At 36.4% G+C, this 80,985-nt stretch carries 63 protein-coding genes and 2 pseudogenes (1 of these 65 running past the window's edge); 53 read left to right on the forward strand and 12 right to left on the reverse strand.

Annotated features, from left to right (window positions below; translation table 11 throughout):
• From AC6CHR_RS15990 to AC6CHR_RS16030, 9 genes are all read left to right on the forward strand, one after another.
• Positions 1 to 379, forward strand: the end of a protein-coding gene (locus AC6CHR_RS15990) for a carbohydrate ABC transporter permease (RefSeq protein WP_498249995.1). The gene continues 491 nt to the left of window position 1, outside the view; the window shows 379 of its 870 coding nt (coding positions 492-870); the start codon falls outside the window, past its left edge; its stop codon occupies positions 377 to 379.
• A gap of 67 nt (positions 380 to 446) precedes the next feature.
• On the forward strand, positions 447 to 1,994 hold the full coding sequence (locus AC6CHR_RS15995; RefSeq protein ID WP_498249996.1) for an extracellular solute-binding protein: 1,548 nt from the start codon (positions 447 to 449) through the stop codon (positions 1,992 to 1,994).
• Between the two features lie 111 nt (positions 1,995 to 2,105).
• Complete coding sequence (locus tag AC6CHR_RS16000; protein WP_498249997.1) at positions 2,106 to 3,425, forward strand: Gfo/Idh/MocA family protein; 1,320 nt, start codon at positions 2,106 to 2,108, stop codon at positions 3,423 to 3,425.
• Between the two features lies 1 nt (position 3,426).
• On the forward strand, positions 3,427 to 5,583 hold the full coding sequence (locus AC6CHR_RS16005; RefSeq protein WP_498249998.1) for a glycoside hydrolase family 88/105 protein: 2,157 nt from the start codon (positions 3,427 to 3,429) through the stop codon (positions 5,581 to 5,583).
• A 74-nt stretch (positions 5,584 to 5,657) separates the two neighbouring features.
• The gene (locus AC6CHR_RS16010) at positions 5,658 to 7,931 is read left to right on the forward strand and encodes a helix-turn-helix domain-containing protein (protein ID WP_498249999.1); all 2,274 of its coding nucleotides are present in this window, start codon (positions 5,658 to 5,660) and stop codon (positions 7,929 to 7,931) included.
• Positions 7,932 to 7,987: 56 nt separating this feature from the next.
• Complete coding sequence (locus tag AC6CHR_RS16015) at positions 7,988 to 10,042, forward strand: glycoside hydrolase family 65 (protein WP_498250000.1); 2,055 nt, start codon at positions 7,988 to 7,990, stop codon at positions 10,040 to 10,042.
• A gap of 99 nt (positions 10,043 to 10,141) precedes the next feature.
• A complete protein-coding gene (locus tag AC6CHR_RS16020; RefSeq protein WP_498250001.1) occupies positions 10,142 to 11,284 on the forward strand; it encodes a glycoside hydrolase family 88/105 protein in 1,143 nt (380 codons plus the stop codon).
• 278 nt (positions 11,285 to 11,562) lie between these two features.
• Complete coding sequence (locus AC6CHR_RS16025) at positions 11,563 to 13,953, forward strand: glycosyl hydrolase family 95 catalytic domain-containing protein (RefSeq protein ID WP_498250002.1); 2,391 nt, start codon at positions 11,563 to 11,565, stop codon at positions 13,951 to 13,953.
• A 36-nt stretch (positions 13,954 to 13,989) separates the two neighbouring features.
• On the forward strand, positions 13,990 to 17,262 hold the full coding sequence (locus AC6CHR_RS16030; RefSeq protein WP_498250003.1) for a glycosyl hydrolase: 3,273 nt from the start codon (positions 13,990 to 13,992) through the stop codon (positions 17,260 to 17,262).
• Between the two features lie 151 nt (positions 17,263 to 17,413).
• On the opposite strand, the gene AC6CHR_RS16035 is transcribed toward AC6CHR_RS16030, so the two are convergent.
• Positions 17,414 to 17,857, reverse strand: coding sequence for a hypothetical protein (locus AC6CHR_RS16035; protein ID WP_498250004.1), 444 nt, complete (start codon positions 17,855 to 17,857; stop codon positions 17,414 to 17,416).
• Between the two features lie 471 nt (positions 17,858 to 18,328).
• Between AC6CHR_RS16035 and AC6CHR_RS16040 the strand changes: the two genes are divergently transcribed.
• The 5 genes from AC6CHR_RS16040 (at position 18,329) to AC6CHR_RS16060 (ending at position 24,786) form a co-directional block, all read left to right on the forward strand.
• Entirely contained in the window at positions 18,329 to 19,069 is a 741-nt protein-coding gene (locus AC6CHR_RS16040; RefSeq protein ID WP_498250005.1) for a DUF2161 domain-containing phosphodiesterase, read from the forward strand.
• Between the two features lie 114 nt (positions 19,070 to 19,183).
• Positions 19,184 to 19,759: a TetR/AcrR family transcriptional regulator gene (locus AC6CHR_RS16045; RefSeq protein WP_498250059.1), complete on the forward strand. Its 576-nt coding sequence runs from the start codon at positions 19,184 to 19,186 to the stop codon at positions 19,757 to 19,759.
• Between the two features lie 130 nt (positions 19,760 to 19,889).
• Positions 19,890 to 22,118, forward strand: a complete 2,229-nt coding sequence (locus AC6CHR_RS16050) for a YhgE/Pip family protein (protein ID WP_498250006.1) — start codon at positions 19,890 to 19,892, stop codon at positions 22,116 to 22,118.
• Positions 22,119 to 22,423: 305 nt separating this feature from the next.
• Positions 22,424 to 23,443, forward strand: coding sequence for a LacI family DNA-binding transcriptional regulator (locus AC6CHR_RS16055; protein ID WP_498250007.1), 1,020 nt, complete (start codon positions 22,424 to 22,426; stop codon positions 23,441 to 23,443).
• A 482-nt stretch (positions 23,444 to 23,925) separates the two neighbouring features.
• The gene (locus AC6CHR_RS16060; protein WP_498250008.1) at positions 23,926 to 24,786 is read left to right on the forward strand and encodes a pentapeptide repeat-containing protein; all 861 of its coding nucleotides are present in this window, start codon (positions 23,926 to 23,928) and stop codon (positions 24,784 to 24,786) included.
• A gap of 415 nt (positions 24,787 to 25,201) precedes the next feature.
• On the opposite strand, the gene yhfH is transcribed toward AC6CHR_RS16060, so the two are convergent.
• Positions 25,202 to 25,336, reverse strand: a complete 135-nt coding sequence (gene yhfH / locus AC6CHR_RS16065) for a protein YhfH (RefSeq protein ID WP_498250009.1) — start codon at positions 25,334 to 25,336, stop codon at positions 25,202 to 25,204.
• Positions 25,337 to 25,551: 215 nt separating this feature from the next.
• Between yhfH and AC6CHR_RS16070 the strand changes: the two genes are divergently transcribed.
• Together AC6CHR_RS16070 and lplA are read left to right on the forward strand one after the other, a co-directional pair.
• On the forward strand, positions 25,552 to 26,289 hold the full coding sequence (locus tag AC6CHR_RS16070; RefSeq protein ID WP_498250010.1) for an MBL fold metallo-hydrolase: 738 nt from the start codon (positions 25,552 to 25,554) through the stop codon (positions 26,287 to 26,289).
• Between the two features lie 12 nt (positions 26,290 to 26,301).
• Positions 26,302 to 27,294: a lipoate--protein ligase gene (gene lplA / locus AC6CHR_RS16075; protein WP_498250011.1), complete on the forward strand. Its 993-nt coding sequence runs from the start codon at positions 26,302 to 26,304 to the stop codon at positions 27,292 to 27,294.
• Positions 27,295 to 27,392: 98 nt separating this feature from the next.
• Here the strand turns inward: lplA and AC6CHR_RS16080 are convergent.
• Positions 27,393 to 27,593: pseudogene (locus tag AC6CHR_RS16080) on the reverse strand (IS3-like element ISCb3 family transposase); the annotation flags it as partial.
• Between the two features lie 6 nt (positions 27,594 to 27,599).
• Between AC6CHR_RS16080 and AC6CHR_RS16085 the strand changes: the two are divergent.
• From AC6CHR_RS16085 to AC6CHR_RS16220, 28 genes and pseudogenes are all read left to right on the forward strand, one after another.
• Positions 27,600 to 27,941 (forward strand): annotated as a pseudogene (locus tag AC6CHR_RS16085) (transaldolase family protein); the annotation flags it as partial.
• 448 nt (positions 27,942 to 28,389) lie between these two features.
• On the forward strand, positions 28,390 to 28,779 hold the full coding sequence (locus AC6CHR_RS16090) for a hypothetical protein (protein ID WP_498250012.1): 390 nt from the start codon (positions 28,390 to 28,392) through the stop codon (positions 28,777 to 28,779).
• A 371-nt stretch (positions 28,780 to 29,150) separates the two neighbouring features.
• Complete coding sequence (locus AC6CHR_RS16095) at positions 29,151 to 30,467, forward strand: alpha-L-fucosidase (protein ID WP_498250013.1); 1,317 nt, start codon at positions 29,151 to 29,153, stop codon at positions 30,465 to 30,467.
• Between the two features lie 74 nt (positions 30,468 to 30,541).
• A complete protein-coding gene (locus AC6CHR_RS16100) occupies positions 30,542 to 33,619 on the forward strand; it encodes a beta-galactosidase (RefSeq protein ID WP_498250014.1) in 3,078 nt (1,025 codons plus the stop codon).
• A gap of 246 nt (positions 33,620 to 33,865) precedes the next feature.
• On the forward strand, positions 33,866 to 34,486 hold the full coding sequence (locus AC6CHR_RS16105) for a YesL family protein (RefSeq protein ID WP_498250015.1): 621 nt from the start codon (positions 33,866 to 33,868) through the stop codon (positions 34,484 to 34,486).
• 39 nt (positions 34,487 to 34,525) lie between these two features.
• On the forward strand, positions 34,526 to 36,793 hold the full coding sequence (locus AC6CHR_RS16110) for a helix-turn-helix domain-containing protein (protein WP_498250016.1): 2,268 nt from the start codon (positions 34,526 to 34,528) through the stop codon (positions 36,791 to 36,793).
• Positions 36,794 to 37,224: 431 nt separating this feature from the next.
• On the forward strand, positions 37,225 to 37,512 hold the full coding sequence (locus AC6CHR_RS16115) for a hypothetical protein (RefSeq protein ID WP_498250017.1): 288 nt from the start codon (positions 37,225 to 37,227) through the stop codon (positions 37,510 to 37,512).
• A gap of 826 nt (positions 37,513 to 38,338) precedes the next feature.
• Entirely contained in the window at positions 38,339 to 39,241 is a 903-nt protein-coding gene (locus tag AC6CHR_RS16120; RefSeq protein ID WP_498250060.1) for an ABC transporter permease, read from the forward strand.
• Between the two features lie 15 nt (positions 39,242 to 39,256).
• On the forward strand, positions 39,257 to 40,162 hold the full coding sequence (locus AC6CHR_RS16125) for a carbohydrate ABC transporter permease (protein WP_498250018.1): 906 nt from the start codon (positions 39,257 to 39,259) through the stop codon (positions 40,160 to 40,162).
• Between the two features lie 103 nt (positions 40,163 to 40,265).
• Positions 40,266 to 41,843 carry an extracellular solute-binding protein gene (locus tag AC6CHR_RS16130; RefSeq protein WP_498250019.1) on the forward strand — a complete coding sequence of 526 codons (1,578 nt, stop codon included), beginning with the start codon at positions 40,266 to 40,268 and terminating at the stop codon, positions 41,841 to 41,843.
• Between the two features lie 122 nt (positions 41,844 to 41,965).
• Positions 41,966 to 44,299 carry a glycoside hydrolase family 3 N-terminal domain-containing protein gene (locus AC6CHR_RS16135; protein ID WP_498250020.1) on the forward strand — a complete coding sequence of 778 codons (2,334 nt, stop codon included), beginning with the start codon at positions 41,966 to 41,968 and terminating at the stop codon, positions 44,297 to 44,299.
• 12 nt (positions 44,300 to 44,311) lie between these two features.
• On the forward strand, positions 44,312 to 47,458 hold the full coding sequence (locus tag AC6CHR_RS16140; protein ID WP_498250021.1) for an alpha-mannosidase: 3,147 nt from the start codon (positions 44,312 to 44,314) through the stop codon (positions 47,456 to 47,458).
• A 131-nt stretch (positions 47,459 to 47,589) separates the two neighbouring features.
• A complete protein-coding gene (locus AC6CHR_RS16145) occupies positions 47,590 to 50,352 on the forward strand; it encodes an alpha-mannosidase (protein ID WP_498250022.1) in 2,763 nt (920 codons plus the stop codon).
• A gap of 54 nt (positions 50,353 to 50,406) precedes the next feature.
• Positions 50,407 to 51,708: a glycoside hydrolase family 125 protein gene (locus AC6CHR_RS16150; RefSeq protein ID WP_498250023.1), complete on the forward strand. Its 1,302-nt coding sequence runs from the start codon at positions 50,407 to 50,409 to the stop codon at positions 51,706 to 51,708.
• A 95-nt stretch (positions 51,709 to 51,803) separates the two neighbouring features.
• The gene (locus tag AC6CHR_RS16155) at positions 51,804 to 52,811 is read left to right on the forward strand and encodes an asparaginase (RefSeq protein WP_498250024.1); all 1,008 of its coding nucleotides are present in this window, start codon (positions 51,804 to 51,806) and stop codon (positions 52,809 to 52,811) included.
• 17 nt (positions 52,812 to 52,828) lie between these two features.
• The gene (locus AC6CHR_RS16160; protein WP_498250025.1) at positions 52,829 to 53,866 is read left to right on the forward strand and encodes a family 20 glycosylhydrolase; all 1,038 of its coding nucleotides are present in this window, start codon (positions 52,829 to 52,831) and stop codon (positions 53,864 to 53,866) included.
• Positions 53,867 to 53,898: 32 nt separating this feature from the next.
• On the forward strand, positions 53,899 to 54,771 hold the full coding sequence (locus AC6CHR_RS16165; RefSeq protein WP_498250026.1) for a sugar phosphate isomerase/epimerase family protein: 873 nt from the start codon (positions 53,899 to 53,901) through the stop codon (positions 54,769 to 54,771).
• Between the two features lie 66 nt (positions 54,772 to 54,837).
• Positions 54,838 to 56,214, forward strand: a complete 1,377-nt coding sequence (locus AC6CHR_RS16170; RefSeq protein WP_498250027.1) for an alpha-L-fucosidase — start codon at positions 54,838 to 54,840, stop codon at positions 56,212 to 56,214.
• Positions 56,215 to 56,253: 39 nt separating this feature from the next.
• Positions 56,254 to 56,400, forward strand: a complete 147-nt coding sequence (locus AC6CHR_RS16175) for a hypothetical protein (RefSeq protein WP_498250028.1) — start codon at positions 56,254 to 56,256, stop codon at positions 56,398 to 56,400.
• Complete coding sequence (locus AC6CHR_RS16180) at positions 56,369 to 57,076, forward strand: Gfo/Idh/MocA family protein (RefSeq protein ID WP_498250029.1); 708 nt, start codon at positions 56,369 to 56,371, stop codon at positions 57,074 to 57,076. The genes AC6CHR_RS16175 and AC6CHR_RS16180 overlap by 32 nt, the downstream gene beginning before the upstream one ends.
• Positions 57,039 to 57,314 carry a hypothetical protein gene (locus tag AC6CHR_RS16185; RefSeq protein WP_498250030.1) on the forward strand — a complete coding sequence of 92 codons (276 nt, stop codon included), beginning with the start codon at positions 57,039 to 57,041 and terminating at the stop codon, positions 57,312 to 57,314. Before AC6CHR_RS16180 ends, AC6CHR_RS16185 begins: the two co-directional genes overlap by 38 nt.
• Positions 57,315 to 57,348: 34 nt before the next feature.
• Positions 57,349 to 58,215 carry a sugar phosphate isomerase/epimerase family protein gene (locus AC6CHR_RS16190; protein WP_498250031.1) on the forward strand — a complete coding sequence of 289 codons (867 nt, stop codon included), beginning with the start codon at positions 57,349 to 57,351 and terminating at the stop codon, positions 58,213 to 58,215.
• Between the two features lie 21 nt (positions 58,216 to 58,236).
• Positions 58,237 to 59,301, forward strand: coding sequence for a Gfo/Idh/MocA family protein (locus AC6CHR_RS16195; RefSeq protein WP_498250032.1), 1,065 nt, complete (start codon positions 58,237 to 58,239; stop codon positions 59,299 to 59,301).
• A 383-nt stretch (positions 59,302 to 59,684) separates the two neighbouring features.
• Positions 59,685 to 60,134 (forward strand): redoxin domain-containing protein, encoded by a 450-nt coding sequence (locus tag AC6CHR_RS16200; protein ID WP_498250061.1) that lies wholly within the window; start codon positions 59,685 to 59,687, stop codon positions 60,132 to 60,134.
• An 88-nt stretch (positions 60,135 to 60,222) separates the two neighbouring features.
• Complete coding sequence (locus tag AC6CHR_RS16205; protein ID WP_498250033.1) at positions 60,223 to 61,782, forward strand: fatty acid--CoA ligase family protein; 1,560 nt, start codon at positions 60,223 to 60,225, stop codon at positions 61,780 to 61,782.
• Between the two features lie 201 nt (positions 61,783 to 61,983).
• Complete coding sequence (locus tag AC6CHR_RS16210; RefSeq protein ID WP_498250034.1) at positions 61,984 to 62,994, forward strand: ABC transporter substrate-binding protein; 1,011 nt, start codon at positions 61,984 to 61,986, stop codon at positions 62,992 to 62,994.
• A gap of 12 nt (positions 62,995 to 63,006) precedes the next feature.
• Positions 63,007 to 63,975, forward strand: coding sequence for an ABC transporter permease (locus tag AC6CHR_RS16215; protein WP_498250035.1), 969 nt, complete (start codon positions 63,007 to 63,009; stop codon positions 63,973 to 63,975).
• A 2-nt stretch (positions 63,976 to 63,977) separates the two neighbouring features.
• Positions 63,978 to 64,772 carry an ABC transporter ATP-binding protein gene (locus AC6CHR_RS16220; protein ID WP_498250036.1) on the forward strand — a complete coding sequence of 265 codons (795 nt, stop codon included), beginning with the start codon at positions 63,978 to 63,980 and terminating at the stop codon, positions 64,770 to 64,772.
• A gap of 310 nt (positions 64,773 to 65,082) precedes the next feature.
• Here the strand turns inward: AC6CHR_RS16220 and nagB are convergent, their stop codons facing one another.
• Both nagB and nagA read right to left on the reverse strand, forming a co-directional pair.
• Positions 65,083 to 65,829 carry a glucosamine-6-phosphate deaminase gene (gene nagB, locus AC6CHR_RS16225; RefSeq protein ID WP_498250037.1) on the reverse strand — a complete coding sequence of 249 codons (747 nt, stop codon included), beginning with the start codon at positions 65,827 to 65,829 and terminating at the stop codon, positions 65,083 to 65,085.
• Between the two features lie 53 nt (positions 65,830 to 65,882).
• A complete protein-coding gene (nagA, locus tag AC6CHR_RS16230; RefSeq protein WP_498250038.1) occupies positions 65,883 to 67,079 on the reverse strand; it encodes an N-acetylglucosamine-6-phosphate deacetylase in 1,197 nt (398 codons plus the stop codon).
• A 360-nt stretch (positions 67,080 to 67,439) separates the two neighbouring features.
• Here nagA and nagE point away from each other — a divergent pair, with 360 nt between their 5' ends.
• Positions 67,440 to 68,885, forward strand: a complete 1,446-nt coding sequence (nagE, locus tag AC6CHR_RS16235) for an N-acetylglucosamine-specific PTS transporter subunit IIBC (protein WP_498250039.1) — start codon at positions 67,440 to 67,442, stop codon at positions 68,883 to 68,885.
• A 160-nt stretch (positions 68,886 to 69,045) separates the two neighbouring features.
• On the forward strand, positions 69,046 to 69,771 hold the full coding sequence (locus AC6CHR_RS16240; RefSeq protein WP_498250040.1) for a GntR family transcriptional regulator: 726 nt from the start codon (positions 69,046 to 69,048) through the stop codon (positions 69,769 to 69,771).
• 37 nt (positions 69,772 to 69,808) lie between these two features.
• Here AC6CHR_RS16240 and AC6CHR_RS16245 read toward each other — a convergent pair whose 3' ends face one another.
• Positions 69,809 to 70,549 (reverse strand): SIS domain-containing protein, encoded by a 741-nt coding sequence (locus tag AC6CHR_RS16245; protein WP_498250062.1) that lies wholly within the window; start codon positions 70,547 to 70,549, stop codon positions 69,809 to 69,811.
• Between the two features lie 172 nt (positions 70,550 to 70,721).
• Between AC6CHR_RS16245 and AC6CHR_RS16250 the strand changes: the two genes are divergently transcribed.
• The 4 genes from AC6CHR_RS16250 (at position 70,722) to AC6CHR_RS16265 (ending at position 73,964) form a co-directional block, all read left to right on the forward strand.
• Entirely contained in the window at positions 70,722 to 71,273 is a 552-nt protein-coding gene (locus tag AC6CHR_RS16250) for a helix-turn-helix domain-containing protein (protein ID WP_498250041.1), read from the forward strand.
• 256 nt (positions 71,274 to 71,529) lie between these two features.
• A complete protein-coding gene (locus tag AC6CHR_RS16255) occupies positions 71,530 to 72,255 on the forward strand; it encodes an AzlC family ABC transporter permease (RefSeq protein ID WP_498250042.1) in 726 nt (241 codons plus the stop codon).
• Positions 72,248 to 72,553: an AzlD domain-containing protein gene (locus AC6CHR_RS16260; protein WP_498250043.1), complete on the forward strand. Its 306-nt coding sequence runs from the start codon at positions 72,248 to 72,250 to the stop codon at positions 72,551 to 72,553. Before AC6CHR_RS16255 ends, AC6CHR_RS16260 begins: the two co-directional genes overlap by 8 nt.
• Positions 72,554 to 72,692: 139 nt before the next feature.
• Positions 72,693 to 73,964: a M48 family metallopeptidase gene (locus tag AC6CHR_RS16265; protein WP_498250044.1), complete on the forward strand. Its 1,272-nt coding sequence runs from the start codon at positions 72,693 to 72,695 to the stop codon at positions 73,962 to 73,964.
• Positions 73,965 to 74,037: 73 nt separating this feature from the next.
• Here the strand turns inward: AC6CHR_RS16265 and AC6CHR_RS16270 are convergent, their stop codons facing one another.
• Together AC6CHR_RS16270 and AC6CHR_RS16275 are read right to left on the reverse strand one after the other, a co-directional pair.
• The gene (locus AC6CHR_RS16270; protein ID WP_498250045.1) at positions 74,038 to 74,655 is read right to left on the reverse strand and encodes a general stress protein; all 618 of its coding nucleotides are present in this window, start codon (positions 74,653 to 74,655) and stop codon (positions 74,038 to 74,040) included.
• Between the two features lie 145 nt (positions 74,656 to 74,800).
• Positions 74,801 to 75,037 carry an IDEAL domain-containing protein gene (locus AC6CHR_RS16275; protein WP_498250046.1) on the reverse strand — a complete coding sequence of 79 codons (237 nt, stop codon included), beginning with the start codon at positions 75,035 to 75,037 and terminating at the stop codon, positions 74,801 to 74,803.
• A gap of 357 nt (positions 75,038 to 75,394) precedes the next feature.
• Here AC6CHR_RS16275 and AC6CHR_RS16280 point away from each other — a divergent pair, with 357 nt between their 5' ends.
• Positions 75,395 to 75,964: a competence protein ComK gene (locus AC6CHR_RS16280; RefSeq protein WP_498250047.1), complete on the forward strand. Its 570-nt coding sequence runs from the start codon at positions 75,395 to 75,397 to the stop codon at positions 75,962 to 75,964.
• 625 nt (positions 75,965 to 76,589) lie between these two features.
• Here the strand turns inward: AC6CHR_RS16280 and AC6CHR_RS16285 are convergent.
• The 4 genes from AC6CHR_RS16285 to AC6CHR_RS16300 all read right to left on the reverse strand — a co-directional run bounded on the left by AC6CHR_RS16285 (position 76,590) and on the right by AC6CHR_RS16300 (position 79,569).
• Complete coding sequence (locus tag AC6CHR_RS16285; protein WP_498250048.1) at positions 76,590 to 77,339, reverse strand: amino acid ABC transporter ATP-binding protein; 750 nt, start codon at positions 77,337 to 77,339, stop codon at positions 76,590 to 76,592.
• A 12-nt stretch (positions 77,340 to 77,351) separates the two neighbouring features.
• On the reverse strand, positions 77,352 to 78,035 hold the full coding sequence (locus tag AC6CHR_RS16290) for an amino acid ABC transporter permease (protein ID WP_498250049.1): 684 nt from the start codon (positions 78,033 to 78,035) through the stop codon (positions 77,352 to 77,354).
• 15 nt (positions 78,036 to 78,050) lie between these two features.
• Positions 78,051 to 78,854, reverse strand: a complete 804-nt coding sequence (locus AC6CHR_RS16295; RefSeq protein WP_498250050.1) for an amino acid ABC transporter substrate-binding protein — start codon at positions 78,852 to 78,854, stop codon at positions 78,051 to 78,053.
• Positions 78,855 to 79,209: 355 nt separating this feature from the next.
• Entirely contained in the window at positions 79,210 to 79,569 is a 360-nt protein-coding gene (locus tag AC6CHR_RS16300) for a YhjD family protein (RefSeq protein ID WP_498250051.1), read from the reverse strand.
• Between the two features lie 147 nt (positions 79,570 to 79,716).
• Between AC6CHR_RS16300 and AC6CHR_RS16305 the strand changes: the two genes are divergently transcribed.
• A complete protein-coding gene (locus tag AC6CHR_RS16305) occupies positions 79,717 to 80,340 on the forward strand; it encodes a TVP38/TMEM64 family protein (RefSeq protein ID WP_498250052.1) in 624 nt (207 codons plus the stop codon).
• Positions 80,341 to 80,349: 9 nt separating this feature from the next.
• The gene (gene lepB / locus AC6CHR_RS16310; protein ID WP_498250053.1) at positions 80,350 to 80,856 is read left to right on the forward strand and encodes a signal peptidase I; all 507 of its coding nucleotides are present in this window, start codon (positions 80,350 to 80,352) and stop codon (positions 80,854 to 80,856) included.
• The last annotated feature ends 129 nt before the right edge of the window (positions 80,857 to 80,985 follow it).

Consider the following 80,985-nt stretch of genomic DNA (forward strand, 5'->3'; position numbering starts at 1 on the left):
AAGTGAATTAGATGATGCAGCAAAAATAGACGGATGTAATGATTTTCGTTTATTATTTCAGATCTATATTCCTTTATCGAAGCCTGTACTTGCAACAATTGGCTTGTTTTATGCGGTTGGTTTCTGGAATACGTTTCAAAGTGCAGTACTGTTTTTACGTGACCAAACGTTATGGCCATTACAGATGAGACTTCGTGGATATTTCACATCACCAGAAGCTCTTGCTGAGGTCAATTTAATTACAGGTGACTTTGATTTCAATACAATAACTTTGAAAGCGGCAACAATTATTTTTGCTACGGTACCAATCGTCTTGGTGTATCCATTCTTACAAAAATATTTTGTCAAAGGTGCTGTACTTGGATCAATCAAGGAATAAGTCGATTAAACCGAATATCGGTTTGATAGTATAGATAGTTAGTATGAAAAACAAAGGGGGATTTTGTATGTTTAAGAGTAGCAGAAAGTCATTTTTACTCATGTTTTTTACCTTGATGCTTGTTATTGGTTCTCTAGTTGGTTGTACTAGCAACAAGGAAGTGGATAGTACGTCAGGAGTTTCTGATGACGATTCCTCAGAAGAAGTTAGTAAAGTAAAAGTGTTTAAGAGTCATATGTCAAAAGGGACTCTTCCTGGTCCTGACGACCCGCATGTTCAACAAGTATTGGAGGCTACAGGCGTTCAATATGAATTGATGTCAACACCTGCCGGAGCTGATCCAGCTGAATATTTAAATTTAATGTTTGCGTCTGAAGAATATCCGGACATCTTCCGCCCAATTGGTGGATTTGACCAAACCTTAATAAGTCAAGGTGCAGCACTGCCATTGGATGAGCTACTTCCGAAATATGCACCAAATGTATGGAAAAATATCCCAAAAGAAGCGTGGGATGTCGTACGTTCTGCTACACCTGATGGGAAAATTTATTATGTTCCAAAGGTATACCTAGTTCCAGAACGAGCTGCATTAATTCGCCAAGACTGGGTTGATGCAGTAGGTATGGATATGCCTGAAACAGTTGAGGAATATAAAGAGCTATTAAGAGCATTTCGTGATGATGACCCAAATGGTAATGGAAAACAGGATGAACTTCCTACATCAGGAAGGGAATTTGGTAAATGGATGGATCACTTATTTGCGATCTATGGAGTAGCGATGTGGGAAGGTGTACCTGAATGGGATACTTATGAAGGTGAAATTCAATATGCTGGTGTTTCAAAAAATATGAAAGCAGCTATTTCATTTATCCGTGATTTATATGAAGAAAAACTACTAGACAATGAAACCTTTTTAAATAAAGGTGAGGTTTGGACAGCGAAAATTAATACTAATTTAGTAGGCAGTTGGTATCATTTACCGGCAAATTTACGTGATCGTCACAATGCAATGCTTGAAGGAGCACCAGAAGCAAATGTTGTTGGAATGCCACTTCCAAAAGCAGAAGGATTTGAAGGGTATATCACCCAAAAAAGCATGGGAGAACCTGAATGGATGATTCCTGCTGCATCTGAGAAAAATGCTGCATCAGCTTTAAAACTATTAGACTTCTTCTATGATACGGAAAATAACGATTTTATCAGATATGGGATTGAGGGAGCACAACATAAAGTAGAGAATGGGGAAAAGGTATTAATTCCTCCAACAGATGAAACACCTATCGCATTAGGAATGAAAAATTTATTAACGAAAGAAGATATGGAGAATCGCATTGACGAAACGATGGAAGAATATCAAATCCAAATGGTTAAGGATATATTTGAGGTAAGTACTGCAGATGCTCGAAGAATCGAAGGAGACGGTTTACCATCGACAGTTTATGAAGGATTTCCAGATATTCAATCACACAAGCTATTCCAAGAATATTTAACGAAAATTGTTATTGGTGAATGGCCAATCGATAAGTTCGATGAATTTGTGGATAGATGGTATCAAGCTGGTGGAGATAAAGTTACTGAAAGAGTGAAAGAATGGCATGAAAGAGTAAATAAATAATAGCTAATTAATAAGATTAACAGAAGTTGTTGCTCAAAAATGTAATTTTTTGGGCAACACTCATTTCAATTTTCTATGTGGTACGAGAATCTATTGAAAGGATTGAATCTGATGAAGAAAAGATATGCGATTTGTGGCGTAAGTGGAAGAGCTCTAGGTATGTTTGCTAAGCCGATTACCACTACATTTTCTCAAAGTTGTGAAATAGTTGGGTTATTAGATCGTGATTCTAAACGATTTGATTTATTTGAGACTAGATTCCCAGATCTAACTCCTGTAAAAACGTATGGAGAATCGGAATTCGATCGAATGGTTGATGAAACAAAGCCAGATGTCATAATTGTTGCAGGACGTGATGATAGTCATGCGAAGTATATAATTGCTGCCCTCCGTCGTGATCTTGATGTCATTACAGAAAAGCCAATGGTTACTACAGGTGAGGATTGTAGAAAAGTTTTAGATGCTGAGCAAGCTAGTAAAGGAAAGGTAACGGTTACCTTCAATTACAGGTATGCACCAATTCACACAAAGATTAAAGAACTAATTATGGAAGGAAAGTTAGGAAGAGTTACCTCTATTGATTTGAATTGGTATCTAGATACACATCATGGATCAAGTTATTTCAAAAGGTGGAACAGGTTAAGGGAACTCTCTGGTGGACTATCAATCCATAAGAGTACACACCATTTTGATTTGGTCAATTGGTGGATAGATCAAAGGCCGGTTGAGGTTTTTGCATATGGAGCTCTTAATTACTATGGTCCAGATAGCGAATTGAATCCTAGTAAAGAGGATGGTAGGCATTGCGAAACTTGTATACATACGGAGGACTGTGCCTATTACTCTAGGTGGAACTCTAGGAAAGAAAGGTTTCAAGTTCCAGACGATCACCTTGAATCACTTGTTGAAGAGGGGAAAAAGTACCAATATACAAACTATCGACCTGATCAGTGTATTTTCGACTCAGAAATAAATATCGAGGACACATATTCAGCAACTGTAAAGTACAATCGAGGGGCATTACTTAGCTACTCTGTTAATTTTTCACTACCATATGAGGGCTACCGTCTTGCAATCAATGGGACAAAGGGTAGGTTGGAAACAGTTGAATACCATGCACCAGGTCGAACACCATTTCCTACGCCGAAACAAACAATCGATTATTTTCCACTATTTGGTTCGAAGGAAACCATCCATGTAGTGCATCGCGAAGGAAGTCATGGGGGAGGAGATCCGCTACTTCTAGAGGATCTTTTTATGGGAGAGGATCGTCGGAGACCCTATAAAATATTATCGGGAGCACTTGACGGAGCATATTCTGTGTCGACAGGTGAAGCTGTTTGGAAATCAGTGAAAGAGCACCGTCCAATCACGATCGACGAAGTTCTCATGAAACAGCAGGATTACACTACAAGTGGGGAGATGAATTGAATTGAACCATTTTAATCATTTCTCTCCAGAAGAAAGCATGTCTTTTCAGCATAAAATTGAGGATGTGCTTACTACAATTGCTCAACGCTATATTGGAGCAAATCCTTCCAGGCCACCTAATTATCGGGTAACGAGAAAAAGTGCTATCAAGAAAATTGAGAATCACCGTTATGTTTTTCCTGTTGTGAAGATGTTTCCAGGGATACAAAATGGTCAAAAAATATATGCATGGGCTAAGCTGTGGGTTGTAGAGGATCACTCCTTTCCTTTTCTGCTTACGTGCTTAGGACCTATTCGCTTATATCATAATGGTGTTAAAAGATTTGGGTCAACACGTGATGAGGAATCAACCGGTGTGGATAGTAAACTTTCATTAGATTTAGTCAAAGGCTGGAACCATTTTGTCCTTGAAATTGAAAAAGGAGAGCATGGATGTGGAGCTGTTTTTGGTACAGGAAACCGTAAAAATGTCCCTTATCACTTTTTAGCCCCTTCTATGGAAAGGGAAGGAGAGGAAGGTTGGATTTATACAGAACCGAAGGAGGAATCCCTTGATCAAATTCCTTCTTTGACATGTAGAGAATATGCAACAGGCTGTAACTGGTTTCCAAGAATAACCTCTTTGCCGAAAAATGGTGACCAATTTTCACATTTATATGGGTCGAAAAAAGGATATGTTACTTATGCTTGGACAAAGATAGAAAGTTATAGCCTAGAGTCTCTTGTTCTTAAAGGAACAACAAATGGTCCAATACAACTGCTTCTTAATGGTCAAGATATATATCAGCAAAATAATCTTGGTGAATTAGAGGTCAGTATAAAGGTACCAATTGGATTACATGACTTGGTTGTTATTAGTGAAAGTGGTCTACAGAACTGGGGATTTACTTTAGAACTACTCACACGGAATGCTAGGTTACGAATTCCCCATGATGTAAAAGGGAGTTGGGATACTTGGCTTTATTTAGGACCATTCTTAAAAGATGAAAAGGTAATGATTTCTAACTATCAGTCAATGGACACTGTTGCTACAAACAAAGAAAATCAGTCCTTTTTTTGGTGTACGGATCGAGGAGCGTATGTTAGACCCTTTCTCGAAAATCAGCTATTTGGTAAATGGAATTATCCTTTAGGTGTTACGATGTATGGTTTATTAGAACTAGCAAAAGTGTTGCATAGACCTGATATGTTAGATTACGTACTAGACCATGTTGAATTAGCAACTTCGAGATATGATTACTCAGTATGGGATAAAAAACAATATGGTGCAGCAGGTATTAACAATCAACTTTCTGATATTGATAGCCTTGATGATTGTGGCTCCTTCGCTGCCCTCATGATACTTGCAAATAATAATCGCCCATTAAAAGGAACTAGGGAAACGGCAGATGTAATCGCCAATTATATCATGAATCAGCAAAGTCGCTTAGCGGATGGTGCATTATATCGTGAAATTGGTGTTTCACAAAAAATGAATAATACGATGTGGTGTGATGATATGTACATGAGTGTACCATTTTTTTGCAGATATGCTGAACTAATTGGTGATAGTAGCTATTTGGATGAGGCTGCCAGACAGCTTCTATTATATAAGGGATACCTTTATATGGAAGAAATACAACTTATGTCACATGTCTATCATGTTGAACAGAAGAAACCTACCCAAACAACATGGGGAAGAGGAAATGGTTGGGTATTATTCTCTTTAACTGAGTTATTAAAAGTATTACCTGATGACCACGAGTTATATCCTGATATATTGAAGTTTTATCTTCAACTTGCTGAAGGATGTTTGAAGGTCCAAGGGATTAACGGATTATGGCATCAGGTTTTGATTGATCCAGAGTCTTACGAAGAATCCTCCTGTACATCTATGTTTATGTATGCTTTTGCTAATGGAGTTCGGTGCGGATGGATTGATGACAAAGAACAATATTTACAGGCTGTCATGTTAGGGTGGAAAGGGTTAACCGAGCGAGAAATTGATAAACAAGGCAATATTTATGGAGTATGTAAAGGATCAAGTTATTCGTTTTCAAATTATTATTATAAGCATGAGCTTCCATGGACAATGAATGATACACATGGAATTGGTATTGTTTTATTAGCTGGAATTGAAACAATTAGGATGATTAAAAACCAAGAAAATCAATTTTAAACTCGAATATTGTCGTAACCTCCTCTACGAAAATGAATATGTAGTATAATGCCAAAAAAGGAGGTCGAAAAAGGATGTTCAGATCATTTCAAAAATGGCTAAAATATTCATTGTTCAAAACTGAGACGAGGCTGATTTTATTTTTAACGATGGCCGTTTTTTTTATCATACTCATCGTGAGTATAACATCATATCAAACTTCGAAGTCAGTGTTGCAGGAGGAGTTAAACGAACCACAGCAACAAATGCTACAAGTTAGTATGAACTTTATCGATAATCATATTATTGAAAGCGATAACATTGCAATTAAGGTTGCACTTAACAAACATATTTATAAGTTTTTGAACAGCGACATACAGAATTCATATAACGATATTTCAGAGATTTATCAGCTGTTATCTACTCATATCAATAGTTCATCTCACATCAACAGTATTTATATATATGATATTAAACATGGTAGTTTTGTTTCGATGCCCCAAGGATTTAGTTCACGTAAAACAACGTTTATCGATTCAAATTGGGTAGGTATAGCTGACGAGTTCGGTGATGAAATGATGATTGTAAAAAAAAGAAACGTTCATGATGGAGAAAAACACAATCGTTCTGAAGTGACCTTGTTTAGAAAAATAATGATTCAAGGTGAATTCAAGGGAATAGTTGCTGTAAATCTAGGAAATAACGATTTATTTGAACCATTAACTCCACCAAAAATGTCTAATTTAAGCAGTACTCGGTTTATTATCGATCAAAATAATGAAATTATTTATTCAACTTCTAGCAAAAAAATGGATTCTAAAGCAGTTGTGAATTCAGTATCTGAATTAAATGAGCAACATTTGGGGGATATCACCTATCAAGGTCGACAACTGCTTGTTAGCCAAAACATATCTCCACTGACGGGCTGGAAATATGTTTCTTTAGTACCTCAAGATAGTTTACTAGCAAAATCCAAAAAAGTTGGTCATGTCGTTCTTTCAGTGTCGATTATCGCTTTGTTATTTGGTGGGATTGCCATTTATTATATCAACAACATTGCTTTTAGACCTATACGTCGAATGAAACAGCTATTTAATATTGGTAAACAAGACATGAACCACGATGATTTGCTGCACTTAGAAAATCTTACAGGGGAATTACTTAGTGATCATGCTCACATGATTCGAAAGGTAAGAGCTGAGGCATCAGCCAAGTTTTTTAGCGATATTTATAATGAAAATCTAACAAATACTAGAGAAATTAGTGAAAAATGCAAAGGGTATTTTCAAGAATCAGCAAATAACCCGTTAAAAGTCGCAATCATTTCTATTGATAATTTCTATGAATGGTCATATCGGTATTCAGATTCAGATCATTCTCTCTTAAAATTTGCATTAGCTAATATAATAACAGAAATAGTAGAGCCACATTCACACAGCGAATGTATCGACCTTGGAAAGGATAAGTTTGTGATTGTCCTTCATCCAAGTGAAGATGAAACACTGTTAGATGGAAAAATAAAGAAAGCACTTTCCGATATTCATCGATTACTAAGGTTTAGTATTTCAATCGGAATCAGTAATCAGAAATCTGATTTCGGAAGATTATTGGAGGCGGTTTTTGAAGCAGATACAGCCCTCGGAAACAGGTTATATACTGGATATGGAAGCATATTGAAGTTTGAAGAATTAATGGAACAGGATATCCGGAAAATATCAATAAATGATAATGTTTTAGATCAATTGACTGAAGCAATTGAAACTGGGGATAGGTTACGTTCTAGCAACTTAATTGATCATATTATTGGAGAGATTAAGAGAAGTCATTTGAATCCAGAGAAAGCACTATCAATCCTTAGGAGGATTGGTGAGCGATATCTTCGTTTTGGTCATAATGAGGATAAAGTGAAAAGTAAAGAAAGAAATTTCTTTAATCAACTTCACACTATTCACATCGATGATATTGCGGATTTTCTTAATTACCAGGCAAATGTATTGATTGAGGAATTTCAGTCATCAGTAATATGTAAAGAATCCCTATTAAATGAGAAAATGATCGATTATATGAAGGCACATTTAGATGAGCCAATCGGTATAAAGGAAATTGTCGATGCAATTGGTATTAGTGTAAGCTTGGCAAGTGCAATTTTTAAGAAGGAGAAGAATGAAACGATTTACGGATATTTTACTAATTTGAGAATGAAGCGTGCTGCTGAATTATTGTTGCATACGGATGAAAAAATTTCGGATATTGCTATAAAAGTTGGGTACCAGCATGAAAATAGTTTTATTCGGGCATTTCGAAAATGTAATAATATTACACCCGGTAAATACAGGGAAGTGTTGAAAGCTAGGAAAGAAGTTATGTAATTATCGTAGTTATGAGATTAATAGAATGAGATTTAAAAAAATGGGGTGGAATAATAATGTTAAATAGAAGGAATATTGTAGAACGTCACAATCCAAGTATTAAGAAGGTAGAGTCACTTGCACCATTATCAATTGGTAACAGAGAGTTTGGGTTTAGCTGTGACTTTACAGGATTACAGACCTTTCCAGAAGCATATGAGACCCCACTTGGGACGCAATCAAATTGGGGTTGGCATTATACTGGTGGACCAAATCTTTATTCGGAAAAAGATATTGTGTATCAAGGTTTTGATACACATGGACGACAGGTAAATTACCCGATGAAACCGGAAGGGAAAGAGGTAGCTTATAACTGGTTACGTCAAAATCCTCACAGACTACATTTAGGGAGAATTTCATTTCGGTTTTTAACAGAAAATAATCAGTTCGTGCAATTGGATGAGATTACAGGAATAAATCAAAAACTGGACTTATGGACAGGGATCGTTGAAAGTGAATTTTTTGTAGAAGGAGTTCCAGTTCAGGTCAAGACGGCTTGTCATGCAGATCATGATGTCATTGCTGTACACGTATCTTCCCCATTAATTAAGGAAAAACGTATTCAGGTATTTACTCTTTTTCCAGCGCCTGATGTGACTCATAATAGTTGGTCAAAAGCTACACAGCCTGACTGGGATAATGATGACAGACACCAAACAGAATATCAATCACATACTGACAAATCAGTTTTACTTACACGGAAGATGGATCAGGATCAATACGATGTAAGATGGGATTGGAATAATGGTTTCTTGCAGCAAACGGGAGAACATGAATATACACTAATTGGTGATGGGAGCTCTGAATTTTTAGAATTTGCGGTTTCCTACGCACCGAAAGAACCACCTTCTGTAAAACCAAAAACAGTATTTGATTCTAGTCGTTCCTTCTGGGAAGCATTTTGGCTAAATGGTGGAGCGCTCGATTTTTCTGGTAGTACCAACCCACGTGCGATGGAACTTGAACGAAGGGTAGTTCTCTCACAATATTTATCTACTATTCACAGTGCTGGTTCATTACCTCCACAAGAAACAGGTTTTATGTATAATAGTTGGTTTGGAAAATTCCATTTGGAGATGCACTGGTGGCACGGAGCACATTTTCCTATATGGGGACGAAAGGAATATTTAGAAAATAGTCTTGAATGGTATCAATCAATATTGCCTCTAGCAAGGGAACTTGCTGAATCACAAGGTTATGCTGGGGCTAGATGGCCAAAAATGGTGGGGATAGATGGCAAACAAAGTCCTTCTCCGGTAGCACCAGGTTTGATTTGGCAACAACCACACCCAATGGCATTGGCTGAGATGTGTTATTTAGTTAATCCAACTACAGAGTTTCTTAAGCGTTTTCAATCGATCGTTTTTGAGGCTGCAGACTTCATGGTGTCATACGCACATTGGAATGAGAATAAGGAAGTATATGTTCTTGGACCACCACTAATACCTGCTCAAGAGTGTCACTATATACACGATAGTTTAAATCCACCATATGAGCTTGAATATTGGAAGTATGGTTTGGAAATCGCGATTAATTGGGCTAACCGATTAAATCTACCTGTGAATCCAATGTGGTCACAGGTAGCCAATTCATTAGCAAAGCCACGATATGAAGATGGTGTGTATCTTGCACATGAGAATTGTTTGAATACATTTACAGAGAAAAATCATGATCATCCTTCCATGCTTGGAGCCTTAGGTATTTTACCTGGGACTTTGGTGGATCCAGAAATCATGAGAAATACGTTATATAAAGTAAAAGAAGTATGGAATTGGGAATCTGCATGGGGCTGGGATTTTCCAATGTGTGCAATGACTGCTACTAGGTTGGGAGAAAGAGAGCTAGCTTTAGATTTTTTATTAATGGATGCTACTAAAAATACGTATTTGGCAAACGGTCATAATTATCAACGGCCAGGTTTGACCGCTTACTTACCCGGTAATGGTGGGCTTTTAACCGCGATTGCCATGATGGTTTGTGGATGGAAGGATGGTTCAGATCATCATTGTCCAGGGTTCCCACAAGATGGTAGTTGGTCGGTGAAATGGGAAGGCTTACATGCCTTGTTATAAAGTAGAGCAAGTTCTTTTACACGGTTAGAAGGAAATTTCAGCATGATATTAAGGAAAAAACTAACAATAGATGAAATGATAAAGGAGAATGAATGACTAATGCAACCAAACCAATGGTCGATAAAAATTGCTGAAACAATACTTTCGCAATGCGAAAATGGATATCACCCCAAAATTGCCAATAAGTGGGGGTATGTAGCGGGAATGACATTAAAGGCATTTGATTGGCTTTCAGAATGGAGTGGTAAAGAAGAATATCACTTAATGGTTAAAAGACATATGGATCTATTTATCCAAGAAAATGGAACGGTAAAAAACTATTCAATTGAGGAATACAATTTGGATCATATTAATGAAGGGAAGAACTTATTCTTACTTTGGAATCGTACTGGAGAGGAAAAGTATGAGAAGGCGATTCAGCAGCTAGTATCACAGCTTATAGGACAGCCAAGAACAAGTGAAGGAGGTTTTTGGCATAAAAAAATCTATCCTTTTCAGATGTGGCTTGATGGTGTTTATATGTCATCACCTTTTTTAGCTGAATATGCGAAAACATTTCATGATACTGAAGGATTTGACGAGGTTGCAAGGCAAATCTTGTTGATTGAGGAGAAAACGCGCAACCCAATAACGGGACTACTGCATCATGCGTGGGATGAAAGTAGGGAACAGCGTTGGTGTGACAAAGAAACGGGTCGATCATTTCATATCTGGGGACGTGCAATGGGATGGTATTGCATGGCAATTGTTGATTCCCTTGAACATTTTCCAGTTAATCATCCGAAACGTGGTCAAATTATGGGTGTATTTGAGCGAATGGCCCATGCAATCAAAAATGTTCAAGACCAAGAGAGTGGCCTCTGGTATCAGTTATTGGATCAAAATGGTAGAGAAAACAATTATTTAGAAGCATCTGGTTCCTGTATGCTGACATATGCATTGGCAAAAGGAATCCGTTTAGGTTATTTGTCGGGTATTAATCAGGAAGTAGTTATCCGTTCGTATGAAGGTATCCATAAACATTTTGTCACTGAAGATGAAGATGGTGTTCACCTTCATGGAATATGTAAAGGGGCTGGCCTTGGTGGGGCTAAGTACCGAGATGGTTCTTATGACTATTATATGAGTGAGCAAATCGTTAGTGATGATCTTATGGGAGTAGCACCATTTTTATTAGCGAGTATTGAAATGGAGAAATTAGCTAAAGCTCGAAATGTTGAATTATATGAAAGTAGTAATTGAAAATAAAAGATAAATAGATTGATCGAGAAGAATATCACTTGCACACTGCAAGTGATATTTTGTTAAGGTTCTTTTCTAATAGTTTGTTGCTCTAATAAAAATCGACTTTTGGATTTTTATTGTGTAAATTGAAGCGATCTCCAAAGGGATATCAGAGTCATTTAACGAAAAGAGCACGAAGTTAGGCTGAATTCGTAAAGATTTCCTTATTACGAAAAATAACAATTCTTGCAAAAACAGTCTTTGTTAAAGAGAATCGAACTGGAGGTTTTTAGTGAATGATTGATCAGAAAAATTCTAGAAGTCGGATTTCTTTAAAATATCCTGCAGCATGGTGGAGGAATATGTGGAGAGATGGTTTACCCTCTGGAAACGGCAAAGTAGGTGCTTCTGTTTCAGGTGGTGTGAGTTTGGAAAAGATCTTAATCAACCATGAAGGATTATGGCATAGGGGAAAAAAAGATGTACTTCCAGATGTTGGTTATACGCTAAATGAAACACGTGCTCTAATGAAGAAAGAAAAATACAATGAAGCAAGCTGGCATTTAACAAATACCTTAAAAGAGAACGGATATGATACTCGCTTAGCATCGTTTTTACCTCTTGTTGAATTAACCCTTAGGATGCAGCAGACAGAAGGGTTTAAACACTATCGTAGAGAAGTTGATATGGAAACAGGAGAGGTATCGGTAAGGTGGAATGAAGGAAATGAGTTATTTGAACGAAATTTATTTGTTTCACGAGCGGATGATGTTGTTGTCTATGAAATAAAATCAACAAGTGAATCACTAACCACAGACTTTCAGCTAGGACTACGTAAGACGGATAGTAACAACATGGAGCAGCGGGTAAAAGAATTGGAAAGCACAGTTCAGTTCAAAGTAGAAGATCATTTTATCTTCTTTTCGGCAAAAAATGATGATGACACTGAATATGGGGCAGTATTACGAATAATTCCTACTGGTGGCAAGATGAATATTGACAATAATTGTCTTCGGTGTGAGGATGCTAAACACATACAAACGATTATGAAAGTTTTTATTAAAGGAGACCATTTAATAGAGTGGTCACGTATTCAAGAAGAGCTATTAGAAATTAATGGTGATTACCAAGACTTGCTAAAGGCACATATTCCATTACATACAAAATTATTCAATACAGCCTCCTTACAATTGAGTGATTCTGAAGAAGAACATTCAAATGAAGAACTCTTACTAGATGCTTATGAAGGAGAAGCTTCCATTCAATTAATAGAAAAATTGTGGAAGTATGGAAGATACCTTTTTATCTCTGGTACGAGACCTGAGGGACAACCGTTTGGGATGTATGGTCTTTGGGGCGGAGATTATAATCTGATGTGGTGTCATCGGATGGCAAATGAAAACATTCAAATGATGTATTGGCATGCAACAGTAGGGGGATTATCCGAACTAGTGCCAGCCTTATTTACCTATTATGAGGACATGATGGAAGATTTTCGAGAGAATGCAAAAAAATTATATGGATGTCGTGGTATTTATATACCTGCAGGAACAACTCCTGGTATTGGTGTGCCAAATCAAATCGTCCCTGTCATTATGAATTGGACCGGGGCAGCTGGATGGTTGGCACAGCATTATTATGATTATTATCTATACACTGGGGACAAGAAGATTTTGATAGATAAAGTGCTCCCCTTTATGAAAGAAGTTGTTCTTTTTTATGAGGATTTCCTTGTCCTAGATGAGGCTGGTATTTACCAGTATCTACCCTCAGTCTCACCAGAAAATACTCCAGATAATTTTATGCCAAAGGATGGTAAACAAATTGCACATCCTATGCCAACCACAATCAATGCAACAATGGATTTGGCGATATTGAAAGAAGTGTTACATCATTTAATTGAGGGAGCAAAGGAAACGTCATTTTATTTAGATGAAATTGAAAAGTGGCAGGAAATGCTCACCCGTATACCTCAATATGAAGTTAATCAAGATGGTGCCACTAAGGAATGGTTACACCCTGCATTTGAAGATCGGTACAATCATCGCCATCTATCTCATATCTATCCTGTTTTTCCAGGGAGAGAAATTAACCAAGAAGAAGATCAGGAACTGTTCGACGGATTTAGAGTTGCAGTATCAATGAGAATATTAGGTGCTCAAACCGGTTGGTCGCTGGCACATATGTCGAGTATATGGGCTAGAATGAACGATGGGAACAAAGCTTTGGAATGCTTAGATATCCTCACACGTTCATGTCTCTTAACTAATTTTTTCACTGTTCATAATGATTGGCGAAATATGGGATTAAATATGGAAATTGAGACAGCGCCAGTCCAATTAGATGCGAGTATGGGCGTTATTAATGCAGTACAAGAAATGCTCCTATTTGTTTCTCCTCAAATAATCAAACTATTACCGGCACTTCCTATAAAGTGGAAGAAAGGGAATGTAACGGATTTTCGTTTTATGACTGGAAGGGTTTCCTATTCGTGGAATATAGAAACACAATCATTATGTGGTGAAATCGTTGCTGATAGAGATACCTTCATCACTTTGAAACTTCCTGGGTTTGCAAACTGTTTACTAATAGGTGATGGGATCAGAATAAGCGAATCGTCATTAGGAAAAACGTATTATACGATATCGATGAAAAAGGGAATGACTCTTCATATAAAACCGATGTAGCTAGTAGAATAGATTTATTTTTGAAGGAATGGGAGGATGGCAAAAGTGAAAACGAAGTCTAGTGGTTTAATGTTTGATAAAAAAGATTTTCTAAACCCGGAATCAGCTTATCGAGTACATCCATTTTGGTTTTGGAATGGAGAGATGGAAGAGTTTGAAATTAACAATCAAATTATGGAAATGGCTGATAAAGGTGTTGGAGGATTTTTCATCTGTCCAAGACAAGGTTTAACGATTCCTTATTTATCTGAAGAGTGGTTTCGAAAGGTTAAGTTTGCAGTCGAAACAGCCAAAAAGTTTCAGCTTGATGTGTGGTTATATGATGAATACCCTTATCCAAGTGGGATTGCAGGGGGAGAAGTTACATTAGAGCATCCTGATGCAAAACATTATAAACTCATTCACCGGTCTGAATCGATAGATGGGGGAAAGTCATGCAGTCTCGATTTGCCATGGGGACGAGTCTTATCAGCAAAAGCAGTTTCAATTGATCCATCTACTGGAAGTCGAAGATGGGATCAAGCATTGGATGTAAATGACTATATTGGAAACTATCAAGCTGAACCGGTGTTCCAAAAGACGGGATTAACAGCATATAATCAAAAGCGCTATTTTACTTACTCGACACGAAAAAGATTAAAATGGCAGGCTCCCGAAGGAAAATGGGAGATTCATTGTTTCCTTGAAGAGGAGATAAGTGATTTTAAATATTATGGTACATTTGTAGATCCTTGTCATGAAGAAGCAGTCAAAACTTTTATTGAAGTAACCCATAATCGCTATGCGAAAAAGCTGAGTGAGGAATTTGGCCATACAATAAAAGGGATGTTTTCAGATGAAACAGGACTTTTAGGGAAAATACCTTGGACCACTAAGCTCGTTGATTTTTTCAAAGAAACAAAAGGATATGATATAAAGGATTATTTACATGCATTGATTGATGATCAAGCAAGTGGGACGGCAAAAGTTCGTTATGATTACTTTCAATCAATCCATCTTCTATTAAGAAAAAATTATCATAAACAAATTCATGATTGGTGTGAGGAGAATGGCCTGCAATATGTTGCAGAGGTTCCATCTGTACGTATGACAACACAGCTTTATAGTCATATTCCGGGCGGGGATAGTGCACATGAAAAACTTGGTCGTTCTTTGCAGTGGATTTTAGATAAATATGGAACTAGCTTTCGGGCGAATCCAAAGTTAGTCAGTTCACTTAGCAATCAACTTGGTAGAGAACGTACGTTAATTGAATGTTTTCACAGTATAGGTTGGTCGATGACACTTCAGGATGCGAAATGGATGCTGGACCGGTTAGGAGCGTTTGGCATCAACTTCTTTAATTTTCACGCATTTTTTTACACGTTAGATGGATTAAAAAAACATGATGCACCACCTTCACAATTTCTTCAAAATCCATACTGGAAGCATTTCCGTTTGTTGGGAGATTATGCAGGCAGACTCGCTTATGTTATGAGCTGTGGCATACCAGTGCGTAAAATCGCTGTTCTTGATCCGACGACTACTTTGTGGACTCATATGGGGAACCCATTTCATAGCTTTTCCTATAGTGGAGAGAATAAAGAAGTAAAAGAAAGATTACATGAATTGAAACAGGATTGGTTAACGATTTGTAAGGAATTAACATTGAACCACAAAGATTATGATCATTTGGACCCAGAATTACTTGCTGAAGCAGTAGTTACTAATGGAGAAATCAGGATAGGGAATGCCTGTTATTCAGTTCTTATTCTACCGCCAATATCCAATTTGGAAATAGAAGCATGGAAAAAAATAAACGAATTTCTTGATCAGGGTGGAGTCGTCATCGCAAATGGATTGCTTCCATTTGAAAAAATTAATGAAGAATTCTGCGAGAATGAAATGAAGGAAGTCTTTGGTTTGGAAAAGGATTCAGAGATTCACTATTTTTCGGAAAGCGTACATTCCAATCTAGACGAACAATCGGTAAAAGGGAACAGAAATGCATATTTTTTACCGAAAAAAGATCACTATGAAAAAACGCTTCTTTCTTTATTAGAGAATCATCTCCAAGAAGAAATTCAATTTATTCCAACAGGTAAGAGTAAGAGCTTCCTAGTGGAGAAACGATTACTGCAGGATGATTCGGTTCTTGTATTTATTAGCAACCAGGAAGCGGGAGAACATCATGCAGCGCTTTATTTTAATCAATTAAGCGATGGTAAAAATCATTCTTGTACATTTAGAAGATTAAATTTGGAAACAGGTAGTACTGATTTACTGTGTCATAAACAAGCAGGAGATGGCTGGAAGGTTGATTTGCATTTTGATCCCTATCAATCTCACTTAATTCAAATTACTCCAAATGAAGAAACAATGAATGAAACGGCATGTCCTGATTTAGAGCCCTTCTTATGGGAAGTGGAGGTAAATAAAGCTTGGCATATGAAGCCTCTCCAAGACAATGTGTTGCGTTTGGATACATTTGAGTTAACCATAAATGATCAGCAAGGAACAGGTGGGTCAATGAAGTCCTCTGGATCAATTGTTCAAGTGAAAACATTTATTGATCAGTGTGCAGATCTTTCAGAACAGCAAAAGCTACCGTTAACTTTTGATCAAGTTTTTGGAACACCAATGAAAATGGCCATTGATTATCCGGTAGCGTGTATATTTGAAAGAGCATTTGAAATCGAGGACCTTCCAGGTAGTTGTTCAGTTTTAATGGATAAAGAAGCCATTTCCGGCGAATACCAAATATGGATCAATGATCATGCAGTAACAAATTTTAAGGATCAATTTGTCTATGATCATCGAAATCAAGTTAGTGATATTTTATCTATGCTGCAGAAAGGACAAAATACTCTTCGTATTGACGTAACGGTTCATCATGATTTTGATGGCCTTGTAGATGCTCTCTATTTAATTGGCGATTTTGGCATTAAATTTAATCCTGATGCTCGCCCAATAATTACGATTATAGACAACATGTCACCGATCGACCGTGGACCTTATCCGAGTCTTCCTTTTTATGCAGGAACAATATTATTTAAGCGAACTGAAATTTTAAAGACAGTTCCACAATCAAAACGCTTCATCCTTACATTGGGTGATTTAGATAAGAATGTTCATGATTGCCTGGAGGTAATCGTGAATGGCTACACTCTTGGAGTGCGAGCCTGGACACCATATCAATGGGAAGGACCGACATCGATCCTAAATGAAGGAGAAAATCTAGTTGAAGTGAAAGTAACGAACACTCTGATTGGATTACTAGAGGGGAAGTCATTTGATTATGATACTCATACATTGCAAGAAGTAAGATGAATTCTAAGGAAGCTCAATGGAGAAAGGATGTGAAATCATTGTCATCGTATTTCCATTCTTAAAAGGGGATACGGATGTAATTAAATGATCATTTCACAAAATCCCTTTAAACTGAAAAAGCGTCGGAGAAAATTCCGGCGCTAAAATCTTCTTAAATTTCATATATGCCTTTTGCGGTTGACTTTTCTTTATCTGAGATCATTGGAAATTGATAGACAAATATTCCACTGTCAGATATTTTACGAACTACGACTCCTCGACTTACAAAGGTTTCTAACAGCTTCTCTGCTTCAGATAAATTAAGTGATGTTTCCATGGCTAGTTCACTTGCTGTAACATTTCCCTCATATGCTTTAGCTAATTTAAATAGTTCATTTTCAATCGATTGTTTTTTGTTGTTTTTACTGGCGCGAATGAGTGAATAGATTATACTAATACCAGCGACTAATGGAATAAACCCAACAATAAACCATACCCAAAAATCCTCTGCAAGCGTACTATCTCCTTCAGTGATTCCAATAATAACCCCAGCAGTAATAATGAGTGCAAAACCAATTAGTCCTATGGAGAATATAAACTTTAATGCCTTCCACATAAAAATGTACCTCCTGTCGTATCGGGATGATACGGTCTTTTATACCGATATTATACAGTAAATCTATTCTGAGGAATGGAAAATTTTATTGTGATTGTTAATAGTATTAACAAATTTTTTTATAAATGTTTATTAAATAATTGCTTTTATTCGTATATATTATCTATCGTGTTTGTGACACATCGTTTCTATTTTGTTTTATACTAGAACTTGGAGCAAAGGGATCATCATTTGATTAGGGCTCTTTTCTAAAAGTTTGTTGCTATAGTACGAATAAAAATCGGCTTTCGGATTTTTATGATATAAATTGAAGATATCTCCAGAGGGATATTAGAGTAATTTAGCGAAAAGAGCCCGAAGATATAGTTAAAACGTGTACATTAGTACTTTGTACGGAAAACAACAATCTTTGCGAAAAAAGCCAATAGGTATGAAAAAAAGTCCATGCTTAAGACATAGAGGTAATGATATATGAAGGAAAAGAAAAAAATATTAGAAGTTGATTTATACAAGCCGATTCAAAGACACTTTATAAAGCAGGGTTTCCAAGTAAACGGAGAAGTGAAAGATTGTGATATGACAGCTGTAAAAGACGAACAGTTAGTGATCGTTGAATTAAAGCTATCTCTAACAATTGATTTACTTATTCAAGCAACTAAGCGACAACGTTTAACAGACCTTGTCTACATTGCAATTCCAAAGCCAAAACGTTTACGATCTAAACGGTGGAATGATGTTTGTCATTTGGTCTCTAAGTTAGAATTGGGATTAATTATTGTCTCTTTTTCAGGAAATGGTTCTAAAATTGATTTCGTGACTCATCCAACACCATTTGACCAAAAGAAGAGTTTGCAACAAAATAAGCGAAAAAGAAATGCACTTCTGATTGAAATAGAAGGGAGAAGTGCTGATTATAATATTGGTGGAAGTAATAAGGTCAAAATAATGACGGCATACAAAGAAACCTGTATTCAAATAGCTTACTATCTCGAACAGTGTGGACCTATGTCTCCTAGTTCCCTTGTTAAGATGGGAACGGGAGTTAAAACACTTTCGATTTTAAATAAAAATTATTACGATTGGTATGTTCGCGTTAAAAGAGGGGTTTATGCAATTAGTGATAAAGGAAGGCAGGAGTTAACCAATTATCCCGACCTTTTGGACAATCATCGCAAGGTGCTGCAAGAGAAGTTAAACCAAGAAGATAAATAATGTTAATTTCCAGTTAACCTTCTGTTGTGAAAAAAGTGAAGACGTGATATAGTACTTTTATACAAAATGACTAAATTGTTCATTTGGTCATTTTTAGACGTTGAGGTGAATGCAGTGAGTATAAATCGTAAACAACTAATTCTTGATGCTGCAACAAAATCGTTTACTCAATTTGGATACAAAGCAACAACAATGGATCAAGTTTCACGGCTGGCCAATGTCGGAAAAGGAACTATTTATACTTTTTATAAGAATAAGGAAGAGCTGTTTTCTGAAATCATCGAAGACTTACTTTTAGATATGAAGGATGCTGCAAAGGTTGCCTTTGATTCAGAACATTCATTTTTTGAAAATGTACACCGTGCCATTTATAGTATTTTAGAATTTCGTAAAACACATCAATTAACGATAAAAATTTTCCAAGAAGGCAATGAAATTGGTACACCGACTGTAAAAGAAGGCGTACAAAAGGTCGAAGAAATGGTCTTAACTTATATAAAAGGAAGAATTATTGCTGCAATTGAGGAAAATGAAATCAAACCTTGTGATCCAGAGCTAATGGCGTTTATTATACTGAAGCTTTATGTCTCCCTTATATTTGATTGGGAAAAAGATCACGAGCCACTTGAAAAGGAAGAGATCGCACAGCTATTTGAACAGTATCTTTTAAAGGGATTGTCAATTGGATAATCCTTTCTTTTCTGGTCTATGATGACTAATTGAACAAAATGGTCATTATGAATACTGATTAAAATAGCTCTAAGACATAATAGAATTAAAAAGAATAATTTTTACCAAGTATGACAGGAGGATGAAGGATTTGTCTTTAATAAAACAAGAATGGATGGCACTTCTAAAAAATAAAAAAGTGCTTATCGCTGTAATCGGGGTTCTGTTTGTTCCGTTAATGTATAGTGGTGGATATTTAAGTGCTTTCTGGGATCCGTACGGCAAACTGGATCAGCTGCCTGTTGCTGTAGTGAATAGTGACAAGGGAGCAACATTTGAAGGGAAAAAGCTCGCAGTCGGTGATGAATTAGTTGAAAACTTGAAGGAAAATCCAAGCTTTGATTGGCATTTCGTTGATAAGGATGAGGCAGAGAGCGGACTAGAAAACCAAGATTATTATATGAAAATTGAAATACCCGAAAACTTCTCAAGCAATGCAACAACATTACAAGAAGATCAACCAAAGCACTTAGAACTTTCTTTCAAATCAAATAAAGCTTATAACTTTATTTCAGGGCAAATCGGTGAAAGTGCAGTAGCAAAAATAAAAGAAGAGGTTTCGTCATCGTTAACAAAAACGTATGCAGAAAGTATTTTTGAAAATGTTGAACAAATGGCAGATGGCATTGGAGAAGCTAGTGACGGTGCTAGTGAGATTCATAATGGTGTTGGAGAATTAAAAGAAGGTTCAGGCACGCTTGATGAAAGCCTTCAAGAGTTAGTCACCAAATCAATTACATTTAAAGAGGGCTTACAAGATGCATCATCAGGGTCATCATCTTTAGCTTCAGGTGTAAGCAGTTTAGATGAAGGACTAGTTGCTATGAAACAAGGTCAAGATGAACTTTATAATGGATCTGTTCAAGCAGAATCTGGTACGTCTCAATTGGTAACAGGTTTAAATGATTCATTATCAGGTGTGAGGGAATTACAAAAGTCCCTGCCAACTTTAACAAGTGGAACAGAAGCATTAAAAAATAGTGCTCCATCACTTGTGGAAGGGACTAACAAGGTTGCAAATGGCAGTACATCTGCAAGTGAAGGTGCTGCGAACTTATCACAAAATTTAACACAAGTGACGTCTAAGGTTAATGAGCTGCTTGTAGAATTACAAGGAATGCCACTTCCTGAAGAGAAAAAACAGGAACTGATAAAGCTAACTGAAGCTCTAAACGCCTTAGATCAAGGTGGAAAAGAATTATCTGTCAATTTAGATCAATTAGCAGTAGGAGCTAATGATCTTAACCAGAATGTTGCTGAGTTACCTACTAATACTGAAAAGCTTTTTAATGGTACCGCATCTGTAGAGGCTGCAATCAATCAATTAGCGGAAGGGCAAGAAAAATTATACAACGGATCAGTAGAAGTGAAAAAAGGTCAATCCCAAATCACCTCTGGATTAGGTGTGTTTGGTGATAAAATTTCAGAAGCAAAAACAGGTACAACACAGTTGAAAAATGGAGGATTAGCTCTTGAAGATGGACTTAATCAGTTAGCTGACGGATCTATTGCTTTAGAAGATGGCTCAGTGCAGCTAGCAGATGGGGCGGATCAAATAGATAAAGGCATAACAGACCTATCAGATGGAACAAATGAATTGTCTACTAAACTTGCTGATGCAACAGAAGAAACCAAGGATGCGAAAGGTTCAGATGAACTATATGATATGGTCGCAAATCCAGTAGACTTAAATACTGAAGAACTAAATGAAGTACCGAACTACGGAACAGGATTGGCGCCATACTTTTTATCGTTGGCTCTATTCGTGGGGACCTTACTTTTAACTGTAGTCTTTCCACTACGAAAATCTTCTGGACCACAAAAATCGGGATTTTCATGGTTCATTAGTAAGTTTAGCATTTTATTGATTGTTGCTATTATTCAAGCGATATTAGCAGATTTGATTCTTTTATATGGATTAGGTATTGAAGTACAAAGTGTTGGGTTATTCATACTATTTAGTATTTTGACCAGCCTAACGTATATGTCAATCGTCCAATTCTTGGTTACATCCATGGATAATCCAGGTCGTTTTATCGCCATTATCATTCTCATTCTGCAATTAACAACAAGTGCAGGAACATTTCCACTTGAGTTAATTCCTGAATTTTTTCAACAAGTTAACCAATGGTTGCCAATGACTTATTCGGTTGCTGGATTTAAGGCGATTATTTCGAGTGGTGATAGTAGTTTAATGTGGACACAAGCAATAGTGTTAGTTGGTTTTATGGTTTGTGCGATGATAGGAACGATTCTTTATTTTACAGTGAAGCTGAAGAAGGAAAGAAACGATAATCATGATAAAGAAATAGCAGTTTAATAAAGTAGCAAGGTGGGACCAATTCAATTATGGAATTGGTTCTTTCCTTTGACTTTGGATGTATGAATAGTAGAAAAGTAAGGTAGGATCGAATGGGAAATTACGAATATTTACTGATGGTTCCTTATTCATGTCCTCAACATTCGTACTGTTATTGAGTGATAATCCTCCAAAAGCAAGTGCGTTTTAGAGAAGTTGCTAAAAAAGGATTGAAATATAAATGGAATTTACATATAATTAATTATGAAAACGTTTCCAACGGTCGAACAAGGTGGGCAATATAGAGCCTATGGGGAGGGAGAAATTTGTCTACCATTGAAGATGTCGCGAAACTAGCAGGATTATCAAGAACGACTGTATCACGGGTCTTAAATGATCATCCCTATGTTTCATACGAGAAAAAGAAGCTTGTTCAGCAGGCAATGGAGCATTTGGGGTATGTTCCAAACTCTGCTGCAAGAAGCTTAAGAAATCAAAAAACAGGTATTATTGCAGTCTTAATACCTAAGATTTCCACACCAATTTTTAGCCAACTTATCGAGGTGCTCGAAATGGCAGCTTCGGCAAAAGGGTATCAATTAATTATTTGTCAAACACAATTTTCAAAGCAAAAGGAACGGAATTATTTAAATTTACTAAAAACAAAGCAGGTTGATGGTGTCATCATGACATCATTAGAAAATGATTGGTCTATTATTGATGCCTATTTAAATTATGGTCCAATCATACTCTGCAATGAAAAAGTGGAGAATGCTCAAATTCCAATGGTGTTTATGAATCAAGTGAAAAGTGGCTATAACGTCGCGAAACATTTACTTGATAGGGGTCATAGACAGATCGCCTATTGTTCGAATGGAATGGTAAGTGAGGGAGTAAAAGAAAGAGAGCAAGGATTTAAAAAGGCATTAGCAGAGGCCGGGTGTACCTTTAATCAAAATTGTCACTTTGACGATGCTTTAAGAGTAGAGGATGGGAAACAAATATTTCGCAGGATAGCAAGCATGAATATTCGACCAACAGCAATCTTTACAGGAGGAGACCCAGTTACAGCAGGACTTATTTCAGAAGCAAAAAAATGCGGATGGAATATTCCAGAAGATTTGGCTGTCGTTGGTTTCGATAACATGGAGATAACTGAACTTTTGGAGCCAAAGATTACCACAGTAATACAACCTGTAGAGGAAATGGCCAAAAAGGCAGTTGAGGTCATATTCGAGAAAATACATAAAAAGCAATATCGTACCTGTGAAAAATATGAATTTTCCTCACAATTAGCCATTCATGAATCGACGGCAATGGAAAGAAGATTAGTTGCAACTTCATGAATAGAAAATAACTTAATCAGTTTAAAGCAAATAATTGATGCAGATTTGATTGGAATTACTACATATCAACTATAAGGAAGATTAAGTGGATATTGATTTAATAATAAGAAATCGAGAATAAAATCCAATGGAATTTATACTCGATTTTTTTTGCTCTTCCTAAGGATTAGGGCTATTTTAAAGGAATATGACACTTTAATTAAAGGGCAAGGAAATCAAAGGATTTAAACTTACCAAATGGAAAAAATAATTGGGTTTATGTGTTAAATTAAAGATAGCATGGAGATATTTTAATGATCTATTATGAACGTAACAAGACGTCAGATTACAATTGAATATTCCCCGAATTTGCTTCAAAAGACTTTCATTCACTATAATAATAGTTAGGATAATGTGAATCTATGTTAATAATTATAGATGACTTATTAGATTTGCAATATTGAAGGAAGCGATATAATTTTTCAACCAAGGAAGTGAAAGTAGTGTCGAAGCAATTAACGAATAACAATAATAATGTTAATCCTTTACGTGCAGACTGTGAAAGTTGTTTTGGTTTATGCTGTGTAGCCTTGCCTTATGCAAAATCTGCTGACTTTGCATTTGATAAAGATGGAGGTACTCCCTGTCAAAACTTACAATCAGACTATCGTTGTAGCATACATAAAGATCTAAGAAAAAGCGGATTTCGTGGCTGTACAGTATATGAATGCTTCGGTGCAGGTCAAAAAGTTTCACAAGTTACGTTTGATGGAAACGATTGGCGAGATAACCCAGAATCAGCGAAGGAAATGTTTGATGTATTTCCTATTATGCAACAACTACATGAAATGCTTTGTTATTTAAATGAAGCACTTAATTTAAAAGCTACTCAGCCTATTTATAGTGATTTACAGTTTGCCCTAGAAGAAACGGAACGGCTAACCAAGCTAAGTCCAAAAGCAATTATAGACCTTAATGTACCTGCACATAGAGCGACCGTAAATGATTTACTTCTACGCACAAGTGAACTAGTACGTGCGAAAGTTTCAGACAAGGGAGGTAAAAAAGGAATCAGCAAAATAGGTAGGGGAAGTGACCTTATCGGTGCAAAATTAAGAGCAGCAGATCTAAAGGGAGCTAACTTAAGAGGAGCTTTGTTTATAGCATCTGACCTCAGAGATGCTGATATGAGAAAGACTGATTTGATTGGTGCTGACTTTAGAGACGCAGATTTAAGTGGTGCGAACCTCATAGGAAGTATCTTTCTTACTCAAGCACAAATTAATTCGGCAAAAGGAGATATCAACACAAAATTACCAGCTACTTTAAGTACTCCGGATCATTGGGTAAGTGGTGAGCGTTAATATTAATATCAAGTATAATGATTGGTGCCACAACGTAAGAAATAATGAATATTTTTGGATTTGGATTAAGTGAGCTAGAAAAATACCATAATATAGCACAAAATTTGATAATACAATATTTAAAAAATATTTGAGGTCTATGAAGTACAATAGGCTCTTTTCTAAAAGTTTGTTGCTCTAGTAATAAAAATCGGCTTTTGGATTTTTATGATCTAAAATGAAGCTATGTCCAAAGGGATATCAGAGTAATTTAGCGAAAAGAGCACGAAGATATCTTTGTACGGAAAACAACAATCTTTGCGAAAACAGACTTACAATTAAAGCTTGAGGCAGGATGTAAATTGCCTCAAGCTTTTTTATATTTTATAGCGTGTATTAGTACAGACTGTACAGAAAGATATGAGGGCTGTGGTTCTTAAATCTTTGTTACATGAAGGCACTCATTGCAAGTATTACCGTAGCATTCATGCTGCTCTTCAATTGCATTACCACATTCTGTGCATTGCTTTTTTGGCAAGTTTCTGAAAAATTCAGTTATTTTCATCATCAAATGGTTCCCCCCCATCTCGGTTGATATCTTCATTGTATTATAACAGTTTGAAAGTGTCAACGACTGTTTTGTAACAACTTTATTATTTGGAAATCTCCGCTTATGATTAGTATTGCTTTAAAGCTAGTTCACGTGTAATCGTCATAGGACTTTAGTATAATGGGGATATTGACAATGATGAAGTTAATGAGGAATTTGAAAGGGATGTTAAGCACATGAAACTAAAGGTAATTGGTTATTGGGGAGGATTTCCTGCAGTCAATGAAGCGACTTCTGGATATTTGCTGGAATCGAATGGATTTAAGCTCTTAGTTGATTGTGGAAGTGCTGTTTTATCAAAGCTACAAGAGACGATTGAAGTAGATGAACTAGATGCAGTCATTTTATCTCATTATCATCATGACCATATTGCAGATATTGGTCCATTACAATTTGGTCGCCATGTCACATCCATTTTAAAAGGGACAACGAAAACATTACCCATCTATGGTCATTCTTTAGACAGAGAGGGTTTTAACAAGCTAACATATAAAACAGCTACAAAGGGAATCGAATATAATCCTGCTCAAACCATAACAATAGGACCTTTTACGATATCATTTTTACGAACAATACACCCTGTACCTTGCTTTGCAATGCGGATCACAGATCAGCAAACAACCATTGTTTATACAGCAGATTCAAGCTTTCAAGAGTCCTTTATCGATTTTTCTCAAGGTGCTGATCTTCTCGTTGCTGAAGCTAGCCTGTATGGTAATCAAGATGGGAAAAATAGCGGTCATATGAATAGTAAAGAGGCTGGATATCTTGCCGAAGCTGCTAATACCAAGCAATTATTATTAACACATTTACCACATTTCGGTGAACATGATATTTTAGTCAAGGAAGCCAGAGAGTATTTCAAAGGACAAGTTGTCCTTGCAAGCTCTGGATTTGAGTGGAGCGATCAATAAGGAGGAAATTACATGCTTTTTATCGACAATCAAGGAATAACAGACCCACAAATCAACTTAGCGATTGAGGAGTATGCAGTCAAACATTTAGACCCAAATGAATCGTATTTATTATTTTACATAAACGAACCATCAATCATCATAGGGAAAAATCAAAATACAATTGAAGAAATAAATACATCTTATGTTGAGGAACAAAATATCCATGTTGTTAGAAGGCTTTCTGGTGGTGGAGCGGTTTACCATGATAAAGGAAATTTGAATTTTAGTTTTATTACAAAAGATGTTGGTGAAAGCTTTCATAATTTCAAGAAATTTACGGAACCAGTTGTTCAAGCACTTGAAAAACTTGGTGTTAAGGCTGAAATGAGTGGTAGAAATGATCTCATTGCAGCCGATGGACGAAAGATTTCGGGTAATGCGCAATTTTCTACAAGAGGACGAATGTTTTCTCATGGGACACTACTATTTAATTCAGAAATAGAAAGTGTTGTTTCCGCATTAAAAGTAAGGAAAGACAAGATTGAATCAAAAGGGATTAAATCAATCAGAAGCCGGGTAGCTAATATTAGTGAGTATTTAGATGAAAAAATCTCAATTGAACAGTTTAGAGAACTATTACTCCGTTATATTTTTGAGGGAGAAGACACGATTCCAACCTATGACCTAAAAGAAGATGATTGGAAAAAAATAAACGAAATTTCAGAGAAGCGTTATCAAAATTGGGATTGGAATTATGGAAAATCACCTACATTCAATTACCAACACTCACATCGATTCCCTATTGGTCATATCGATGTTCGTCTTGAGGTTCAAAAAGGGATCATTGTAACGTGTAAAGTTTATGGTGACTTTTTTGGAGTGGGTGACGTTGAAGAGATTGAAAGAGCTTTGAATGGGACGCGTTATGAACGTGCTGATCTTGATACCGCACTTAATAATATTGATGTGAAGAAATACTTCGGAAATATAGAAAAAGAAGATTTTTTAAATTTAATTTATTAGGTTGAATTTGAGGATAAAGATACCATTTTTCCGAAAAATAATTACTGATATAAAAGCAACTACGGTATATCTAAATAAGGGGTTTAGCTGCCTCACTTCGGCTGTTGGATAGAAATAGCTTTGTTTAAAGCCTGTAAAACTAGTTCAGTCGTCATGGAACGAGAGAAAAAATATCCGATGATTTTTTTATCACGTAATGTGTGAATATAGGTGATATCGCCCACCCATTTTTCATTCAATTTGAACGTAGGAAAATCCTGTTGTAGTATGTTTTCACGTGCCTCAATCGGTTTTCTGTTTCATGGGGGTTTAAAACAAATGTAACCCTTATCGTTACAGTAAATCAAGCGCTTTTAGCTGCTAGAGCTGGAGCAACATTCGTTTCACCTTTTTTAGGAAGATTAGATGATATTTCGGGAGATGTTGTTCGATTAGTATCAAAAATTGCTGAACTCTTCCGCGTCCATAACATCGACTCCCAAATAATTGCAGCTTCCGTTCGATATCCTGTTCACGTAACACGTGTAGCTTTAGCAGGTGCTGATATTGCGACGGTTCCATATTCAGTTATTGAACAACTATCGAAGCATCAATTAACAGATCAGGGGATAGAAAAATTCGCAAAAGTCTGGAAGAATATGAATTAACATAAGTACTCTTTTGAGTTGCCAACAAAATGGCAACTTTTTTAGTATCTTTAATTAATATCAATATGAAAATGAGTAAATTCGGGAGTTTTAGTTTACTTATTAATTTTTCTAATATTAATTACTTAAATATAGTATACAAAGCCTAAAAAGGTTTTCGAAAACCGATCTATTAAAAGGAGAATTATATTGAAATTACTAGGGAATTTAAATATTTCAAATAAATTATTAATTGTTATTATTGTAAGTCGCCTTGGGACTTGTTCTGTAGGGTTTTTAGGACTAAGTTATATTAAAGTTACGGCACAAGGGTCCGAGATTATGTAAAAAGAAAGCTTACTTCCTCATAACAATGCCATTTAAATAAGGGTAAATGCTAGATCGAGTGATTCGTATACTCTTGAGTCATTACTAACGAATGATTCTGTAAGAAGTAAAGAGTTAATTGATGCAATCCGCATGGGAAGAAATTGATGAAATAATTTTCGAAATTGAAAATACTAATCTAACAAACGAAAGTAAGAATTTAGTTGAACAATACAAAGTGCAAGCTTCTGAGTTAAGTATCAAACGGGATAAGGCAATTGAACTTGCTGTAGAAATAGAAAGAAGAAGCTTATTATCAGAAGAGGTTGAAAAAGCTAGAGCAGAGACGAGGTTTAAACGAAGTATAAATAAAATTCAAGATGTACCTCCCTCGTACTATCAGACATTAGTCAACAAAGATCAAGTTGATAAGATAAACCAAATACAGAGAGGTCATCACTACAATTACTATGGTATGGCAGGGAATCTCTGGTCGATCACTAAAATCTATAACATAACTGATCGTTATTAAAGTGTTTTACTATTGAGCAACCACAGAGTGATGAATACCCAACTTTTTTCCAAATGTCTAAAATACTATTCTTTCTTTAAAGAATAAATCTATCGTTTTTCTCTTAAATGTTACAATTCATGTTTTCTGAAAATTTATGGTTAGAACATAAATCAGCTTACTATAAATAGGTGCATATAAGTGGTTTTGAAGAAAATGAATTCTTTTTTGTAAAGGCTTACATATCGCTGCTTATTTTACATATTTACAGGTAAGCATCCAATAGATATTATAGGCAGGAACTATTTATAAGAAATGTTTAGTCCATTTGGTTAGTGCATGGACGGATAAACTGAAATTTGAAACTTTGAAATTATTGGAGGTTTATAAAAATGAGTAAAGTATCAAAAGAGATAAAATATGCAAATTGGCATTACAAATATGGGGACCCTGAATGGTTTCTTCATGACCGCATCGGGTTATTTATCCATTTTGGACTCTATTCGCCGGCAGCTCGTCATGAATGGGTAATGACACACGAAAGAATACTCCCGGATACATACCGCAAGTATTTTGAACATTTTGAACCAGATTTGTTAAATGCCAAGGAATGGGCTAGTGCAGCTAAACAAGCAGGTATGAAATATTTTGTTATAACGACAAAACATCATGAAGGCTTTGCCTTATGGGATACGAAACTCAGTGATTATAAGGTGACCAATACACCAATAAAACGAGATCTATTACGAGAAATAATTGATGCTTTCCGTGAAGAGGGTTTAAAAGTTGGACTCTATCATTCATTAATAGATTGGTATCATCCAGAGTTTACAATTGATGGGTTGCACCCGCAACGAGATGATGAAGATTTCAAAAAAGAAAATACTGATCGTAATATGGATAAGTATGTTGATTTTATGCATGGTCAGGTTAGGGAATTATTAACGAATTACGGAAAAATCGATTATATTTGGTTCGATTTTTCTTATCCACACCGTGACTGGGGATGGGAAAAAGGGAAAGGGGAGAATGATTGGCAGTCTAAGAAGCTGGAAAAGATGGTGCTAGATCTTCAGCCTGATATTCTCATCAATGACCGCCTAGATTTAAATCAAGGTGTTATAACTCCAGAACAGTACCAGCCAAAGGAACCTGTCGAAAAAGATGGACATCCAGTCATTTGGGAAGCATGCCAGACAATGAATGGAACATGGGGCTATCACCGTGATAATCTTGACTGGAAATCTACTGAAATGCTGCTCAAAATGTTAATTGATACTGTCTCAAAAAGTGGAAATTTTCTTATGAATGTAGGGCCAAATGGACGAGGGGAGTTTGATGGCCGTTCTATAGAGCGATTACAGGAAATTGGCGAATGGATGAGATTGCACTCTCGTTCGATATATGGAGCAAAGCATAGTGAATACAAGCCACCGCTTGACTGTCGCTATACGAAAAATGGTAATCGCTTGTACCTCCATATTTACTCATGGCCATTCCGTCATCTTCATTTAAAAGGTTTAGCTGGAAAAGTACAATATGCTCAGCTTCTAAATGATGCATCAGAGGTCCATTTTAGAGAATTTGATCCTGAAGAAGTCATCACAAGTACAGAAACAAAAATTGATATTGATTCAATTGTTTTAGAACTTCCTGTCCAAAAACCAGGTGTACTTATACCCGTTATTGAGATTTTTATTATAGATTAAGACGCATGACAAGCTTTAAGCATGAGTCCTGTCATTACAAAGATTACATTAAGTTAATATGGGGGTTATTATTTATGGGTAACATCGTTATTTTCTATGATTCTAGTTTCCCTATAGATGGTCACAGACCGAACAGATCTTTTTTTGGAAACTTTAACCAAGAAATAATCGTTGCAGATGCTCTATCTTTGAAGGGGATTTTAGCAAATAGTGAAGTGGACTGTTTTATAAATATGCATGGTTCCTATTTTCCGAAAAGTGCTTGGCAAGCAATATATGATCATCTTAAAAGCGGCAAAGGAATCGTACATATTGGCGGAATTCCATTTCGGATTCCTTGTTATATGGCGAATGGCAATTGGGAAAGGGAACGTGTGCAAACAGCTTACCATCAGCAATTAAATATTCATGAAGCATTGCATGTTAAATCCGAACCGATTGCTTCTTTGCAGCATAATGAGGATATTCCTGTGTTCTCCGGTAAAGAGGATCTATTTCCAATTGCGGATACCAGCAACTTTGTGCTGCATGTGACAAAATCCAGTTCAATTGAGGCCGAAATGGGTTCAGTAGGTCCGATGGATGCGCGTATTTATCCGTTGCTTAAAGGTATTTCAAAGAGCGGGCGTGAAGTAGCAGCCCCTGGTGTCCTAATTGAAAATACAAAAGGGAAATTCACCGGAGGACGCTGGCTCTTCATTAATCAGAAGGTTAATGAACAATTTTGGACAGAAAAGGGCGCAAAGGTTATCGAGGAATTAGTTTTGTTTGTAACAAATGGAGTAACTGAAATGTGGTTGAAAATGAACTATGCAACGTATGATGAAGGGGAACGTCCAAAAGTAACCTATCTATTGCAGTCGTTTAAAAGTGAAACAACAGAATGGACATTGACATTTACTGTTAAAAAGAATAAACAAGAAGTCTTTTCTAATACAGAAATCGTAAAAGCTTCCCAACAATTGAATGTCCTTTCCTTTATTTTTCCAATAGATATTATGCCAGGATTGTATGAACTAACATGTCATGCTGTATCAAGCAAAGGAGAAACAAGAATTCTTCATCAAGGTTTCTGGGGAATGGATAAGACACTATTAACAAAAGGTGTTCCATTAACATGTGATCGGGACTATTTTCAAAAAGATGGACGCCCAATGCCAATTGTTGGTATGACGTATATGACATCAGATGTTGCTCGTTACTTTTTATTCTTACCTAACCCTTATATTTGGGATCGGGATATGGCACAAATGAAGCGTGCAGGTATAAATTATATTCGTACAGGGATTTGGACTGGATGGCGCAACATGATGTTTGTCGATGGTCATGTGGATGAAAATGTGCTGCGTTCCATTGATGCTTTTATCCTATGTGCGAAAAAACACGATCTTGAAGTAACGTTTACTTTCTTTTCCTTTACACCGGAAACATGGGAAGGAGAAAATCCATACCTTGACCCACGAAGTGTTGAGGCGCAAAAACGTTTTATTACGTCAATCGTTTCAAGGCATACAGAAACGACTAATATTCAATGGGATTTAATTAATGAGCCTTCATTGTTTGATCCGAGCCGCACATTCTCAGGCCCTAGGTCATGTCATGATAAGTATGATCGTAAAGCATATAGAGAATGGCTTAGGAAACGTCATGGTTCCATTCGTGAACTACAGGAAAAATGGAACATGACGGAACAGGAATTGTCATCCTTTGATGCGGTTGAACCACCTGAACCGAGTGAGATCAATCTTGGAATAAAAGATATGTCTTTGGGGAAAAAAGGCTTAAAATGGCTTGATTATACGTTGTATACGATGGATATGCATAATAAATGGGCAAAAGTGCTTACAGAACCCATTAAGCGGTTAGCGCCAAATCAACTTGTTACGGTTGGACAGGATGAAGCACTTGGCTCACAGCGTCCATCACCGTTATTTTATTGTGATGCGGTTGATTATACAACGAACCATTCATGGTGGCTGCTCGATCAATTAGTCTGGGATGGAATATTCACGAAAACTCCTACTAAGCCAAACCTGATTCAGGAAACGGGAATTATGTATGTAGAAAACCCAAATAATCAAGCAAAAAGGAGTGAAGAAGAATTACGCAACATTCTGGAAAGAAAATATGCTTATTCCTTTTCGACAGGTGGAGCTGGCGCTGTACAATGGCTCTGGAACACAAACTACTATATGAATAACATTAATGAATCAAATATCGGGGCAATTCGAGCTGACGGTACCGAAAAGCCTGAAGCAAATGTTTCTTATGATTTTGGTGCGTTTATAAATGATACACGAGATTTATTCAAAGGCAGGGAACTGGAAGAAATAGCTGTAGTTTTCCCATATTCAAATGAATTCTCAAATCGCAGACTAGCATTAGATGCAACAATGAAGCTTACGAGAACTTTGGCTTATGAGATGAATATACCTTTTCGTGCATTAAGTGAATATCATCTTGAAGCATTAAAAAACGAACCGCCAAAGCTAGTGGTTGTTCCGAGTCCACACAATTTTAACAGTAGTTCACTCACTAGCATTTTGGAAGTTGTAAAAGAACAAGGTATAACACTATTTTTTACAGGACCTATAAACTTAGATGAATATTGGCACGAAACAGGACGAATGACCGATATCATTGGAGCTACTAGCATTGAAAATATCCTGCGCGAGGAAATGCTTGAAATAAATAAAAAACATTATCCAGTTTCATTTGGCGGAGAACGAATTGCTGAAGCAATGAAAGAGGTTTTGAGCCCTGAGCGAAATTCAACGGCAATAAAGGAATTTTCATACGGGAAAGGTGAAATTATCTGGTGTTCATTACCCGTCGAACTAAATGAAAGAAGTGAGGCAATCATCGCTTTATACGAATATGTTATAGAAAAGGCAGGAGTACAGGATCAGCTGGATTGGCAAAAAGGTGATATGCCAGGTAATTACGGGAGAAAACTCTCTTTTGAAAATGGTTCTTTATTTATATTTGTTTCCGAATTTGCGGGGGATACCCATGTTGAAATTAAGGATCATGAATCAAATAGAACATATACCTTTCAGCTTAAAGCTGAAAGAACGGTTATGTTTGCCACAGATAAAAAGGGGAATATCACTTCTGTTTACCGTCCAGATGAGGTTGAAATTATATACTGAAAAAGATTAATCATTTCAATTTTTGAGGTGACAAAAAGAAAGAGAAAAACCAAATTTGTGATATAATAAGTGCAAATAAGGACAACTACCGGGTGTAAATGATCACTTTGATGAAATAAGCTTCAGAAAATGATAGTACAATATTAAAAGAAATCGACAAATTAGTCGGTTTCTTTTAAACTCTCTGTCTTTAAACTATTAACAAAAAAAATGGTAGCGCATTCTCGAGATGGGGAAGTGACTGATATGACAACTTTAAATGGTATTTTTAAATGGGTGTATGATATAGGGAATTGGTTAGCTAAAATAATGTATCTTCACTTCCTGTGGATCATATTTTCATTACTTGGCTTGGGGGTATTTGGAATATCGCCAGCAACGGCTGCACTGTTCTCCGTGATACATACGTGGTTTGAAGGAGATTTTGATATTCCAATATTCAGGAAGTTTTATATCGTATATAAAACTCAGTTTTTTAAATCGAATAGTCTGGGAATTATATTGATTGGGTTAGGGATATTTTTCTATATTGATATGAACATTTCAGAACAGTACATTCAATCATTTTACGTTCATCTTTTTTTACTAATTATTATTTTCCTGTATTTTCTTACAGTAATGTATTTCTTTCTTGTATTTGTTCGTTATGAACTAAAGTTTCACTTGTATTTTAAACAATCGCTTTTTATTGCACTTGCTCGTCCGTTGGAAACGATTGCGATGATCATTTGTCTTATTCTATTATTTTATCTTTTTAGATTTCTACCAATTCTTCTTTTTTTTGCAGGATCCTCCATTATTGCTTATCCACTTGCTTGGTTTTCATATCGAGCGTGTGTTCAACTAGAGGAAAAGAGACTAACTTAAAAAGTAACTATTTTATACTGAGATATAGGGGGGAGGAATGTGTTTCGTAATAGAATTAAATCTCGACTATTATATAAATATATCGTCTCCTATCTACTTGTTTTTCTTGTTCCTTTTCTTATCATGAGCACTATTATTTATTATAATTCTGTATCCAGCCTGCGTCAGGAAATTGAACAATCAAATATAAATAAACTAGAACAGGTAGAAAAACTAACAAACGAGCGAATGAAAGAATTAGAAACTCTTGCAGCAAGAATTTCATATGATCCAAGGCTTACTCCTTATATGATCAGTCATGGATATTACAGTGGAGAAGCAATTGATGAATTAAAAAAATATAAAGCAAACAGTTCAATCATTGAAGAACTATTTGTTTATTATCATGATGATGAGACAATATATTCCACTAGCGGTTCATTTACTATTGATGCTTTAATACAAAAAAAATATCGGTTTGGTGAATGGGGAAAAGGAGATCTTATTAGTGATTTGCATACGAAAATACCATTCATAAAGCCTGTTAACAATGTAGTGATTAAGAATGATTACAATTATAAACATGAGAATATGATTGCTTATTTATTTCCGATAGCTCCAAACAATCCTCAGCCTTATGGTACAGTTATGTATTTTATAGAGGAATCGACGATGACAGATTTGATTCAAAACATATTAGGTGAAACTGAAGGTAATGTCTATATTTTCAATGAAAATAATCAGACTATTGCATCTGCCATTAATGATGAACCAATTAGTGAAGAAGATTTAGAGTCACTTTCTTTAGATAACTACGGGGTTAATAATATTAAATTAAATGGAAAAGATTATTCACTTGTGTCTGTTAAATCGGAGCTAAGTGGCTGGAAGTTTTTAACGTTGATGGAGGATGAGCAATTTTTTAAACTTCTAAACAATACGACGATATTGATCTTTGCCATGTTAATTGTCCTTTTAATTGTTGGCTTTGTATTAGCTGTAATACTTGGGAAAAATCAATATAAGCCAATTCAAAACCTGTTTGAAATAACAAGCATGGGCAGAAAGAAAACGGGTGATCTGGAAGACGGAAATGAATTAGAGACCATTTGCAAGACGATTACACATGTATTTGAAGACCATCAGATTTTGAATGAAACGATGTTTATGCAAAAACCTTTTGCCAGGGATCAATTTTTAGTGAAACTATTAAAAGGTAATATTAGTGATGGAAAAGAAATAAATTCCTTGCTGCATTCGTTAAATATTCAAATGAAGGATGGGCACTACTTTGTGACGATCGTATATTTTGAAAAAGGAACCTTTATAGAGGATAATTTGGAAGAAAGGGAAAAGGTTTTTAACACCTTATCGAATATTTCGCTGGAAAACGCCACGGCACATGGCATTGATTTGGTTTACAATGATGCTATGGCACTAATTGTAAGTATGGATCAAGTAACAAAAGATGCTAACAAAGAACGTCAAAAGCTTGTGCCGCGGATTCAGCAGTATATTCATGAAACTTGCCTTTTTGATCCTACTATTGGGGTGGGTGGGCTTTACGAAGAAAAAAACCTGATAAACCGATCCTATATTGAAGCCCTTGCAACAATGGAATATAAATTTGCAAAGCTACAAGGCTGCATCATCTATTTTGAGGAAATCAGTATACAGCCGGAACAGTCACTTGGATATCCGATAGAAGAACAAATGAAGCTTGTCCAAAGTTTAAAGCAAGGGGACCAGATTGTCGCTGCTGAAACATTAAGTAACATGTTTACAAATCTGGCTAATAAAGATCTGTCTATCCAGGTGTTAAAATGCATCTGTTTTGATATTATCAATGCAATTGTGAAAACAATTTCTGAAATGGAATTGAGTAAAGACATCCAGGATTTTAATGCAATAGCAGATTTTAATTCGATAGAACAATTGCACAAACAGCTGCACGAGTTAGTTTTAACGATATGTGAAGAGGTTAATGGCAAGAAAGAAAGCCATAATGATAAACTGCGAAATGATGTTTTGGCTTATATTAGAGACAACTATAATATGTATGAGCTTTCTTTGGAAAATATTGCGCTTGAATTTCAACTATCTGTATCGTATCTTAGTCGCTTTATAAAAGGACAAACGGGTGTTACGTTTACGCAATATTTACAAGATCTCCGCATGGAAGATATAAAGAGACAATTAAGGGAAACAGATAAGCCAATTAAAGAAATCGTCGTTCAAGTAGGTTATTTGGATGTTGCGAATTTTACCCGGAAGTTCAAGAAAATAGTAGGTGTAACACCTGGACAATATCGTAATTTAAACAGGTAATCGAATACAATACTTAAGGCTATGATTTTTACTAATCATGGCCTTTTTCATGCTTTAGGAAAATATAAAGTTCTTGTACTGTGGGGTATAGTAGTAAGTCAGTGTATCCAAAATAACCTAAGAATTTACGAGTAAGGAGTTAGTTTCGTTCATGATAATTTTTTATCAGTAGTATTTCCCTCGAAATACTACTGCAAAAGCACTTTAATAAAAGTATATAAAGGCATACATATTGAAGTGAGATTGAAATATATTGCAAGAGTTGGTTGCAAATTGTTGAAATGAAAGTGGAACCATAATTGTCATTGTTGTCCTGACAATGCTTAATGAATTTAACATATTGATAGGTGTGAAAATTGTCTTTACGCTTTCAATGATTATAGTCTATCCATTTTTACAATGTCTCCATTGACGGAATAAATATCGTTGAAATGGTAACAAGTGGTGGAAAAGGTCCACATGAACAAGTGTTTTGGGAATATAATGGTCAGCTCGCTCTTAGACAAGGGAAATGGAAACTTGCCTTAAATGGGAAGCTAGATTTTGACACGCCGGTAATAGATTGTATTCATTTATCTGATCTTGAAAAAGATCCAAGCGAACGAATAAACCTGGCGGAACATTTTCCAGAGCTGAAAGAAGAAATGGAAACTGATCTAAAACAATGGTATGAAGATATTATGCGGAAAGATAACTCGGCACTTGAGCTAATAAAGTGACAAATAGTTTGTTAAGGTGCACAAACCTCATTCTTTTTTCATTTATTAATTTTGTTAGACAAATGAGTGGGGATGTGTGCTTGCTTACTAAGCCACATAAAGGTATATACACCAGAAAAAAACATTCAGCCTCTAGTTATTCTCTACATTTTATGGTTTACCCCCCATCTTAACAAGTTTAATCATCTATGTTTCTATTAAAAAATTAGCATCTCAAATGGTGTAATTTAGCCTCGGTCTCCTGAAATATGGTAGGCCTTCTTTTTATCTTCGCATGTTCACTCATATCAATATTGTATTTTCGAGTCCATCAGCTTAGTTAATATAAGTGCAGGTAGGATTGAACTTTTATTTACTAATGTGGCAATATGAATGTCAAAAATAATTTTTACATTCTTTTTGTGTAGGTTGGCATGGATAATGCATGAACATCTTAAACTGCTTCTGGTTTATATAATTAATGAGCACTAAGTAGTATAAGTTTTTTATTTATAATTAGTTATTCTTCCTAAAGACTGATACAAAGGCATTTAGTAAGAATGTAAAGGCTTACATATTGATGCAAGAGTGACATATTACTAGAGTTGCTAAAGTTTAATTAGTAAGCGTTTTCATAGTTGTTTTTATCTCCTTGACAAGCTTAATAGAAATAACATATTGATTTCATTTCCTAAAAAACGCTAGTATGAAAGCAGTTACATAAGAAGCCAGAGGGAGGGTTAATTGAATGAGTTCAAGTACGGCAACTTCTCCATTACAACAGGAAGAAGAATTTAATAATGGATCAACGAAACCCCTTAAATTAAAGCAAAAAAAACCTGAAAAAATGAAAAGGAACAGAAAGATCTTACAAAATTGGCAGCTTTACCTTTTTGTATTGCCAGCATTTTTATACTTTTTAATCTTTCATTATATTCCAATGTACGGGGTGCAAATTGCATTTAAAAACTTTATTCCAACTTTAGGAATATGGGAAAGCGAATGGGTTGGATTTGATCATTTTATTAGATTCTTTGAATCCTATTATTTTTGGGATTTAATCAAAAATACTTTAGGAATAAGTGTCTACGAATTAATTGTTGGTTTTCCATTACCGATTATTTTAGCGTTAGCATTAAATGAGGTAAAAGACAGTTTATTTAAGCGGACTGTACAGACGGTAACATATGCACCTCACTTTATTTCAGTTGTTGTTATGTCAGGGATGATCCTAGCGTTTCTTTCTCCTGCGACAGGAATAATAAACCACGGCATACAATTTCTGGGTTTTGAACCAATTGCATTTTTGAGTGATCCAGCCTGGTTTAAAACGGTATATGTATTATCTGGTGTATGGCAAAGTACGGGGTGGGGGACTATCATTTACCTTGCTGCCCTTGCAGGGGTGGATCCACAGCATCATGAAGCTGCAATAGTTGATGGTGCCACGCGTTTTCAGCGTATCTGGCATATAAACATTCCAGCAATTGTTCCAACAATGATTATTTTGTTAATTATGAACGTTGGCAGTATTATGGCGCTTGGATTCGAGAAGATTTTACTATTGCAAAATCCTCTAAATCTTGAGTCCTCGAATGTGATTGCGACATTTGTTTATCAAGCAGGTTTATTAGACGCACAGTATAGTTTTGCATCGGCAGTTGGGCTGTTCAATGCTGTTATAAATGCTATCTTACTAATAACTGTAAACAAGATCGCGAAAAAGACTAGTGAGACAAGCCTATGGTAAGAGGGGGATTAGAATATGAATAGTTCAATACATGAAACAAAAACAGACAAAATATTTAAAGCATTTGTATATATTTTTCTCACAGGTGCATTAGTGATCGTACTTTACCCTTTGATTTATATTGTTAGTGCATCGATAAGTAATCCATCAGATGTAAACACAGGGGAAATGTGGTTTTTTCCAAAGGGAATTACATTTGAAGGTTACAGACTGATTTTTGAAAATGGCGATATCTGGAGAGGGTATCTTAATACAATTTTTTATACTGCTTTAGGTACGTTCATTAACTTAGCAGTAACAATCCCTGCTGCATACGCATTGGCACGTAAAGATTTTGTTGGTAGAAATCTTCTAATGGGTATGTTTGTCCTAACTATGTTTTTTAGTGGAGGGCTAATTCCCACTTACTTAGTTGTAAAAAATTTAGGGCTTATTGACACAATTTGGGCGATGGTTTTACCGAATGCTGCGGCAGTATGGAACATCGTGATTGCACGTGTGTTTTTCCAAACGTCCATACCAAAAGAATTGGAAGAGGCAGCAATTATTGATGGGGCCTCGAATTTTAAAATGTTTGTCAAAATTATCTTACCATTATCAGCACCAATTATAGCCGTTATGGCACTATTCTATGGAGTTGGCCACTGGAATGGATATTTTAATGCACTTATCTACTTATCTGACAAAGAGATGTTTCCACTTCAATTAGTTTTAAGAGAAATACTTGTATTGCAGGAAATGTCATCACAAAGCACAAATTTAACAGGTACTATGGCTGAGGCGATTCATAGTAAGCAGCAGCTTGCAGCTGTAATTAAGTATGGGGTAATGATTGTCTCTACACTTCCTATTATTATTGTTTACCCATTTTTACAACGTTATTTTGTAAAAGGCGTAATGATAGGATCATTGAAAGGGTAGATAGGATAATCTCTTTTAAAATTGTGGTGATATAAGGGGGTGATCCTTTAATACATGTCATTCAAAGGAAAGTATATGTTTAAAAATGAAAGGGGATGCAAGGATGAAAAAAATACTAATACTGCTTTTAACAGCTATATTATTACTTACAGCATGCAGTTCGAAAGAAAAAGTAAGTCAAGAGAAGGGTGTAGAAGTGAATAAAGAAGGGTTCCCAATTGTAGAAGAAGAAATAGAAATATCCATGATGGCACCTGGTACTGGTCTGGCTGAATGGAAGGATATGCCTACTTTAAAGGAGTATTCAGAAAAGACCAAGATTAATTTTGAGTATATTACTCCTCCAATGAGTGATTTCCAGACGAAATTAAATCTCGCATTTGCTAGTGGAGATATTGCAGATGTTATTTATGCAGCAGGGTCAACTAATTTCACTCCTGGTATGGAAGTAGATTATGGAAAACAAGGAGTATTGGTACCTTTAGAAGACCTTATTAAAGAATATGCTCCTAATATACAAAAAATATTTGATGAAAATCCTGAAATTAAAAAATCCGTTACAACTGTTGATGGGCACATCTATTCAATCCCTGCTATCAATATGCATCCAACATCTGGCTGGTATAGAGGCCCAATGTGGTTCAACGGTCAATGGCTAAAAGCGTTAGGTGTGGAAGAATTACCTAAGACTACTGATGAACTATATGATTTATTAGTAAGGTTTAAAACTGAAGATCCAAATGGTAATGGAAAAGCCGATGAAATTCCATTAACAGATGTAAAAATGGATAGCACACGTCCTTGGTTACTCGGTGCTTTTGGATTGAAAGAATGGGGTATTGATGAAGTTGATGGGAAAGTAAGATATACGCCTATGACAGACAATTATAAAGAATACTTAACATATATGAATAAACTCTATGAAGAAGGATTATTAGATACAGAGACATTTTCACAATCTGATGAACAGAAAAAGGCAAAAGGACAAGTGAACCGTCTTGGATTATTCCCGGATTATTTCTCATTCTTTACTACTGGTGAAACACAAGATGAAGCAATAAACAATCCAATGTTTCATCCTCTAACTAGTTCAGTTTCAAACGAGCCATTGTTCCCTCGTAGTCCTGGAATAAGTAGGGGTGCCTTCTCTATCACTAGTAACAATGAAAACCCAGAAGCTTCGATTCGATGGGTTGACTATTTCTATTCAAAAGAAGGTCGTGAATACTTAAATGATGGACCTGAAGGATACCTATGGAAAAAAGGTGAAAACGGAGAAAGAGAGTATCAAGAGGTACCGGAAGGCTTTAATAGTAGTGAAGATTATCGTGGAACATTAACACCTGCATATGGAATTACTGCACCAACAGTTACGGCTCGAATTGAAGGTGTCGAACTATCAGAATTTGATAAGTTTATTGAAGCTGAAACGAAGGAAAAGATTGATCCTTATGCAGAGGTTCCATTTCCACTTACCTATTTAACAAATGAAGAGCAAGCGACAGTAAATACTATTGAAGTGGATTTACAATCCTATGTAGAACAAATGGAAGCAAAATTCATCACTGGGATTGAACCATTATCTAACTGGGATAAATACGTAAAAACGATTGAAGATATGAATATAGAAAAATATATTCAAGTTTACCAAGATGCTTACGATCGTTGGAAAGATAGTTAATAGGGTTAACATTAAATTCTAATCCCTGATAGTCTAATAAATTAATATGAAAATAAAGGATGGATCGTATGCCCCTAATAATAAGAGGTATACGATTCATCATTATATTTTGGGGGATGTACATGGAAAAATACAAAGATAGTCATTATCCCATACACGAACGATTGAAAAGTTTATTAAATGAAATGACATTGAAAGAAAAGGTAGGCCAATTAAATCAAAAAATGTATGGATGGGATGCCTACAATAAAACAGAAAATGGATATGAATTAACAAGCACTTTTAAAGAACAAGTTGCCAAATTTGATAGTATGGGTGCTTTATATGGTTTGTTTAGAGCAGATCCGTGGTCAAATGTTAACTTTGCAAATGGGATAAAGGTTGAGAATAGTGCAGCTGTGACTAATATGATCCAGAAGTATGTGAAAGAAAAGACAAGATTAGGTATACCTGTGCTATTTTCTGAAGAATGTCCACATGGGCATCAGGCATTGGATAGCACCATATTTCCGACCCATATTGGGTCGGGAGCCTCTTGGAATCCACAGCTACAGCAGATGGTTTCCAAGCATGTAGCGGATGAGTTACATGCTAGGGGTGGGCATCTAGGTTTAGTCTCCACTTTAGACATTGTCCGAGATCCAAGATGGGGAAGAACAGAAGAGTGCTTTAGCGAAGATCCCTATTTATCATCGAAAATGACAGAGGCCGTCGTTCTTGGGATGCAAGGAGAGAATGAGAATACCCCTAAAGTTCTCCCAGTATTAAAACACTTTGCTGCACAAGGAGCCGGAGTTGGAGGCCACAATTCAGGACCAGCATTAATCGGTGAAAGAGAATTGCGGGAGATTTTTTTACCACCAATGAAAGCGGGAATACAGTCTGGGGTGCTAGCTTGTATGGCTGCTTATAATGAGATTGATGGTGTTCCTTGTCATGCGAACCACCACCTATTAACTAAGATCCTTCGCGAGGAGTGGGATTACAAAGGAATTGTCATGGCAGATGGTACAGCACTTGACCGATTGCTATTATTAACTGGCAACAAGGAGTTAGCAGCTGCATATGGCTTAAAAGCAGGAGTAGATTTAAGTTTATGGGATGATGTTTATATGGAGATTGAAACAGCAGTAAAAAGTGGAAAAATTGAAGAGCAACTTGTTGATAAAGCAGTTTCAAGAGTACTTTATCTAAAGTTTAAGCTAGGGCTTTTTGATGAAACAATAACGAGAAGTGAAGCAAAGGCAACAAGTGTTATTGGAAGTAGTAGAGCGATTGAAACGAATGTGGAAATGGCTCGTCAGTCTATTGTATTAGTTGAAAACAAGAACAAAATATTACCAATTAGTAAACAGTTAAAGAAAATAGCTGTTATTGGACCGAATGCTAACAATATCTACAATTTACTCGGAGATTATACACCACCCCAGCGTAGAGAAAATGTTGTAACCATACTAGATGGTATAAAATCCATGGTCGGTATGGATACGGAAGTATCGTATGCAAAAGGGTGTGGAATTAGAGATAAGGGTAAATCTGAGTTTACCACTGTAAAGAAAATGGCTAAGGAAGCAGATATTGTTGTATTAGCGTTAGGTGGAACTAGTGCTAGAGAGTTTGGAATGGAATTTGAAAGTAATGGTGCTGTTAAGGAATTTAATGAAACTGAAATGGATTGTGGAGAAAATATGGATGTAGCTAATTTAGAACTTGGTGGAGTACAACTGGATCTAGTGAAAGAAATACATTCAACTGGAACACCTATTATTTCTGTTCTGATTCAAGGGCGTCCTTATTCAATACCGTTGCTAACCCAATATTGTGAGGCCGTTTTAATAGGATGGTATCCAGGGCAACAGGGGGGGAGAGCGATAGCTGAAGTACTATTTGGTGATGTTAATCCGAATGGCAAGCTTCCAGTTTCTATTCCTCGTTCGTCGATGCAACTACCCGTTTATTATAACTATAAGGATAGTGGTGCCAAAGAGGATTACTTTGATATGAGTGGAAGGGCATTATACCCTTTTGGTTATGGTTTAAGTTATACATCGTTTACCTATCGTTTTCTTTCTGAAGAAAATGAAACAATTACACAAAAGGAGCTTCATGATTCTAAGCAAGTTACTTTTTATGTAGAAGTCACAAATACAGGCGATATAGATGGATATGAAGTAGTTCAACTTTATATTAAAGATATGGAAGCTACTGTGACACAGAGGAAGAAAGAACTGAAAGGATTTCAAAAGGTTTGGTTAAAAAAAAATGAAACCAAGACGATTACATTTTCTCTCGGTTTTGATGAACTAGCTATATGGGATATTAATATGAATTTCGCAATTGAACCAGGATCCGTAAAACTGATGGTAGGTGGTTCTTCTCATACTGTGTTAGAAAAAAAGCTAATCATAGAAGACTGTTCACATCATTTGGGAATGAAAGGTCAAATGCAGGAATAGAAAGGAAAAAAAATGCAGCATATTCAACGTATCATTCGGATCTTACAGGTAAATCAGTATAAGGATTTACTAGAACTCCAAGGCTGGAAAGCTAAAAGAGCTCATTATATAAACCCTGGAGAGTATGACAACCATAAGGAAAACACCGAAGATTTAGTGGTGAATATTGGTGATTTAGTTGCGGACTCTGGTATAACAGTATTTCTTGAAAAGGAAGTAGAAATTCCATCAAATTGGAAAAAAGATAACGTAGGCATTGTATTTAAAGTAAATGGTAATGGGAAGCAATCTTATAGTGAGGGCCTTTTATCATTACAAGGAATACCAACACAAGGATTAGATCGAAATCGTGCTCTTGTCGTTATTCCACCTGAACAGTTAATAAACAAAGTGTTACATGTACAAGTTGAATTATTTAACCCAGTCGGAATTCCTAAAGATGAACTACGTGGATTTAACCTAGTTGCAGGTCCAGAAACTGATCCACCGGCAGCATATTTGGAACAAAGTAGTTTGGTCTTAATAAATAAAGAAGTACAAAGTCTTTTATACCTATTGGAAGTTTGTTATAAGACGGCAGTATTATTTGATAAAAGTGATACTCGCTATCATTTACTCTTTAAAGCGATGGAAAAGGTAGTTGATAAGCTTGCTATGCCAAGCAAAGAAACACTCCTTGATCAGGAATTACTAAGAAAGTTAGAGGGAGGTTTAAAACAAACAATTCAAGAATTATCAGGATTTAGAGAAGGAACTATTCGAGCTATTGGTCAATCTCATATTGATATTGCCTGGTTATGGCCTATAAAAGAAACAATAAGAAAAGGATCTCGTACATTTTCTAGTGTTTGTACATTATTAGAAGAATACAATGAATTTGAATTTGCTCAAAGTCAACCTCAATTATTTGCATACTTAAAAGAATATCAGCCAAAAGTTTATGAACGAGTAAAGCAAAAAGTAGCAGAGGGTCGATTTGAAATTATTGGTGGTATGTGGGTAGAACCTGATCTGAATATTCCTTCAGGTGAATCCCTTGTCCGACAACTACTTTATGGTAAGAAATTTTTCAAAGAGGAATTTGGTTTAGAACCTCGAGTCGAGTGGTTACCAGATACCTTTGGTTACTGTGCATCTTTACCACAAATCCTAAAAAAGGCTGAAACAGACTTTTTTATGACAACAAAACTAAATTGGAATGATACCAATCGTTTCCCTTATGATCTTTTTTATTGGGAAGGAATTGATGGTACTAAGATCCTATCTTATTTACATAATATTCTTGGTCAGCAAACACAACCAGCAGATATTAAGAGTACATGGCAGGATTATAAACAAAAGGGCGAGTATCCTGAGAGGATGTTGGTTTATGGCTATGGTGATGGAGGTGGCGGTGTCACAAGGGAAATGATTGAGTATTTGGAACGGTCTAGCAATCTTCCCGGAATGCCAGATGTGAAATTTGATAAGGTTCATGACTTTTTTGAGAGAATTGAATCAAAAGAGCCACAATTACCTTGCTGGTATGGAGATTTATACTTAGAACTCCACCGCGGCACTTATACGACTCATGCAAAAACCAAAAAGAATAATAGAAAAGCAGAGGCCCTTTATAGAGAACTAGAGATTTGGAATAGTTTTGCTCACATCGCCCTAGATAAACCATATCCTATGGAGGAAATAAACCAAAGTTGGAAGCTAATCATGCTCAATCAGTTCCATGATATTGTGCCAGGTACATCCATTTCACCTGTATATGAACTTTCAGAGAAACAATATCAAGAGGTATTTGATATTGGTGCAAAATTAAAGGACGAAGCTATTCACTATATCGCTGAATCGATCAATACAGAAGGTGAAGGCCAACCTATTATTCTACTAAACAGCCTTAGCTGGACACGTGATGAAATGATAACGATTACTGGTGGAAAAGAACTATTAAATAAAGAATTGATTGATAAACAAGGGAACAGGTATGTAACAGAATGTATTGTAAGCAAAGATGGAATTGTAACACTCAATGCTCACATTGATCGTATTCCAGAATTAGGGTATAAAACAGTGTGGTTAAAGGATGCTGATGAGCAGCTAGAAGTAGCACATTCTAAAGAATTCAATGGTCTTTGGGAGACACCTAATTATAAAGTGGAATTTACTAAAAATGGTTGGCTTGGCCGATTATATGATAAGAAAGCTGAAAAAGAAATTATTAAAAATGGAGAATATGCGAATGAGTTGCAATTATTTGATGACTTACCAACTGATTGGGATGCTTGGGATTTAGATCCGAACTTTGAAAAACAGCGTTTGGTAAATCCTCAATTAATTGAAGCAAGGGTAATTCATAAAGGATCTGTTACAGATAAATTGGGATTTAAATGGAAAGTGAATCATTCACTAGTGACTCAAGAAATCACCTTTTATCATCACAGTAAAAAAGTAGATTTTAAGACAAAAGTAGATTGGATAGAAAAACATAAACTATTAAAGGTTGCCTTTCCGGTGAATATTTTTAGCTCTAAAGCTACTTATGAGATTCCGTTTGGTTCAATTGAACGTGCTACTCACAATAATACAAGTTGGGAACAAGCCCAATATGAAGTATGTGGACAACGGTGGGCAGACCTTTCAGAGGGGAATTATGGTGTAAGTTTGTTAAATGATTGTAAATATGGTTATGACATAAAAGGAAATAAAATAAGACTATCACTATTACGTGCTCCAAAATGGCCTGATACCCAAGCCGATATAATGGAGCATGAATTTACGTATTCATTATTCCCTCATGAAGGGGATTGGAGGAAAGGGGAAACGGTTAGAAAAGGACAAGAGTTACATTCTCCATTATCCGTTGTCAAGACATCGTCACATTCGGGTAAATTACCAGATTCAATGGCGTTTATTAACATAAACAGTGATAGTGTAATCGTTGATTCAATTAAACAAGCTGAAAGTGAAAGTGGGATTATTTTAAGAATGTATGAATCTAAAGGGAGTGAAACTTCTGCTAAATTGCAGTTTAGTCAAATGATCAATATTAGAGAGACAAATGAAACAAATTTACTTGAGAAATTCGTAAATAAGTTGTTGATGGAAGATGGAAATATTAATCGGAAATTTCACCCATTTGAGATTTGTACATTTCACGTAACGAAGTAGTTAAGATGTTCCTTTTATGGATGCTTAAGTTGAAACCAAAGATTAGATGAAAATCATTTTTAGTGGAATGAGCCAAATAATTAAGTGAATGGCTCCTTCTGCTGCAAGTAATATTTTTTGGAGGGGTAAAATTGGAGGATAAAAAGTATATTCATATCATTTCTCATACCCATTGGGACAGGGAATGGTACTTGCCTTATGAGAAGCACCACGTCCTTTTAACAAAGCTGATGGATAGACTGTTGGAAACATTAGAAAGCAATAAGGATTTTAAAAGCTTTCATCTTGATGGGCAAACAATCATTTTAGATGATTATTTACAAGTTCGTCCTGACAAGAGGGAAAAGTTACAAGAGTTCGTCAAAGAGGGAAGGCTTCATATCGGTCCATGGTACATTTTGCAAGATGAATTTTTGACAAGTAGTGAAGCAAATATCCGCAATCTCCAATACGGATTGAAAGATGCATTGCGATGGGGAAATGTTTCAAAAGTAGGCTATTTTCCGGATTCATTTGGAAACATCGGCCAGGCTCCGCAAATCTTAAACCAGGCTGGTATTAACAATGCTGTCTTCGGAAGAGGTGTGAAGCCAACAGGATTTAACAATACCGTCAGTGAAGCAGAAAATTATGAATCGCCCTATTCAGAAATGCTTTGGCGCTCCCCAGATGGGTCATCAGTTCTCGGTATTTTATTTGCAAATTGGTACTGCAATGGGAATGAAGTACCAACAGATGAAAAAGAAGCCCAAAAATATTGGGAGCAGCACATTGCATCCTTAGAAAAATATGCAGCAAGCCCACATATGCTCATGATGAATGGCTGTGATCATCAGCCAATCCAAACTGATTTGCCAGAAGCCATTCGAGTTGCTGAAACGTTATATCCGAATATCGAATTTGTTCATTCGAATTTTAATGATTATGTTGGCAAGCTTGCCGCATCACTACCGCAAAATTTAAAAGTAATTGAAGGAGAGCTACGAAGCCAGCAGACGGACGGATGGGGCACGCTTGTTAATACAGCATCCGCACGTGTATATATTAAACAAATGAATCAACATAGTCAGACACTTCTTGAGAAGGTGGCAGAACCACTGTCTGCATTTGCCTATTTACAAGGAGGAGATTACCACCATCATTTAATTGAATATGCGTGGAAGACATTAATGCAAAATCACCCGCATGACAGCATTTGCGGCTGCAGTGTTGATGAGGTTCACCGTGAAATGGTCACCAGATTTGAGAAGAGTAAACATGTAGCTGAGATGATCATTGATGAAAGTCTCGAGTCCATTTCCGAAAAAATTAATACAGCTAGTTTTAAAAAATGGGGTGAAGATGCACTTCCATTTACTGTATATAACACAACTGGATGGGATCGTACAGGAGTCGTTTCTATTACACTTGATGTAAAAAGAGATTATTTCTCAGCAGGAGTAAACAAACGAGAGCTTAAAGAATTTCCATTAGGAGAAAGAACATTAGTTGATGATAGAGGAACTGAATATCATTGTAAGGTGAAAGATTTAGGAATCTCCTTTGATTATGATTTGCCAGAAGAGAAATTCCGTCAACCGTATATGGCTAGAAGAGTTCATCTAACATTTGAAGCAGAAAAAGTACCTGCACTAGGCTTTACGACATATGCATGGGTTCCATCTTCAAAACGTAATGATACTAGTTCCTTAATCATAAATGAAAATGAAATGGAAAATAATTATGTAAATGTAAAAATTAATGAAAATGGTTCCTTAACTGTAACCAATAAAGCAAATGGGCGTACATTTGAAGACCTATGTGTGTATGAAGACACAGGTGATATCGGTAACGAATATATGTACAAGCAGCCGAATAATGAGCGAGCGCTTACAACAAAAGGCTCAATTGCAAAGGTAAACATCATCGAAAATACACCATTCCAGGCTGCATATGAGATTGTACACGAGTGGGGAATTCCGGCATGTGCATCAGATTTACTAAATAAAGAGCAAAAGGAGCTTGTCTGGTTTACCGGCAGAAAGTCAGCACGTGTAGAGGAGAAGGTTCCGTTTACAATCAAAACAGTTGTAACGTTAGCAAAGAATAGCAAAGGTATCGATGTTAAAACATCTTTCAATAACCAAGCGAAGGACCATCGTCTCAGAGCGTTATTTCCAACAGATATTAAAACAGCAGTCCATCATGCTGATTCAATCTTTGAAATAGCAAAACGAACCAACGAGCCGTCACAAGAATGGACGAACCCGGATCATTCACAGCATCAGGAAGCATTTGTTGATGTAAGTAATGAAGTTGAAGGCTTGACTGTTGCAAATCTTGGATTAAATGAGTATGAAATAATCCGTGATGGTCGGAATACGATTGCGATAACATTACTGCGCTCTGTAGGCGAGCTTGGTGATTGGGGCTATTTTCCGACACCTGAAGCACAGTGTTTGGGAGAGCAGTCTGTTTCATTTTGTATCTATCCACATGAGGGAAAAGATGGTGCAGCTAAGACATATAAAGATGCATACCAATATCAAGTACCTTGGTCATTGAAACAGACAGGTCTTCATGATGGTGAATTGCCTCCTGTTCATTCATTTGTCCAGTGGAAATCTGCAAATCTAGCATTTTCCTCTATGAAAGTATCTAAACAATTTGGCGATGTCATGATGCGCTGGTTCAATATGGCTGATGAAAGCGATACTCTTATCGTCAAGATATCAGAAACTTATAAGAATACGTATAAAAGTAATGTGATTGAAGAAAAAGGGAAATCATTACATGTTGATGGCAATAAAGCTGTTCACGTTTCAGTTCGTAATTATGAAATCGTTACACTAGGATTTGAAAAAAATGAATTTAAGAAATGTGTTCAAACAGTGTGCAGTATGATCAATGCATAACATTTGAACTCGGGACATGACTATAAGACTACTAGAAAGGGAAGTGAGTACTTCATGCAAGGACAATTACCACGATCAATGAAAGCATTAATAGATGAAGTAAAATCATCATTCGCTCATGATCAAAAAGTAAAAACAATGTTTGAAAATTGTTTTTCCAATACATATGAAACAACCATTCGACCTAAGGATGATGGAACGACATTTGTGATTACGGGTGACATACCTGCAATGTGGCTACGGGATTCAGCTGCACAGGTTCGTCCATATTTACTACTTGCTGAACATGATGAGAAAATGGCAGATCTGATTGAAGGTGTGATAAAAAAACAATTATACTGCATTATTCATGATCCATATGCAAATGCGTTTAACGAGGAAGCAAATGGAAACCGATATCATGACGATAATACGGAGATGACGCCACTTCTATGGGAACGAAAATATGAAATTGATTCACTTTGTTATCCAATTCAGTTGTCCTATTTATTCTGGAAGTCAACTGGAAGAACATCTCAGTTTAATGAAATGTTCCGCGAAGCTGTTGCCAAAATAATCGAAACTTGGAAAACGGAGCAAAACCATGAAGAAAATTCTAGCTACATGTTTGAAAGGGATAACTGCCCAATGCAGGATACATTATCACATGATGGAAAAGGGGCTCCTGTTGGCTACACAGGAATGACCTGGAGTGGTTTTCGTCCTAGTGATGACGCTTGTCAGTATGGTTACTTAATCCCTGCCAATATGTTTGCTGTAGTTGTCTTAAAACAATTAAAGGAGATAGCTGAAGAAGTTCTTCATGATAAGGATCTTGCGGAAACAGCTTTTGAATTGGCGAATGAAATTGATCGGGGCATTCAAAATTTCGGTAAAATTGAACATCCAGTCTATGGAACCATTTACGCCTACGAGACAGACGGACTCGGAAATTACAACCTAATGGATGATGCGAATGTACCTAGTCTTCTCGCACTTCCGTACTTAGGTTATTGTAATGCGGATGATCCAATTTATCAAAACACGAGAAATTTTATTTTAAGTTCTGAAAACCCTTACTACTATCAGGGGAAGCTGGCGAAAGGGATTGGCAGTCCACATACACCTGAACAGTATATTTGGCACATCGCTCTTGCGATCCAGGGGATGACGGCATTAACAAATGAGGAGAAAGAGGAAATTCTTGAGCTGTTTAAAAACACCGATGCAAATACCAACTTTATGCACGAAGGATTTCATGTTGATGAACCTGAAAAATATACAAGACCCTGGTTCTCATGGGCCAATTCGATGTTTAGTGAATTTTTGTTAAGTCAATGTCATTTGTTTGTAAAAGGCAGTCCTTTAGAGAAGTAGCAAATAGTAACAAAGATAAGATGAAACTTCCATAAGAGGGGGTTTTACGTCCAGTTAATGTGGGATAAACAAACAGTGATTATGGAGGTGAAACAATGATTTATGAAGTTCTTGTTAATGATTATCGAAATGGCTTTCTTGAAAATATCCACCCTGGTCATATTTGTGGAGTCGCTGAAACGGGAATGATCAAATACGAGGTAGGAGATTCAGAGTATTGGACCTTTTTGCGGTCAGCATTAAAGCCAATACAGGCGATTCCAGCAATTGCTCATCATATTCAGGAGCATTTCAAGCTAACGAATCGGGAAACATCCCTAATCGCTGCATCACATCGAGGTGAAGAATTTCATATCGACGAACTAGGGAAATTACTGGATAAAATCGGGGTAGCAGAAGATGAATTGCTATGCCACCCGACATATCCGCTAAATCCAGAGGCAAAGGATGAACTCTTAAAAAACAATCAACCGAAAAGAAAGCTATACCATAATTGTTCTGGCAAGCACCTTGGAATGATCGCCCTTGCAAAAGTCCTTGGTGTAAGCACGGGAGGATATTTCGAAATGGAACATCCAGTACAGCAGGAAATTATCCGTGCTCTTTCAAGTATTTCCGGGTGTAATGTTGAGCAAATCAGGACTGGAGTGGATGGATGTGGTGTTCCTGTTTACGCGCTACCGCTTAAGTATATTGCAAACGCCTACTTGCGATTTGCGAGACCAGAGCTTATTTGTGACCGATCCATTCAAGAGGCAGTTGTTAAAATAACAAGCATCATGAATGAAAATCCAGATATTATTTCCGGAACAAATACGATATGTACAAGTTTGTTAATGGATGACAATATCGTTGCAAAAGGCGGGGCGCAAGGGGTTTATTGCTTTGGATTAAAAGAGGAGAAATTAGGCTTTTCAATAAAAGTAATGGACGGTTCTGAAGAACAATGGCCATTAATCGTTGCAAGTATTCTCGAACAAATCGAGTATAAAAATAAGAATACCATCCAAAGGTTGTATCAATTGTCTCAACAAGAAATATACAACGACAACAACAAACTTGTGGGGAATAAAGAAGCGGTCTTTAAATTAATTGAGGTTTAATGGGGAGTGGACAAAAAGTGAATGTTACAGAACCTGTCCGTGCGTTTCATTTAAGATTTGGATCACATAACTTGGTAGATCCATTTAAGGAATTTATTGAGAAGGTTTTAGCCCCAAAAGGAATAAACCATTTACTTTTGGAATGCAATACATCTTTTGTATTTGAGTCACACCCTGAAGTCACTGGTGGAACATTAACAAAGCAGGATGCAAGGGAAATAGCAGCAGTATGTAAAAATAATGGGATACGGCTTATCCCATTATTCCAATGTCTTGGTCACCAAGGTTGGGGTGGAGCACCTAATTCAATACTGAAAGCGTATCCTGAATTTGATGAAACACCGGGTGTGGCTTTGGATGCAGAGTGGCCAGACATCTTCTGCAGAAGCTGGTGTCCGGAACTTCCAGACGTTAATCTGCTAGTATTTGAGCTAATGGAAGAACTAATTGATGCTTTCCGTGCTGATGCCTTTCATGTCGGTATGGATGAAGTATTTGAAATGGCAGATGATAACTGCCCTCGCTGCAAAGGAAAGGATCGAGCTGATTTATTTGCTAAGGCCGTAAATGAAATGTACAAGCATTTAGTAAAAGATTGCGGCGTTGAAATGTTTATGTGGGGAGATCGCTTAAACGACAGTGAAAAGATGGGCTATGACCAATGGGAAGGGGACACGTTTGGTACACATAAAGCAATTGATCATATCCCTAAAGATATTGTAATGATGGATTGGCATTATGAAAGATTGGATTCGTATCCTTCAATTGGGAATTTTATTGAAAAAGGCTTTACCGTCATTCCTGCCTGTTGGTACAAAACAGATGCTGCGGTTAATTTGCTAAAGGAAAGCAAACGTCAGGCCCAAGAACAAGGGGCAGAAGATAAGATGCCCGGTATGATTGTGACATCATGGAATAGCTGGGATAAAGAGTCTTTTGAAAGATTTATTAATATGACTCCTAAGCCTTTCGGATGTGATGAAAAACTAGAAGAGCTCCATGAGTTATATAGAACAATCGAAGAAATAGCAAAAAAGCTATCGAATAGATTGTAAATCTATAAATACTAAATTAGAGGTGATGTGAGATGAAATTAGGGTTAAGTACGTATAGTTTGCTAGATGCAATTAAAGCGGGAGAAATGGATGTTTTAGATGTTGTAGAGTGGATTGCCGACAATGGTGGAGAACATATGGAAATTGTCCCTTATGGATTTACTTTAGTAGATAACCTGGTACTAGCGGATAAAGTACGAGAAAAAGCAAAAGAGGTTGGGATTGAACTATCAAACTATTCCATGCCTGCAAATTTTGTCCAGGATACGGCGGAAGAATTTGAAGCAGAGGTTGCGCGATTGAAGGAACATGTAGATCTTTTAGACCGCATGGGGATCAAACATATGCGCCATGATGTGACTGCATTTACATTACCACCTGAGAAAATGACAATAGAATATTTTGAAAACAACCTGCCGCAAATCATTGAAGGAAGCCGCCGTATCGCTGACTATGCCGCAAAATTCGGAATAACAACGACAATTGAAAATCATGGAGTTGCTGTACAGCACAGTGATCGTGTTCAACGCGTACTGCAAGCTGTGGACAGACCAAACTTTAAAACAACATTAGATGTCGGAAATTTCATGTGTGTCGATGAAAACTCCATTATAGGTGTAAAGAAGAATCTGCCATATGCATCTCTTGTTCATTTTAAGGATTTTTATTTCCGCCCTTACTATGAAGATCCAGGTGCAGGAAAATGGTTTAAAACGTCTAACGGTAACTTTTTGAGAGGGGCAATTGTTGGACAGGGTGATATTGAAATAAGAGAAATTGTGAAATTGATTAAAGATTCCGGTTATGACGGATATGTCACATTGGAATTTGAAGGAATGGAAGAATGCAGAGAAGCTTGTAAAATTGGCATGGATAATTTAAGGCGTTTCTGGGAGGAAGCATAATTTCTAAAAAGTAACTTACTAGGATTGATATATTCATAGAAAAGGCAACTTGAAAGGGATGGAAATATGACGACTGAAACGAAAGACAAGGAAGTAAATCATGGTGTCCATAATTACAGCGCAGAAGAGAAATGGGTCAAACCGGAAGATCCAGTGATATTGGAACGTCTTGAATGGTTTAAAGACCAAAAACTAGCCTTGATGATGCACTGGGGGCCTTATTCACAGCTTGGTGTTGTGGAATCATGGGCACTAAGTGATAAAGATAGCGATTGGTCTCGCACGGATATTGACTGGGAAGAAGATGGCGAGGAATTTAAGCGACAATATTTCAATCTAAATAAAACATTTAACCCCATTCGTTTTCAACCTGAAGTTTGGGCAGATTTAGCCGCAGAGGGCGGTTTTAAATATTTCATTTTTACGACGAAACATCATGATGGCTTTAGTATGTGGGATACGAAAGAGACAGATTACCGTATTACTTCATCAGAGTGTCCTTTTCACAGTCATAAGTATGCTGATATATGCAAGCATGTTTTTGATGCTTTTCGTGAAAAGGGTTTAGGGATTGCTGCATATTTTTCTAAGGCGGATTGGCATACACCTTACTATTGGGCTCCTGGCATGGCAAGTGGCAGGGAGACGTGGCGCGGTCCATCATATGATCCTGATGAATACCCATGGTTATGGGAAAAGTTTGTGACCTTTACCCATAATCAGATTATGGAATTAATGTCCAAATATGGCCATATTGATGTGTTGTGGTTAGATGCAGGTTGGGTAGGTAAAGGGAAACAGGACATCCGCCTCGGCGAAGTGGTGGAGAAGGCACGTGAAATACAGCCATGGTTGCTTACAGCTGACCGTACCATCGGCGGGGAGTTTGAAAACTATATTACCCCTGAACAGACAATTCCTGAAGGTCCGATGAGTGTGCCATGGGAAAGTTGTATAACGATGGGAACTTCTTTTTCCTTTAAATATGAAGATAAATATAAGCCTACACGCGAAATTGTTCACACGTTGATTGAAATCATATCCAAAGGCGGAAATCTTGCATTAAATGTTGCACCACAACCTGATGGGCGCTTACCTGAGGGAGCGATTAAAAGAATGAAAGAGCTAGGAGATTGGTTGAAAGTTTACGGTGAAGCCGTCTATGGTACACGCATTTGTGCACCGTATTTCAAAGAAGGACTTGCTTACACTAGAAAAGGTGAAACAGCTTACTGTTTCCGGTTATATCAAAGCGAAGATGATCGTTACAAGGATGAATATGTATACATTCCTTATACTGAAAAGGTCCATCGTATCGATATGCTTGGCGGAGAAGAAAATCTTGAATTTAGTCAGACGGAAGAAGGAATATCTATAAGAATACCAAAAGTGGTAGAAACCGAAGAAAATACTCCAATCGCTCATGTATTTAGGTTAACATAATCAATCATTTAAAGAATAACTAAGGTAGAGGTGTAAGAATTGTTAAATGTAGCAGTAGTAGGAAGTGAACAATCAACCAATGATCATCTTAGTACCTGGTCCAGAATTCAGAATGTGAATGCTGTTGGAGTATTTCAAGTCGAGACTAAAGAAAATGAACAAGTATCTGAAGGACCCCGAAGTTGAATTAGCTGGGATCTGGGATGCTGATCAGCAGCGGGGAAATATGATGGCCAAGCAATTTGAGACGGAATTTTATGTAGAACTGGATGAATTATTAAAGACTGACATTGTCGCCGTCATCATTTGTTCTGAAAACGTGAATCATAAAGAACACGTGTTAAAAGCTGCAAGCTATAAAAAACAAATTTTGTGTGAAAAACCGATTGCTACTGAAGTCAAATATGCTATAGAAATGATTAATGCTTGTGAGGAACATGATGTTATTTTACAAGTAGCATATCCAGTCCGTTTTGCCCCGGCTATTCAAAAAGTGAAAGAGATCATTCAATCAGGGAAAATTGGTGAAGTCATTGCAGTAAATGCAACAAATCATGGACAAATGCCTGGCGGGTGGTTCGTTGAAAAAGAATTATCGGGTGGAGGATCTGCAACAGACCATATTGTTCACATCATGGATTTGCTCCGGTGGATATTAAATGATGAAGTGAAAAATGTATATGCAGAATTTGATACACGCTTTTACGATATCGATGTCGAGGATTGCGGTTTGGTCATGCTAGAGCTCGAATCCGGAGTCATAGTATCGATTGACCCAAGCTGGTCACGTCCCAAAACATTTTCCGACATGGGGCGACGTCACAATGGAGATTATTGGAACAGAGGGTGCTTTATCCGTTGATGCATTTAAACAGCATTCTTTACTCTACAATGATCTTGCCGGGAAAATCCAGCAGCATCCATGGTCAGAGGATATGGATGAGGGCTTGGTTAATGATTTTATTTTCTGTGTTAAGTCAAAGAGTAAACCTTCAATAACCGGAAATGACGGCCTCAGAACGTTGGAAGTTGTGAAAGCTGCCTATCAATCTAACGAATTAAAAGAAACGGTTCTTTTAAAACGTAATGAGAATTACTAGTTAATGTGAAATTTAGTTAAATGGAGGGCTACTAATGAAGCTTGGTATAAGTTCCTACAGTTTAGTAGGAGCAATTAACTCAGGAGAAATGTCGATTATGGATGTTATTCAATGGACGGCTGACCAGGGTGGCGAGCATATTGAGCTAGTTCCGATGGGTTTTAGCTTGACGGATAACCCATGTTTAATAGAAGAGATTCTTCAAAAGACGGAAGAAGCAGGTATTGAAATTTCAAACTATGCGATTGGTGCTGACTTTCTAAAGGGTAATAGGGAAGCATTTGAACAAGAAATTGTAAGAGTAGAGAAGGAAGTTGATATTGCACATCAACTAGGTGTAAAGCTGATGAGGCATGATGTAGCATTTAAGCCCCCTCACGAAGCATCTATTAAACAATTCGAACTAGATTTACCAAGATTAACAGAAGCTTGCCAAAGAATCGCTGATTATGCAGCAAAATACGACATTGTGACAAGTGTGGAAAATCACGGCTTCTATGTTCAGGCAAGTGAAAGGATACAGCGATTAATCGAGAGTGTAGCTAGGGCAAATTTTAAAACGACACTGGATACAGGAAATTTCCTTTGTGTAGACGAAGATCCAGTTGCAGCTGTAAAGAAAAATATTGCCTATGCATCAATGGTTCATACGAAAGACTTTTATTATCGACCAGCTTCTTCCTATCATCCTGGTGAAGGCTGGTTCCAAACTGCTTCTGGTAATTATTTACGAGGCGCAATTACCGGTCACGGTGATATTCATTTATATGATGTACTGAACGTTATAAAACAATCTGGCTATGATGGGTACATTTCCATCGAATTTGAGGGTTTAGAAGAATGCAAACAAGGATCTAAAATAGGTTTAGATAATGTCAAAAGAATTTGGGAAGAACTTTAAAACAAAAGGAGATAACAAAAAATGGGGAAAATAAAAGTAGGTGTAATTGGGGCAGGCTCTATTTCTGAAATGCATTTTGAATCCTATAAAAATAATAACGATGTTGAAATCTATGCTGTTTGTGATTTTAATGAACATAGAGCACAAGAAAAAGCAGAGAAATATAGCGCTAAAAAACATTATAAAAACTATCAGGAATTACTAACAGATTCAGAGGTTGATGCTGTCAGCATTTGTACATGGAATAACTCGCATGCAGAAATTTCAATTGCTGCATTACATGCAGGGAAACATGTTTTAGTTGAAAAACCATTATGTAAAACAGTTGAAGAAGCGTACGCGATAGAAAAAGCTGCGAAGGAAAATAGTGACAAAGTACTTCAAGTAGGCTTTGTTCGCCGCTTTGGCACTAATACTCAAGTATTAAAGAATTTCATTGATTCAGGAGACATTGGTGAAATCTATTATGCAAAAGCATCCTGCATCCGAGCTTTAGGTAATCCTGGGGGATGGTTTGCTGATAAGGAAAGATCAGGTGGCGGGCCTTTAATAGACCTAGGTGTTCATGTTATTGACCTGTGCTGGTATTTGATGGGGAAACCAAAAGCCAAATCAATCAGCGGAAACACATACAATAAATTAGGCAACCGCTCAAATGTTGAAAACAAATCTTACTACAAAGCAGCAGATTATGACCCTTACAAGAATACAGTTGAGGACTTAGCGAATGCAATTATCCGATTTGAAAATGGAGCTTCTTTAATGGTCGATGTCAGTTTCACGCTTCATGAAAAGGAAGAATCGATCGCTGTTAACGTATATGGTGACAAGGGCGGAGCAGAAATCGAACCACAACTTCAAATTGTAACAGAAAAAAATAATACCATTTTAAATTCTACACCACAAATAGATTCATTATCATTTGATTTTAAAAAAGGATTTCAAAATGAAATTGATCATTTTATATCTTGTGTCAAAGGTGAAACGGAAACAATCAGCCCTGTTCAAGACGGTATAGAAATGATGAAAATATTGGTAGGGGTTTATGAATCTAGTGAGAAGGGTACAGAGATTCACTTCGATTAACAGGGGAAAATGGTTAACTAAGAGTCTATTTAGATAAAGTGCCCAAAGATTGTGAGAGTGTCATCAGCTAATACACTTTAATTTTTATGGTATCACGAAACAGAGAAGTCCCTTGCATCAAGAGATGAAAATGAGTGTTCTGCAGGTAAGACATTATAAAATCATTGTTGGTCATATTGTTTTCAAAATAATTACTAAACTTTTAAGATTAAGAATCAAAAAACCTGGTCACCGTTATTGAACTGACCCTTTCAAATGAGACTTAGAAAAAACACCTAAACTGCCTGTCCCCGTATTCTATTGGGGACAGGCAGTTTAATTATGCTCTAATATATCCGCTTTATGTAAACCTAATATTAAAAGATCAAAATCAGAGAGTACAAATTAACAAAGAGGCTCCAAATTTCATTCTCCCAACATTAGACGGTGAAACGAAAGAGTTAAACGATCTTCAAGAAAAAGCTGTGCTAATAATCTTTTGGGGTAGTTGGTGTATCCCATGTAAAAGGGAAATGCCTGCTATCCAAGACGCACATGATCAGTATCAAGATCAAAACTTTGAAGTTGTAACTGTTAATATTCAAGAAGCACAAATTGCAGCTAGTAGTTTTATTAAAAGCAATAACTTATCTCTACCTGTAGCTTTGGATAAAAGTAGCCAAGTATACGATGCTTACGACGTGTATAACCTTCCAGCAGCTATCTTTCTTAACTCTGATGATAGATGGTACTTATCATACGTTTTATTGACTTCTTGGGAAGGGGAAAATCCTAAACTTATTTGTATGGAATCCTTCCCAGGTGATTGTATAATGAATCGTCATAAAATATAATAAAGGTAGGTTATGCTTTAAGAGTAGGTACATTTTTCAAAATAAAAAATGAATGACTATTCATTCATTAAGCTTGAGGGGTGGGAGAATGAATTTATCTTCACGGTTAACACAAACAGTCCAAGAATATGGAGATAAACCTGCGTTCATTTTTGCGGGAAAGGAAACGTCATACGTGCAACTTGAAAATACAATTAATCAATTTGCAAGAAGTCTTCGACATTTAGGGGTAAATAAAGGGGACCACGTAGCTATTATTTTAGGCAATTCACCACAATTTATTATATCTTTGTATGGAGCATTGCGAATTGGAGCAACCGTTATTCCGATCAATCCAATTTATACGCCCGATGAGATTGCTTATATCATTAATAATGGTGATGTGAAGGTGGTGATCTCACTAGATTTGCTCATCCCTTTATTTGAAAAACTGGAATCTCATATACCAAAGGTTGAACAGATTATTATTTGTGAAGCATATCCTAATGATAGCGAAGGGGAAGGAAGTAGTATAGAGGGAATCTTAAACACAACAAAAATGAGATCGTTTACAAAATTACTTTCTACTGTCTTTTCACCTATTGATGTTATTGATTTAGATGATGACGATGTAGCCGTTATTCTCTATACATCTGGAACTACTGGTCAACCAAAGGGAGCAATGCTCACACATAAAAATCTATATAGTAATGCAATCGATACAGCAAACTATTTAAAGATATCCGATGGAGACGTTGTTGTCACAACATTACCGATGTTTCATGTTTTCTGTCTAACAGTTTCGTTAAATGCTCCATTGATGAATGGTGCAACCATGCTAATTGTCCCTAGATTTAGTCCTCAAGTAGTTATGGAATTAGTAAAAAGGCATCAAGCAACAGTGTTTGCTGGCGTACCAACTATGTACAACTTTTTATTTCAATATGAACAAGCAAATCCTGATGATTTAAATAGCTTAAGACTATGTATTTCCGGTGGAGCCTCGATGCCAGTATCCTTACTTAAGGGGTTTGAGCAAAAGTTTAAGGTTGTTGTTTCAGAAGGTTTTGGTTTATCTGAAGCTTCACCAGTTACATGCTTTAATCCACTTGATCGTCCAAGAAAGCCTGGCTCGATTGGGACAAACATCTTACATGTTGAAAATAAGATTGTAAACGAAATGGGAGAGGAATTGCCAGCCAATCAGGTTGGCGAACTAATTGTAAGAGGACCTAATGTCATGAAGGGATATTATAAAATGCCTGAAGAAACAAGTCATACGATACGTGATGGCTGGCTTTATACAGGCGACCTGGCAAGAAAGGATGACGAAGGCTATTTTTACATTGTCGATCGGAAAAAGGATACGATTATTGTTGGTGGGTTTAATGTATATCCTCGTGAAGTAGAAGAAGTACTTTATAACCATAAAGATGTAGTGGAAGTTGCCGTTTTAGGAGTGCCCGATCCTAATCTTGGAGAAGTTGTAAAGTGCTTTGTTGTTGTGACCAATAACGAAATCACCGAAGAAATACTTCTTGAGTATTGCAAAGACCATTTAGCTAAATATAAAATTCCTAGCACCATCGAATTTCTTGAAGAGCTTCCAAAAAACACGACAGGAAAGATTTTACGGAGGGCACTAAAAGATCAGATACTGCAAAAATAGTATATTAAGAGAGTTTTATTCCGATAGTTTTACTTATTGATCAAAAACACAGATACCTTTGTGGTATCTGTGTTTTTTTGACATTTTAAAGGTTATTGTTATTAAAATATTCAAAAAATATTGAACTATTTCTCTGTTCCTGTATAATTTAATCCATAAAAGCATAACAGTGCAAAAGTCACGATAAGGGGGATTTTAATCATGAAAAAGAGTTGGAAATTAGGAATTAGTATGATGTTAGCTAGTTTTCTAGCAATATCAGGATGTGGTAGTACAGATAGTGCATCAGAGGGTGATAGTAATTCGGGGACAGGTTCAGAGGATGGTAAAACGTATACAATCGGCGTCAATCAATTTGTTGAACATCCATCACTTGATTCTGCATTAGAAGGATTTAAGGCTGCGTTAAAAGAAGAAGGTCTTAATGTAGAATTTGATGAGCAAAATGCCCAAGCCGATCAAAATAATAGCCAAACAATTGCAACCAACTTTGTTGGAGATGAAGTCGATTTAATCTTTGCTAATGCTACACCAAGTGCACAAAGTTCATTAAATGCGACAACTGAGATTCCAATTGTCTTTACTTCTGTAACAGATCCAATTGGAGCAAGTTTAGTGAAAAGCTTTGAGGAGCCAGGTGCAAACATTACTGGAACAACAGATACGCACCCAGATGCGATCCCTAATACCGTTAAATTCATCGATGAAAATATTGATGGTAAAAAAGTAGGGATGATTTATAACTCTGGTGAGCAAAACTCTGTCGCACAAATTGATCTTGTGAAAAAGGCAATGGAAGGTACTGAATTAGAGGTAGTTGAAGCTTCCGTTTCAAGCTCTGCTGAAGTAAAGCAAGCAACAGAGTCGTTAGTTGGTAAGGTAGATTCTTTATATGTTATTACTGATAATACAGTTGTTTCTGCATTAGAAAGTGTGATTGGTGTAGCGGCTGATGAAGACATTCCACTGTTCGTTGGTGAATTAGATTCAGTAGCACGTGGTGGTTTTGCTGCATACGGATTTGACTACTATGATATCGGTTTTGAAGCAGGGCAAATGGCGATTAATATCTTAACAGGTGAGAAAAAGGTAAGTGAAATTCCTGTACAATATCCACAAAAGTTAAAGTTGCAAATTAATGCAAAAGCAGCAGAAGATATGGGAATTGAGATTAAGGAAGAATGGAAAGAAGATGCAGAAATTCTTGAATAAAGGTGAGAAGCTATGTTTACAGCCCTATTTGGATCAGTAGAGTCAGGCTTAATCTATGCGATTATGGCTCTAGGAGTATACTTATCATTTCGAATATTAGATTTCCCAGATTTGACCGTTGACGGCAGTTTTGTTACAGGTGCAGCTGTAAGTGCTGTCCTGATTGTTAATGGCGTCAATCCATTTCTTGCAACATTCGTCGCATTAGTTATTGGTTTTTTAGCAGGCTGTTTAACAGGTGTGTTGCATACAAAGGGGAATATAAACCCCCTTCTTTCAGGGATTTTAATGATGATTGCCTTGTATTCTATTAACCTTAGAATTATGGGGAGATCCAATGTTCCCCTCTTGCAAGAAGAGACAGTATTTACCCAGCTATTAAATGTCTGGAATAGGCTTGGTATTGATGCGGGTTTAGAAAAGTTATTTTTATCTATTGGGTTAGAAGCATTCATTCCAAAGACATGGTCGATCGTCGTGACTATGCTCATTTTAATCATCGTCATAAAATTCCTATTAGATTATTTATTGAAAACAGAACTTGGTCTTGCAGTAAGAGCAGTTGGGGATAATCAAAATATGATTACTAGCTTTTCAGCTAATACTGATATGTTGAAAATTCTAGGTCTTGGTCTATCAAATGGTCTTGTTGCTTTTTCAGGGGCATTCATTGCTCAGTACAATGGATTTAGTGATGTAGGTATGGGGATTGGTATGATTGTGATTGGGTTAGCTTCAGTTATTATTGGTGAAGCCTTAGTTGGAATAAAGACAATTGTACGTGCTACGTTAGCTGTCATTATTGGTGCGATTGTCTATCGACTAATCGTAGCTATGGCCCTTCGAATAAACTTTTTCGAAACGGGTGACATGAAGCTGATCACTGCATGTATTGTAATCGGGGCACTCATCATACCGCAAATTGTCGATAAACAAAAAGACCGGCGAAAAAAAAGCTTACGCAGAGAAAGAGGGGTGTAGGCATGCTGCAACTAAAAAAGATTTATAAAGTGTTTAATGAAGGGTCAGTGGAGGAAAAAGTAGCTTTAAATCAGTTGTCTTTATCTTTAAAGGAAGGTGATTTTGTTACTGTGATTGGGAGTAATGGGGCTGGAAAATCGACGTTGCTAAATGCCATTGCGGGTAGACTTGTCCCAGATGTTGGAGATGTACTTATTAAAAATAAGTCGATGAACAATGTACGTGAACATCAACGTTCACGGTATATTGGTCGTGTTTTCCAAGATCCGATGGCTGGTACAGCACCGACGTTAACGATTGAAGAAAATCTAGCTATTGCCTATTCACGAGTCCACAAACGTACGTTAAAACCTGGTGTTACATCGAAGCGGAGGCTGTTTTTTAAAGAGCAACTTGAGAACCTTGGTTTAGGGCTAGAAAATCGGTTATCTGCTAAGGTAGGCTTATTATCTGGTGGAGAACGCCAAGCTTTATCATTATTAATGGCGACCTTCACGAAACCTGATATCTTATTACTTGATGAACATACAGCAGCACTTGATCCATCCCGTGCAGAGTTAATCACCAATTTAACAAAGAAATTAGTGGAAAATGGTAAGCTAACAACACTTATGATTACTCATAATATGCAGCAAGCTGTTGACCTAGGAAATCGACTGATCATGATGGATAAAGGAAATATTGTCTTTGAGGCAGAAGATGAGATAAAACAAGGTTTAACAGTTAAGTTACTATTAGAGGAATTCTCGAAAATTAAGTCTGATAGTTCATTATCTGATAAGGCGTTACTGATATAGGCTCTCTTTTCTATAAGTTTTTGCGATTAAGCCTTTTCGTATAAATTGAAGCTATTTTAAAAGAAAATCGCTAAGTAATATAGGAATAGAGCACGAAGACACACATAAAAACAATAATCTTTGCGATAAAAGCCCTTATATAAAAGGTGTCATCCCTCATCGTATAAAACACGGTGGAGGATATGACACCTTTTTTTGTTGCTTCATATAGCTAATCGAGAGAATTTAATCTGATAATTCCAAATCTAACTCAGCGTAATCATATTCCCATCAAAGGATTTGCTCTCCAAGTCGTAACTCAGGATTATAGTTATTTAAACAAGCTAACATCCTTAACACCTGACAAGGCTTCCTCATCGGCGATTATCGTTGTATTAGGGTGTTGCTTTAAAATAGAAGCGGGGAAACTTTCTGTTACGTCGCCATTTAATAATTTCGTCATGGCTTCTTGTTTTGCTTTTCCAGACACTATAAGGATAATTTCCTTTGTCTTAAAAATAGTGCTAATGCCCATTGTTATTGCCTGTGTAGGAACTTCTTCAATAGTAGAAAAATAGCGAGAATTGGCCTCTCTAGTAGATGGTGCTAAGTTAACAACATGTGTTAATGATTGAAACGAGGTTCCAGGTTCATTAAAGCCGATATGTCCATTACCTCCAATTCCTAGGATTTGCATGTCGATCCCGGCACTTTGTTGGATTTTATCTTCGTAGTCTTCACATTCAGCCAGTAAATCTGGATTCAAACCAGATGGAATATGTGTTTGCTGTAACGGTATATTGATATTTTTAAAAAGATTTTCATACATGTACTGATAATAACTTGCTGAATTTTCCTTCGATAGGCCAATATATTCATCTAAATTAAAGCTAGTAACATGTTCATAAGATGTTCCATTTTGCTGATGATCTTCTATCAAATGTTGATAAACACCTTTTGGTGTACCACCTGTTGCAAGCCCAAGTGTAAATCGCGGTGTGTTTTTCAGCTTGTTAATAATCAAGTGGGCAGCCGTCCGACTCATTTCCTGATAGTCTTTCACTTCAATGATATTCATTGATTTCATCTCCTTTTTGATAAATTAAGGCATTTTTCATTTGATCTATTTTTCTAATCCTGTAGTTGTGAATATGCGACTTCACCATTGCATATAGTCATAAATACATCCATTTTATCATCTAAGATTACGAGATCTGCATCTTTTCCAATGGCTATACTACCTTTGCGGTCAAACATATTTAACTGCTTAGCTGGATTTTCAGATGCCATCTTAATCGCACTTTTTATATCACATTTCGTAAATCGTTGAATGTTTTTAAAGGCATCATCCATTTTTAATACACTTCCAGCTAACGTTTCTTCATCTAATAGGGCACAACCATCTGTGACTGTTACCATCTGACCACCTAAATCATATACTCCATTTTCCAGCCATTTTGCTCTCATTGAATCAGTAATTAATATCATCCGCTCATCTGTTATTTGATTGTAAGCAAGCTGAACCATTTCAGGACGAACATGAATCCCATCGGCAATTATTTCGGCCATGATACTGTTGTTTAGAAACGCAGCACCGACAATACCTGGATCACGATGATGAAGACCTGTCATTTGATTAAAAAGGTGCGTTACATGACTCGTACCTTTTTCGATTGCTTCTAAAGCTTGGTCATATGTTGCCCCAGAATGTGCCATTGATGAGACAATCGCTTTTGTTTTTAAGAATTGAATTAACTCACTACCACCAGGAAGTTCAGGGGCAAGTGTAACAAGCTTAATATGTCCTTTGGCTTGTGTTTGCCATGATTTAAAGGTGTCAATGTTTGGGTTTAAGATATGTTTAATTGGTTGAGCACCAGCTTTATCTTTATCAATAAATGGTCCTTCCAAATGAATACCTATAACTTCTGCGTTCCCTTTAGATTGAAAGGAGTTGATATATTCACCGGCATTTGCTAATGCTTTTTCAATTGTGTGAGAATCCTCTGTCATCGTAGTAGCTAAAAAGCTTGTTACACCCTCTTTAGGTAATGTAGATGCCATAATATCGAGAGATTCCCTAGTCGCATCCATTACATCTGCTCCATTAGCCCCGTGAATATGAATATCAATCATTCCGGGTATAATAGTAAAACCATCTGGTATGTTCATTAGTTGAAAATCTGCTGGATAAGGTGTTGATGGACTTGTCGTACCAATTTCTTTAATTTTTCCTTCTTCTATTGTTATATAACCTTTTTTTATTACTTGATTTTCTGTATAGGTTACTCCATTTAGGAGAATTATCTTTTTTGAAAATGAACTCACAACCACGCACACCTTCTTTTTCTATTTTATAAGTTGAGAATACCATCAATGTATATAGATGTCTATACCAGTTGAATATATACGGGATGAAAATTGTAGAAATATACGTAAATCGTGAAAAATTGGTATAGACAACTATATATCACGAGTGTTATTATGATTGAGAAGCGCTTTCACGAAGTGGTAAATCAACTAATTAGTTTCTGTAAAAAGTTGAAGTGTATTTATTCTTCTACTAAGAGTATTATCTTCAATAGCACTTATATTACATTTAAAACAGGACATCCTGAAAGAAAGATTTATTTCCGTGTCATTTACTCATCTTATTTGTAATTAATTTTTGTTAGGGGGAATATAAAAATGATGAAATATTTACAGAAAATTGGTCGTTCGTTAATGTTACCAGTTGCGGTTTTACCTGCTGCAGCTATTTTAATGGGGATCGGTTATTGGATAGATCCTACTGGTTGGGGAGCTGGAAATCCTCTAGCTGCCTTCTTGATTAAAGCTGGTTCCTCAGTCATTGATAATATGGCAATCCTATTTGCGGTAGGGGTTTCGTTAGGAATGTCTAAAGATAAAGATGGTTCAGCTGCAATGAGTGGGTTAGTTGCTTTTCTTGTCGTTACGACTTTACTTTCAACAGACTCAGTTGCTATGCTGCAAGGTATAGATGTAGCAGATGTAAATCCAGCTTTTGAAAAAATAGACAATCAATTTATTGGAATTCTTTCAGGGATAATAGCTTCAATAATGTACAATCGCTTTAGTCATGTTCAATTGCCGGCAGCACTTTCATTTTTTAGTGGAAAACGACTTGTGCCGATTATGTCAGCTATTTCAATGTTAGTCGTTTCTGCATTATTATTCTTTGTATGGCCAGTCATTTTTTCAGGTTTGGTTACTTTTGGTACATGGATTAGTAATTTGGAATATATAGGTGCCGGATTATACGGATTTTTCAACAGACTATTAATTCCAACAGGATTGCATCATGCATTAAACTCAGTGTTCTGGTTTGATGTAGCGGGAATTAATGATATTGGTAACTTCTGGGCAGGAACAGGAACAAAAGGAATTACAGGTATGTATCAAGCAGGATTCTTTCCAGTCATGATGTTCGGTTTACCAGCAGCAGCGTTAGCTATGTATCATACTGCGAAAACGGCTAGAAAAAAACAAGCAGCGTCTTTACTATTAGCAGCTGGTTTTGCTTCATTCTTTACAGGGGTTACAGAACCACTGGAATTTTCATTCATGTTTTTAGCACCAGCACTTTATGTTGTTCATGCTGCATTAACAGGTATTTCTTTAGCGGTTGCTGCATATTTCCACTGGACAGCAGGTTTTAGCTTTAGTGCAGGATTTGTAGATTTTGTTTTAAGTTCAAGATTACCATTAGCTAATCAACCTTTTATGTTATTACTTCAAGGGCTCGTAGTTGCCATTATTTACTATGTATTATTTAGATTCCTGATTACTAAATTCAATTTAGTAACTCCTGGTAGAGAAGAAGGTACTGAAGGAGAAGAGGAAGTAGAAGAAAGCAATTCTAATGGTGGAAAATTCGCTGTGATGGCTGCTAAGATTTATGATGGCTTAGGCGGAGATGCGAATGTTACCTCTGTTGACAACTGTGTTACACGTTTAAGAATTGAAGTGAAAGACATGGATGAGGTAGACCAATCTAAGATTAAATCTACGGGTATACCGGGAATTAATATAGTTGGACCAAACAGTATTCAGGTTATTGTTGGAACACAAGTTCAATTCGTTGCAGATGAAATGGAGAAAATTCGTAAGTAAATATTCGTTGCCATCTAGAATTTGTAAACGGAATATGTAAGATATGGAGGCTACCTAATTTGTCATTTTAGGTAGCTTCTCGCTTTTTATTAATTGTAAAAAAGTAACACTATTTATATAATGGTACTATTGATTAGTAGCGTTGAAAGGGGATCTATATGTGATTGACAAGAATTCTCCTCTGCCTTTGTATTATCAGTTAGAAGAGCAAATTAAAACAACCATTGAAAGTGAAGAATTGGTACCTGGGGATGCATTACCTTCTGAACGAGAACTGTCAGAAAGCTATCAAATAAGCCGAATGACTGTTAGACAAGCTATTACAAACTTAGTAAATAAGGGATATCTCTATAGGGAACAGGGGAAAGGAACATTTGTATCAAATCAAAAGTTCGAACAAAATTTACAAGGCCTTACCAGTTTTACAGAAGATATGAAAGCCCGTCATTTAATACCTGGAAATAAACTATTACACTTTGAAATTTTTCCTGCAGAGAAAGATATTAGGGAACGACTTTCTCTGGAAAAAGATGAGCTTATCTATAAGATAAAACGAATTCGTTTAGCAAATGAAGAACCGATAGCAATCGAGACTAGTTATCTTCCCGTAAATCTGATTCCTCAGTTAACACCAGATATATTAGAAAAATCCCTATATACATATATAGAGGATGTATTGCATTTGAAAATTGGCCAGGCTACACAGACTGTTGAGGCTGCCCTTGTTAGTGAAGAGGATAGTATACACTTAGGTGTAAAAAAGGGTGTGCCAGTTTTACTTATCCAAAGAGAAACGTTTTTGGAAGATGGTAAACCACTTGAGCTTGTCGAGTCTTCTTATCGTGCGGATAAATACAAGTTCAAAATTAATATTGAAAGAAAATGAAAAAAGAGGTTGCCCACGGTAAACCTCTTTTTTCTATTCAAATTCCTTTGCTGAGTAGTTCTATCCGTTCACGATATTTCTGAACCAGCAAATGATTATGCTCCTCGGCCCCTGTGATATTCCCACTTAAGAAGATTGGTGGTTCAAAGTCATCATCAACCATTTTTTTGATCGCTTCTGCCATTATTCCGTTTAAAATAGCGGCACCTGTGATGGTGGAAGTAGGTGAAAAGGGAACCTCGACTTGTTGATAAGAAAGAATTGCATCCCCCTTGACCGCAAAATTGTTTATCGCAACATCGACAACATCAACGAGAAGTTGTCCACTTTTATGTCTGGATGTTTGATCTGTATAATCATAGGAACAAATTCCAATGACAGTCGCGCCTTGTTCTTTTGCATAGATGGCTACATCAATTGGTACAGGATTGATGCCAGATGTTGATATCACAATGACGATATCATTTGGCTGAATATCTTGTTTTTCGATAAAAGGAATAACATAGTCATCACGTTTTTCTAAAATAGAGGATCTTACAGCACCTTCATGGAGCATTAATGGTTCAATGAAAATTGGTTTTATTGGAGCAAGACCGCCGGCTCGAAAGAAGACTTCTTCTGTAAGTATATGTGAGTGACCACAACCAAATAATTGGACAATGCCACCCTTTTGGATGCTTTTAGAGATTTTATCTGCGACCAATTCCATCACTTCTGCCTCTACATCAAAAACTAGCTGTAAACGTTCCTGAATTTTTTCATAGTAAGAAGCTAACATATCTTCACCTCGAAATCTTAAAAGATATAATCCCATTTATGTACGAATGGTACATGTAAACTGTACCCTATAGAGCAAGGAAAGGAAAGAGTAAAAGGTATGTGAAAAAGGTTTATTTGTTATATTATACAGATGTATAATATACTATACAAAGAGCGAATGGAGGGTATTCATGAAGCCGATTCAAGCACAGATTGCCGAGAATTTAATAAGTATTCGAAAGCTCAGAGGATATAGTTATGACCAGCTTGCGACTGTAACAGGAGTGAGTAAAGGAATGCTTTCTCAGATTGAAAAAGGAGAATCTAGTCCAACGGTAAATACGTTGTGGAAAATTGCTAATGGTCTTCAAGTTTCCTTTTCTTCATTAGTAGAGGAAATAGAGCCAACCGTTTCTGTAGTACGACTTGATCAAAAGACAGCTATTACCGAGCATAATGACTTATATCAAGTGTATCCTTATTTCCCATTTGATTCCTCTAAAAAGTTTGAAATTTTTTATATGGAGTTAAACCCAGGCTGTGTACATACTTCTGATCGTCACCATGGAAGTGTGGAAGAGTACCTGTTAGTCTGCGATGGGGAAGCAACACTTTCGATTTATAGTGAGAGATATACGTTGAAAAAAGGTGATTCAATGAAATTTCAGGCCAATCAATCACATACATATGCAAACCATACAAACGAATCAACAAGCTGTTACTTACTTATCTATTATTCTTAATGATTGATGGTGACTATTATCAAAAAATCGATAAGTCGAGAATTTCGTAGATAAATGGGAGACTGTCTCTTTAGAACACTTGTATAAATCCTGAAATAAGTTCAATACAGTGTGTAATTCTCATGTAGCAAGCTTTAATAAGTCTTTCAAATAGTAAAGTCAATTGTTTATTACCTTTAACCTCTTTCCCAATACACCTTGGATTCAGGGTTTATGACAACTAAGAATGGACTAATTTTATAAAGGAGGTTTACTATTGTCAACAGCAACTCTAATAAAAAAACAATCTAGCTTTCTCCAGGGGGTTCATGGTGGAATTAGTATAGCTATAGGATATTTACCAGTTGCATTAACGTTTGGTTTACTATCAAAGTCTACTGGTTTATCTCTTTCAGAGACAGTACTCATGAGCTTAATCGTATTTGCAGGAGCCTCTCAATATATCGCTTTGAGTTTGATTGCAGTCGGAACCGGATTAATTGAAATCATTTTCACTACTTTTATTGTAAACATTCGTCATTTCTTATTATCTGCTTCATTAAGTGAGAAGATTGAAGAAGACTCCTTATGGAAAAAGCTCCTTTATTCATTTGGATTAACAGATGAAACCTTTACAGTTGCTTCAATGAAAGATGGAACTGTAAATGCTGGATATCTGTTTGGATTAATGTTGATTTCTTATGCTAGTTGGGTTGTAAATTCTGGGATTGGGTTTGTGATTGGTGCGAGTCTTCCAGAGAATGTACAAGAAAGTATGGGGATAGCTTTATATGCTATGTTTATTGGATTGTTAATCCCATCCCTTAAAAAGCAGCGGAAAGTGCTCTATTTAGCAGTAGTAGCAGCGATTCTAAATTCGTTATGCTATGCAACACAAATGATATCAACTGGCTGGTCAATTGTTCTTTCAACATTGGTTTCAGCGATAATTGTTGAACTCATCTATTCAAAATACAATAAAGAGGTGGATCAACATGGATAAAACAATATTGTTCATGATCATTGGAATGGGACTTGTTACATATATCCCTAGAATGATCCCACTTGTCGCCTTAAGTCAGTTAAAATTACCACCTTTTGTCCAAAATGTATTAAAGAATGTCCCATATGCAACATTAGGTGCTTTAATTGTACCAGGTATTTTTTTAATTAGTAATGATTTAATGTTCGGAATGATTGGTGCTGTTGCTGCTATTCTTATTGCATTTACTGGTGCCAATGTCATTATTGTTGTAATGGGTTCGATTGGGACACTTGTTTTGTATAGTATGTTTATTTGATAGGAAAACTAAAAAGACGAAGTTGGAATCTGAAGTTTCTATCAAGTTCCAATCAGATAAGGCCTACCTTTTTAAGTTCTAAAAAAATGAGCAAAAAACTACAATAGAATAAGAGCTTGTTTAAGGAGGGTTTTGTCAATTGAGGAAATGGTTAACAAGATCGATCTTATTTTATTTTATCTATGGACTTTGTGTATATTGGTATTTATTCATTTTTTCTGGCTCTGGCGTACCAGAAGCTATTGAGGGGACATCAGCAGATCCGTCTACGTTCATGTCTGGAAGAGAACTCCTTTTATCACAAGAGTATTCAACGATAAAAAATTTCCTATATTTTGTGACAATACCATTTGAGTGGTTTTTACTATTTGTTTTTCTAATCACGGGCATTTCCCGAAAGATGCAGGATTGGTCAAATGCAACGACAAGGTTTTTTAGTTTACAATCAGCTATTTACTTTTTTTGGTTATCGCTATTTGTATCAATTCTTTCTTTTCCTGTTGAATGGATTGGTTATCAAATATCTAAGACGTACAATATCACAACCCAGTCTTTCTCGGCGTGGATGAAGGATCAATTAATCGATTTTTGGGTGAATTACGCGATGATGACAATCGTTGTCATTGTGCTATACTGGCTTATTAAAAGGTTCGAAAAAAGATGGTGGCTGTACGCATGGTTGCTCTCGATTCCATTTTCGATGTTCCTTATGTTTGTACAACCAGTTTTAATTGACCCTTTATATAATGATTTTTATCCACTACAAAATAAAGATCTAGAGGAGAAAATTCTCGCAATAGCAGATAAGGCAGACATTCCTGCAGAACATGTGTATGAAGTGAATATGTCAGAAAAAACGAATGCTCTTAATGCGTATGTTACTGGAATAGGATCTAATTCAAGAATCGTGTTATGGGATACAACCTTAAAAAGACTAAGTGATGAGGAAATTTTATTTATAATGGCACATGAAATGGGCCATTATGTTATGAAGCATATTTATGTCGGGATAGCGGGGTATTTATGCTTGAGCTTAGTTGGGTTATTCCTTATTCATCGATTGATGAGATACCTGGTCAAACATCACGGGTCACTGCTTAAGATTCGATCAATAAGTGAATTAACGGCATTCCCTCTGTTTTTGCTATTATTAGGTGTGTTAACATTCGCTTCGAGCCCTTTATCAAATACAGTTGCTAGATATCAGGAGAAGTCTGCCGATATGTATGCAATTGAGATGACTAATAATCATGAAGCTGCAGTAAGCTCATTCCAGGAATTATCTAGAGCAGGCTTAAGTCAAGTAAATCCACCTTCCCTGGTGAAGATCTTCCGTTACACCCATCCAACGATGTTAGAGAGAATCCTTTATTTAGAGGAGTATGGGCAAGCTAAGATCGAAAAAGACTAAAACTCCACAAAGACAAGAGGACCCGGTAACTTTATCGGGTCCTCTTGTTTATCTATTCCAAGATGATCTTTTTTTAAGACCATTTCTGATCAGGATGAATTCCTGTAGGTGTTGTTCTATTGTCATGTTCATTTTCAGATGGATCTCGATCCTGATAATTATTGTAATCCTTCTTAGGGATAACAGTACCATCAACAGCTGTTGTGTCCATTTCTAGAGGTGCATTTTGCTCAATGTCTTCAATGATCTCTTCTTTTCGCTCAACTAGTACTAAGATTTTACCTTCCTTTACGGATTCATCATAAATCTTTGCCTCATCCTCAGGTATGCCCATACCGATGAGTGCGCCAGTAAGACTACCAACTCCTGCTCCTGCGGCTACACCAGTAAGGGTAGCGGCTATAGGTCCTGCTGCAATGATAGGTCCAATTCCAGGGATGGCAAGTGCTCCGACGCCTGCTAATAAACCAGTTAAGCCCCCAAGTGTACCACCTGTTACTGCACCTGTTGCAGCGCCAGCACCTGCTTTTGTCCCAGTCTCTTCTGTGATAAAATCGACATCCTCACGATTTTTACTAATAACGGAGATCTCTTCTGCTCTGTATCCTTGTCGTTTAAGATCCTCAACAGCTAAAATGGCTTCCTGTTCAGTATCGTAAACACCTTCAATGTTTTTATTTTGGTTGTCCATTTTTAAACTCCTCCCTATTTGTAAAATCGTTACTATAAATTAAGTACCCGGACTGTAGATTCATAAACTTCTTAATTGGAAAACTCCTTTTGAATAGTGATTATAGATAAAAACAAAAAAATAGAGACTGCCATAATGGCAATCTCTATCCGAACTTACGTAATACTTTGTATTCTTTCGATAAATTCATAAATAATGATTTGTTATTCGTGTCAAGTGCATCATCAATACGTTCTTCTAGCAAAGCCATTTTCCTGATAAATAGCGACTCGTCTAAAACCATTTGAATATACATGTCTAATACAGGATGCTCAGATGGAACGTTTTTCATTGTGTTACGGGACTTCATGATCTCAGTGTAAGAGGACTTTTTATTTTTCATTTAAGATCACCCCTGATGCCTTTTTTATATTGTATGGAATAAGTCAGTAGAAATCAACTAAATATTTAAAATTTTTTAATAATTTTACAGGAATAATTATTAAAAGCTTGATATTGAGGATGTTTCTTAATTAGTAGATTGATTGATGTCTATAAATAACTTATCTTGAGGGATTTTGTTTGAAAAACAGGTCAATAGGAATAGAATAATAATTGTATATACAATTATTTAAGAATCAATAGGTCATAAATATTATTTTTTATTTTGAATTTTCCAAATTTATAGAAATTTCTTCCTTAATATGCTACATTAGGTGTGGGGTATATTACCTAATAATTTAGTAAGGGGTGCTAGAACGTGAATGATAAGAAACAGAATGTAGATGATTACATTATTAATCGTTTTACAATGGCTGTCCTACCTGCTGAAAACAAGATGTATACTGAAATTTATGAGGTTGAGAAATCTTTTGTCGTTCCGAAACGACCAATGGACGTTATTGATCAGAGTTGTAGGTATTTTTCAAGTAGCTATATTGGAAGAAAGGATGGTACAAAAGAACTTATGGGTGTGACTCATAAACCCCCAATTGTAGTTGACCCTGCTAATTCAATTTATTTTTTCCCCACGACATCCTCAACAAGACCGCAGTGTGCATGGCTGGCACATAGTTATGTAAAAGAATATTTAGGTGCAAAACACGATGATACAATTGTAACCTTTTCAAATGGTGAAAAAGTAATCCTTACAATGTCAGTAGGGTCCTTTGAGAATCAACTCTTTCGCACAGCACAACTTCGAACAATTATTTCATCAAGAATCGAACAAGAACAAAGAAAAATGAATATGTACCTTTCCCCAAAGGGAGAAAAGGAATTTAGTGCTTTTTATGAACAAATGATAAGAGAATTTCATCGCTTTACATAAGGCGATCTGAAGATCTATTATGGAATTGTTTCTTGAAATTTATAAAATTGATACCATAGCAAAACTCTTAAATTAACTAGAAAAGTAGAGTACCTGATTGAACAATAGATGGGTGCTTATAACAAAAGCTATCCGGCAAACGGATAGCTTTTGTGTGTTTAGGGCACCTTGGACCCTAGCACTTTTTACTAGTTAAGGAAAGTTGTTGTCGGGGATGATCAAGAACCTAGCGCTTTTACTGCTATTTAGTTCTCTAGCTCCTGGCTCCATCGACTCGAGCCATAAGCCAATCCGTCCAGAAGGTTAAAGAGCAACATTCCGGCCGGCTCGTCTTATGCTTGTCGCAGATGATCAGGCGCCTTCCGCTTTTCAATGTGTCTAGCTCCAGGCGCCATCGGCTCGAGCCATAAGCCAATCCGTCCAGAAGGTTAAAGAGCAACATTCCGGCCGGCTTGTCTTATGCTTGTCGCCGATAACCGGGCGCCTTCCGCTTTTCAATGTGTCTAGCTCCAGGCGCCATCGGCTCGAGCCATAAGCCAATCCGTCCAGAAGGTTAAAGAGCAACATTCCGGCCGGCTCGTCTTATGCTTGTCGCCGATAACCGGGCGCCTTTCGCTTTTCTTTGTCACCTAGCATTAACTTTATTTAAAAATTGTTTCGTTCGAGGGTTCTGTGTGTTACCAAATACTTCTTCAGGAGTACCTTTTTCCACAACAACTCCATTGTCCATAAAGATAACCTGATCCGCAACTTCACGAGCAAATTGCATTTCATGTGTGACAACGACCATGGTCATGCCTTCTTCTGATAATTCTTTCATGACCTTGAGTACTTCTCCGACTAGCTCAGGATCAAGAGCAGATGTGGGTTCGTCGAAAAGCAGGACATTGGGATCGATTGCCATTGCTCTAGCAATACCAATCCGTTGTTGTTGGCCACCAGATAATTGATGAGGATACATGTCTGAACGGTCTTTAAGACCTACTTTTTCTAGTAAATCAAGAGCTTTATTTTTTGCTTCACTTTTTGAACGTTTTAAAACGGTTAATTGTCCCTCCATCACATTCTCAAGAGCTGTAAAATGTGGGAAGAGGCTATAATTTTGAAAAACCATTCCTGATTGTTTTCGGAATGCAGTAATCTGTGAAGAAGATAATTTATTATTTTTATCAGTAAATTCTATATGTTTTTCTCCTAAAGAGATTGTCCCTTTGTCAGGAATCTCAAGAAGATTTAAGCAACGTAGTAGGGTTGTTTTCCCAGAACCAGATGGACCAATAACGACAGCTGTCGTCCCTTTTTCAACTGAAAGGTCAATTCCTTTCAAAACCTCTAAATCGTTAAACTTTTTATATAGCCTATTAATTGTAATCATGATAGACCTCCATTATTTAGCGACCGATCGATCATAGCGATGTTCGAGTTTAGATTGCGCATAAGAGAGAACCGTACTGAACATTAAATAAATAAATGCCACTTCTATATAAAGCCATAGCGGTTCATATGTGACAGATGAAATTTGTTGACCTTTTTGAAACATCTCTGTCACTGTAATCGTTGCTGCGAGTGATGTATCCTTTACTAGACTGATAAATGAATTTCCGAGTGGTGGAATACTGACTCGAACAGCCTGAGGTAGGATAACTCTCCTCATAGCTTGTGATTTAGTCATTCCGATCGAATAGGCTGCTTCCCATTGACCTTTTGAAATCGAAAGAATGGCGGCACGGATTATTTCGGAGCTATATGCCCCCTTGTTTAACGTAAATCCGATAATAGCTGCAGGAAAGGGATCAAGTGTTATCCCCATGCTAGGTAATCCATAAAATAAAATAAATAATTGAACCAGCAACGGTGTTCCTCTAAATACCCAAACGTAAATTGTTGCTATAGCCACTAAGGGCTTAAAGTTTGAAAGTCGTGCTAGGGCCGTAAGAAAAGCCAATATAAGTCCTAATACAAATGCAATCAATGTTAATGGGATCGTAAAATAAATACCTGCTTTTAAAAGTGGAAAAAAGGAATCACTAAGGATTCCTATAATACGTTCTGCTCGTTCGTCGGTAAACATCACACATCAATTCCTTTACTTGGATACGTCAGTTCCGAACCACTTTTCGGAAATCTTTAAATACGTACCGTCTTCTTTCATAGCTGCTAAAGCACCGTTAACGGCTTCAACTAGTTCTTTGTTATCTTTGCGAAATAAGAAGGCGTTACTTGTAGCATTCTCTTCTTCATAAACTGATTTAATTGGTAGATCAGGACGTTGCTTTACTAAATCAAGGTAAGACAAACTATCATTGATCGTTGCATCAATTCGCTTTGATACAAGAAGGTCGATTGCTTGATTAAAGCCATCAATAACTGTATTTGTTGCACCATGTTCTTCTGCCATTTTACGGTAATTACTGTCAAGAGATTGTCCAACTTTTTTTCCATCTAAATCCTCTAGGGTTTTGATTTCGTTGTTATCTTCACGAACAATAAGTACAGCCTTTGAAACGATATAGGGATCAGACATATCATATTTTTCTAATCGTTCAGGGCGTATAGCTACCTGATTAGCAACCATGTCATATCGTTTAGCATCAAGACCTGCAATTATTCCATCCCATTTTGTTTCAATAAAATTAGGTTTGATATCCAGACGTTTAAAAACTTCTCTTGCTATTTCAATATCGAATCCGGTTAGGTTATCAGATTCGTCATGGAACGTGAATGGTGCATAGGTTCCTTCTGTACCAATTGTAATCTCACCGTTTTCCTTTATTTGATCGTATAACGATGCTTTTTTCTCTCCAGTGGTGTCTTTCTCTTCTTGCGCACCACATGCTGATAAAGCTAAGATCAATAAAATGGTAAATAAAGAAATGAGTGATTTTTTCATGTTATAACCCCCAGTTAGTTTATCGGTTTTAAAAATAACTTAATTAGAATAATTTAATGCGGTTTTATTGTCAATTAAACTGTTCGTTTGAATATTGAAATAATTAGTAGCTAAAGTTAGAGTAAAAAACAAAATAAATAATAAAAATCATAAGGTTTTCTTATTTTTTGTAAAACTGAAAAAATTATACTTGGTAAATTCGAAAGAAGGGGAGACTAGGTTGGTGGTGTCTTGTAGAAAGTGAGATACTTTGAAGAATTTATGGAAAGTAACTAGTTTGATGGATTCAGGAAATGTAAGATGAACCTTATTCCTTTTAAATTGTTAAGATTATGGGTATGGATAGGTAGGAGATTTATTTATAGGGCTTGAATAAATAAATCTCCATAAGTTCACAAACCTTGTTGCGAATTCTTGGATTAAAATAATTATGTTTTTCTTCATAGCCATTATATATAAATGAATAAAGAGTAAAAGCTTCATCTCGTTCCACCTGATGTACTTTTATATTTTGTTTATAAAGTTCTTGTTTAACCATAGCGAGGTCCTTTTGGATAAGCTTTAGTGATTCTTCTACAAGGGCCAGGTAGGGTTGATGAAGCTTAAACGGACTTTTTTGGATTACGGATAAATCGCGATTGAAAATCGAAATTGCCATTGGTAAATAAATTGCTTGTTCAATCATGTCGCGAATTTCGGAAGGTATTCTAGTCACAAAAATGACCCCTTTCTTAATAGAACACACGTTCGTTTTATTAGCTTACACTTTTTTTTATGATTTCGCAAGTAATATTTTACTTGTTTCCTTTTAAGTTTTAACATTAATGTGTAAAATAGATACAAAGGATTTGAGGAGCATACCATGAACCCCGAAACACTACAGGAATTTTTTTCTCTAGATAAACTAATGGAACTATTTGAAACCTACCGTTCATTGGGTCCTTTTTTTGCAATAATATTACCATTATTAGAAGCATTTTTACCGTTTTTGCCACTTGTCATATTCATTGTTGCAAATGTTAATTCATTTGGTTTATGGATGGGGTTTTTCTTATCATGGATTGGTGCATGTTCAGGCGCTATTATTGTCTTTTTTATCATGAGAAAGGTTCGAAATTGGCAATTCTTTAGACGGTTACAAGATAAAAAAACAATTAAGAGATTATTAATATGGATAGAACGGAGAGGTTTCAGCCCTTTATTTCTTATTTTGTGTTTTCCGTTCACTCCATCTGCTGCAATAAATGTAGTAGCAGGTCTCTCAAGAATAAGCTATTGGCAGTTTATATTAGCTGTTTTAGTCGGAAAGTTTGTTATGATCTTTATTGTGAGTTTTATGGGCCAGGATTTACGTGCTTTAATAACGCAGCCAATTAGATCGATCATTGTCGCTTTTGTGATTTTTTTATTATGGTTTGCAGGAAAGAAAGTTGAAGGACATTTAAATAAAACGATGACCGTAAAAAAGGAGAAGGCAAATGAGTAGGAGGGTATCATGAAAAAGCGCGGAATTGCTCTTACAACAATTGGAATTTGTTTTACCGCAGTCATCTTAAAAAATCTGATCTTTGTTGAATATAAAGTCGAAGGAATTTCTATGCAACCAACATATGAGGAAGGTAAAATGCTTTCCATTAATAAACTAGGTATTTATTTTAATTCACTAAAAAGGTTTGATGTCGTGGTCTTCCATCCGCCCAATAGTGAGGAAATTTATGTAAAAAGAGTTATTGGCTTACCTGAGGATGAGATTCATTATGAGGATGATCAGCTTTTTGTAAATGGTAAGGCTGTTAATGAACCATTTTTATCACTTGAAGAAAAGACAGAGGTAATGAAGCAAACCGGAAACTTTACTCTAAAACAAATTACCAATAAAACGAGGATTCCTAAAGGATTTATTTTTGTTATTGGAGATAATCGGCTACAAAGTCGAGATAGCCGTCACTTCGGATTTGTAAGCATGGATGATGTAATAGGGAAGGTCGGGAATAACAAATAATGGCTAAATCAGAATTGTTTTAATTGCAAAAAAACGTGGAACCATTTTCTGCTTATGATAAGGATATATATAGTACGGATGGAAGGATTACAATTACAAAGATAAACAAATAAAAAAGCATTTGAATTC

The sequence above is a fragment of the Metabacillus sp. GQ13 genome (assembly GCF_059758525.1).

Excerpts from the sequence above, each read along its gene's own strand:
- AC6CHR_RS15995 (WP_498249996.1), top strand. The coding sequence starts at position 447 with ATGTTTAAGAGTAGCAGAAAGTCATTTTTACTCATGTTTTTTACCTTG.
- AC6CHR_RS16000 (WP_498249997.1), top strand. The coding sequence starts at position 2,106 with ATGAAGAAAAGATATGCGATTTGTGGCGTAAGTGGAAGAGCTCTAGGT.
- AC6CHR_RS16010 (WP_498249999.1), top strand. The coding sequence starts at position 5,658 with ATGTTCAGATCATTTCAAAAATGGCTAAAATATTCATTGTTCAAAACT.
- AC6CHR_RS16015 (WP_498250000.1), top strand. The coding sequence starts at position 7,988 with ATGTTAAATAGAAGGAATATTGTAGAACGTCACAATCCAAGTATTAAG.
- AC6CHR_RS16020 (WP_498250001.1), top strand. The coding sequence starts at position 10,142 with ATGCAACCAAACCAATGGTCGATAAAAATTGCTGAAACAATACTTTCG.
- AC6CHR_RS16025 (WP_498250002.1), top strand. The coding sequence starts at position 11,563 with ATGATTGATCAGAAAAATTCTAGAAGTCGGATTTCTTTAAAATATCCT.
- AC6CHR_RS16030 (WP_498250003.1), top strand. The coding sequence starts at position 13,990 with ATGGCAAAAGTGAAAACGAAGTCTAGTGGTTTAATGTTTGATAAAAAA.
- AC6CHR_RS16035 (WP_498250004.1), bottom strand. The coding sequence starts at position 17,857 with ATGTGGAAGGCATTAAAGTTTATATTCTCCATAGGACTAATTGGTTTT.
- AC6CHR_RS16040 (WP_498250005.1), top strand. The coding sequence starts at position 18,329 with ATGAAGGAAAAGAAAAAAATATTAGAAGTTGATTTATACAAGCCGATT.
- AC6CHR_RS16070 (WP_498250010.1), top strand. The coding sequence starts at position 25,552 with ATGAAACTAAAGGTAATTGGTTATTGGGGAGGATTTCCTGCAGTCAAT.
- lplA (WP_498250011.1), top strand. The coding sequence starts at position 26,302 with ATGCTTTTTATCGACAATCAAGGAATAACAGACCCACAAATCAACTTA.
- AC6CHR_RS16090 (WP_498250012.1), top strand. The coding sequence starts at position 28,390 with ATGCAATCCGCATGGGAAGAAATTGATGAAATAATTTTCGAAATTGAA.
- AC6CHR_RS16095 (WP_498250013.1), top strand. The coding sequence starts at position 29,151 with ATGAGTAAAGTATCAAAAGAGATAAAATATGCAAATTGGCATTACAAA.
- AC6CHR_RS16100 (WP_498250014.1), top strand. The coding sequence starts at position 30,542 with ATGGGTAACATCGTTATTTTCTATGATTCTAGTTTCCCTATAGATGGT.
- AC6CHR_RS16105 (WP_498250015.1), top strand. The coding sequence starts at position 33,866 with ATGACAACTTTAAATGGTATTTTTAAATGGGTGTATGATATAGGGAAT.
- AC6CHR_RS16115 (WP_498250017.1), top strand. The coding sequence starts at position 37,225 with ATGGTAACAAGTGGTGGAAAAGGTCCACATGAACAAGTGTTTTGGGAA.
- AC6CHR_RS16120 (WP_498250060.1), top strand. The coding sequence starts at position 38,339 with ATGAAAAGGAACAGAAAGATCTTACAAAATTGGCAGCTTTACCTTTTT.
- AC6CHR_RS16125 (WP_498250018.1), top strand. The coding sequence starts at position 39,257 with ATGAATAGTTCAATACATGAAACAAAAACAGACAAAATATTTAAAGCA.
- AC6CHR_RS16130 (WP_498250019.1), top strand. The coding sequence starts at position 40,266 with ATGAAAAAAATACTAATACTGCTTTTAACAGCTATATTATTACTTACA.
- AC6CHR_RS16135 (WP_498250020.1), top strand. The coding sequence starts at position 41,966 with ATGGAAAAATACAAAGATAGTCATTATCCCATACACGAACGATTGAAA.
- AC6CHR_RS16140 (WP_498250021.1), top strand. The coding sequence starts at position 44,312 with ATGCAGCATATTCAACGTATCATTCGGATCTTACAGGTAAATCAGTAT.
- AC6CHR_RS16150 (WP_498250023.1), top strand. The coding sequence starts at position 50,407 with ATGCAAGGACAATTACCACGATCAATGAAAGCATTAATAGATGAAGTA.
- AC6CHR_RS16155 (WP_498250024.1), top strand. The coding sequence starts at position 51,804 with ATGATTTATGAAGTTCTTGTTAATGATTATCGAAATGGCTTTCTTGAA.
- AC6CHR_RS16165 (WP_498250026.1), top strand. The coding sequence starts at position 53,899 with ATGAAATTAGGGTTAAGTACGTATAGTTTGCTAGATGCAATTAAAGCG.
- AC6CHR_RS16170 (WP_498250027.1), top strand. The coding sequence starts at position 54,838 with ATGACGACTGAAACGAAAGACAAGGAAGTAAATCATGGTGTCCATAAT.
- AC6CHR_RS16180 (WP_498250029.1), top strand. The coding sequence starts at position 56,369 with ATGAACAAGTATCTGAAGGACCCCGAAGTTGAATTAGCTGGGATCTGG.
- AC6CHR_RS16185 (WP_498250030.1), top strand. The coding sequence starts at position 57,039 with ATGGAGATTATTGGAACAGAGGGTGCTTTATCCGTTGATGCATTTAAA.
- AC6CHR_RS16190 (WP_498250031.1), top strand. The coding sequence starts at position 57,349 with ATGAAGCTTGGTATAAGTTCCTACAGTTTAGTAGGAGCAATTAACTCA.
- AC6CHR_RS16195 (WP_498250032.1), top strand. The coding sequence starts at position 58,237 with ATGGGGAAAATAAAAGTAGGTGTAATTGGGGCAGGCTCTATTTCTGAA.
- AC6CHR_RS16205 (WP_498250033.1), top strand. The coding sequence starts at position 60,223 with ATGAATTTATCTTCACGGTTAACACAAACAGTCCAAGAATATGGAGAT.
- AC6CHR_RS16210 (WP_498250034.1), top strand. The coding sequence starts at position 61,984 with ATGAAAAAGAGTTGGAAATTAGGAATTAGTATGATGTTAGCTAGTTTT.
- AC6CHR_RS16215 (WP_498250035.1), top strand. The coding sequence starts at position 63,007 with ATGTTTACAGCCCTATTTGGATCAGTAGAGTCAGGCTTAATCTATGCG.
- AC6CHR_RS16220 (WP_498250036.1), top strand. The coding sequence starts at position 63,978 with ATGCTGCAACTAAAAAAGATTTATAAAGTGTTTAATGAAGGGTCAGTG.
- nagB (WP_498250037.1), bottom strand. The coding sequence starts at position 65,829 with ATGAATATCATTGAAGTGAAAGACTATCAGGAAATGAGTCGGACGGCT.
- nagE (WP_498250039.1), top strand. The coding sequence starts at position 67,440 with ATGATGAAATATTTACAGAAAATTGGTCGTTCGTTAATGTTACCAGTT.
- AC6CHR_RS16245 (WP_498250062.1), bottom strand. The coding sequence starts at position 70,549 with ATGTTAGCTTCTTACTATGAAAAAATTCAGGAACGTTTACAGCTAGTT.
- AC6CHR_RS16250 (WP_498250041.1), top strand. The coding sequence starts at position 70,722 with ATGAAGCCGATTCAAGCACAGATTGCCGAGAATTTAATAAGTATTCGA.
- AC6CHR_RS16260 (WP_498250043.1), top strand. The coding sequence starts at position 72,248 with ATGGATAAAACAATATTGTTCATGATCATTGGAATGGGACTTGTTACA.
- AC6CHR_RS16270 (WP_498250045.1), bottom strand. The coding sequence starts at position 74,655 with ATGGACAACCAAAATAAAAACATTGAAGGTGTTTACGATACTGAACAG.
- AC6CHR_RS16275 (WP_498250046.1), bottom strand. The coding sequence starts at position 75,037 with ATGAAAAATAAAAAGTCCTCTTACACTGAGATCATGAAGTCCCGTAAC.
- AC6CHR_RS16285 (WP_498250048.1), bottom strand. The coding sequence starts at position 77,339 with ATGATTACAATTAATAGGCTATATAAAAAGTTTAACGATTTAGAGGTT.
- AC6CHR_RS16290 (WP_498250049.1), bottom strand. The coding sequence starts at position 78,035 with ATGTTTACCGACGAACGAGCAGAACGTATTATAGGAATCCTTAGTGAT.
- AC6CHR_RS16295 (WP_498250050.1), bottom strand. The coding sequence starts at position 78,854 with ATGAAAAAATCACTCATTTCTTTATTTACCATTTTATTGATCTTAGCT.
- AC6CHR_RS16305 (WP_498250052.1), top strand. The coding sequence starts at position 79,717 with ATGAACCCCGAAACACTACAGGAATTTTTTTCTCTAGATAAACTAATG.
- lepB (WP_498250053.1), top strand. The coding sequence starts at position 80,350 with ATGAAAAAGCGCGGAATTGCTCTTACAACAATTGGAATTTGTTTTACC.